Below are 93,765 nucleotides of genomic sequence, written 5' to 3'. Positions count from 1 at the left end.
AAACCGGCATATTGGCGAACTGTCCAAGGGCGCGATACATACATAGTAGGATATGGTCCACGAGTATGTGGCGCAATTCCAGGGAAATCTGACAAATGCTCAAGTGTTGCAACATCATCCTTCGCATATCTTGAATTTAGACGTATACCTTCATTTGTTAGGAAGGAATGATCAGTAGTTGACGAAGTCTTTTGTTGTGAAACAATCTTTTCTAATTCAACCGCTTTAAAGTTAGGCTTCATATCCCGACACCCCTTCCTTTTTAACCTGAATCAATTGTTGCATTTTTTTAATTACATCTTGTCCTGCAAAAATCGTACCGTTTAAACCTAGTTCTAACCATTGCTTTTCTTCAGCAAATTTTCCTGCAACATCGATAATCATGTGGTTTTTAGTGTGTTGTAAGAAGTTAGGCAAAATCTCTTTAGTTAGTTCATCTTTTGCAGCTACTACAACATAGTCGACATTGTTTGATTTTACCCAGTGCCAAGCGTCAGTTACTTCGGTAAAAACAGGACTCATTTCAGGATTTAATCCACCTGCTTGCAAAAACACTTGAACAAAGTCAGCTCTTGGTTTTACATCTTTCAACACTCCAAAAGAAACTACTGCCGCTTTTAGAGGATTTTCTTCAAAATGTGTACGTAGTAGTTCAAATGGCATAGCTAGTCGTTCAGTATTACTATTTGAAACTGTATCTAATACTGTATCATTCGGATTGGCATACATATTTGTTCCAATTAAAGACGCTTTGCGCTTAGCTAGAATTTCTATACGAGAAGACTGAACATCATGTGCCAGTTCCATTAAATAGCTTTCTTGAAGTTCTGGCGTCATGTCTATTACTTGTAAAAATAAAGCCCACGATTGACGAACAAGATCTGCCGTTAAGGTTTCGACATAATAAGATCCCGCAGCAACATCTATCATTTTATTAACCATCGTTTCTTCTCGAATAACTAATTGGACATTGCGTGCAATTCGTTCAGATGATGGAGAGCTACCAGTTAATACATCGTGCGGGTGAACAGTAATCATATCCGCACCACCGAGGACTGCAGAAAAAGCCGAGTTACCTGCGCGCAGTAAATTAACTGTTGAATCTAATTTTGAATAAGAGCGTAGTGAAGTTTCAGCTAACACTTGAATAGCTGTAGGTTCCACTTTATAGGCAGTTGAAAACGCTTTCCATAAAACGCGAAAAGCACGTAATTTACTAATTTCCATAAAGAAGTTCGTATCAACTGCAAATTGAACAGCTACTTTACTTGTGAAATCACTTTGCTTGTCAGCTAGTTTTGACATTTTCACTAAAGCAAATGCTAATTCATGTACTGCTGTACCACCTGCATGATGGATATCATTCGTAGTAACCATCGTTTTTAAGGATGACGAAGAAACGCCATTTATGTAGCCTTTTAACTCCGTAAGCTCTTGCTTAGTAAGGAGCTCAAAGACACCGATGATTTCATCGTCAGATGTAGACAATGATAAATAAAACGGATGTATTTTTAATAAGCTTGCTAATTCATTATGTTCTTCTTCTGACCATGTCCATGGAGAAGAACTTGCAACATAAACAATCATGTCATTGCCACGTTCCAACTGTTCTTTAGTTTTATGTAAAAACTCAGAAGCAGAATTGCTAGCCGTTGCTTGTGCAATTAGCCAGTTTCCATCTTGTTTGGCGTGCGATACTATTTCAGAGTAATTTAAAGTGTTATGTAAATGTTCAGACGTATATAAAGGCTGAAGGTCAATTCCTTCGAAAGTAGGCGTAATCAGTTGCTCAAACGGTTTATCTTTTAATGTTCGAACTGCTGCATCTTTCCACTCATCAAAACTCGCTTTGGGGAATGTCGTATTCTTCATTTGTTCGATTGTCATGTGGTCGCTTGCGCTTCCCTCCTTCAAATCTGTTGCATACTTCTAGTCTAACTGACAAATGGATTTGTTAAAAGTACAAAAAGCCCGATGTCCGAGAGTTTCGGCATCGGGCTTTTTGATTTATGTTTAGTTTCAAGCGCCATCACACATTTTAGCTTTATGTCCTCATGCGAAAGCATGCTTTCGCATCGAACCTTCCAGCACCGATGTCGAGCTGATTGCGCTTTACACTTTACTTAGTAAACTGATGTATTTTCTTTTGTCATGTTTTCTAAGATTTCTTTCACTCGAGCTAAGAAGCGGCCACATACAAGACCGTCTAATACGCGGTGATCTAGAGATAAACATAAATTAACCATACTACGAGCAGCAATCATTCCACCATCCATAATTACTGGACGTTTAACAATCGATTCTACTTGTAAAATCGCCGCTTGTGGATAATTGATAATCCCCATTGATTGGATAGAACCAAATGATCCCGTGTTATTTACTGTGAAAGTACCACCTTGCATTTCGTCAGATTTCAATTTACCTGCACGTACTTTGCCTGCAAGTTCATTAATTTCACGACCAATGCCTTTAATTGTTTTTTCATCAGCATTTCGGATAACAGGGACATACAATGCATCTTCTGTCGCAACTGCGATAGAGATATTAATGTCTTTTTTCTGTACGATTTTATCGCCAGCCCACATTGAGTTCATCATTGGGAATTCTTTTAAAGCTTGAGAAACAGCTTTAACGAAGAATGCGAAATAAGTCACATTGAAGCCTTCTTTTTTCTTGAATTCATTTTTGATGCTATCACGGTATTGAACAAGATTTGTTACGTCTACTTCAATCATTGTCCAAGCATGTGGTGCTTCATGTTTACTACGTAACATGTTGGCAGCGATGGCTTTACGAATTCCTGTTACAGGAATTTCAATATCACCCACAGCAACTGGTACATTTACTGGTGCAGTAGCTGATTTAGCAGCTGGAGCTGTGTTTTGAGCAGGAGCAGCAGTTTCTGCTTTAGGAGCAGCTTGTTCAGCTTTAGCAGTTGGGATATTCCCGCTTTCAATAATGGCTAATAAATCTTTACGTGTAATACGTCCCTCATTACCAGAACCATCTACAAGAGATAAATCAATATCGTTTTCTTGTGCGATTTTCAATACTGCTGGTGAATAACGAGCTTTCGCCCCTTTTTCACGAACTGGAGCCGGAGCTGCAGCCTTTTTAGATTCAGCAGCAGGCATTTCTGCAGCTGTTTCTTTTTCTGCAGGAGTATCTTGAGATGTCGATTCTTCAGTAGAACCGCCACCTTCTGTCTCGATTGTACAAACAACTGCACCAACTTCTAAAGTTTCTCCTTCAGTAGCGATCAGTTCTTTGATTACACCTGTAAATGAAGAAGGAATTTCAGCAGTTACTTTATCTGTATTCACTTCAGCAAGTGAATCATATTTATTCACTTTGTCACCCGGTTGAACCAACCATTTTTCGATTGTTCCTTCTGTTACGGATTCACCGAGCTGGGGCATTTTAATTTGTTCGATTGCCAATTGTAACTCCTCCTTTCAGGTTAAAATTCAGCTAATTCACGCATAGCTTTTTCGACTTTATCTGGATTAATCATGAAGAATTTTTCCATTGTTGGTGCATATGGCATTGCTGGAATGTCTGGACCAGCTAAACGTTTAATAGGAGCATCTAGATCAAACAAGCAGTTTTCAGCAATAATCGCTGCAACTTCACCCATGATGCTACCTTCCATATTATCTTCCGTAACAAGAAGTACTTTTCCTGTTTTCGAAGCAGCTTCAATAATTGCTTCTTTATCTAATGGATAAATTGTACGCAAATCAAGAATATGTGCAGAAATACCATCTTGCTCTAAACGTTCAGCAGCTTGAAGTGCAAAGTGGACAGCAAGACCGTAAGTGATTACTGTAATGTCTTCGCCTTCACGTTTAACGTCCGCTTTACCGATTTCAATTGTGTAATCCTCTTCAGGCACTTCACCTTTGATTAAACGGTACGCACGTTTGTGCTCGAAGAACATAACTGGATCGTCATCACGAATAGCAGCTTTCAATAATCCTTTTGCATCGTAAGGTGTTGATGGAATGACAATTTTCAAACCTGGTTGGTTAGCGAAAATGGCTTCAACTGATTGTGAATGATAAAGCGCGCCATGAATTCCTCCACCAAAAGGTGCACGGAAAACGATAGGACAAGACCAGTCATTATTTGAACGGTAACGAATACGAGCAGCTTCAGAAATGATTTGGTTCACGGCTGGCATGATGAAATCAGCGAATTGCATTTCTGCAATCGGACGCATTCCATACATTGCTGCACCGATACCAACACCAGCAATAGCAGATTCTGCTAAAGGCGTATCCATTACGCGGTCTTCACCAAATTGATCGTATAATCCTTGAGTAGCTTTGAATACGCCACCTTTACGGCCTACGTCTTCACCAAGAACAAAGACGTTTTCATCACGTTCCATCTCTTCTTTCATTGCGAGTGTAATCGCGTCAATATAAGACATAACTGCCATTATGCGTTCCCCCCGTCTTTTTCAGCATAGACGTATTTCAAAGCACTTTCTGGTGCAGCGTATGGAGCATTTTCTGCATAATCAGTTGCTTCGTTTACTTCTTTCATAATACGGTCATTCATATCTTTTTCAATTTCTTCAGTTAAAATGTTTAATTCTGTTAGATAAGCAGCGAACTTACCGATTGGATCAGCAGCTTGACCTTCAGCAAGATCTTCTTTAGTACGGTATTGACGTTGGTCATCATCAGATGAGTGAGCCGTCAAACGGTGTGATACAGCTTCGATTAAGCTTGGACCTTCACCATTACGAGCACGGTCAGCAGCTTCTTTAACCACTTTATAAACTTCTAAAGGATCTGTTCCATCAACTGTGAAACCAGGCATACCATAACCAATTGCACGGTCAGATACGTTTTTAGCAGCTACTTGTCTGTCGTAAGGTACAGAAATTGCATACTTATTGTTTTCTACCATAGTTATACAAGGTAATTTGTGAACACCAGCAAAGTTTAATCCTTCATGGAAGTCACCTTGGTTAGATGAACCTTCACCCAGCGTCACAAAAGTAATGAAATCTTTTTTCTTAATTTTCCCAGCAAGTGCAACACCAACTGCATGTGGAAGTTGTGTTGTAACAGGAGAAGAACCAGTCAAAATACGATTTTTCTTTTGTCCAAAGTGACCAGGCATTTGTCGTCCACCCGAGTTTGGATCTTCAGCTTTTGCAAAAGCTGAAAGCATTAAATCGCGAGCTGTCATACCGAAGTGTAAAACTACACCCATATCACGGTAATAAGGTGCGATATAATCCTTCGTGTTATCAAGTGCGAATGCAGCACCCACTTGTGTTGCTTCTTGACCTTGACATGAAATGACGAAAGGAATTTTCCCTGCGCGGTTTAATAACCACATACGCTCATCCACTCGACGTGCCATAAGCATCGTTTCAAAAATTTTCAGTGCGTCATCGTTAGACAACCCTAGTTCTTCATGACGATTTTTTGCCATCTGAACATCCCCCTTTTAATCTGTGATTATTACATGTGAATTGCTTTACCTTCAACCGCTAATGCCGCTTCGCCCATCACTTCAGAAAGTGTTGGATGAGGGTGGATTGTGTTTGCAATTTCCCATGGAGTTGCATCTAGTACCATAGCTAAACCAGCTTCAGAAATCATATCTGTAACGTGAGGTCCAATCATGTGAACACCTAAAATATCATTTGTTTTCTTATCAGCAATAATTTTCACAAAACCATCTGACTCACCATAAACAAGTGCTTTACCGATTGCTTTAAATGAGAATTTACCGACTTTCACATCGAATCCTTGATCTTTAGCTTGTTGTTGTGTAATTCCAACACTTGCTGCTTCTGGATTAGAATAAATACAACGAGACACTAAGTTGTAATCTATCGCATGTGTTTTTTGACCTGCAATATGTTCGACGGCTGTAATACCTTCGTGAGAAGCAACGTGAGCAAGTTGCAAGCCACCAATAACATCCCCAATTGCATAAATATGTGATTCTTTTGTTTGGAATGTATCTTTAACGTGGACAAAGCCTTTATCTACTAAAATATCCGTATTTTCAATACCAATATTCTCTACGTTAGCTTGACGTCCAACGGATACTAACATCTTCTCAGCTGTGAACGTTTTCGTTTCACCTTTTAACTTTGCAGAAATTGTTACAGAACCATCAGAAGTTTCTAATGTCTCAGATAACACTTTTGCACTTGTCGCAAAAGTAATTCCTTTTTTCGCTAAAAGTTTTTGCATTTCTTTTGAAACGTCTGCATCTTCTGTTGGAATAATACGATCTGCATATTCAATTACAGTTACATCCACCCCAAAGTCATTCAACATAGAAGCCCATTCAATACCGATTACACCGCCTCCAACGATTAAGATGGATTTTGGTAACTCGGTCATTAGAAGTGCTTCATCAGATGTCATAACTTGTGTTCCATCTATTGTTAATCCTGGTAATGATCGAGGGCGTGAACCTGTCGCAATAATGACGTTTTTCGGAATTAGCATTTCATTTTCTTCGCCATTGTTCATTTCGACAGAAACAGTTCCACCTGGTGATGGAGAAAAAATAGACGGTCCTAACATTCTGCCAGTACCTTCAAATACATCAATTTTACCTTTCTTCATCAAACCTTGAACACCTTGATGAAGCTGTGAAACGATGCTTTCTTTACGAGCTTGCACACGTGAGAAATCTAAGGTTACTTCTCCAGTGTTCACACCAAAGTCTGCAGCGTGATTTTTTGTTGTTGCATAAACTTCTGCACTACGTAGTAAAGCTTTACTTGGAATACACCCTTTATGTAGACAAGTTCCACCTAAGTTTCCTTTTTCAACGATTGCTGTTTTTAATCCAAGTTGAGCCGCACGGATTGCTGCTACATATCCGCCAGTTCCGCCTCCAAGAATAACGATATCGTAATTTTGAGCCATAACTTTCGGCCTCCTTTTATTTTAGGTTCGGGTACACTTTTGCTTGTTCTTCACCATTTAACACACGAATGGCACCTTCTGATAATGCTTGTAATTCATTTTCACCTGGTTGCACGACAACATCAGCAATCCAGTTAATGCGTTTTGAAATCGACTCAACAAAGTCTTTACCGTAAGCTAGTCCACCAGTTAAAATAATGGCATCGATTTTACCTTCTAAGACCGTGCTTGCAGATCCAATTTCTCGTGCCACTTGATAAGCCATAGCATCATATACCAATTCGGCTTCTTTATCGCCTTTTGCGATGCGTTTTTCTACTGCCACTGCATCGTTCGTTCCAAGGTAACTGACAAGACCACCTTGTCCTACTAATTTTTTCATGATTTCATGTCGATAATATTCACCAGAGAAACAAAGATCAATTAAGTCACCAGCAGGAACAGTACCTGCACGTTCTGGACTAAATGGTCCGTCTCCGTGTAGTCCATTGTTTACTTCTATCACTCGTCCGTTTTCATGGACACCCACTGTAATACCGCCACCCATATGAGTAACAATCAGTCTCATGTCCTCATAGGCTTTGCCGCACTTTTTAGCATATCGTCGTGCAACAGCTTTTTGATTTAATGCATGAAAAATTGATTTTCGTTCAATTAACGAAAATCCTGAAATGCGTGCAATCGGAGCCAACTCATCTACAACCACAGGATCGACGATGTATGAAGGTATATTCAAACCTGTTGCAATTTCAAATGCTAAAATCCCACCTAAGTTAGATGCGTGTTGACCTGAGTACCCTTTTTTTAAATCGACTAGCATTGCGTCATTTACCGCATAAGTTCCGCCTTCAATTGGACGAAGGAGTCCGCCTCTACCACAAACAGCAGACAACTTCGAAATGTTTATTCCTTCTTCATCCAATGCTTCTAAAATCGTTTGCTTACGAAATTCGTACTGATCAATGATAGAAGAAAATTTTCCAATCTCTTCAGAAGAGTGTCGGATTGTTTTCTCCATCAATAAAAAATCGTTTTCAAAAACACCAATTTTTGTAGATGTGGAACCTGGGTTGATGACAAGAATGCGATATGAATGTTCTTGCACAATGATTCCTCCCAAAAATTTCTTAATTTTGTTGAATACCAAACACCAGCTCGCCCGTTTGTTTTCGAAACTCATTCAACAAGAACAACCGGAGTCGAGCTAATGTGGCATTACTTTTCTAGATTAACGTCCGCTTAAAATGTGTTTTTCATTTTGTAGGAATTGGCTACGTGATTTACCTACACGAGCAATACGTTCTTCAGCCAAACGGTCAGCTGCAACATATGTTGGAATTCCTTGCGTACGTGAAATTTCCATTACTTTAGCAATGTTGTCATAAACAGTTTCTACACGTTTCATTGCGCGTTCACGGTTGTAGCCATTTAACTCATCCGCAACGTTAATTACTCCACCAGCGTTGATAACGTAGTCAGGAGCATAAATGATACCTAGTTCATGTATTTGATCACCATGTTTTGTTTCTTTTAATTGGTTATTTGCTGCACCTGCGATAACTTTTGCTTTTAATTGTGGAATCGTGTCGTCATTAATGATTGCTCCAAGAGCACATGGAGCGAAAATATCAACTTCTTGTGAGTAGATTTCATCTGTATTAACTGCCGTAGCACCAAATTCTTCAACCACGCGGTCAACAGCTGCTTTGTTAATATCAGTTACAATCAAAATTGCGCCTTCTTCATGTAAGTGACGGCATAAGTTGTAAGCTACGTTACCTACACCTTGAACAGCAATGCGCTTGCCTTCAAGCGAATCACTACCGAATGCTTCCATTGCAGCTGCTTTCATACCGCGGTATACGCCGTAAGCAGTCACTGGTGAAGGGTTACCTGAAGAACCGAATGCAGGAGAAATTCCTGTTACATAATTTGTCTCTTCATGAATTAAATCCATATCTGCTACTGTAGTACCAACATCTTCAGCAGTAATGTAACGACCGTTTAATCCTTGAATGAAACGACCGAAAGCGCGGAACATTTCTTCGTTTTTGTCTTTTAAAGGATCTCCGATAATAACCGTTTTACCACCGCCAAGGTTTAAACCAGCAGCAGCATTTTTGTAAGTCATTCCTTTTGCTAAACGCAGTGCATCCTCAATTGCATCTTCTTCAGAAGCATAAGTCCACATACGTGTACCGCCTAGTGCAGGTCCTAATGTTGTATCGTGAATTGCGATGATTGCTTTCAATCCTGAAGTTTTATCTTGGCAAAATACCAATTGTTCGTAATCGTAAGTCTCCATATATTTAAAAATTTCCATTATAAATTCCTCCTTGGTTTTGGTTGTACTTTAGTTACTAGATGAACAAATTGCTAATGCTAAAGAGTTTAATTTACTCTCTGCACTATCCGATCGTGAAGTTAAGACAATTGGCGCTTTCGCTCCTACAATAACCGCTCCAACTTTTGCTCTCGCAAAGTAAACAAGTGATTTATATAAAATATTGCCTGCTTCAATATTCGGTACAAGCAAAATATCAGCTTGTCCTGCATGTTGACCTGTTAACCCTTTATGATGGGCAGCCTCCACCGAAATAGCATTATCAAGTGCGACTGGTCCATCAACTACGCATCCCTTTATTTGTCCTCTTACATTCATTGCTACTAGAGCAGCAGCATCAAGAGTAGGTTGCATCGATGGATTCACGGTTTCAACCGCTGCAAGTGGTGCTACAATTGGATTTTCAACTCCAACTGAATGTGCTACCTTCACAGCGTTTTGGACTATTTGTGCTTTTTGTGCCAAATCTGGTGCAATATTCATTGCAGCATCAGTGACAAAAATCAAACGTTCAAAACCAATAATTTCAAATGCAGCAACATGTGAAAGCACACTTCCTGTTCGAAGCCCGAAATCAGGATTCAATACAGCTTTTAAAATTAAGGCTGTCGGAATATGCCCTTTCATTAATACGTTTGCTTCATTTAAATGAACTGACTTTACGGCTGCTATAGCCGCTTGTTGATCGTCTTTAACATGTTGTGTGAAGATTTTCGGATGATTCAATAAGTGCGGGAAATGTTGAACCATCATTTCTTTTAATTTTTGTTCCCTATCGTACAAACGAAAGCTTGCCATATCATGCTCGACTGCCATGCTCACAGCTTCTAGTACTTCTAAATCTGCTGCTGATGCTACTGCTACAACATTATTGTCTGAAGCTGAAGCTTGTTTGATTAAATCGGTTAATTTCATTTGTATTCACCCCAACATTCATAATTTAAGCATAAAGCGTGCCAACATTACAATCGTGAAAACGCTTTATTTGTCAACATTTCACCTTTTTTGCTATGCAAATGATTGCAAACCATGCAATAAATTGCATGCAAGGTTATACAAGCTCGTATTTTTCTAATTTATAATAAAGTGTTCGAAGAGAAATCCCAAGTTGCTTGGCAGTTTTAGATTTGTTCCCTTTTGTTATTTTAAGCGTGGAAGAAAGAATTTCTTTTTCCATTCGATCCATTTGGTCTACAAGTGGTAGTATCTCTTGTAAAGGAGGACTTAATTCCTGTTCTTGTTGATTCATCATTGATACTGGAAGATGATGATCATCCAACATCGATTCTGTCGGTTTCATAAAAATCATGCCCCGACTAATAATATTTTCAAGCTCCCTTACATTGCCTGGCCATGAATACACTCCAAGACGTTGCAAAGCTACTTCTGATATCCCTTCAACATTTCGACCATATTCTTGATTAAGCTTCACCAAAAGACGTTCAGCTATCGCTGGTATATCTTGTTTGTGATTACGTAAGGGCGGAATCTGAATAGGCATACGATTTAATCGATAATATAAGTCTTCTCTGAATTTACCTTCTAGCATTGCCTTTTCCATATGAATATTGGTTGCAGCGATTACTCGCACATCAATCGTGATAGATTTAGTTCCACCTACTCGAACAATTTCGCTCTCTTGTAATACCCTTAGTAATTTCGCTTGTGTATTACTTGAAAGTTCGCCAATTTCATCTAAAAAAATACTGCCGTGATTCGCTTCTTCAAATAAACCTCTTTTACCACCGCGTTTAGCCCCAGTAAACGCTCCTTCTTCATAGCCAAATAATTCACTCTCGAGCAAGTGTTCAGCGATAGCAGCACAGTTAACACGAATAAATTTATTGTATTTCCGGTCACTAGAACTATGAATTGCATGAGCAAACAGTTCTTTTCCTGTACCAGATTCACCTCTCAAAAGTACTGTAACAGGAGTGTTTGCAGCTAATTTTGCCTGTTCAATCGAAATCCTCATTTCATGCGAATCACCAATTATGTCGTCAAATGTGTATTTTGACTCCAATGTTCGAATGATGCTTCTAGCCCGGTCTAACTCTTTCATTAAAGAACGAATCTCAGTCATATCGTGAATAACACCGACACTTCCTTTTAATCGATTGTTAACAATGATTGGTGCTACGTTAACAATAACTTCTCGTTTCAAAGGACCAACACGCATATTTACCCCACGGATAGGTTTACGCATTTGCAAGACTTTCAAGTGAATACTTTCACCTTCACTAATATCAGTAGTTGCCGGTTTCCCAATAATATCGTCCGTCTCGAGACCCGTTATGCGAGTATAAGCTGGATTAATTAATAAGCCTTTTCCTTCTTCATCCACAACGGAAATAGCGTCGTCGCTTGATTGAATAATTGCTTGAAGCATTGTTTGGATTTCTTTTAAATTTGTGATTTCTCCCGCTAAATTGACAACTTCCGAAATATCTTTAAAAACAGAAAACGCACCAATACGATTTTCTTTTTCATCAATCACCGGAAACCTGGAAGTGACAATTTTCAAACCGTTATTTAGAGTCAGTTCGCGATTTAATTCAGTGCGCCCCGTTTCAAAAATGCGAGGTAATTCACTTGAAGGGATAACTTCATAAATATGCTTACCTATAGCTTGAAGGACTGAAATATCCGTCATTCGTTCTGCACTTTTATTGAAAAAATTCACTATTCCGTTGGCATCAATGCCAATCATACCTTCTTCTATTGAGTTAAAAATTAATTGTTGCTTATGTGATTCTTCACGAATCATTTGTATGAATTGATCTTTTTCCCGCAGTAAACGTATAAGCATGTTTGCAACTGCTCCAGGAATAAGCACAGTACTCCTAGGTCTAGCTTTAAGGAGTTCCTCAAAAACCGCTGGTTGACCAGTCAAATCAAAAATTATATGTAAGTCTTTTGTTAAATAAGGTTGCCACTCGGTGCTCGTTTCAATATTATATTGTTTTGCGATTTGAATAGCTTGAGCTGATTCATTTATATCAACAACGCGTTGTACGTGAAAAAAATCAGCAGACAATAATAATTTAAGAATCGCAGTTCCTCCGACCCCACCACCAATAATCAAGACATTTTGCAAAGACATTCAAACACCTCGCTAACTTTGTGCAATTCATTGCAAAACCTTTCTTTATCATACCTTATTTCGATCTTCTTGACAATGAATGAGCAGGTAGTAAAATGGGAGGAGATTTAGATTATCTTTAGAGAATTTCATAAGATTCCTAAGGATAGGTTTTTAGGAGATGAAAAAAATTGGCAAGAACTTTAGCGTTTCTTGTATTACTTATTCCTGGATTGATGGCTGCTGGTGGGATAAAACTTATACGTGACACAATCTTCGGCAAACTAATTGGTCCTATCCCCTTTTTAGGACTTCAGTTTGTATTAGGTATTATATTGTTAGTCATTGGGTTGGGTTTTTTTGCTGGATTCTTATTACATCGAGATCGAAAAAACGGCAAAGTTCAACCTAGATTTGCAAACAAAAAGGAATCCTGAATTTATCTCAGGATTCCTTTTTTATATGGTGTAATGTACATTTTCGCTTTCGCACGTTTCGCATGAGCTAAGAAAGATGAAAACTCCACCCTGCGCCACTCGCATATTCTCTTTATTCCCTAGAGTATTGTTCAACAGTTCATGCATCCGAAACGAAATCGAAACCTGTCATCAACTTAATTGTTTAATTAATACTTTGTCTGGATAATCTGTAATCCACCCTAAGACCACTGGATGTGGCTTAGTTATATACTTTTCAGTTCCATCAATTCCGTAAAATCGCAAAGGCATACTCGCTTTAAAAGCTAAATCTAATTTCTTTTGAACATAATGTCGTTTATGCACATGAAGTGCATCCGCAGCTTTTAATCGACCAAGTTCATCCCAATTGGTTTTTCTTGTACCAATATAAGCGGTTTGCAACATAGGGTTACATTTTTTAATTCGCTCAAGAACCTCATAATGAAATGATGAAAAATGGATATTTAGATGAGCGTATGTTCGTTTAAATAATAAGTCAACTTGTTCGGGTGCGTCAATAAACGTTTCTTTTAATTCCACATTGAGGGCTAATCCATTATTTGCTGCAAAGGTTAATACATCGTCAAATGTTAATATAGAATTCCCATTAATTAATCGTAAAAAAGAAGTTCCTAACTTTAACTTCCTAACTTCCTCGTAATTCATCGTCGATACATTTCTGCGAGTCCTTGCTAATCTCCAAAAATCCAAGTCATGAGTAACAATTGGCACTAAATCTTTTGTTAATTGCAAATCTATTTCTAATCCATCTGCGCCAAGCTCAATCGCTTTCATAAAAGCAGCTGATGAATTTTCAAGTGCATAAGCAGAAGCGCCACGATGTGCATATATCGGAACTCTTATCATGTATTTTCAACACCTTGTCTATATGTATAGTTTTTATTTACCCTCTCCTCCCCATTATATGCATAGTTTTGTCTTTTACTGGGTGAAAAAACACAGATGCTGTATTAGCATCTGTGTCCTCATTTTTCTATTATTAACTTGCCATGTTTTCCAAACGGATTTTATCAGCAATCATTGCAATGAACTCTGAATTTGTAGGCTTACTCTTCAAATGGTGAACTGTATAGCCAAATGTTTTAGAAATCGATTCGTAATTTCCTCGGTTCCAAGCGACTTCAATTGCATGACGAATGGCACGTTCGACTCGTGATGAAGTCGTGTTGAATTTAACGCCGATTTCAGGATACAAGACTTTTGTAATTGATCCTAATAATTCGATATCATCATATACCATGTGAATTGCTTCACGTAAGTATGCGTATCCTTTAATATGTGCAGGGACACCAATTTCTTTTATAACTGCCGTAATCGTTGTGTCAATCATCTTTTGGTTCGCTTTTTCTTGTGGTTGACCTTGTAAAATACTCGTACGTTGAGGAGTTTCTTGTTTATGTCCTGCAACTTGAAGAATTTGATTAATTAAACGATCAAATTCAAATGGTTTTAACATAAAGTATGAAGCTCCTAAGTCTACTGCTTGTTTCATCACATCTTCTTGTCCAAAAGCAGTTAACATAATAACTTGAACTTTAGATAATTTTTCGTTAGCTTGCATCATTTCAAGAACTGCTAGACCATCCAAGTGAGGCATGATGATATCTAATAATAAAACATCTGGCAATTCATTCTCCATCATGCTCAATATTACTTTTCCGTTTGGAGCTGTTGTTATTACTTCAATTTGAGGATGACTCGACAAGTATGATTCGAGTGTTTTTACCAATTCTTTATTATCGTCTGCAATTGCCACTTTTATTTTTTCCATTCTAATTCCTCCTCAGTACTAACTGCGAACATGGACGTTTGTTTTTTTATGGACAATCTCCCAATTTCACACTGCAATGTTAATTCGACATTTTGATTATAATCCCTTTATTCATTTTAAAAAAGGGTAAATAGTTAGAAGATTTAGACACTTTTCGACGAATGTCAAGTATTTCTAATTATTTGTCGAATAATCGTTATTATTAATAATAACAAAAAAACAAGAAAAAACCACACTTTTTAAAGTGTGGTTTAAAACTGCTTATGGCTGTCTTTTTATCATTTCCTGAATAGGGATGGCTGCACCTTTAACCGGATTATCAACCACCATATGTGTAATTGCTCCAGCAAATTTCCCATTTTGTATAATAGGACTTCCGCTCATTCCTTGTAAGATGCCACCTGTCTTTTCGATTAATACTTTATCCGTGACGATAAATTGAAAAGTCTTTTTATCGACTTTAATGATTTCAATTTGATATGGTTGCACATCATTACCTTCTATTGCTGTATATATCTCAGCCTGGCCTTTTTTGATGTGATCAGTTTTTAATGTAGGAATGGCTTGTCCTTTTTGTAAATTAGTATCACTTAACACACCGAATATGCCATACACAGTGTTTTCTTGAACACTTCCCGCTAGTACGTGAATCGATGATTGTTTTGCAATTTTGTAACCGGGTTTTCCAGGTGTGCTTTTGTGAATTCGCGCAATATCAGACAAAAAGATGGAGCCACCTAAAAATGGTGGTGTTTGTTCAATTTGCTGATCCACTATTTGATGTCCTAATGCTCCGTACTCACTTGTTGATGGATTTACATATGTGATTGTACCAATTCCCTCTGTATGGTCCCGTAAAAACGGTAGCATACTTTCTAATTGATTTGCCGATACTAATACATCTTGTCTTTTACTTTCACGTAAAAATTCGACGGAAACTTTCGCTTCATGGTTTTCTTTACTCGTTTTTTTCCAATCCGCAATGGACTCAATTGATTTTTTATTCAGTGATATAACTTGATCACCATTTTTAAACCACCATTTCTCATCAACCATGACATCATGAACAAATGTTGGATTTTCTAGTTTTAACTGCACTCCAATCGATTGGCCAAGTGGGATTAAATTATCACCACTTTTTGCTGCTAATGAGCTTGTTGGAAAGACAATCATTAATCCCAAAAGAATGGTAATAAACCGTTTATTAGCAACACATCGCATACTTCACCTCCATTTATCAGGATGTAATTAATATGTGTTTTAAGTGAGTTGTTATGAAAGGTAAAATTTCGAAAAAAAAAAGCACATGCTGATACAGCAGTGCTTCCTAATTCTATACATGAGATAATTTTTTTCTTTGTTCCGCAATTGACAGCAATTCCGTTGCATGCTCCAAAGTTAATGTTGTAATTTCAGATCCAGACATCATACGACTTAACTCTTGTACACGATTCTGGCCAGTAACTTCTGTTAATTTAGTCATTGTTCGTTTACCCGTAACTTCTTTTTCAATTAATAATTGCTGATCCGCCATTGCGGCAACTTGAGGTAGATGAGTAATACATAACACTTGGGAAGAAAGTGAGATATTAGCAATTTTTTCAGCAATTGCTTGAGCAACTCGTCCACTGACTCCAGTATCCACTTCATCAAAAATAATAGATGTTATCCCTTGATGTTTAGAGAATATTCCTTTAAGTGCAAGCATCATACGTGATAGTTCACCGCCAGATGCAATTTTCGATATCGGTTTTGCTGGCTCTCCAACATTTGTTGACATATAAAACGACACATCATCTTTACCATTTTTGTCAAATCCTGCAGATGCCTTAAAAATCACTTCAAACGTGGCTTTTTCCATAAACAATTCCCGTAATTGAAGAACAATAGCTTCACTAAGACTTTTCGCTGCTTTTTTACGGTAAATGGTCAATTCTTTTGCTTCAATTTCTAAATCTTTTTCAATCTGTTCCAGTGCTTTTTGACGTTGTTGAATACGTTCATCACGATTCATCAGCGCATCTAATTCTTCACCAATTTTATGACGATAAGCCAAAATTTCTTCAATTGAATTCCCGTATTTTCTTTTTAACGACTGAATAGCAGCTAATCTTTCTTCAATAACATTTAACCGTTCTTCATCAAATTCAGATTCGTCCATTTCACTTTTCAGTTGATATGACAATTCTTGAAGTGAATAAAAAGAATTTGATACAAGTTCAGCTTGTTCTTTGTATGATTCGTCAAAAGAAGCAATATCTTCAAGCTCACTCATGGCATTGCCAATCCAATCAAGACCTTTTGATTCTCCATTTAGAGCTTCATGAGCTGCAGAAATTCGTTCAAACGTTTTATGATAATTTTGAAACTTCTTACGTTCCGCTTGAAGATCTTCATCTTCGTTATCAATTAACTCGATCGCATCAATTTCATTGATTTGGTATTGATATAAATCAATTCTTTGTGCAATTTGTTGTTCATTGTCACTGACATCAGCCAGTTCCTTTTTTAATTTCATGTACTTTTGAAAGAGCCCAGTGTAACTTTCCTTAGACCTGTGAAGCTTACTTCCAGCAAATTGATCGAGTAAAGAAATATGTAGTCGTTCATCCATTAACTCTTGGCTTTCATGTTGTCCATGGATATCAATTAATGAGCCGCCAATTTCTCGTAAAATGGCAATAGTAACTAATTTCCCATTTACCCGACAGACACTTTTCCCATGATCATTAATATCTCTTCTTAAAATTACAGAATCTTCATCAGCTTCTATTCCTACATCCTGCAATTTTTGAAAAACAGGATGCTGTGGATTATGAATATAAAATAAACCTTCAAGTTCTGCTTTTTTAGCACCATGACGAATAAATTCTTGTGAACCTCTTCCTCCAGCTAATAAATGAACAGCATCAATAATTATTGATTTACCTGCCCCAGTTTCACCTGTCAGAACCGTCAATCCATCTGAAAAGCTTACTGATACTTCTTCTATTATGGCAAAGTTTTTAATAGATAATTCTTTTAACACAAAGTATCACCTCTTTTAAAGCATCTCGAGTAATCTGGTTTTTATTAAGTCACGTTCAGTAGTATCTTTGCAAATGATCAGACATGTGTCATCTCCACAAATAGTCCCTAATATTTCTTTCCAGTCTAAATGGTCAATTAACGAGCCAATGGCATGAGCATTTCCGGGTAAGGTTTTCATGACTAGAAAATGACTAGCTCCATCAATGCTAACAAACGCATCAGTTAGTGCACGGTGTAATTTTTGCATAGGATTAAAACGTTGATCCGCTGGCAAGCTATATTTATAGCGACCATCTTGCAACGGCACTTTTACTAAGTGAAGTTCTTTTATATCACGAGAAACTGTCGCTTGAGTAACATTGTATCCCGCATTTTTCAATATTTCTACTAAATCATCTTGCGTTTCAATCTCGTGATTAGCGATAATGTCGCGAATCCGAATATGTCTTTGGCCTTTGTTCATCAAAGTTCACTCCTAAAAATGAATAATTATACTTAATTATTCATATCGTACCATTTACTGAGCATCCGTACAAGAAAAAAACGGCCTATCGCTAGGCCGCTTCATGTTAACTGTTGATGTGCATCACGCACAATTTGTTTCAATTGCTCTTCAGTAAATTGCGTTTCATTTGTTTCAGTCGCAACTAAATGGAATAAAAATTCAATGTTCCCTTCTCCACCTGTAATTGGTGAAAACGAAGCATTTTTCAGTGTGAATCCTACTTCTTGAGAAAACGCTGCAATTGTTTCTAATACATTGATGTGCACTTTAGCATCTCGAACGACACCTTTTTTACCTACATTCGCTTTACCTGCTTCAAACTGAGGTTTCACGAGTGCGATTACATCACTTCCTGGAACAAGTAATGTTTTTAATACAGGTAGAATTAGTTTTAAGGAAATAAATGAAACATCGATTGTAGCAAATTCAGGCAAGCCTTCAGCTAAATCAACACCTGTAACATAGCGGAAGTTGGTACGTTCCATAACAGTCACTCGTTCATCTTGACGAATTTTCCATGCTAATTGATTGTATCCAACATCAAGTGCATAACAATGTCTCGCACCGTTTTGAAGCGCGCAATCAGTAAATCCACCTGTAGAAGCACCAATATCAAGCATTAATTTGTCTTTTACATCAATTTGAAAATAACTTAGTGCCTTTTCAAGTTTCAAGCCACCTCTACTTACATATGGCATTTCTTTGCCTTTTACTTGAAGTGGTGAATCGCTTGAGATTTTTTCTCCAGGTTTTTCAAGACGAACTTCATTTGTATAAACAGTACCGGCCATAATCGCCCGTTTTGCCTTTTCTCTTGTTTCACAAAGTCCACGTTCTACGAGTAAAACATCGACTCTTTCTTTTTGGGTTTTAATCATAATGCGTGTGTACCAGCCTTACCGATTTTTTTCATTTTTTCTTGTATACGTATGACTAATTCGTCTGCAGTAAGATGAATTTCATTTAATAATTCATCGACATTTCCATGTTCGATAAATTGATCTGGTATACCCATACGGTTAACAGAAATTCCTGTATAATCATGATCTTGCATAAATTCTAAGATACTGCTTCCGAAGCCACCTTGTAAAACAGCTTCTTCAACAGTGAACAACGGGAGATCCCGCTTTACTAATTGGTGCATCATATGCACATCAAGCGGTTTAATAAAGCGTGCATTAATTACTTCCACTTGAACGCCTTCTTTAGCTAAGCGATCTGCTGCTTCTAATGCTAATGGAATGGTTGTCCCAAATGTCAATATTGCTGCATCTATACCTTCTCTTAACACTTCCCAAGAACCTATAGGAATCACTTGTAAATCCTTGTCCATAGGTACACCTAGACCATTGCCTCTTGGGTATCGTAAAGCGATTGGACCATCATTGTATTCAATAGCTGTTTTCACCATATGTTGACCTTCATTTTCATCTTTAGGCATCATGATAATCATGTTAGGTAAGTGACGTAAAAAGGCAATATCAAATACTCCTTGGTGTGTTTCGCCATCTGCACCCACTAGCCCTGAACGATCGATACCAATAAAGACATTCAAATTTTGACGGCAAATATCATGAACAACTTGGTCATAAGCGCGCTGAAGGAAAGTTGAATAAATCGCTAAAAATGGTTTCATTCCCTGTGTTGCGAGACCAGCAGCCATGGTTGTGGCGTGTTGTTCAGCAATTCCCACATCAAACATACGCTCTGGAAATTCAGAAGCAAAGCCTTCTAACTTAGAACCTACAGGCATAGCAGGAGTAATTGCAACAATGCGTTCATCTTCACGAGCCAGTTTACGAACAGTCTCAGCGACTAATCCACTCCATGAAGGTGCCGTAGTTGATGATTTAACAAATGCACCTGTCTCCATTTTATAAGGTCCTGTACCATGCCATGTGCCGATTTTATCTTCTTCAGCAGGTCGGAATCCTTTGCCCTTTTTCGTAAGAACATGGACTAAAACCGGACCTTTCATTTTTTTGGCATTTAACAAAGTTTCTTGTAGGTCTTCATAATTATGTCCGTCAATTGGTCCTAAATAAGTAAAGCCTAGTTCTTCAAAGAAGATACCAGAAACCAGTAAGTATTTTAAACTATCTTTGACTCGTTCTGCAGTAGCCGCTAACTTACCACCAACTGCTGGAATTTTCTTTAACAAGTATTCTAATTCATCTTTTGCTTTGTTATATTTCCCTGCTGTTCTTAGTTTCCCCAAAATCGTATGAAGGGCGCCAACATTTGGTGCAATTGACATTTCATTGTCATTTAAGATCACGATCATGTCCGTCTTTTCATGACCAATATGATTTAGTGCTTCTAACGCCATTCCACCAGTCAATGCACCATCTCCAATGATTGGAATGATATGGTTTTTGTCTTTTTTAATATCTCGAGCAGCAGCCATACCCATAGCAGCAGACAGTGAAGTAGAACTATGTCCAGTTTCCCAAACATCATGTTCACTTTCGATACGTTTCGGGAATCCGCATAATCCTTTATATTGACGAAGTGTATCAAATTGATTGGCTCTACCTGTTAATATTTTATGGACATACGCTTGATGTCCTACATCCCAAATAAACTTATCATCAGGACTATTGAAAATACGGTGAAGAGATACTGTTAGTTCGACCACACCTAAGTTTGGACCAATATGTCCACCTGTGACCGATAATTTTTCAATTAAAAACGAACGAATATCTTCACTTAAGTTCAATAGTTCATCTTGTGATAAATTTTTAATAAAGGATGGATCGGTTATTGTATTTAAATCCATCTACATCACACACCTTTACGCATTACTTGCTGATTAATTTATTACCTTTCATTATATCAATGTCAGTCAATTGTACAAACATTAACCTTTACTCTACTTATTACGTTTGACGATATAAGCTGCTAGTTCATCTATTAAACCTGGCTCGTCTGATATTTGACGAAGTGATAATATGGCTTGGTCATAGTGCCAATCTCTTTTATCTTTTGCGCCATTTAGTGTTAACAGTGCAGGATACGTATTTTTTTCACTGGCTACATCTTTTCCTGCTGTTTTCCCTAACTCTTCAGTAGTACCTTCGATATCTAAGATGTCATCTTGAATTTGAAAAGCAAGTCCGATATGAAAACCAAAATCAGTAAGAGCTTTTCTAGTATTATCGTCTGCCTGTGCCAAAATAGCACCCGCTTCAATACTAAATGACAATAGCGCTCCGGTTTTATTGATGTGAATGGTTTCTAATTCTTCGACAGTAACCTTTTTCCGCTCACTCTCAATATCTAAAACTTGTCCACCTACCATACCTTCAGCACCTGCTGCTCTGCTTAATAAATGGATTAATTCTAATTTATTTTCAGCGTTTATCTCTTGCAAACGGGCTAATACTCCAAAACTATAGGTTAATAAGCCGTCTCCAGCTAAAATAGCTATCGCTTCACCGTAAACTTTATGGTTCGTTAATTTTCCACGACGAAAATCATCATTGTCCATACTCGGCAAATCATCATGAATTAGAGAATACGTATGAACCATTTCAATAGTCGCTCCAACTGTCCATGCGTCCTTATGATTCACTTTTAATAGGTCTAATACGGCTATTAAAAATAATGGTCGAACACGTTTACCACCTGCAGATAGTGAATAATTCATTGCCTCTTTTAACACGACAGGTGCTTTAATAGACAAGATTTGCTCCGAAAGTTGTTGCTCTATTTTTGGAACGTGATATTCTTTAAAACTTTTCAATGAAGTCATTTTGACGAATCCTCTTTTTCAGTTGCGTTAAATGGCACTTTCTCTCCACTTTCATCCATGATGGAAATCAATTGTTTCTCAGCATTATGCAATTTATCATGGCAAACAGATGATAATTCCATGCCTTTTTTATAAAGAGAAATCGCATCTTCTAGAGGGACATCGCCTTGTTCGAGTTGGCGCACGATTTCTTCAAGTTGTTGAATGGCTTGATCAAAAGATACAGTAGTTTTCGTCATGATGATTCTCCTTTAGACTGTTTGATTATAGAGTCTATAGATGCTATTACGACTCCATCTTGTAATTTGATATGTAAGGATTTAGTGGAATCAATATCTTCAATTGATTTTACAACTTGATCATTTTGATATGTTAAGCTGTAGCCCCTGTCCATAATTTTCAATGGATTTAACGCTTCTAATAATTGAATGATATTGCTAAAAGAACGACCTTTTGCCTGTAAACCTTTTTGAGCTGCAACTCGCATTCGTTGGTCTAAGTCTTGTACACCTTTTTGATGCTGATGGACTAGTCGCTGCGGATTTTGCAAAGTCAACCTCATCGTTTGTTGAGTGAGTAATTGTTGTTTTTGATTCACTAAGGTTCGACCACTTTTTTCTAACTGTTCAGTTACACGCGTTAAATTCTCTACGAAAGGTCGATACAGTCGCTCTGGATAAGCTAATGGGTATGCTGACATAACGCGAGATAATCTTTTTCGCTCTTGAGACAATGTTGCCGTGATAATCGAAACAATTTGTGACTTTCTATTTGTAACGCGCTCTAATAATTCTAATTGATTGGGAACAGCGAGTTCTGCTGCAGCCGTTGGTGTAGGAGCGCGTAAATCTGAAACAAAGTCCGCAATAGTAGTATCAGTTTCATGGCCCACTGCACTGATAATCGCTACAGAACTGTTCGCTATTTCGCGAGCAACGATTTCTTCATTGAATGCCCATAAATCTTCGATCGAGCCACCACCACGTCCTACGATGCAGACATCCAGATTAGGATAAGCGTTTGCTTTCTTTAGCGCTTTGACAATACTCGGCGCTGCACTTGCACCTTGAACAACTGCAGGGAAAATAATAACTTCAGCTAAGGGATAACGTCTACTTAAAGTCGTGACAATATCTCGAATAGCTGCCCCTGTAGTTGCTGTAATAACACCAATTGTTTGTGGGTATTTTGGGATTTGTTTTTTTCTAGAAGGATGGAACAACCCTTCTTTTGCTAACTTTTCTTTTAATTGTTCAAAGGCAATAAACAGTTCACCTATGCCGTCTGGTTGCATAGTTTGGGCATACAACTGATATTGACCAGAACCTTCATACACATTGACATCACCTTGTAAGAGGATGTTCATACCACTTTCAGGTTTGAATTTTAAGTGTTTAGCTTGAGCAGCAAACATAACAGCCGGCATTCTAGTTTGCTCATCTTTGATTGTAAAATATATATGTCCACTCGTATGTATTTTTACATTTGATAATTCCCCTTTTACATAAACATTACGCAAATGGGGATCAGCATCAAATTTTCGTTTTATGTATTTCGTTAAAGCTTTTACGGTTAAATATGAAGTTGATGTCAAGTGTCGTCAAACTCCTCACGAGAAAAATAGAAAAGCTGTCTTTCTCAAAGAAAAACAGCTTCTTGCCTTTATTTTACCTGTTTTAAGTTCATTTGTCTTGACGTAACTTATTTTCAGCGGATTGGACAGTGTTTGCCATTAACATCGTAATGGTCATAGGACCCACCCCACCAGGAACTGGAGTAATATATGAGGCTTTATTCTTAACTGACTCAAAATCGACATCACCACATAAGCGGTTGTTTTCATCTCGGTTCATGCCGACATCAATAACAACAGCTCCAGATTTCACAAAATCACTTGTTATCATTTTTGTTCTACCTACTGCAACAACGAGGATATCTGCTTGTAAAGTAATCTCTTTTAGGTTCGGTGTTTTTGAGTGAGCATATGTGACCGTTGCATCTTTTTGAAGTAAAAGCTGCCCCATGGGTTTTCCAACAATATGACTCCGCCCAATAACCACCGCATGCTTACCCGCAATTTCGATATTCGAATATTCTAGAAGCTTCATGACACCATATGGAGTACAAGGAAGAAACGTCTCTTGTCCGAGCATCATTTTCCCTACATTAATGGGATGAAAACCATCCACATCTTTGTCAGGAGAAATCGCAGCTAATACATTCGCTTCAGTAATTTGAATTGGTAGAGGTAGTTGGACTAAAATCCCATGAATGTCAGGATCATTATTAAGTGAATGAATAGCTTCCACTAGTTCATGCTCGTTTAAGTCTGATTCAAATGAAATTAAACGAGAATGCATGCCAAGTGCTTCACATGTTTTTTGTTTATTGGAAACATATGTTTTCGATGCAGAGTTGTTACCTACTAAGATAACTGCTAAGCCCGGTGTTATGCTCTGGTTTTTCAAGTTACTGATACGTTCAGTTAATTCATTTCGTATCTCTTGTCCAATTACTTTTCCACTAATTAATTCACTTGACATGTTAGTATTCCCCCTGTTATCAGTTAGAAGACTCAACAGCATATTTGGATAGTACGCCATTAACAAACTTGCTTGATTTGTCATCTCCAAATGTTTTACAAAGTTCAATCGCTTCATTCATTACAACTCTAGAAGGTGCATCTTGCATGAATAACAATTCGTACACAGCTAAGCGTAAAACGGTTCGTTCAATTTTAGGTAAACGATCTAGTGACCAATTTTCTAATTTTGTTTTCAGTGATTCATCTATTTGCGCTAATTGTTCAGTCGTGCCACGAACAAGTTTTTCATAGAAAGGATCGTTTTGGCCTTCTAATACATGGCTCATCGCATCTTCTATTGTCAACTCTGTGTTTTCTAACTGAAACAAAGTTTGCAACGCTTTTTCACGAGCTTCTCTACGTTTCATGGGATAGTCTCCTTTTAAATGCATTCGAACACATCATAGCATAATTTCTGCATACAAGACATACTCGACAGGAAGTTCGAATGTTCAGAAAAAAACATCGTTCGGACGTGCCGAACGATGTACTGAATTATTCCGTTGTAGTTTCTTTAGACTGCTCAAATTGAACACCAGTAATATGAACGTTTACTTCTTGAGTTTCAAGTAATGTCATATTCAAAATCGCTTGACGCACTTGGCTTTGAACTTCTTTTGCTACTACAGGAATAGATGCACCGTATTTTACTGTGCAATAAATTTCTACAAATAGACCTTTATCAGTCAACTCAGTTTTAATGCCTTTACCATGAACTTTTTTACCCAAACGTTCTGCCACGCCAGTAGCAAAACTACCACGTGTCCCGGCAACGCCTTCTACATCAGTAGTTGCAATTCCAGCAATTACTTCTAAAACTTCTGGTGCTACTTCAATCTTCCCTAACTCTTCTTTACCTGCAGGAGTCATTTGTAAATATGCCGTTGCTGTTTTCTCAGCCATTAAAATCATCCTTTCTTACGAATTCATAACATCATATTTTTCTAAAAACTTCGTATCGAAATCACCTGATTTAAATACTTCATGATCCATTAGTTTTGCATGGAAAGGAATGGTCGTATGAACTCCATCAATTACAAATTCACTCAATGCACGTTTCATTTTGGACACTGCCTCTTCACGTGTATCCGCAAAAGTAATTAGTTTAGCGACCATTGAGTCATAGTATGGAGGTATGCTGTAACCCGAATACATTGCAGAATCCACGCGTACACCATATCCACCTGGTGCTAAATACATTTCCACTTTACCTGCAGAAGGCATGAAATTTTTATTCGGGTTTTCCGCGTTTATGCGGCATTCAATTGCCCACCCTTTAATTTTCACATCATCTTGTGTGTAGGCTAATTTTTCACCAGAAGCTACTTTTAATTGTTGTTGAATTAAATCAATACCTGTCACCATTTCAGTTACAGGATGTTCAACTTGAATACGTGTATTCATTTCCATAAAGTAAAACTTTTGATTAATGTGGTCAAAAATAAATTCAACTGTTCCAGCGCTGCGATAATTAACAGCAATAGCTGCTTTTACAGCTGCATCTCCCATTTGTTTACGAATCTCAGGGGAAAGTGCTGGAGAAGGTGCTTCTTCTACTAGTTTTTGCATACGACGTTGAATTGAACAATCGCGTTCACCCAAATGAATGGCATTGCCGAAACTATCTGCTAAAACTTGAATTTCTACATGGCGGAAGATTTCAATAAACTTCTCAATATAAACACCCGGATTACCAAAAGCAGCCGCTGCTTCTTTTTGAGTGATTTGAATACCTTTTACCAACTCTTCTTCTGTACGTGCTACGCGAATCCCTTTACCCCCACCACCAGCTGTTGCTTTAATGATGACTGGGAAACCGATTTTACGGGCTATTTCTAAACCGTCGTTTTCATCTGCAACAATACCAGTAGAACCAGGTACAACTGGTACACCTGCTTTACGCATTGTTTCACGTGCTACGTCTTTCGTACCCATTCGGGATATAGCATCGGAAGTTGGGCCAATAAATGTGATATTACATTGTTCACAAAGCTCAGCGAAGTTCGCATTCTCAGCTAAAAATCCATAACCCGGGTGAATTCCGTCGCACCCCGTTAATTTTGCTACACTAATAATATTGCTGAAATTTAAATAGCTATCTTTCGAAAGATGTGGCCCTATACAATACGCCTCGTCTGCCATTTGCACATGTAATGCATCTCTATCGGCTTCTGAATAAACTGCTACTGTTTCGATATCTAACTCTTTGCACGCACGAATAATACGTACCGCAATTTCACCACGATTAGCAATTAATACTTTTTTCATCATGTATTCCCCCTCAGTTCGCTTTTACTAAGAACAGAGGTTGGCCGTACTCTACGAGTTGTCCATCTTTTACTAAAATTTCTACAATCTCGCCAGACACTTCTGCTTCGATTTCATTGAATAATTTCATCGCTTCTACGATACATACGATTCCATCTTCATTTACTTTATCCCCAACTTGTACGAATGCTGGAGCATCAGGAGAAGAAGATGCATAGAATGTTCCTACCATTGGAGATTTGATTTTATGAAGAGAATCATCATTTACAGCTGATTCATTCTGCTCAGAGTGTGCAACTGATTCATTTGAAGTTGGTGCGGCAACTGGTGCTTGTGTAGTTTCTACTGGCACCTGTGCCACAGCTACTGCTGCCTCAGGTTTAGCTTGAGATACGACTTGTTCAGTTGATCCATTAACACTATTCTTTTTGAGTTTAACTTTTGTACCTTCTGCTTCGTAACTAAACTCATCAATAGATGAATGATCAATTAATTTAATAATTTCACGAATTTCTTGTATTTTCAACATTCAAAACTCCCCTTACCATGTATCGAATTAGGTTCCTATTCTATTTTAGTCGTTATTGAGAAAATTTGAAATAGATAACCAAAAATTCTTTGTGAGTTGGTCTTAATACGAAATATAAAAAGCGTCCTTAAAGCTTAATTTAGAAGAAGGAATAGAGAAATCGGAAAGCATGAGGGTTTGTAAGAGGAAATGATGAATACAAAAGAAAAAGGACCAATATTGGCCCTTTTCAATAATTATGAAGCTGGTTGGAATGTTACACTTACTGTTTTTGCATCTTCCCACTCTTTTTTGACGATGTGGATAATCGCGTTTGCTTGCGATTTACCTAGTTCGTCCGCGATGACCATAACTTTAACTTTTCCGGTCTCTGTTTGAACTAGAGCATCTGAATACCCTAATGAGCGAATCAGCATTTCAAGCATGGCTTCTGTGGTTTCGCGAACTGTTAAATCTTCCATCTCACTATAAGCTTCATTAATTTCATCAGCATTCATTTCATTTGACGTAATTTTTGTAGTAAGTTGTTCTTTTAACTGACTACGTTCGTTTGAAGCTTCCATTCTCATTTCTTCAAATAACGCACTTTGAGCATATACTGGTGTCACTGACTCATCTTTAGCTCCATCATCGACTTTCATTTGATCAGTTGCTTCATCTGAGAAAATAGCTAAACCATCAAAGGGCATATTGTTGGGCTCTTGCACGTAATACACCGAAATTACTGCTACTAGACTTAATAAAGTTAGCATCCACACTGTACGTTTTTTGACTTTCATTTAGAAACCCCTTTCTCATCCATCGGGACGACGACAATTCGATGTTCCGGCAGTATTAATACAGCCGATAAATATTTTGTAAGCTTTAATCTGGTTTGAGCTTGATCCGCTCCTCTTGCGACAACTAATACAGATTGGATCTTTGTTTGTTCCTCTGTCTTCGGATCAAACAAGGCAAAACTAGGTTTTTCCGAAACTGTTTGAAGAGGCTCGTTCGTGCCTGTATAAAAAAATAATTCGACTTCACCTACCCCAGCCATTTTTTCCAACGCTTTTTCCAATGATTGTTCTTGTGTTGCCGGATCTTCTGACTGACTGGTTGTGTAAGATTGCTTGGTGAAAATGGTTTCATTAAATAAGAAAAACACCAAGAATACCAAGAGGCTTGCGAGCAGGAGTCCGCTTTTCATTCGATTCGTTTTAATGGATGGAATCACGCTCCTCTCTTAAGTGAGACAGGCATTTGATAAACTATATGAAACTCATTCCTCAACTATTCATAGAAAAATGAAGAGATAAATAACATCATGTATATGGCCAGTCCTAATTTTGTATATTGTTCCAAGTTATCACTGGAATCTGTGTCTGAGAAAACTGCCTGTAGGATTTCGCTTACCAAAATAATAAACACTAATCCCTTTAACCACTCGGACATCATGCACCCCTCATTAGAAGTGAAAATTTCACCAAAATAACAACAAAAATTGCGGTGTAGAAAAACGCAAACGCAATGAGAAATGACAAGATACTTAACACAAATATAGATTTACCTATATCATCTAAAAAGCTAGCTAAATCTTCAGGACCAAATGGTTCAATGATGGCAGCCACTAATCGATAACAAAAGGCCACGCTTATCGTTTTTAGTGTGGGGATTAATACCACGAGTAAAATCGAAAAAGCAATACCACCACCGGTAATCGACGTGATAGATGATGAAAACCGAGTAAATGTACTTAGACTTTCTGTTAAGAAGGATCCAACGAAAGGAATGTTTTGCTGAATGATTTTCTTAATTGGTTCGGTGACAACACTAGAAATATTCCATGAAATAAAGCCTTGGACTGAGATAAAAAAACTATAAATAACAACAACTGCAGAAACAATACTGAGCAAAGAGGTTCGAATAATATCTGTCAGTTTCGTAAAGGGTGTTGCTGGATGAAACCGACTAATAAAATCAAGCAATATTGTTGTCATTAACAATGGAATAAGAATTTTTTCAGTTAATACCACTGTAAACTGAATAAATACATATAAGGCTGGATTCCAAATTGAAAAAGCCATCGTTCCACTATTCATTAGCAAACCAGCCGTTAACACCGGATAAACACTCATAAATACAGTAATCATTTGTTTGGCAAACTGCTGCATTTCATGCATCGCCTCTATTGCCGGAGTAAGAGTATATAACACCGCTATGCAAAAAAGGGCTAGCCTTGTCCAACGCTTTCCTTGAGGAAATAAAATATCGAGTATCATACCAAAAATGATGGCAATAAGAAGAACGATAAAGTATTTGGTTACGCCAAAAATATAGGCATATAAGGGTTCAAGCATGAACCATCTCACCCCCTCAATTACCTGAATTAGTCGATCAAAAGCCGCGATAGAGTCGTAAACATTTGTTGGATAAGTGGCAACCAATACGTCAGTATTAATAAGTGGCAACTAATAGATATAAGTGGACTAAGCGCATTCAAATTTAAATTCTTGCTCCATTCAGACAGAGCTTCACCTATAAACGTAAGAAAAACAGATATAATTAAAACTCTTATTATGGGGAGAGCTTCTTTTGGAGCTTGCTCGAGAACTGTTCGCACAATAGGAATGAGCATTTGAAACAAAATATTAGAGAGTAAGATAAAAAAGAAAAAACTAAGAAGAAGAGGTGTGAACTGTGGAAGAATTTGTTGTAGCAACAGCATCAGGAAAATAATCACTATCGTGACTAGAATAATCTGCATAACTTACACCGAAATGGTGAGCCATTCGAAAAAAGCAGTGATTTCTTCAAAGAAATAACGAAGAAAACGCAACATTTCAACCGTCATGTAAAGATAACCAAAAACAAATAAAAAAAATGTAAATTCTTTTTTCCCTGTTTGTTCAAAGAAAAGGTGCAACAACGCAAGAATTAATCCAATTCCTGCCACTCGAATTACGTCCATAAATTCCGACTTGTCCCCTCCTCTGTCTCTTCATCTTATGCTCAACTAGCTAAATACATGAAAAAAAGTTGCCATTTGCATGATATGCAAATGGCAACTCTTGTTTTATTGTGCTCTTGAAACGTAAGCCGCTTCTGAAGTGTTAATGATTAGTCTATCGCCTTCGTTGATAAAGAATGGTACTTGTACTGAAAGTCCAGTTTCTAAAACTGCTGTTTTCGTACCACCACTTGATGTATCACCTTTAATACCAGGCTCTGTTTCAGCAACAATTAAAATAACTGAGTTTGGTAATTCAACTCCTAATGTTTCACCCTGGTACTGCATAATTTGAACTTCCATGTTTTCACGTAAGAATTTCAATTCATACTCGATTTGTTTAGAATCAAGTTCGATTTGTTCATACGTGTCAGTGTCCATGAAATTGTGAACATCGCCGTTTGCGTATAAATATTGCATTTTACGATTATCAATTTGAGCTTTTTCAACTTTCTCTCCAGCGCGGAAAGTTTTTTCATTCACTGCACCAGTACGAATGTTGCGTAATTTAGAACGTACGAATGCTGCACCTTTACCTGGTTTTACATGTTGGAAGTCTAGAACGCGCCAAATGCCACCATCTACTTCTATTGTTAAACCTGTTTTAAAATCATTTACTGAAATCATGTTTGTTCCTCCAAATTATAAGATAAGTAACTCTTTTGTAGAATGTGTTAATTTGCTATTTCCTGTTGAGGTCACGACTGAATCATCTTCAATTCGAACGCCACCGACACCCGGCAAGTAAATCCCAGGTTCAATTGTAATGACCATTCCTTCTTCAAGAACAACATCCGAACGGAATGATAAGCCAGGTCCTTCGTGCACTTCTAAACCAATCCCGTGTCCTAAAGAATGACCAAATGCTTCTCCGTACCCTTTTGATTTAATATAATCTCGAGCAACTGCGTCCGCTTCAATCCCTGTCATGCCTGGTTTAATTTTTTCCAAGGCTAACATTTGTGAATCTAGAACAATTTGATAAATTTCTTTCAAGTGATCACTTGGTTCACCAATGGCAACTGTTCTCGTTACGTCCGATACATATCCATTATACAATGCACCGAAGTCCAATGTAACAAAATCACCTTTTTCAATAATTTTATCCGTAGCTACACCGTGTGGTAAGGCTGAACGAAGACCAGATGCCACGATAATATCAAAAGAAGATGAAGAAGCCCCTTGTTTACGCATAAAGAACTCTAGTTCATTTGAAACCTCTAATTCTGTTTTTCCAGCAGTGATAAACGTAATGATATGGTCAAAAGCCGCGTCTGCAATGTCCGCGGCAGCCTTAATAATCTTAATCTCTTGAGGCGTCTTAATCAAGCGGATCTTCTCAATTAGCCCAGAAACAGGTACAAGCTCTGTTTTGACAGCTTTTTGATAGCTTTCAAACATGGCATAAGTCATGTCATCTTTCTCAAAGCCTACTTTTTTAGCACCTAGTTTTTCTAACTGCACACTTACTTCTTCAATAAGAGTCTTAGAATGTTGGACAATATCAAAGCCATTAATTTCTGATTCTGCTTGTTCTGTATAACGGAAATCTGTAATAAAAACAGCTTGTTCTTGTGAAACAATTGCAACTCCCGCTGTTCCAGTAAAACCTGTTATGTATCTGCGATTGTAGCCACTTGTAATTAACAAAGCATCAATCTGGTGTTCGACAAGAGCTTGACGTAATTTAGATAATTTCTCCATTTAAGATTCCCCTTTTCTTCTATGTAAAAATGTTTCTAGTGCTAACGTATAACCAAATGTTCCAAGTCCGCAAATTTGACCCTCACACACGGCTGCCAATACTGATTGATGACGAAAACTTTCTCTGCTATGAATATTCGAAATATGAACTTCAATAACAGGAATAGAAATAGATGCAATGGCATCCCTAATCGCATAACTTGTATGTGTGTATGCTCCAGGATTAAAAATAATCCCATCAATCTCAGTATCTTCTGCTAGGTGAAGCCAATCGATAAGCTCACCTTCATGATTCGATTGTTTACATTCCATCTGAACATTTGATTGATCAGCGTAAGTTGTTAACGAATGCTGCACATCTTCTAATGTTTCTGATCCATAAATTGCTGGTTCACGTTTTCCTAACCGATTTAAATTCGGTCCATTCAAACATAGAATCTTCACATTATTCCCCCTAGTTAAAATCGTTCCCCCTTCATTTTATCACAACAAAGAAGGGCGGCAACTACTTTCGTTCGTCATCATATACAGTTCTGTCGTAATATACAATTGTTTCAGCTAATGCTCGGCAAATTAATAAAATAACCGTTAACATCGGAATAGAGTGCCATTTGATATGGGAAAAATTTTTGTATATTGCCCATTCCAACAAAAGCCAAACGGCAAAGCCAACGACAATAGAAGTAGCGATGGCCGGCATTTTTTTGACTAGCAGAAATAATCCCGTCACAATATTTATGATGAAAAAAACGATTAAAAATGTAAGCATCCACTTGATTGAAACGTGAGAATGGGGAAATATTTGAAAATTATCTGTCCAGTTTAAAGGATGCCATTTAATGAATTTAAAAACATGAAGAAAACCTAATATACTTGTAAAAACGAGAGCATGTGCAGTTGATATCCATAGGAAATGAGTACCTTTCATTCAAATCACATTCCTTTCTATCATCCCATTTTTGACGGTTGTCACTCACTCTATTCATAGTTATCGTGATATTTCAAAAATAAATAGAAATAAAAAACGGACATTGTATCAAGTAGATACAATGTCCGTTTTTTATTTATCTATCGTTTATGTTAGCTTACAGACCACACTTAAGTTGAGCACCGCAACCTGTACAGGTATTACAGCCACCCATTTCTTCGACTGTACCTTGTCTACATACTGGACATCTGTTACCAGCTTCAGATCCAATTGTTACTGTCGTTGAACGTAGAGCTTGAATCGTATCTACTAATACAATCGGACGATTGTCCATAACTTTTTCTTCATAATGATGTTCATCCATTACATTTTCTTCAGCTTTTAGTGTCAACACTTGTGCATCTCGACTTCCATCAACATACACCGTCCCACCTTTAGCTCCACCACGATACAGTCGTTCGTAAACACCTTGTACTTGCTCTACTGTATAGCCACGTGGTGCATTTACTGTCTTGGAAATAGAACTATCAATCCAACGTTGAATAATACACTGCACATCAGCATGAGCTTCTGGTGCTAATTCCATCGATGCTTTAAACCACTCTGGCAAATTATTCGGATCTATATGTGGATTTGCTTCTAAGTATTCACGCACAATATCTGCTTTTACTTCAATGAATTTACCTAAACGTCCACTACGGTAATAAGTGAAAGAGAAATAAGGTTCTAATCCTGTTGAAACTCCAACCATTGTTCCTGTTGATCCAGTCGGCGCAACAGTTAATAAGTGAGAGTTGCGAATTCCATTTTCAATAATCGCTTCACGTACATGTGGGGCCATTTTTTTCATAAAGCCTGTATTAATAAATGCTTGGCGTAATCGATTTGTTTCTTCTTCCGTTTCACCTTGTAAGAATGGGAAACTGCCACGTTCTTTCGCAAGTTCAGCAGAAGTTTCATATGCTGCCACAGCAATTGTTTCAAAAATTTGGTCAACTAATACATTACCTTCATCTGAACCATATTCTTTTTCACAATAAATTAGTAGGTCAGCTAGTCCCATAACACCAAGACCTACACGACGTTCACCACGGGCTTGTACTTCGTTCTCTTCTAAGAAGTAAGGTGTTGCATCAATCACGTTATCTTGCATACGTACACCGACACGAACCGTTTCTTTTAAGCCTTCAAAATCGACTGTTTTAGACTCTTTTTGAGCAAATTGCGCTAAATTAACAGCTGCCAAGTTACATACTGAATATGGTGCTAATGGTTGTTCTCCACAAGGGTTCGTTGCTACAACCTGTTGTCCATAAGCTTTTGCATTGGTCATTTCATTCGCATTATCAATAAAGAAAATACCAGGTTCAGCAGAATAAGTTGCGCAAATGTTAATCAAGTTCCATAAGTCTTTCGCCTTCATCGTGCGATAAGTGCGAACACTATGACCTTGTTTTTCCCACTCACGAACGTCACCAATTTCATGCCACTTGCCATTGTAAATAGCCATTTCTTCAGAAGAGTATGATTCGACGGATGGGAATCGAAGTGCATGATCACCTTCTAATTCTACCGCTTTCATAAAGTCATCAGTTAACGTGACTGAGATATTAGCACCAGTTAAAAACTCTGAGTTGTTAACGCTATAAGTACCACCATCTAGTAATTTTGTTTCTGCATCACGTATAATTCCATCACTAAATCCGCCAAGTCCAGGAATATGTTTATAATTAACTATCCCTTGATACATAGCTTCTTCTTGTTGAGATAACGCTTTAAAGTTGAGTTTTTCCTTCGCAAGTTCTTTGATGGTTTCATCTTCTGTATTCTCGATTAAAAAGCGAAGAATTCTCGGGTTTTGCATTTTAGAAATAATAAATTCAGCAATATCTGGATGCCAATCAGCTAGCATAATCATTTGTGCGCCTCGTCGGCTGCCACCTTGTTCTACAAGATGTGTTAACTTCGCGATATCGTCTAACCATGATACGGAGCCTGACGATTTTCCGTTAACACCTTTCGCAAGCGTGTTTCTTGGACGAAGCGTTGAACCATTCGTTCCAACGCCTCCGCCTCGACTCATGATTTCCATCACTTGTTTGCGATGATCCGAAATACCTTCACGTGAATCGGGTACAAATGGCATTACGTAACAGTTAAAATATGTAACATCGGTACCTGCTCCCGCTCCATAAAGTACTCGTCCGGCAGGAATAAATTTTAAAGCAACCAATTGTTCATAAAACTTTTGGAACCATTCTCTTTTCTTTTCTTCTGTTGTTTCAACTGATGCTAAACCCGTTGCATTACGTTTGGCAATTTGTTCATAATAGACTTCCAGTGGTTTTTCAATTACATGAATTGAACGGCTAACGATTCCAAGTTGTTGTTCTGTCGGATCATCAATGGCACTACGGTAATCTTCTTCAATTAAAACTTTTGCTTTATTTGTGTCTCTGTCAATTGAAACGATGTAGCCTAATCCTCGAGCTGGGAATTTAGGATCTTCTTTTACTGTTAATACGACGAAGTCTCCTGCTTTCAAAGTTTCTTTTGACATGTCTTTAAACGAGTAGCGATCGAGCATGACTAAACGAGAAACACCTTTGTGTGTTAACTTCATGTCTGCCGTAATTGGATGTACTTGAGGGAATAATGCAATGTCTTTATTTAAATTCTCAATGTTTAACTTGACGTCTTCTTTAGAAACTAGTACCATACTTCATTCCTCCTAAGTATTCAAAAAAACACAATATGTAGTGTTGATACTTAAATATATTACTATATGTTGATGCTTAAATCAATTGAAGCGCATGTATGGTCGAACATACATACGCAACGTCTATAGGTCTTTATTATCAAGTTTATTATAAAAATAGTTCTTTGTAACTACTATTTTCTAAACGTCCAATCGTCATGCGCATAGCGTCTCGATTCTAGCGCTTTTACATATTCGATTTGCTCTTTTGTTAGAGCATAGGGCTCAAGATTAACATCTAATCCTTCTGCAAATCCCGTCTTAAAAGCTTCGACACATTCCTCCATCGACGCGGGTGTTTCACGTAAACGATTGATAGCTACTGCTTTTTCGGGTAATCCTCTACGAACACGTTTTTTTACTTCTTCAGATGGATAATTAAATAGAGAAACGAGTTTATCTTCATCTAAATCAAGCAATATCGCCCCATGTTGTAGAATGACACCTTTTTGTCTTGTTTGTGCACTTCCGGCTACTTTTTTGCCTTCAACCACTAGCTCATACCAAGATGGAGCGTCAAAACAAACAGCACTTTTCGGATTTTTTAAATCACTTTTCTTTTCATCTGTATCAGGTACAGAGAAATAAGCATCAAGGCCAAGTTTTTGAAAGCCAATTAATAATCCTTCACTTAATACCCGATATGCTTCCGTAACTGTAGCTGGCATATTCGGATAATCTTCACTAACAATAATGCTATATGTTAATTCATGTTCATGTAATACACCTCGCCCACCTGTAGGACGACGGACAAAACCTAAGTTATGCTTTTTAACTTCTTCCATATTAATTTCTTTGTTCACATTTTGAAAGTAGCCGATTGATAATGTGGCAGGATTCCATCCATAAAAACGTACAATAGGAGGCATACGTCCCTCGCTATGCCAATCTAATAATGCTTCATCTAAAGCCATATTAAAAGATGGACGACAAGCACCGGAATTAATAAAATACCAGGTCGGTTTGGACATATAATTTCCCCCTCACAATGCTTTTCATATTAACAAACCAAATGTCTTGTGGCTACTAAATTATTTTTATAAACTTTGCAGGATATTTGTAAATATAGATCTTTCATTCATAACCTTTTCATACTTTATTTTCTGTATGTTTGAAATTCTATTAAGCGCATTATCTTGTTGTTTGAAATTATTTTGACTGTAAAATCCATCAATTAACCTTTAAAAAGATGGGTTTTCTCACAAGAAAATAGTATAATACAAACATAGAGAGAAAGGGGAAGTTGTTTTGACATTAATATATATTATCAGTGCTGCTTTAATTGGTTTAGTGGTTTATTTTATAATATCGTCACTTCGTTTGAAAAAAGCTGTTTCAGGATTAACTCAAGAACAGTTTATTGAGGGGTACCGAAAAGCTCAACTCGTAGACGTTCGTGAACCAAAAGAATTTGATGGCGGTCACATTCTAGGTGCACGTAACATTCCATCTTCACAAATGCGTCAACGTTTTAAAGAAATTCGTTCAGACAAGCCTGTTTACTTGTACTGCCAAAATAGCGCAAGAAGTTCACGTACGGCATTGTTTCTTAAGAAAAAAGGTTATACGCAAATTTATCAATTACAAGGCGGCTTCCGTCAATGGACTGGTAAAATTAAAGCTAAATAAATACCAACAAAAGTTCTTCCAATTGGAGGAACTTTTTTTCAACTTCAGCGTTATAATTGAGTCATATTAAATGGGAGGCCATTATGAAACCACATACGCTTATTTCACACCTTGAAGATACGAGACAAACTCTTCCCCATTACGAAGACCTAGCATTCGTATCCAAACGCATTATTGCCATGCTAGAAAAAAGGTTATCCGGACAATGGCAACATATCTATATTGGTGAAACCATTTCTCAACTTGATACCAACGTCCTTGAAATGATGGAAAAAGGCCTTCTTCAGTACGAGTCACTTTGTCACATATACGAGACTCGAACCCTAGGAAAAATAGGGACAACTTCCGAAGATGCAAATGAAAGCCACTTAAAAGTAATTAATACGTTTGAAAATCAACTTATTTATTTCCCGGATCATGAAGTAGCCCTAACAATTGTCACGTTTTATACTATCGACCACACCTGGCCAGAAATGCATTGTTATGCCCAGTCTCCTGAAAAGGCTTTAGCCTTCCTACAAGATATTAACGAGAAATTAAGACAGATGTTAATGCAGTCGGTTACATTTTTAGTGGATACGGAAGATGGTGTAAAACGACGCAATTACGGTGAACATTCTGTTGTAAGTCGTGAAGAGGTTATGCTTAAGGAGTCGGTGAAACAAGATATCTTCCGTTCAATTGATCAATTTTTCACAGCAGATGGCCAATTCTTTAAAGAATATGGCTTGCCTTATAAGCGTGGTATTTTACTTTATGGTTCTCCCGGCAACGGAAAAACAACGTTAGTGAAGTCTATCACTGGCTCAACAAACGCCCCTGTAGTGTATTGGCAGATTACAGAGTTTACTGGAAGTCATTCTATACAAGAAGTCTTTGGCATTGTCACAAGACTAGCACCAGCCATTCTTGTCATTGAGGACATTGACTCTATGCCTGAATATACGCGTTCTGTCTTTTTAAACACGCTGGATGGTACGCAATCTAGAGAAGGGTTATTTATTATAGGAACGACAAACTACCCTGAAAAAATCGATCCTGCGCTGATTAATCGTGCTGGACGTTTTGACCGAGCATACGAAATACCGGCTCCTTCCATTCAAGTACGTGAACAGTACTTGCGAAAACTTGATTTGAAGGATATCTTCTCAAAACAACAAGTCAAAGATATGGCTCGCTTGACAAAAGGCTTATCGATTTCTCAATTAAACGAATTATATATGTCAGTAGCCTTAAACTGGCATTATGATGGTGAACTGGCTTTCGAAGAGCGCATAAAAGAACTTCAAAAACAAAATAAACGATCCAAAAAGAACGACTGGGAAGACGATGAAGGTTCAATCGGCTTTTAATAATGCTATGGAAAAGATGGTTATCGGTGCTTTAACAGAGCCGTTAAAATTCACCATGTCGGTGACAGGTTTCCAGGCCGCTTCGGAGGCTTTACCTGCTGCACAATAATCTAGAAAATAAAGGGGATGGGCTTGTGACTACGTCACTCGCCCATCCCCTCTCTGTTAGATTATCCTACGGCGGGATTGCATCCTTCGCTCCCTTGCCACCTGAACGCACACATTGTCGTTGGTATGGTTAACTAAAGAATAGAAGGTTTCTTTAAATAAATATTCGGTCGAAGATGCAATTTCGCCCTCTTTCTGCTTCAATATTGATATTAAAGAATATAGATATTAAAAACATACAAAAGAGTAGATTCGCGACTACCCACAAGTATTTATTAAATGGTCGAAATATGGAATAGGTATTGTTTTAGCTGTAGTTATTTGCATTCATTTTGATTTTTTTCCACCAGCGAGTGTTTTATTCCCATTCACAGTCTGTTTAATCCTACTCGCCCATTTTTTATTGTTTTTCACACTTGAGTTCTCATGCTAAACGTGCGGCAAATGCGATTGGATGATAATAAAATAATCACATTAATTTAATAAATCCTTAAAAAAGTGAAACTAATCATAAAAAGGGGGCTGTCTCATAAGTCCCTAATATAAAAATAAGTGGAGAAACATGAGTCTTTTATCTACACCTATATTTGAACATTGTAACCATTAATAATTTCTGAATAGCACATGATGAACTTAAGGTTGATTGGAGTGGAAGACGGCGACTCCAGCGGGAATAGCATGAGCTGAAGACCCCCAGGCGAGCTTGCTCGTCGAGGAGGCTGAGGCATGCCCGCGGAAAGCGACCGGCTGTTTCTGCATCGCTTCGCTAGCTTCGAAACATGAAAGTACGTTGCAACGGAAATCTACCGCACTAAATATAAAAAAGGAACTGTCCTTAGTCATATTTATGACTTTTAGAACAGTTCCTTTATTGATTATGCTTTTTTATAACGTAATACTGGAGTACGAGCAGCTTTAGTCTCATCTAAACGTTTAATAACAGTTGTATGAGGTGCTTGCTGAACGATTTCTGGATTTTCTTCAACTTCTCTCGCAATCTGAATCATCGCATCAATAAATGCATCTAGCGTTTCCTTCGACTCCGTTTCAGTTGGTTCAATCATCATCGCTTCTTCCACATTTAATGGGAAGTAAATTGTAGGTGGATGGTAGCCAAAGTCAAGCAGACGTTTCGCCATGTCGAGCGTACGAACACCTAATTTCTTTTGACGACGACCACTTAATACGAACTCATGCTTGCAATGACGATCATATGGCAAGTCAAAATGTGGTTGTAATCGACGCATCATATAATTTGCATTAAGTACTGCATATTCAGTAATAGCTTTCAAACCATCTGGACCCATTGAACGGATATACGTATAGGCACGTACGTTAATACCAAAGTTTCCATAGAAAGGCTTAACTCGTCCGATTGATTGTGGACGATTGTAGTCGAAGTGATAACCTTCTTCTGTCTTCACTAAAACTGGTTTTGGTAAGAACGGGATCAAGTCTTTTTTCACGCCGACTGGACCTGAACCGGGACCACCCCCACCGTGTGGACCTGTGAAGGTTTTATGCAAGTTTAAGTGAACACAGTCAAAGCCCATATCTCCTGGTCGCGCTTTAGACATAACTGCGTTTAAGTTAGCGCCGTCATAATACAATTTACCGCCAACACCATGGATGATTGCAGCCATTTCTAAAATGTTTTCTTCAAATAATCCAAGAGTATTTGGATTCGTCAACATCAATGCTGCTGTATCGTCGCCAACTACACGTTTTAAATCTTCTAAGTCAACTAATCCATTTTCGTCTGACTTAACTGTTATCGTATCGAAGCCAGCAACTGTTGCAGACGCAGGGTTAGTTCCATGAGCAGAGTCAGGGACAATAACTTTAGTTCGTTGAGTGTCACCATTCGCTAAGTGGAATGCGCGAATCATCATAAGAGCAGTCCATTCACCGTGTGCTCCAGCTGCAGGTTGCAGTGTCAAATCGTCCATACCTGTTATTTCAATTAAATGCTCTTGCAAATCGTACATTAATTCCATTGCACCTTGAACTGTTTCTTCATCTTGAAGTGGATGAATGTTTGCAAATCCAGGGAAACGAGCAACAGATTCATTGATCTTCGGATTGTATTTCATCGTACATGATCCAAGTGGGTAGAACCCTGAATCAACACCATGATTACGCTTCGAAAGTGCTGTATAATGTCTCATAATATCAAGTTCAGATACTTCTGGAAGCTCCGCAGCTTCTTCTCGTAGTAAACCTTCTGGTAATAAAGTTGATAAATCTACTTCTGGAATATCAAGATCTGGCAAGCTATAGCCAATTCTGCCTGGTTTTGTGATTTCAAAAATTAGTGGTTGATTATCTTTATGCATGGAAAGACCCCATTTCTTGCACAAGCGCATCGATTTCTTCTTTTGTTCGTTGTTCTGTAACAGCGATTAACGCATGTCCTTCTAAGTTTTCATCTACTTTACCCAAGTCAAATCCACCAATAATACCTGCTTTAAATAACTCTTTGTTCAGTGCAGATACAGACCCCTTGACGTTAACAACGATTTCATTGAAATGTGCACCTTGATACAATACTTCAAATCCTGCTGCTTCAAACGCTTTTTTAGCATAATTGGTTTTTAAAATATTTTGTGTAGCAATTTCTTGCACACCTTTTTTACCAAGAGCTGTCATAGCCACTGAAGCAGCAAGTGCGTTTAGCGCTTGGTTTGAACAGATATTTGAAGTAGCTTTATCACGACGAATATGTTGTTCACGCGCTTGTAGTGTCAATACATAACCACGACGACCCACTTCATCAGTAGTTTCACCTACTAAACGACCAGGCACTTTGCGCATTAATTTTGATGTTACTGCGAAGTATCCACAGTGAGGTCCACCGAATGATTCTGAAATACCAAATGGTTGAGCGTCACCAACTACGATATCAGCCCCTAATTTTCCTGGTGAAGTTAAAACGCCAAGTGCAAGTGGATTTGAAGAAACAACTAATAAAGCTTTTGCTTCATGTGTCATCCCTTCCATTTTGCGTAAGTCTTCAACTTGACCATAGAAGTTTGGATATTGGACTAATACAGCCGCTGTGTTTTCATCGATCATTTCATTAAGTGCGTCAATGTCAGTTATTCCGTTTTTAGTAGGAATTTGAACGACTTCTATAGATTGACCCAACGCATACATACGAACAACATCTTGAGATTCAGGATTTACAGCCCCAGAAATCAAAAGTTTTTTACGTTTTGTATGGCCAGCTGCTAGAGTTCCAGCTTCAGCTAACGCAGTACCTCCGTCATACATTGAAGAGTTAGCTAAATCCATACCTGTTAATTCACAAATCATAGTTTGGAATTCAAAAATAGCTTGCAATTCGCCTTGTGAAATTTCTGGCTGATAAGGCGTATATGCTGTATAAAATTCTGATCGAGAAATAACATGATCGACAATAATTGGTTTGTAGTGATCATATACACCAGCCCCTAAGAAAGAAGCATAAGCCTTATTATCTGCATTTTTTGCAGCCATTTGAGATAACTCTTTTAATAAAGAGGATTCTGATTTAGCTTCTTTAATATTATATTGTCCTTGAAAACGAACTTTTTCAGGTATGTCAGAAAATAGTTCATCTATAGAAGAAACACCAATGGTTTCTAACATTTCTTTTTGATCTTGTTCTGTCATTGGTAAATAACGATGTTTCATTGGGTCATGACCTCTTTCCAACAATTATTATTTTTGGCGTTTATAAAAAGGTGTAGATACAGTAACAGCTTTCAATCGTTTACCACGAATTTCAACTTCTACTTCCGTTCCAAGTTCAATGAAATTACTATCAATTAAGCCGAGGCCAATGTTCTTCTTAAGCGTCGGAGATTGTGTACCTGTCGTCACTTCACCTATTTGTTGGTCATCTTTGTAAACCTTGTAGCCATGTCTAGGTATACCTTTATCAATCATTTCTAGACCGACTAACTTACGCGGTATACCTGCTTCTTTTTGTTGAACTAGAGCTTTTTGACCAATAAAATCATCTTCTTTTTTCAATTTCACCGCAAAACCGATACCCGCTTCAAGTGGAGAAATATCTTGTGAAAGTTCTTGACCGTAAAGGGCTAAACACGCTTCAAAACGAAGTGTATCTCTCGCGCCAAGTCCACAAGGAACAACACCGTCTTCTTTTCCTTCTTCGAGAATCAAGTCCCATAATGCGATGATAGATTCAGGAGTAGCGTAAATTTCAAAACCATCTTCACCTGTATAGCCTGTACGTGAAACTAACGCATCGAAGTCTCCAATTTTCACATCAGTTTTGAACTTAAAGAAGCCTATTTCGCTTAGGTCTTCTTTTGTCAGACGCTGAAGGACTTTTTCTGCATGTGGTCCTTGAATCGCGAGTTGACCATAAGAATCTGAAACATTATGTACTGTCGTATCACCAATCATAAACTTAATCATCCATTCAAAATCTTTCTCGATATTGGATGCATTTACAACTAGTAAGTAATCACCTTGATTAATTTTATATACAAGTAAATCATCAACTGTGCCACCATCTTCGTAACACATTGCAGTATATTGGGCTTGTCCATTTTGTAGCTTGGACACATCGTTAGTCAGTAATTTTTGAAGGTACTCGAGGCTATCTTCACCACGAACGATGATTTCCCCCATATGAGATACATCAAACAATCCAGCTTTTGTTCGAACAGCTTCATGTTCTTCTTTAATACTAGAAAACTGAACCGGTAATTCCCATCCGCCAAAATCGATAGTTTTCCCTCCGTATGCTTTATACGAATCAAATAAAGGTGTGCGTTTTAAATTTTCCGACAATTTAATTTCCTCCTCTTTTCATAACGGGCAAAAGTAGTACTTTTAGGTATAGATGATACGAGTGATAAAATAAGAGCGTTCTTCGCATGAAATAATTGCAAGAACATGTCACTCTAAAAAAAAGGACAGAGAATTCCCATTAAATGAGAATTCTCTGTCCTGGTACCTGAAAGTTTACCTGAAATCGGCTTTCCTCTTTGGTAGCTATAAATATCATAGCGTTCTCCAGAGATGCGTCCTATACGAGTTCTTTTTACCTGAGAGATTCGTAGCTACTACTTGCTCCTTCGGCGACGCGACTAGCGCGTTCTCTCCCCGTATAATCATCCGCCCAAAACATATGTTTTGGCTTATAAAGAAATCAATGTACGAAAGCAAGTATCGCTTCGTGTATATCTTAACATTGAATAGAAGTAAGCGCAAACTATTTTCTATTTATAGCTCAAACACGAACGTTTATATCGTTGAATTAAAAATCATTCGACTTTAGGCGATTAACTTGGAATGCAGCATATTCAGTTATTTGTCTTAATGTACGTCCTTCGGTTCTAATCGTTATGTGTGCGGTTGCTTTATAAAACCTTTTTCTCGTTGTATATAATGCTTCTAACTGTTCTCGAGTTGAAGCCTGTACAATGGGTCTGTTCACATCGCGCGAAATTCTCTTCCAAATATCAGGAAATGTAGCATCTAGAAATAACACTAATCCTGTTTGACGCATTAGTTTACTATTGCTGGGATTCACCGCTACTCCGCCACCAGTTGATACGATACACCACTCATCTCGGAACGTTTTGAGAAACTCATGTTCTTGTTGACGAAAGAAAGGTTCACCGTGTCTTTCGAAAATTTCTGGGATGGTCATGCCCATTTTTTTTACTATTTCCTGATCCATGTCGTAATAAGGAATTTTAAGCAAAAAGCTCAAACGACGACCTATTGCACTTTTTCCTGATCCCATGAAACCAATTAAGTAAATTCTTTTCATACTACTACCCCACTTACTTCACTACAAATCATAACAAAACCGCTACTATCTCTGACTTTCCATTTTTTTAATAGTAGCAGATATATAATGACTTTCCAACATCTCATAAATATTCATCTGAGATACGTAAGAAGTAACGAAGTATAAAAGCACGCCGGATACAATAAATAACAAGACAATAGCTACTGGAAGCAAGAAGCCAGATTCATTGCGAGGAAACAGAAACTTCATATGTACGTTCCTCTTTTCGTCCATTTTCAAATTCTACTTTTATTAATACTTGATTCTCTATCAATTGTATTTTGCATGAATTTAAACCAGTTAACATCGGCTCATGACCTAAACGGTTTTTCTGTTTGCGAATGAGGGATTGGTAGCATTCAATATCAAACTCTTCTCCATTTTTAACAAAACGTACACCGGTTTGATTCACTTGCTCGCCAATTGTTGTAACTGTCGATACGGAACTTTCTATATCGAGCGAAAACATTTCCCACTCAATTGGTTCAGCATGAAAGAACTGTTTTTCTATTTGTTTAAACCACATCGAATAAAATAAAATCAACTGTGAGAAGAGCATCAGAACAGAAAGATGAAGAATCGCATCAATAAATGTGTATCCCTTAGAACTTAGTAGGTATCGCATGATTCATGATTCTCTCCAAAAAACACATAATTCACACAAAGCGAAGGGTGACTCCAACTCCAAGAATAATCCACTGCATCGAGATTAACGACACCAGAAATTGTTCCATTTTGCAAAGCAGTTGCAGCTTGATTTTTGGCAATGGCAACATGTAATTCTAGTCTTTTTTCTGCTAATTGAAGCTTCATTTGATTTGTTAAAGGCAGCAACGTCCCAAAAACTATAAATAATATACTGACAGTCAGGATTGTTTCTACGAACGAAAACCCTTGATTCCTATTCAAGCACCATACGTCCCTTCCCTATAAAAACACGAACGGTTTTTATCCCATCAGGTGTAATAAAAGCCAATGTCCCAAACTTTACAACGGTACCATTTGGATGAAAAGACACCTCATTTAATGTACTACTTGATGACCACCGATATCCAGGAGGTAATTTCCTTTCGAAAATAGAATCAAACAATGATTTCCTTCCTACATATCGACTTCCTCCTGTTTCAAAAACCAATTTCATATACCTTTCTTCGGTTAATGCAATCATTTGAATATGCGCAACATCGAGTTTTAGTTGATTATAAAATAATTCAAATGTTCGATTTTCAATATAGCGATTATTAAAATGGACGGCACTTGAACTAATAATTAGAACGATCGTCAGCACAAGAAGTAATTCAACTAACGAATATCCTCGATTATCCAGGGACAACTTCTGTTACTAGACCTGCGGCATCTATCTGAATCCCAGCACCATTCGGACATGTCGTCTCACCTTCGTTTAAATAGCCATTATCAGTTAAGTCAGTAAGCGTCGGTACAGCTTTTACATCAATTCGATAAGCTTCAACTTGTCCTTGAACCATTTTGACATAGGCTTCGCAACCCTTATCATCGATTGTTGCTGAATGCTTCGTTACATTCGGAATAGCTATTAATATTAAGACAGAGATGATCAGTAAAACTACCATCATTTCAATTAAAGTAAATCCTTTTTGACATGTGAATTTTTTCATACCATCTTCCTCCTTTTATTTTCAATAAGTTTATTAAATAAAATCGATCATTCCATACACTGGCAACAAGATAGATAGGTAAGCAGCCAAAATACAAATAGCCAGGATTCCAAATAATATTGGTTGAATAAATGATAGCGACTTAGTCAAAGAAGCTTCTGTTTGTTCATTTAACAAATCGCTGTAAATTAATAATTCCTTTGCTAAGTGACCACTGCTTTCTCCATGCGAAATATACGTTGGAAAATCGTCTATGAAACATTCAGATATCTCTACGGCTTGTTTTAAAGATTCTCCAATTAACACCGATGAGTAGATATTTTCTGAAATCACTTGTAAATATGCCTGGAAATTTTGTTGTCTCAGTACATTTAGGGCAAGCTGCAAAGATAACCCACTAGCGAGAAGCGTTCCTAATTCTTGTGAAAAAGTTTTCGTCCAATACAATTTCATCCACTTAGATAATAATGGAACTTTTTGCAACTTCATGACTTGTTCCTCAAATGAATACTTTCGAATATTCCAACGAAAAGTAATAGTAACTAAAACGAATAAAAAACACATGATTAATAAAGCATCTGGTAGATGCAGTAATGCACTTGCTACATTCATCGTGTCATTGGAAGTTGTGCCTTGCCTAGATGAAGCGAGTATCTTCATATTAGGTAAAAAATAGGTACGAAAAGCAACAAACAAACCCGCAAGCATAGTAAATAGGAATAAAGGATACATGACTACTTTTTTCAAACTCGCCTTCGCTCGCTCCACCATAGCCACATGCGCATGAAGAACTAGTAAAGCTTGATGTAATTTGCCATGGGCTTCAGCCATTTGAATGGATAATAGATAACTTCTCGGAATTCCTAAAGACTGCAAAACAGAAGTTACTCCATCCCCATTTTTCATTTGAATTGACATTATGTCCTGTGCTTCTTTGCTCTTTTTGACGTGATGAGGCAGCAACATAATGAGTGAAGCATAAAAAGTGTACCCTTCCTGTAGTAAGGATGAGAGTCGTTTCAAAAACTGCGCTTGTTTTTTCTTAGGTATTTGAAGACCCTTATGATCAATACGTGATTGGAGATACTTGTATAACACCCATCTCAACTCCTCTTTCATATTGAGAGTAAAGGGTAGATTCAATAGGCATATTAAAAGTTTTACCTGCCTTAATTGCATCAAATGCTTGCTCAAGGGTGTTGCCGTATAAAATCTCATACAATGATGATCGATTTGGACTAAGTCGGTCATCTTCTCGATCAAAAGAAGTGATGACTAATTGCTGACTGGTAATTCCAAGAATGGCTTGTTTTAAATCATCGATTGGTATCCCTAAGTCCATTAATCGATACAAACACCCTAATGGATTTTTAGCATGAACCGTTGTAATGACTAAATGACCTGTTAATGATGCTTGAACTGCTGCTTGAGCAGTCTCCATATCACGAATCTCACCGATCATTATGACATCCGGAGAATGCCGTAAAATAGCTTTTAATCCTGTTGAGTACGTAATGCCTGATCGTTCGTTCACTTGAATTTGAAGTAAATGAGATTGACTGTTTTCCACTGGATCTTCTAATGAAATGACATGCCTATTCAGTTGATGCGCACTGTAACTCGTTAAGGAGTACATAGTTGTTGTTTTACCGCAACCAGTGGGCCCTGTTATACATAACAACCCTTGCCGAGCCAACATTAAATCATGAAGTACATGAGCCGTATCCTTGTTAAGTGATAGTTCATGTAACGGTTTTGAATCATCATGTAACTGAACTCTAATAACAAGACTTTCTTTATTTTGGACTGACGGTAAGGTAGAGACTCTAAAAGAACATGTTTGAGAATTGAAGGATTGTTGAAATGAACCGCTTTGAGGTTTTCGTTTTTCACTGATATCGAGAGAGGATAAAAACTTGAAGTATGAAATCATGCGATCCCCGATATCCAGGTGAAGCTTACCTGCAGGGATAAGTTTAGTGTGTAGACGAAAATATATGGTGTATAGGTCTGATGAAGGAATTAAATGAATATCTGAAGCACGGGCCAGGACCGCTCGATTTATTAACTCGTCACTTTTTTGTTCAATGATATTCAATAAATCGCTCATGAATAATACCATTCACCCTTACAGGTCAGGACCGCTCTTAACCTGTAACGCCTACTATAAACTCGAATTATGTATTTGTGAATATTTTTCCTCAAAATTAAAATTTCCCACCCTTTGCGGTAGGAAATTTTAATTTTGCCCTCTAAACTGCAGGGAATAATTTTCTTTTGCGGCAAAAGGTGCCCAAATGTTCCGGCTGGTACCCCACAACTAACTGCTTTCCGTCGGTTAATATTGGTCGTCTCAATAATTTGGGGTTCTCAACAATTAATTCAACAACTTTTGATAATGGCAAATCGTCTATTTCTAAATTTAAATCTTTAAATGATTGACTGCGTGTTGCTAAAATTTCATCTAAACCTTCAGATGTTAATGATAAAAGAAATTTTAGTTCTTCTACAGTTGGCGTTTGGCGAAATAGATGTCTTTCTTCAAAAATAATTTGATTTTCTATTAACCATTTTTTGGTTTTACGACAAGATGTACAAGAAGGATAGGTATAAAATTTTAATTCAGCCATTTGAATTCCTCCAATTTTCTTTTTCGTTATACACATTGTACAACATTTGTATAATGTTTGTCACCAGTTATGTAAAATCTTTTTTATATAGCATTATTCAGACTGATTTAGGGTTAAAATTGAAGTAACAATACATTTTTTTCTTATTTTCGGACTAGAATTATGAACTTCCACTGTTCTGTCACATTCTAAAGACATTCTAGAGTTTACATCTAGGAACCGAATCATCTATAATGAGGTAGAGATTATTGTATAGTTGTAAAAGGAGGGGACTACTCATGAACAATATGTATAAAGTGATGGGTTTCTGGACAGGAATTTTCGCAGTTATGTTTTATTTAGGTGATATGTATTCGGCATCATTATTATTTCTAGCAAACACAGGCTTATTTATTCTTTTAGGTTTCTTAAACCTTTCAGAACGTATGTACATTTACATCTTCGGAGCATATTTAACGGTGTTTTTTGCTGGCTTCACTTACTATACGACATTTATCCACGTACCTGGTGCAGGACATTAAAAACGATTATGAAAATAAAAAGACAGTCAATTTTTATATTGACTGTCTTTTTTGTATATTTTATAATCCGTTTAAAAATGGGTTTCGATCCATCTCTTCTTCGGGTGTTGTTGGTTCTCCATGACCAGGATAACAAATCGTATGCTCTGGCAATGTAAGAAGTTTATTGTGAATGGATTGAATTAACTCTTTATGGTTACCATAAGGTAAATCCGTTCTGCCGATACTTCCCTTAAACAAAGTATCACCTACTACGGCAAACCCATCTTCTTTGAACCAATAACTGATACTCCCCGGAGAATGACCCGGTGTATGGAACATGGTAAAAGTAAACGGTCCAATTTCTAACTGTCCTTCTTGATCAATCAAGATATCTGCGTCTTTTCCTTCAATTAAAGGTAACTCTCGATATCGAGCCGAACCATTTTTTGTTGAGTCTGATAACCAATTTTTTTCTGCTTGATGGATATATACTGGAACCTTAAATAAATCCCTAATGATATCAACTGCACCTATATGATCAAAATGTGCATGAGTTAATAGTATAGCTAATGGTTTTAATTTTAATTTACGTATCTCTTTAGCTAATGCTTCTCCTTGTTCACCTGGATCAATAATCAAACAGTGCTTATCTTTATTCGATATCACATAACAATTTGTTTGTAATGGTCCTAAGGGATATGTACGAATATTCAACATGTGCTTCACCTCTAAGTTATTGTAGCAGAAAGATAGCACGTGTACATCTCCCGTTCATATATCCGACACTTTTTAATCCTCGACAAACCCCTAATATAAATTTATAATAAGGTAGAAAACTTGTATTCGATATCAAATTTAAGATATCAAAAGGAGTGTCTTTCATGAACTTATTAATGGTTATTTTTGGCCTAGTTGCAATTTTAGCAGCAATTGGTACTTATCAAGCTTTTAAAGAGAAAAACCTTTTAAGCATACTCTTTAATTTTGGTACTTTCGCTATTTTCGGATTCTTCACAGTCATGACAATTGTGAAGCACGGCTTTCCACCAAGCTTACACTAATAAAAAAGCTAACGTTCAAATTGAACGTTAGCTTTTTTATTTATTCTAATATTTCAATCCACGGCTCTACTCTTCCACTCTCTACAACAAACATTTCCTCTAACTGCACACCTTTCAAACAATGGGTTCCTAAAGGTGAACATGTAAACGGCTCGTATGGTCCTTTCCAAACTGATTTCTTATCCGTTGCTTCAGATGTTAATTGAATAATTTCATAATCCGTTGGGATTGTATCCATTAATCCAGATTCCGCAGCTTGATATGTCATCATACTTCCGTCAGCGAGCCACTCAACTTCTGGAACAAACCACTGTGAATAGTTACTAACAGCTGGCATTTCATATGTTGCACTCTTTCCATCCCTTATATTGGTTAGCGAATATAAAAACAACTTCTGATCTTCAGAAATTCTGACAGTTAAAGTTATCTCTCTAAACGATTCCACATATATGATGTTTGAGTCTATAGAGTCTTCGAAGGAGTTTGTTTCAATAATCAATTCACGTATTGCCCCACCGCTTAATGCATCATTTTGAGGCCAAAGAATCGTTTGTATGGTGGAGTCATGCCCCCACTTGCCGAAAGGATCTGTCGTTTCAATTCGGTTTAGCTCTCTTTTGTCACTAGAATAAACAAAAGAATCAAATGTCCAATCTTCATAAAAAGCACTGAAGAACAATTGTTCATTATTAAGTGAATTCCAATCCCAGTACATTTCTGATGATTCGATAATTAATTCGTCAAAGTCTTCTCCTAATACAGAAAATATATGTATAGTTGCACTTAATGAGTTACGTGAAGTAACAACAGCTAACCTAGTTAGATCCGGATGAATTTTAACTTCTATTATTGGATCTGAGATTTTAGTGATTTCTTTACTCTCACCAGTGACTATATCATATGAAAGAAGAGAAAAATCTAACCCTTGTCGCGTTGCATAAAGAATTTCTTCATTCGATATCCATCCTATCACTCGTTCAAGGTTTTCACTTTGAATGGATAAAGTTTTAAATTCTACTAGTTTTTCTTCTTTAGTTAGAGATTCTTTTGGTGGTTTAGATATTTCCGTGGTCGTCGGTTGACAGCCTGAAATAATAATAAGTAGTATCAATATGGACGTTATACCACGCTTCATCTTCATGCCCCCTCTCTCTATACATAGTAGTACGTTTAATTCACCAATGTGTTTCAAAAAACAAAAAAATCGTCTAAAAGTGATTAAACACTTTTAGACGACGATTGGTTAATTTAAACTTATTTTTTCTCAGTAGTTTGATCAATTAAAAGGTTCCCTGTTTTTTCATCATAAAAACGAAGTAAATCACTATTTATGATTTCATCTGAGTACTCCAGTTCTTCAGCTGCACGCTCTATATATGGAGCACATGCTTCAGATTCTGTTTCTTCTCCAGTTTCCTTGTCATAACAAATATTTCCTGCATAGACCACTTTATCGGTTACAAATCGCCCATCACGGAAAACGACAAACTCTTCATGATCTTTAGAGAACACATCTGCACCTAATTGCATATCTTTACTAGTTTCAACACCAAGTAAATGTAATAAAGTTGGACGAATATCAATTTGTCCTGATACTTCTTCTACTACTTCACCTTGATCTGAACCTGGTATATGAATAAACATTGGCACACGTTGTAATTGAGCACTTTCAAAAGGTGTAATTTCTTTTCCTAAATATTGTCCCATTGCTTCATTATGGTTTTCTGAAATCCCATAATGATCACCATACATCACAATTATAGAATCTTCATACAATCCTTTTGCTTTTAATTCTTCAAATAAAACTTCAACTGACTCATCCATGTAACGAGCTGTTTGGAAATAACGGTTCAATGTACCAGAATTCGAATCATATTCAGGAATTGATTGATCCTCTTCTTCCAAATGGAAAGGATAATGATTTGTTAAGGTAATTAACCTAGAATAGAAAGGCTTCTGCATTTCAGTCATGTGATTAACTGATTGTTTAAAGAATGGAATATCTTTTAAACCCCAGTTAACTGCATCGCCTTCTCCAACTTCATAACTATCTACATCATAGAATTTATCTATGTTTAATGCGTTGTACATGATGTCGCGATTCCAGAAACTCTTGTTATTTGAGTGCATAACATTTGTGAAATAACCTTTTTCATTTAACTTTTCAGCCATCGAGTTATAAGTGTTTCCACTGTTAGTAAAGAACACAGCTCCTCCACCTAGAGGATACAAGCCATTTTCGACTATAAACTCTGAGTCAGAAGTTTTCCCTAGACCCGTTTGATGGTAGAAATTCGGGAAATAGTACGTATCTTTATCTTTAGTTAAGCTATTTAAGAAAGGTGTAACCACTTCACCATTCATTTCTTCGTTCACAACAAACGTTTGAAGCGACTCTAATGATACGACGATTACATTTTTACCTTCTGCAGTACCGAACACTTCATAATTGGGTTCTGCTTGGTTTGAACGTACATAGTTATTTACTTCGACTAATTCACTGCCATCCGCTAAAGCGCGTTGTGCATGTGATTTAGATTGAATATAAATATCGTAAATATGGTAGTTATATGTCCCAATATTTTTCACTAATAATTCACGATCAAAGCTTCGTGTAAGAAGTTGAGGACGCTCAGTTTCAGCAAGTCCTAAATTTAAAAACATAATAGCTGCAGCAATTACAAAATATGCTCGACGAATTGCTGGCTTAACGATTGCTGTTTCTTTAACATTTGGCAACCATTTCATTGCTACGAACAATAAAACAACATCAGTAAAGTAAAAAACGTCTGTAAAGAAAACACTTTCAGCTGCAGAAGCTCCTAAATCACTAAAGTTGCTCGTTTGGAACAATACCGGTAATGTAATGAAATCGCTAAAGAAGCGATAAAATGCAACGTTTGCATATAATATTACGGCTAATACTGAACTCGTAATTAATAAATATCGATTTCTAACTTTAACGGACTTAAAGAATAGTGAAATACCATACACAGCAAGCAAAAAACTTAAAGGGTTCATAAACAAGATGAATTGTTGCATGACATTTTCAATTTTCATATCAAAACTAGTATGATATACCACATATGTTTTAATCCAAGTTAGCAAAATGGCTATTGCCAAAATCGAATGTTTAGGGTAATTTTTGTTCTTCATTCCTAACATCCTCCTTATTACTTTCAATCTCTAAATTTTACTCTGCAAAAAGCAATCGTTTAATCACTGTTTATACAGAGTCAAACGACAGCCTTTGTTTGAATGGTACTTTTCTCGATAAAGCAATATTAAACACCTTATTGGCTAGAGCAACATTTTATTCAGCGAAAGAAAGAAACATTATTATATCTTAATCCTTTTTTAACAATCACGCAACTTTAGCTTAATAAATTCCATTTATAATTGATTGATGTCACCACTTCATTACTACCCCAAATTAGACGAATGAAAACTATAAAAGTTTCACTTTTCTTCAAATAAATTAATAGAGACTTCGATCACTTGTTGAAATCCCAAATAAAAAACAACCTAAACCACCTATTGGCTTAGGTTATCTTGAAAAGAATTACTTTATTTTTTTATCTACTAAACGAGACATTTCTTGTCTTAACAAAAGAATAGCCATCTGATAATCCTGCGTATCCATTATTTGAGATTTATAAAGCTCACGTATCTCATCTTCCATTAATAGAATATCCGCTTGGCGTTCCGTTGTATAAATGTATGTTCCGTTTCTTTTTAAAAACTGCATGACATCATATATTGAATTCATCTTTTTCACTCCACTTTCAAACATTGGATTCGTTGTGTCTCGGTTAGAATGTATTGTACAGGTAAATCGAATTGCTCTACCGGTATTTCATTTTCGATTTGGATATCGAAAGCAAGAGAAATAGTTACACCATTATATTCACTTAAAAACCGATCATAATAGCCGCCACCAAAACCAATACGGTATCCTTTATTATTAAAGACTACACCAGGCACAATCAACACGTCAATTTGTCCTCTTTCTATCCTCCTTGTCTGTGAAGGAATAGGTTCTTTTAATTTCATATAGACTACTTCAAGTTGATCAAACGAATTAATTTCATAAAATGTCATTCCTCGTGTTTTTGGTTCGCACTTTGGAACAGCTACTCTTTTACCTAACTTCCAAAGCTCTTGAATTAAATTCCATGTATCAACTTCTGGAAAAGAAGATACCGTGATTCCAATGATTTGCGCATCCATTACTTTTTCATCGACAATTACTTTTCTATGTATATGATGAGATAAATCATTGTGCACTTTATTGTCTAATTTATTTAATTTATTTAAAATATTTTTCCTTATCGTAGTCTTTTCCATTTCCATTCCTCCATGAAAAAAACCAAAACCTCAGGAGGTTTTGGTTAAATGGTATTATTTTGTTTCACGGTGTGTAGTCATTTTCTTTTCACGTGAGCAATATTTTTTCATTTCAAGACGTTCCGGGTTGTTACGCTTGTTTTTCTTAGAAATGTAGTTGCGCTCGCCGCAATCTGTGCAAGCTAGTGTAATGTTAACGCGCATCTTTATCCCTCCCACTTTATCAGGATTCAAGTTTAATTATTGAGCATAATTTATACGACTAACTTATTATAGCACAAGCCGTCGAAAAATCTACTATTAAGTTGCAATTATTTATCTACATAGAAAGAAAGAGACCTTGAATCTCTTTCATTAAAATTAGTTATTTAATTCGTAATGGCGTCCTTTTACTAAATAAAATAATTCTTCCGCAATATTTGTAGCATGATCAGCTGATCGTTCTAGATATCTACAAACGAAAGAAAGTTGTGTTACTTGGCTTAATAATAATGGGTTTTCAGATCCTACCTTCAATAATTGCTGAATCGTTTGACCATACAAATTATCCACTTTATCATCAAGTTCTGCAATCTTACGAGCTTGTTCAACGTTTTCATCAATAAATGCCTTCATTACTTCTGTTAACATGCCAATTGTAATGGTACGCATTTCTTCAATGTTTTTAATTGGAGCTACAAATTCTGCTTTCCCGATACGTATAGCTTCTTTTGCGATGTTTACTGCATAGTCACCCACACGTTCCATATCATGAGCTGCCTTTATCAAAACGATTAATCTTCTTAAGTCTGTAGCGACTGGCTGCTGTTTTGCTAATAATAAAATGACACGATCGTTAATCTCTTCTTCTAAACGATTAATATGAATATCGTTGTCAATTATTGATAAAGCCATTTCAACGTCTTGGCTTAACAACGCATCAATCGATTTATTTAAGGTAGTAATTGCTAAATTACTAAGTAATAAAAATTGTTCTTGAACACCATTAAGCTCAAATTCAAATTTTTCTCTAACTACCATCTTCGTTTCCCCCTTCTTAATTAACCAAAGCGTCCTGAAATGTAATCTTCTGTACGTTTATCAGAAGGTGTAGAGAAAATGGTATCCGTTTTATCGTATTCAACCACTTCTCCATTTAAGAAAAATGCCGTTTTATCAGAAATACGTGCTGCTTGTTGCATGTTATGCGTCACGATAATGATCGAATAGTTTTGTTTTAGTTCTTGAACCAATTCTTCAATCTTAAGCGTAGAAATCGGATCAAGTGCTGATGTAGGTTCGTCCATTAAAATTACATCCGGCTCAATCGCCAATGCACGCCCTATACAAATACGTTGTTGCTGTCCACCAGATAAACTGTAGGCATTTTCATTTAAGCGATCTTTGACTTCATCCCAAATGGCCGCTCCACGCAAACTTTGTTCAACTATTTCGTCTAATACTTTTTTATTTTTTATTCCATGAATACGAGGACCATAAGCAATATTGTCGTAAATCGATTTTGGGAAAGGATTGGGTTTTTGGAAAACCATTCCTACTTTTGTACGCAATTCTTCTACACCATAGTTCGCATCTAAAATATTCCGATCGCGATATATAATTTGCCCTGATGTTTTAACAGATGGTACTAACTCCACCATACGATTTAACGTTTTAATATATGTCGATTTCCCGCAGCCTGAAGGTCCAATAATTGCTGTCACTTCATTTTCTTTAATAGCTAAATCAATATTTTTTAACGCATGGTGATTGCCGTACCATAGATTTAGTTGACGTGTATCATACACAATATTGTTTTCAGTTTCTTGATTGTTTTTAATTTGTGTTGTCGCAGTTGGTTTATTTACTTTAAGTTGAACCATTTTGAAACCCTCCCATGCCACATTGGCTTAATAACGTTTTTGGTACTTATTTCGAATGAATACAGCAATTGAATTCATTAACAACAAGAACACCATCAAGACGATAATTCCAGCTGAAGCTACACTTTGAAATGCTTCCTGTGGTCGTTTTGCCCAGTCAAAAATCTGCATTGGCATTGCAGTAAATTGACTAAGTAAATTTTCTGGTACAAATTGAATAATAACTGGAATTCCGATTACCACGAGGGGCGCTGTTTCTCCAATCGCTCGAGAAAGAGCTAAAATTCCACCCGTTAAAATACCAGGAATTGCTGAAGGCAATACTACTTTGGCTATAGTCTGCCATTTAGTGGCACCCATTCCATATGATGCTTCACGTAAATCTTTCGGAACTGCACGAATTGCTTCTTGTGAAGACACAATGATTACAGGCAATATTAATAAACTCATCGTAAATCCTGCAGCTAAAATACTATTTCCTAATGCTAAAGCTCTTACAAAAATCGTTAAACCGAGTAAACCAAACACCACTGAAGGAACACCGGCTAAATTAGAGATATTCATTCGAATGAAATCATTGATTTTGCCCTTCTTCGCATATTCCTCTAAATATATAGCTGATCCAACACCCAGTATTAAAGACACAGGTGTCACAACGGCCATCATCCAAAGTGATCCAATAAGGGCGGCCTTAATTCCAGCTTTTTCAGGAAAACGCGATCCGAAATTAGTAAAGAAATCTAGTGATAAATAACCGATACCTTGTGTAATGATACGATAAAATAACACACCCAAGGCTAATAGAGCAAATAAAGTCGCTAAAAAGAATAGCGTTTTAAAGAATTTATTTACAATCATTCTCGTGCCCATTTTTTTTACTACAGAGCCATGATCGATATATTTCATTTTAATATTCCTCCCTAAAACGTTTTGAAATCACATGAGCTAATAAGTTCATGAGAAGCGTAAAGAGGAATAGTGTAAATCCGACAGAGTAGATCGAATAATAAATAGTTGTGCCATATCCAGCATCCCCAGTTGAGACCTGAACAATATAAGCAGTCATGGTTTGAATAGAATCTGTCATATCTAAATCAAATCGTGGCGTAGAACCACCTGCTAATGACACGATCATTGTCTCACCAATTGCACGTGAAACTGCAAGAACGATGGAAGCCATTATTCCAGATAATGCAGCTGGCAATACAACTTTGACTGCTACTTCTAATCTGGTAGCACCTAAAGCTAATGCTCCATCTCGTATCGAGTTTGGTACGGATGACATGGCATCTTCTGATAATGAAGCAATCATAGGTAGAATCATAATTCCCACCACAATACCAGGGCTCAATGCATTGAATATTTTTAGTTCTGGGATGAATTGTTGTAAAAATGGTGTCACAAATGTTAGAGCAAAAAAGCCATATACAATTGTTGGTACACCTGCTAATACTTCTAGTACAGGTTTGATGATCCGGCGTGTATTATCACTTGCATATTCACTTAAGTAAACAGCTGATGCTAAGCCAAATGGTACCGCAACCACGACAGCAATCAATGTTACCTTTAATGTACCCGCAATCAATGGCAAAATACCAAATAGAGGCTCATTATTTGAGAAAGGCAACCATTCAGTACCAAATAAAAAATCAGAGAATGGTACGCGTTTGAAAAACTCAAAGGTTTCAAAAATTAATGTAAAGACAATCCCAAAAGTTGTTAATACTGATATAGATGCTATGAAAAAAAGAATATATGGAATTGATTTTTCAAACCGCTTATTGCCCTTTTTTCCTTTGTGCTTCGCAATCATGTCTTGTACGGACATTTTTGCTGATTGATCATTTAAAGCCATTTGAAATCCCCCTTTTACCTAAAAAGAAGAGAGTAGCACCGCTGCTACTCGCCTCTCGAACCGCATTTAATTGGGTTGAATTATTTTAAACCTTCTAATGCGTCAAGATCTTCTTTATATTTTTCTTCCGGCAAGCTTACATAGCCAACCGCTTCAGCCATTTCGCCAGCATTTTCAAGTGAATATTGCATAAAGTCATAAACCGCTTCATTTTCTTTAACTGAAGAATTTTTCACATATATAAATAATGGTCTTGACAGAGGTGTGTAGTCTCCAGATTCAATTGTTTCATTTGTTGGTTCAACACCATCAATTTTCACTACGTTTAACGAATCTTTATTAGCTAAGTAGTAAGCATATCCGAAGAATCCAATTGCATTTTTATCACCTTGCACACCTTGTACTAAGACGTTGTCATCTTCAGAAAGTGTAGCTGCTTTTACAATATCAGCATCTTCAAGAATGATTTCATTAAAGTAGTCAAACGTTCCAGAATCTGTTCCTGGTGAATAGAAAACGACTTCTTCGTCAGGCCATTCAGGATTAATGTCAGACCATTTTTTTGTTTTTCCATCTTCTACCCATAATTTTTTTAAGTCTTCAACTGTTAAGTCTTTAGCCCAATCGTTTTCTTTATTTACTACGATCGATAAACCATCATAAGCTATTTCTAATTCCGTATAGTCAATGCCAGCTTCTTTTAGCTTAGCAGCTTCTTCTTCTTTGATTGGACGGGATGCATTAGAGAAATCTGTTGAGCCCGCTATGAATTTTTCAAAACCGCCACCTGTTCCAGATGCTCCAGAAGTTACCTTCACGTCTGGTTGTACACCTGCATACTCTTCTACTAGTGCTTCCATAATTGGGGCTACTGTAGATGAACCATCGCCAGATACTGACCCGGATAAACTTTTTGTAGCTTCTCCATTTTCTTCATTACCACATGCACCAAGTACAAGTGCTGATCCAATCATTGTTGACATCATAAAGAATTTCCAGTTTTTCATCAGTTTATTTCCCCCTAAGGTTGGTTGGTTTTGCCTTACAAACATAACTATAAAGTTTTATTGTTGAGCACATATAAATGCCATGTAAAGAGTTTGTAAATATAAAAAAGCCATGATATACATTCATATCATGGCTTTTAAAATTAAAATTATTCATTTGGTACTTTTTCGCTATCTTCTTCAATTAATGTTTCCGAAAACGCTGGTTTGATAGTTTGTAAAGTTGAAGACTCTAATTCTTCTACCGCTTCATTTTTCTTTTTGATTTCAAAATAAGCATCTACAACTTCACGAGCTAGTATTGTCCCAGTGCTTTCATACTGGCCATTATAATAAGGTGCCCACGGAATCACAACTGCATATGCGATTTCTGGATTATCAAATGGAGCGAACCCAATATGGGTAGAGTTAATTGCTGCGTCTCCCCAGTTATCTCGCTTTGGTCCATAATAAACCGCTTGGGCTGTGCCCGTTTTTCCAGCAGCTGCAAAAGGAAGATCTCCAAAATACGACCTTGCTGAACCTTGATTTCCAAAATAAACCCGTGACATCCCTTTTTTAATATGCTCAATTTGATTTTGTGAATTATTAATACGATTTAATATCGTCGGTCCCTTCTCAGAAACTAAGGAACCCATCGTTGTTCCATCGTATGATGGTTCCCTAATTTGCTTCACTACTTGGGGCTGAATCCGGTTTCCTCCATTTGCGATGGTGGAAACGTATTGCGCCATTTGTAATGGTGTATACGTATCATATTGACCAATGGTCATATCTAAGAATTTCCCTACTTCAAAGGGTCCCTTGATACCAGCTGTTTCACCAGGGAGGTCAATTCCTGTTGGAACGCCTAAGCCAAACTGTGCATATGAATTACGTAACAGACTAAAATCACCATTATTAATATCAATAGGTTCATCTTTCACGTAGGTTTCACCTGCTAATTTGAGACCAATTTTAAACATATATACATTTGATGACCTTTCAATGGCCTGTAAATCACTAATCGCCATTCTTGAATTTCGATTGAAAATCGAACTTTTCACTCTTGTATCTTTAAGCTTTATTGGTTCATCTATCAAAATATCATTCATACCAATGACCCCTTGATCATACCCTGTCAAGATTGTTGCTGGTTTGATAGTCGAACCAATCTCGTAAGCAGAGGTGAAGGTCCCATATGCATAATCATTTACAATACGTTTCCCAGTATCAGGATCTTGAATTAACTGTTTTCCTACCATAGAAAGTACTTCGCCTGTATACGGATCCATAATGACAACAAAAGCACGGTCTAATAAATTGGAACCATTTTTTTGTTTCATTTCTGTTAATTTTGCTTCTACCAAACTCTCTACTTTTGAATTAATCTCACTATCAATCGTTAGCACCAAATCCTTACCTGGTTGACCTTCAAATACAGTTTGCGTTTCAGTAACAGTTCCTTTACCGTCAGTAATATTTTTAACTACACTTTTTTGACCTTGTAAAATTTCTTCATATTCTTGTTCGATATAACTTCTCCCGACGCGATCATTTCGGGTATAGTCACGAGCTAAAAAATACTCTAGTTTTGATTTTGGAATACCTTCTTTTGGTGAAGTGGTACGTCCTAAAATGGCAAGTGAGGACATAGGTAAACGAACCCAGTCTGTTGTCGTGTTAACGCCTTTCATTTCAGTTAAGCGTTCAGAAACACGAGCAAATTCTTCAGGTGTTACATCATCACTTTTAATGATTTGAGGTGATAAGGCATAGCCAGATGACATTTCACGATAAATCGCAAGTACTTCAAGTTCTTCGTTTGATAAACTGGCAAGATCTTCTTCTGTAATTCTATCTCTTACTAGTTTATCAATCTGTTTTTGCATATCGGTCGTCGTCAAAGTTTCATCGGACAACATCTTAGCCTCTTCTTTTTTTGTTACTCTCTCATAAGCTTTGTCTCTATGTAACATAATCCAGTAATCCTGCTTGTCACGCAAAGTTACGTCATCTAGTTTCTTTTCAATGATTGACGCTAACATTTCTGCAATATTCAGCATTTCTTCTTGTGTAGTCGTTTGCAACTTCGTATAAGTTATAGCATTTTGAGGGTCGTTATCCACCAAAATTCGACCTTGGCTATCATAAATACGTCCTCTTGGAACACTCGTATTTATTGGTACTTCTTCCGTTCTTTTTAATTCACGAACATATTCTTCTCCTTGAACAATTTGTAAAAACCCGAGGCGAAAAATGAGGATTGAGAATAACAAAAAGATGGTGAAAAAGAGGATATTCATTCGAAAAGCGACATTAGCGCGTAGTTTAGCTTTAGCACTCGCGGCTCTTTTTTTTGATATTTTGCGCACGGCAGCAGTCCTCCTTCTAGCTTTCTATCTGTAAAGTAGTATATCATTTTGAGCAAAAAAACACACACTCAATTAACGAATTGAGTGTGTGTTTTGTTTCATTAATCGACTTATTTTGCTGATTCGTAACGTTTTGAAACTTCAGCCCAGTTTACTACATTCCAGAAAGCAGCGATGTAGTCAGGACGACGGTTTTGATAGTTTAAGTAATAAGCATGCTCCCAAACGTCTAAACCTAGTAAAGGTGTGTTACCTTCCATGATCGGTGAATCTTGGTTTGGTGTAGAAGTTAATTCTAATTCACCATTTTTAATTGATAACCAAGCCCATCCTGAACCAAAGCGTGTAGTTGCAGCTTTAGCAAACTCTTCTTTGAAAGTATCAAAACTTCCAAATTTAGCATCAATTGCTTCAGCTAATGCACCTGAAGGATTTCCGCCTCCATCTGCAGATAATAATTCCCAGAATAATGAATGGTTAGCATGACCGCCACCATTGTTGCGAACTGCTGTACGAGCAGATTCTGGCACTGCTTCTAAGTTTGCAATTAGCTCTTCAATCGACTTACTTAAAAGATCATCGTGACCTGCTAGCGCGTTATTCAAGTTCGTTACATAAGCATTGTGATGTTTTGTGTGATGGATGTTCATTGTTTCTTTATCAATATGCGGTTCTAATGCGTCATACGCGTAAGGTAATTGTGGTAATTCATAAGCCATGTGTCATTTCCTCCTAAAGAATCTCATTTTTAGATTTACAATTAATAGCGTAACAAAATTAGGTCATTCATTCAAATATTAGCAACGCAAATTTAGAAATTCAGCCTTTTGACCGAAATCAGACTACTAAAACAAAAATAACGATCATAACAATTTGAACTGTCCCCTTCGTAACGATTGATGTTAGGAAACCAATTACTGAACCAAAGCCTGTTTTTATTGCTTGTTTGAGTGAAGTTCGTGCAAATATTAACTCAGCAATAATGGCACCTAAAAATGGTCCGATAAGGATACCTGCAATCGGAATAATAAATGGTCCAACTAACAATCCAATGGTACTTCCCCAAATCCCTGCTTTACTGCCACCATATTTTTTTACACCAAAGGCATTTGCCATCATATCCGCACCAAATAGTAAGATAACGAATAATACTTCTATTAACCAGAACCACCAAGGCAGGTCAGCAAATGAGAAGAATACTCCGTATAACAAGAAACCACCTAAAATAAAGATGACTGACGGAATAATTGGATATACAAGTCCGATAAACCCAATGATAAAGCACACAATAATGATACTCCAACCAATAATTTCCATGTTTTACCTCCAAAAAAAAATCTCCTCTTAATCGTGCCTTACATCTATTAAGATGTAAAGCACTAGAGGAGAAGAATTTTATGCTCTTTTACCTAATACCGCTTCAGCAATATTAACTGCATGATCACCGATACGCTCTAAATTACTAACGATATCTACGAAAACAATTCCTGCTTGTGGAGAACACGTACCTTCATTCAGACGCAAGATATGTTTTTTACGGAATTTTCGTTCCATTTTATCAATTAAATCTTCTTGCTCAGCTACTTCACGTGCTAACTCGTGACTACTCATATCTAATGATTCTAATGCTTTTTCAACAGTTTGGATTGTTAATGTAAACATTTCAGTTAAATCATCCATCGCATCCTCTGTTAAAGAAAGTCGATTTACTTGTTGATAATCTATTAATTCAAGAATATTTTCAAAGTGGTCACCAACTCGTTCAATATCACGAACCGTTTCCATCAACATAATGTGACGAGCTGAATCTGCATTTGAAATAGATTCGGCAGATATTTTCACTAAATAATCCGTAATTTTATGATCTAAGTTATTAATCGCATCTTCTAATTGATAACCAGTTTCCGCGTGTTTTTTATTGTGTGTTTTCAAATATTCAAATGCCTCTTGCAACCCTTGTACACTAAAACGACCCATGCGAAGAATTTCTTCTTTAGCTTGTCCAATCGCAATTGATGGAGCTGTGTCAATAAAATGTAAATCTAAATGTTTAGGTTTGTATTCAATCGTTACTTCTTCACCTGGGATAAATTTAGTTACTAGATAAGCCCAAGCTCCGATTAAAGGGAATTGAATAATTGTGTTTGCTACATTAAATGTTCCGTGAGCAAATGCAATTTGCATTTTCGGCTCTAAACCTAACGCTCCAGATAACCATTCAACGTACATTGTGAAAGGACCTAAAATAATTAAAAATAGTAACGTTCCAACTACATTAAATAGTACGTGTGTAGCTGCTGCACGACGAGCTGCAATCGAAGCACCAATAGAAGCGAGAACCGCAGTAATCGTTGTACCAATATTATCACCAAAAAGTACAGGTAAGGCAGCATCTAAGTCCAAAATATTTTCTGCATATAATCCTTGAAGAATGCCAACCGTCGCACTTGAACTTTGTACGATTAACGTAAACACAGTACCGACTACAACGCCCAAAATACTATGGTCACTCATACTTACTGTTAGATCAATAAAAGATGGCAATTCACGAAGTGGTTTCATTCCCCCACTCATAAGTTCCATACCAAGGAATAGTCCACCAAAACCGAAGATTACTTCTCCTAAGTTTTGAATCTGATTTTTCTTAACAAAGAAAATTAAGAATGCACCGAGTGCCATAATTGGTAATGCAGCTTCTCCGACGTCAAATCCAATAATGAATGCAGTAACAGTTGTCCCAATATTGGCACCCATTATTACGCCAATTGCTTGTCTCAATGTCATAAATCCTGCGCTAACGAGTCCTACTGTAATAACGGTAGTTCCTGAACTGGATTGAATTAGGACCGTTACAGCAATACCAACTAACACACCCATAAATGGATTTGTGGTAAAACGATCTAAAATATCACGTAAACGGTCGCCAGCTGCTTTTTGCAGACCGTCACCCATATATTTGATAGAGAATAAGAAGATCCCTAGACCTCCAATAAACTGAAACAGCATTTCCTGCCAATTAAGTTCCACGATTCGTTTTCAACTCCTATTTCGACGATTTTCAACAATCCCCATTATGAGTAGTTCGACACGCATATGTAAAGCCCCTTCACATAAAATTTACAATAACTTAATATTTGAGGCAACTTTGTACTAATTTCGACCAATATTTTTTATAAGTATCTCTTGAAATAGTAGTATGATAGAGGAATAAGGAGTGATTTTATTGTCTTTAACTCAACTATTTCTTGCTTCTATTTCTAATCCCAAAAAAATAGCAGTGTTTCGACTCTTGCCGATTGGCAAAGTCCTTCAATATGTCTTTATTTTTGTAATTATGCTGTCATTACTATCTTTTGTCCATTTTATTACGGGATTTAAGACTGACTCTTCATCAATTGAAGGATTGCTAGATTATGTAGACGATATGGAATGGATTTTATATCCATTTGCCTTTATCATTCAATTTATTATGACCACTTTGTTGCTATTTGTCCGAATAAGCTTAATGGCTTTTGGTGGAATGTTGATTTTAAAGCTACTAAACCGGCGTGGCGATTATAGACATGTGTGGCGATCGACTGTATTTGCTTACACTACACCTACAGTCCTATCTATTTTCTTCCTATATACAGGGTTTACGGATGGATGGATTTTTGTTATTACTACTATTATTTGTGTAATCTATTTGGCTTTTGCCCTAAAATATTATCCTCAGAAAAAATCATAATCTCTCTTTATTCAGCATATGTTGAAAAAAGGGAGGTTTTTTTATGCGCATAATTGGACTAGCAGTCTTTATTTTAATTATTTCTTATATTATTAAAACCGATTTACTCGATGGTACGATCTCTCTTGCTGCATTCTCTCAAGTTGAATCTGAGTGTGTAAAACAAGAACAATATGAAATTTTCCCTGTTCAAACAATTGAAGGAGATACTTTGTTATCGCTGTTTGGTGTATATCCATCAGAAGTATGGGTTAGCTTCCCCGAACGGTTAGAAACTTTCTATAAAGAGAACCCACATTTACGCAATCAACAAATTCAAGCTGGTGAAAATGTGAAGATTCCTATATATAAAGATTCCACTTTATCGTGTTCTTAATAAAAAGTAATGTTTCTTCCTTGGCAATTCCTTTTCATCACTGCTAAAATAAAGAATAGTGAAGGCTATGAGCCCGAAAAAGGAGAGAATTTTCATGAGTGAAATTATTCACCGTTCCAAAACTCGCCCGGTTCGTGTCGGCGATTTAACCATAGGTGGTAGTAATGAATTATTCATACAAAGTATGACCACAACAAAAACACATGATGTAGAAGCAACTGTTGCTGAAATTTTGCGTTTAGAAGAAGCTGGTTGTCAAATCGTTCGCGTGGCTTGCCCAGATGATCGAGCAGCAGACGCAATTGCTGAAATTAAACAACGTATTAATATCCCATTAGTTGTGGATATTCACTTTGATTATAAGTTAGCATTAAAAGCCATCGCAAATGGCGCCGATAAAATACGGATAAACCCTGGTAACATTGGTCGTCGCGAAAAAGTTGAAGCTGTTGTTAATGCAGCAAAAGCAAAGGGCATTCCAATTCGTATTGGAGTTAACGCAGGTTCACTTGAACGTAAAATTATTGAAAAATACGGATATCCAACAGCAGATGGAATGGTTGAAAGTGCATTACATCATATTAAAATACTTGAAGACTTAGATTTTCACGATATCATCGTATCTTTAAAAGCCTCAGATGTTAGTTTGGCAATTGAAGCTTACGTAAAAGCTTCTCAAGCATTCGATTATCCTCTTCATCTTGGAATTACTGAGTCAGGCACATTGGTTAACGGCTCAATTAAAAGCGCAGCTGGACTTGGAGCTTTGTTAAGTCACGGCATTGGTAACACACTTCGAGTGTCGTTGAGTGCAGATCCAGTTGAAGAAGTTAAAGTTGCTAGAGAAATGTTAAAAGTATTCGGTCTATCGTCAAATGCAGCTACTTTAATTTCTTGTCCAACATGCGGACGTATTGAAATTGATTTAATCACGATTGCAAACGAAGTAGAAGAATACATTTCAACAATTAAAGCCCCAATTAAAGTTGCTGTTCTTGGTTGTGCAGTGAATGGTCCTGGTGAAGCTCGTGAAGCTGATATAGGTATTGCTGGTGCTCGCGGTGAAGGATTGCTCTTTATGAAAGGGAAAACTGTTCGTAAAGTACCTGAAGCAACAATGGTTGAGGAACTTAAGATTGAAATCGATAAAATTGCTCAAGAGTACTATGATAAACAAGAAATAGAAAAACAAAACGCTTAAGGGGCTGTTCACTTGTCAAACTACCGATTCGGAATAGATATTGATGGTACAGTCACTTGCCCTACTTCTCTACTTCCACATATCAATAAGGCTTTTTCGTGTAATTTAGTTCTAGATGATATTAAAGAATATGATTTAACGAAAGCATTTCCAGTGTCAAACGAAGATTTTTATAAATGGTTTAAACTAGCTGAACCTGAAATTTATGCGACTTCCCCTATACAAGTCAATGCACATGGGGTTTTGACTGAATGGAAAAAGGATCATGAGTTATACTTTATTTCAGCTCGTGGCCAAAATGTTCGTGACGTGACGTTGCAATGGTTTGTTGAACAAAATCTTGCTTACGATCACATTGAATTAATTGGTACTCACAATAAAATCCAAACTGTTAAAAACCATTCAATTGATGTGTTTTTTGAAGATAAGCACGATAATGCAGTGGGTATTGTAGAAGATTGTAATATTCCTGTATTGCTATTTAATACCCCCTATAACCAAGAAGCTGTCCCAGAAGGCGTTATAAGAGTGAATAACTGGCTGGAAGCAGATGCTTGGATACAAAATACGTTTCTAACTCAAAAAGCGTGAGGCCTATGCCTCACGCTTTTTTATGTTCTTGTTTCAAGCGTGGCCATCATTCATTCGGCAAAACACAATTTGGATTCCCGAATTATATGGATGGGAAATATTGAAATAGGTCTATTAAGGTGTCAGCTATAAAAGCCAATTCGCTAAAATTAACATATGGTTACATATTGTGATTTCGTTATAATATCTAATCCTCTTCATAGAGCGTTAGAAAGGAATCCGGTTCGGCAAGACCCTCTGCAATGCCGTTTACCTTATCAACGAACTCCAGTCGAATCAGGTGACGCAACGGCTGGTCTACTTGATTCAGATGTTCGAAAGCCTCTCGAGCCAACTTATCCCATTCTTTGTAGCGATTAAGATAATCATTCGGCATGACTATGGTGCTTGACGTCCCTTCTTCCGGTTCACACTCAAACGGTTCGTCTAATCCAAGCGTAGCATAGTCACATGTGATTTGTTCACCAGGAAGAATATCCCTCGACGCCAATTCAATCTCATAGACCGTCGATACAACATTTGGACTGAAGCTGTGATTCATGTATCTTGCATGATCCCAGCACAGCACGTAAAAGTCGTCATCGTTAAGATAAGCATATTTATAGACGATTTCTCTTCGCAGGGAATCAAGCGCTTCAATTTCCTCTTCATTGAGTATGATGTCCAAATCATCCAATGCCCATATAATCGTTCCTTTTGGAATCATTTTTGTGGCAAAAACACCTACACCAATCTTTTCATTAACAAATCGAATCTCGGTATCTGGATGTAACATCGAATCGAGTCACCCTTTCTCATAACATACTGCTACACTATTCAGCTGTTTCGTATAAGTGACCGTTAGATCGATTATTTCAACCAAGTTTAATCAGTATAATCTCCCCCAGCAAACGTTAAAACTATTTTTTTGTTCCACAATCGTTAAAACTTCACTATCCGGTGTATATACACCCCTTCGAATTGTAAGGTAGTGTATATCTGGGGATTTTTTTAATAGACTAGTGCATAATTCCTTAGATAATACCTTGAACCTATAAAAATTAACGATTAAGTCGACTTTTTAATTAGATTTACTTGGTAACTTCCAAATCGAATCTATATTAGCAAAATCTGAGCATGTTAAAAGTCCAAAAATAAACAAAGCCCGTCAAACTTTGGTTTGACGGGCTTTGCTTATTGACACGCTGGACATTTGCCGTAGATTTCGAACTTATGACTATCAATTTGATAGGCAGGTAATTTCTCCTCAAGCATATCCATTGGACATAAATGAATTTCTTTAATTTTCCCACAATCCATACAGATAAAGTGATGATGGTGGTGATCCGCCTCACACTGCATTCTAAAATGGCGTTCTCCAGATAACTCTGTTTCTTCTAATATCCCTATTTCAACAAACGTACTTAAGTTTCGATAAATCGTATCATAACTCATTCCAGGATAGTCTTTTTTCATCACATCAAGTAAATCCCGAGCTGTTAAATAACGTTCATTATCCTCAAATAAATCTAAAATTTGTTGCCTCTTATCCGTTTTTTTATATCCTTTTTCTTTTAAAAGGTCCCATGCCTTCGAAATATTCATGCAAGACGTCCCCTTTCAGTCTTTGTTACGACTGCTAACCAGATCTTTTTCCCCAATAATACAAGAAGTAAGATGATGATGGAAGTGACAACAATTGTCCCGCCTGGTGCAATATTCAAATAAAATGCACACACAAGACCAATTATCACTGCAGCTTCTCCAAAAATTACTGCATAAAAAATCGCTTGTTTAAAGCCCTTCGCTAAACGCATACTTGCTGCTACTGGCAAGGTCATTAATGAAGATACCAAAAGAATACCTACAATTCGCATACTTGCAGCAATCACAAGAGCTGTCACTATCATAAACAAAAGGTGAACCCATTTTGAAGGCAGTCCAGATGCTTTTGCGTATTCTTCGTCAAATGACATGAGGAATAGTTCTTTGTAAAACAGTACTAAAAAGATAACAACAATACATGCAATCGCAAGGACAATCCATAAATCCTGTCTACTTACTGCTGACACAGAACCAAATAAGTAGCCAAATAAGTCTGAGCTAAAGCCATTTGCCAATGAAATAAATATGGCACTAAATCCAATTCCCGCAGACATAATGATTGGAATTGCTAACTCTTCATAATGTTTGTACAAACGTCGTAAACGTTCGATTAAAACAGAGCCAGTAACAGCTGCTACAATACCTAGGTATAAAGGATTTAACAGTGCAAACACTGCTGTAGTTTGACTCAAGTACAAACTCCCTGCAATCCCTGCTAGCGTAACATGACTTAATGCATCAGCAATGAGAGAAAGTCTTCTAACGACAATAAATACCCCTAGTAGCGGAGCAATCAGACCAATGATAATACCAGAGGCAAAAGCATTCTGTAGAAATTCATAGTTTAATAACGCTTCAATCATTGCGTTCCCTCACTTTTCATATGGTGAATTTTACGAACGGAATGACCATACCATGCTTGACGATCTTCATCACTTAATTGATTAAATTCATTTTTAAAGCCATGGAAATGGATTGTTTGATTTAAACATGCGACATGACTTATTTTACTGGATACAGTATCAACATCATGCGTTACGAGAATCAACGTAAGATGCTGGTCACGATTTAACTCAGCAAGCATATTATAAAACGATTGTACGTGCTGATGATCAATACCGACAGTAGGTTCATCTAATATTAAACACTTCGGTTCAGCTACAAGTGCACGTGCAATAAATACTCGTTGTTGTTGACCACCTGATAGCTCTCCAATTGACTGATTAATAAAATCAATCATTCCTACTGAATTCAATGCCTTTTCAACACGCTCTAGTGAATCTTTTGGATAATTTTTGAATAATCCTGTTTTTTTCACTAGACCGCTTTGAACTACTTCATACACAGTTGCTGGAAAACCCGTATTAAACGCATTTGATTTTTGCGAGACATAGCCTAGCCATTCTCTTTTTTTGAAATCTCGACTTTTTTCACCAAATAACTTAATGGTTCCTGAAGTCGGTTTTAATAATCCCAATATTATTTTTAGTAACGTTGACTTTCCTGAACCGTTAGGACCTAATACGGCTAAAAAGTCCCCTTGTTTTACTTGTAGCGAAATATTTTTTAGGACAATATTTTGGTCGTATTGGAATGACACATCGTTAAGTTCAATATCATATGGCGCTTTCATCAAGCTCGCCTCTTTCTAATTCATAATCATTACGATTTACAATTAGTTAGTATAACGGAGATATTGTCAGAAGTAAACTCTATAATCTTGAAAGGATGAAGTTTTGGATATTTGGGAACTAGTTCAAGCGACGAAAGAAAAATCTGATGAAGAAATTGCGAAAATGACAAGTTCACTTCCCGTTCAATTATCACCTCAGGAAGTTAAATTAGTTCGACCAATCTTTGATAAGGCTTCCATTCAGTGGCTATTGTTTGGACCTCCAGCACATATTCAAAAACAAATTGCCGAGGTACTAGGAAAAAACCGCACCAAAAAGCTTTTTGCTTATTTTAATCTATAAAAAAAGACTCAAACAGGTAACTGCTTGAGTCTCTTAAAGTTTATGAACGTAATTTGTCAATGCTTTCTGGCATAAATGTTTGTGCTTTAAACATTTCAATTTCATAAAAATAAGGTGGTTTTTTATTTTTTGCATCTAACCCTACATATGGTGTTTCTAAGATTTTAGGAACATTTACTAGTTGTGGATGATGCACGATTTGATTAAGTGTTTGAAAACCAATCTCACCAAAACCAATATTTTCATGGCGATCTTTACCGGCACCACGAATATTTTTGCTGTCATTAATATGAAGCACTTTTAAACGGTCGACGCCAATCAATTGATCAAATTGATTAAGAACATTGTCAAATTCATCGACGATATTATAACCTGCATCATGAATATGGCATGTATCTAAACAAACAGAAAGTCGTTCATTATGAGTAACACCATTGATGATTTGTGCAAGTTCTTCAAATGAGCGACCGCATTCAGTCCCTTTACCCGCCATTGTTTCCAAAGCGATTTGAACCGGAAAGTCTTGCGATAACACTTCATTTAAACCTTCAATTATTTTTTCAATGCCTTTATCCGCGCCAGCACCAACATGAGCACCAGGGTGTAAAACAATTTGCTTTGCCCCTAATGCTGCAGTTCGTTCAATTTCTTTTTGTAAGAATTCGACTCCGAGTGCAAATGTTTCAGGTTTGAGAGAATTACCGATGTTAATGATATATGGAGCATGAACCACAATATTCGACATTCCATGCGTACTCATATGCGCATGTCCTGCTTCAATGTTCAACTCTTCAATCGGTTTACGGCGTGTATTTTGTGGTGCTCCTGTATAAATCATAAAAGTAGTCGCTCCATAAGAAGCAGCTTCCTCACTCGCAGCAAGCAACATGTTCTTCCCACTCATCGAAACATGTGAACCTAATAACATATCGAAAAATCCCCTTACTTTTTACGGTTTTTAATACGACGTTCTCTCTTTTTAACTTTGTCCATTTCCCAGCGCATATTACGTTTATAGCCAGGTTTTACTTTTTTAGGTTTACGAACTAATGATTTTGCTTTTTGATCAATTTCACTAATTTCAGTCTTTTTACGATTTTTACGTTCGTGGCGTTCTTTTAGTTCTGACCACTCACCATCTTTAATATCTACATGAACGAATGGAATTCCCATTTTTTCAATACGAATAATCGCGTCTTCATCTGTTGGTTCATATAATGTTATAGATGTACCTTTTAATCCAGCACGAGCAGTACGTCCAACACGGTGAATAAAGAATTCCAAGTCTTCAGGAAGCTCAAAGTTAATTACGTGACTTACTCCTTGGATATCGATACCACGTGCAGCAAGATCTGTTGCTACAATATATTGATACTCAAGTTCACGAACTTGTCTCATCATACGAGTACGTTCACGTGGTGCTAAATCTCCATGAATACGTCCTACGCGATAACCTGCTTCAGCTAAATAATTAGCTACGTCATCTGCATTCTTACGAGTGTTTGTAAAAATAATGGCTAAGTAAGGATTTATTCCTTCCATAACTTCTACTAACCGTTTCTTTTTAGACTTACTACGAACCGGTACTAGATTAAACTCAATACCTTCAGCTGCAGGACGCTTGTCTCCGATATGAATATGAGCCGGAGCCTCCATATACTTTTTCAAGAATGGTTGTAAGCGTTCTGGAATCGTCGCAGAAAAGACGTACATTTCCAAAGTTGCTGGCATTTTTCCTGCAAATGTATCAATATCCTCAATAAAGCCTAAGTCAAAAGCAAGGTCAGCTTCATCTACTACTAATATCGGTGCAGTATGAACAAGTAAAGCATTTTCTTTAACTAAGTCACGAATACGTCCAGGAGTACCCACTACGATATGTGGTTGTGTTTTTAGTTTATCAATCGAACGTTGTTTATCAGTTCCACCAATAAACAATTTTGATTGAATTTCTGTACCTTCAGTTAACTTACTTAGTTCTTCGAAAATCTGAGAAGCAAGTTCACGAGTTGGAGACGTAATAATAGCTTGTAATTCTGTTTTGTTTGATTGAATTCGCTCTACAATCGGAATTAAAAAACTATGTGTTTTCCCTGTACCCGTATGTGCTTGGCCAATCGCACTTTTACCTTTTAAAATCAAAGGAATAATTTCTTTTTGAATGGGTGTTGGTTCTGTAAAACCTAATTTACTAATGGCATCTTGTAAAAAAGGCTGGAAATCATAATCAGTATATTTGGACATTTTTGCCCCTCCTTACGTACATTCATTGTAGCATGTTCTTTCGTCTGTTTTAAAGACCATCAGTTTATCATAGTTGTATTATGGCCATTGAGTCAATTAACTATTTATTTCGAAAGGAGGATTTTATGCGTTATCAATCTTTTTATCCATTTTCTCAACAACAATCCCCACCTATTCCACAGCAATTTCAACCACCACGTAATAGCTTTTTAAGAGGACTTTCTCAATCATTCAGTGCAGGAAATATGAGTGGTCCACAAATGCCCAATGGCTTCCCCGGAGGTGGACCTTCTCAATCTCCCTTTGGAATGGGGAATGCAGGAACTCCTCAAGTGAACCGTATGGAACAATATTTACAAACTGCTGATCAATTTCTATCAACAGCACAAAGATTGACACCTATGGTTCAGCAAGTAGCACCTATGGTCCAAAACATTCCAGCACTTTGGAAAATTTATCGTGGCTTTCAAAGCATGCCAGACGCAACTTCTACTGCAAGTGCAGTAAGTCGTAGCGCAGGTGCTGCGGCAACTTCAGTTACTCGAACAACTGGCTCTTCAATTCCAAGGATTTTTCAACCACCTCTTTGATTTTTTGAATTAAGCACTTCTCTCCGTTATAATAGAGATTAACAACTTTTGAGAGGAGTGCTACATATGCAAGTACTCAAAATTACCCCACGTGGCTATTGTTACGGCGTAGTGGATGCAATGGTAATCGCTCGTAATGCAGCGATGGACACATCCCTACCACGTCCGATATATATATTAGGTATGATTGTGCATAACAAACACGTAACTGATGCATTTGAAAACGACGGTATTATTACGTTAGATGGCGAAAACAGAAAAGAAATTTTAGATAAAGTGGATGGCGGTACTGTCATCTTTACCGCTCATGGCGTGTCACCTGAAGTTCGTGAGTTAGCCAAACAAAAGGGCTTGGTATCTATTGACGCTACTTGCCCTGACGTAACGGTTACTCATGATTTAATTCGTGAAAAGACTGATGAAGGTTACCAAGTAATCTATATTGGGAAAAAGGGACATCCTGAACCTGAAGGTGCGATTGGCGTAGCTCCAAACGCTGTTCATCTCGTTCAAACGGTCGAAGACGTGGAACAATTGAATATTCAAGCAGAAAAATTAATTGTCACGAACCAAACTACCATGAGTCAATGGGATGTTGTCGAACTGATGAAAAAACTAGAACAAAAGTTTCCTCATATTGAAGTGCATAAAGAAATTTGTCTAGCAACACAAGTTCGTCAAGAAGCGGTAGCAGATCAAGCTGGCGTAGCTCAGTTGTTAATTGTCGTTGGAGATCCAATGAGTAATAACTCAAATCGTCTGACTCAAGTTTCTGAAGAAATTGCAGAGACTCCTTCTTATCGTATTTCGGATTTATCAGAACTCAAATTAGAATGGCTTGAAGGCATTGAAATCATTGCGGTTACTGCTGGCGCTTCGACACCAACACCTATCGTAAAAGAAGTCGTTCAATTCTTAGAAAAGTATGATCCACAAGATCCACAAACGCATCGTCTTGAAAGAAAAGTAACAATCGATAAGATTTTACCTAAAATCAAAAATCCACAACCCGTGATACGAATTGAACCATACTCTTTATCTTAACCAAAAGAGAGGCTATCCATTAAACTGGATAGCCTCTTTTCTATTTAACTCGAAATGGTTCTGTTGAAATACTTGAAGAAATGAATCTACATGAGTACTTTTTCTCTTCACATAAATTATTCATTTTAACTGAAACGCCTGACTTCATAACCGATTCTACATGGTGACCTGGATCGATGACAGACAAACCAAGCAATTGTGCTTCTTGTGCCACATGGAAATATAAATCACCAGTAACCAAGACATCTGCACCTGCTCGTTTAGCCGTTTGAATATATTTATTACCGTCTCCACCTAGTACTGCCACTTTGCGAATGCTTTTCGTAGCATCCCCTACAATACGAACAAACGGCACTTTCAACTGCTCTTTCACCTTTTCGGCAAATTCATCAAGTGACAACGGTTGTTCAAGCAAGCCAATTCTTCCTATGCCTTGATTGTTTGTTTTGGAATCAAGCTCCCATATATCAAAAGCTACTTCCTCATAAGGATGATATTCGTACATCGCTTTTAAAATCTTCGACTTCTTAGATGACTCAAAAACAACTTCTACTTTTTCCTCTTCCACTTGTTCTAAGGTATTTAATTGACCAATGGCAGGATTTGAACCATCTAATGGTTGAAACCGCCCAGTACCAAGTGAAGAAAAACTACAGCTATCATAGTTACCAATTTGACCAGCACCTGCCAGTGCTAATTGATGACGCAAAACTTCTGAATGCGTAGTTGGAACGAATATGGCTAATTTCATTACTGATTCGGCATACGTCTCATCTAAAATGCTAATTTTTTGTAACTCCAGTGCTTCTGCTAATAAATCGTTAACCCCTCCAGGTGCAACATCCAAGTTTGTATGTGCTGCGTAAACTGCAATGTCATGTTTAATACATAACTCGACTATATTTCCTGTTGGTGTATCGGTTCGAAGATTTTTTAATGGGCGATATATAGGGGGATGATGAGCAAGTATTAATTGACAGTTATGGTCAATTGCTTCTTGTACCACTTGCAACGTGACATCAAGTGTTACTAGAACGTTTTGAATTTGTCGATTCAATTGCCCAACCTGTAAGCCAATGGGATCTCCTTCTAGTGCAAAGAATTTTGGCGACCAGGACTCAAATAATTGGATGATTTCATGTCCATTCGCTGTTTTCATGCACTAAACACATCCTTTACGATTTTTAATTTCCCTTCAATTTCTGCTCTTTTCAATTGTACTTCAGGTGACATTTCTGCCACATTTATAGCATCTAATATTCGCATCCACTCTGAAGATTCTTTTTCCCACTTTAAGCGAAATACTTCATTTTGAGTATCCATTATTAATAATGGCCCCATCAAAGCTTCAGTTTCAGATAACTTCATTTTACCTCTTTCAAGAACAAGAATTTCATAAATCTTATCGTCCTCTTGTAATATTTCTTCGGCTACCAGCTTCCAGTCGTTCATGATTGCCCATTCCCGAATGGCTTTGGCATGAATATTGGGTTGCAATATTAATCGATTAACTGTTGCTAATCTATCTAAGTCTTGCTGTAAAATAGTCGCAATTAATGGTCCACCCATTCCTGCAATCGTTACCGTATCAACTAAATCTTCATGGTTAATTGCTTGCAATCCATTTGCAAAACGTACCGTTATCTTATCTTCTAATTGTTCTTCTACAATTTGATTTCGGGCTGATTCATAAGGACCTTTAGCTACTTCACCCGCAATTGCTTTTTCTGCGATTTGGTGGTGAATTAAGTAACAAGGTAAATATGCGTGATCACTTCCAATGTCAGCGACAATGGAACCTGGTTTTACATAAGCTGCTACACGTGTTAATCGTTCTGAGAGACGTTGTGCGTTCAACGAAATCCTCTCCTTTCTTTTATATCAAGATTGTACCATAGAACGGGAAAGACGCAGCAAGTTGAGTTATATCTACTGCTTTCTATAGGTGATTTTCAAGTTCAAAGTTTATTGTTTGATTGTCTCTTCAACTAAAGACAGTTCCCTTTTTATTTTAGTGGGGTTGATTTCCGTTTCAGCCGGACGCTTTCCGCGGGCATGGCCTCAGCCTCCTCGGCGAGCAAGCTCGCCTGCGGGGTCTTCAGCTCATGCTATTCCCGCCGGAGTCGCCGTCTTCCACTCCAATCACCCATAAGCTCATCATGTGCAAAACAGACAACTTTCACTGTTTACATTGTTCAATTGTAGGTACAGATAAAAGACTCATTTATCTCCATTTTTTATATTTAGGACTTTTTTGAAGACCCATTACAAAAATTATAAATATTATATTAAGATTCTTAATTAAAAAATGTAGTAGTATGTCGGTCATTTGCGTTTGCCGCATGTTCCAAGAAGCATTAAATAACGGATAAAAACGGGTGAATAGGAATTAATGAAGTTTGAATGGGAATAAATCAAGGGAATAATTACACTTAATACAATCACAATTACATATTTCGACCTTGTAAGACATACTTGCGGGGGTCTCCACCTCTAAAGTGCTGCTCCTGAAATTACTCGTAGCAAAATCTGTTTTTAGAATGTTCGTGCTTACATCCGGTTTGATGAATGATGAAATCGACTCTAATAATCTTCCTTAAAAAAACCACTAAAAAACCCTTATCCATGGTTAGGATAAGGGTTAGCAAAACTATTCTAATGTAAGAATGTATTCAGCCATTGCATCTACGTTTGCTTCTTCTACTAAACCAGGAGGCATTGCGCCTTTACCGTTTGTGATAACTTCAGCAATTTCTTCTTTAGAAAGTTTTGTATCCACTAATGATGGGAAGTTTCCTTGACCAGCAAGATCTCCACCATGACATGAAATACATTTTCCTTGAGCGACAGCTTCAGGATCAAATCCTTCTGCACTTTCGCCACCTTCAGTTTCTTCAGTAGCGCCTTCTTCATGTCCTTCAGCAATTTCTTTCTTTTTATCAACGCCTTGAATTGATAGGAAGAAAATAAGTGCGATACCAAATGCTGCAATTAAAATAAATGGTACGATTGGATTTTTTTGCATCATGTAACCTCCTTCTTTTCGTTCATTCTTTTTCTATAATAGAATCAGTCAACACTGTTATTGTACTGCATTCTACTTCAAACGAAAAGTCCTAACATGGAAGTTTTCATTAGATTGTCAGAAATTCGACAAATTAATGAATATTAAACACCAATTTGACGAGCAATAACCATTCGTTGAATTTCGGATGTACCTTCACCAATTTCGAGTAATTTCGCATCACGCATATAGCGTTCTACTTCATACTCTTTCATATAGCCATATCCACCATGAATTTGAACAGCTTGATCGGCAACTTGCATTGCAATCTCTGACGCGTACAACTTACACATAGAGGCTTCTTTTGTAAAAGGTCGACCCTGATCTTTTAACCAAGCCGCTTTATGAACCATTGTACGTGCTAATTCGATTTTCATCGCCATATCAGCTAATTTGAATTGAGTAATTTGGAAATGTGATAATGGTTTACCAAATTGCTGACGCTCTTTAGAGTAGCGTAATGCTTTATCAAAGGCCGCTTGTGCAATCCCGACTGCCATAGCCCCAATACCAATTCGTCCACCATCAAGAGTGATTAAGAACTGTTGGAAGCCTTCTCCACGTTTCCCTAATAAGTTCGATTTTGGAACTCTTACATTCTCTAATACTAGTTCAGTAGTATTTGATGCATTTAAGCCCATTTTTTCATAATTATCAATAACAGTAAATCCTTCAGCATCAGTAGGTACGATGATAGCACTTATTTCTTTCTTGCCATCTTTCATCCCTGTTATTGCCGTAATTGCTAAATGCTTCGCATAACTTGCATTCGTAATATATACTTTGCTTCCGTTAATAATAAAATCATCGCCATCTTCAACTGCTCGAGTTTGTGTACCACCCGCATCAGAACCTGCATTTGGTTCAGTTAAACCAAACGCTCCGAAAGACTCTCCCGAACAAATCGGTGCTAAATATTTTTGCTTTTGTTCTTCTGTACCAAACAAATTAAGTGGAGCCCCACCTAATGATATATGTGCTGAATAGGTAATTCCTGTAGATGCACAAGCACGACTTAATTCTTCCGTTACAATTGCAAAACTAATCGTATCAGAGCCTGCTCCGCCATACTCTTCTGAAAACGGTACGCCCATCATCCCCATGTCGGCTAACTGTTTAAAGATTTCTTTTGGGAAAGCTTTCGTGCGGTCACGTTCTATCGCGCCTGGTGCTACAACTTTATCCGCAAACTCCTTCATTGTCTTGCGAATCATCTGATGTTCTTGCGATAAATCAAAATTCACTACATTCAACCCCTTTAATTTATAAAACGCTTTCAATTTTCATTATAAAGGTAATATTCTAACATTCACAACTATTTTGTTAGTATTAAGACTAGCAAGATTGAAAAATCTTTTTAATTTGATAAAAATACTCTTTAATAATACTTTAATGTCCAATGACTCTTAATCCATAATTTAAGGGCTCCGAACTGCAAACTTATATTTTTATTTCAAAAAAAGACATTCACAGAAGTGAATGTCTTTTGGAATTTCTATTCTAAAAAGTCTTTTAATCGTTTGCTTCGTGATGGATGACGCAATTTGCGTAAAGCTTTCGCTTCAATTTGACGAATTCGTTCACGAGTTACGCCAAATACTTTTCCAACCTCTTCTAAAGTACGTGTACGGCCATCATCAAGACCGAAACGCAAGCGTAGCACATTTTCTTCACGATCAGTTAACGTGTCTAAAACGTCTTCTAATTGCTCTTTTAAAAGTTCGTACGCTGCATGATCAGATGGAGATTGAGCATCAGAGTCTTCAATAAAGTCACCTAAATGTGAATCATCTTCTTCACCAATCGGTGTTTCAAGTGAAACAGGCTCTTGTGCAATCTTTAAGATTTCACGTACTTTTTCAGCTAGCAACTCCATTTCTTCTCCAATTTCTTCAGGAGAAGGCTCACGACCTAAATCTTGCAATAACTGACGTTGAACACGAATCAGTTTATTAATGGTTTCAACCATATGAACAGGAATACGAATTGTACGTGCTTGGTCAGCAATCGCACGAGTTATTGCTTGACGAATCCACCAAGTAGCATATGTGCTAAATTTAAATCCTTTTCGGAAATCAAATTTCTCAACAGCTTTAATTAGACCCATATTACCTTCTTGAATTAGATCCAAGAATAACATTCCACGTCCAACATAACGTTTTGCAATACTTACAACAAGTCGTAAGTTTGCTTCAGCTAAACGTTTTTTCGCTTCTTCATCGCCTACTTCAATACGTTGAGCAAGTGCGATTTCTTCATCTGCAGAAAGTAAGTCAACACGACCAATTTCTTTTAAGTACATACGCACAGGATCATTAATTTTAACCCCTGGTGGTACGCTTAAATCGTTTAAGTCGAACGTTTCTTCTTCTTGCCCTTTTTTCATTAGCTTCTCTAAGTCTTCTTCATCGCCATCTTTTCTACCAAGTTCAACACCTTGTGCTTCTAGTTGCTCAATAAACTCTTCGATTTGATCTGATTCCAATACAAAGACAGCTAATTTTTCAGCTATGTCAGCAAATGTTAACTCACCCGCTTTTTTGCCCATTTCGAGTAGAGATTTTTTTGCTTCTTCTAATCTGACCTCAGTTTCAGCCTCTTTTGAACGTTCAGACTTGTCCGCCATAAGTCTTCCTCCTTTAAAAACCAATCATTTACATCGTTGATAACGATTTCTTTAAATCGATTATTTGTTTTGCTAGCGCTAGTGCACTCGTCATATCTTGCATCTTTTCTGCCTCTTTTGACTCATGCATTTTCAATTGAATTTGAAGCTCGATTCGGTGTTTATTTATTTGTCGTAAGCAGTCAGAGACTTCTTCACGTGCATGTTCTGGGTCTCGTTCTGTTAACGTTGCTTCCATTACCAACTTACGTAATTCTGTGTCCTCTAAAATTTCTAGAAAACGATGTACATCTGCTTGCGGATAAGTGTCGTAGAAACCAATGAGACGAACAAATATCGCTTCATATGAATCATGAATAAAAACATGAAGTCCATGCTCTTGATGCAAACTATCGACAATATCTACTTGGTGTAACATATGAGCGAGCAACAATTTTTCAGCCCGATCAATTGCTTGGACAAGCTTACGACTTACAGGCAAGTTTTGGGCAATTGGTGGAGCTTGTTGTCTCTTGTTTTGCTTTATAGTTTTACCTTCTATTTTTCTGAATTGTTGATAAATCGCCTCTTCAGAAATATTGGTTTCTTTTGCTAGCTGTCTAATATATAAATCTCGTTCAACTGGTGAAGAGTTCCCTACAAAATGTTCGAGAACTTCTTGCACGTATTGTAACGTGTCGTTTTCAAATTGAAAATTCTTATTGCGTCTCGCTGCCATCATCATAAATGCTAAGTACGCATGTGGACGTTCAATGATTTGTTTCTCAAAGGCATCTGCCCCGTTTGTTTGAATAAAATCATCAGGATCCATCTGATCAGGTAACAACGCAATTTCAGTTTTAATTTTATCTTGCACTAAAAGCTGTGCCGCTCGTTTTGCAGCTTCAAAACCAGCAGAATCACCATCATAACAAATAGTGACTGAATCAGTTAACCGTTTCAACTTATTAATCTGTTCTTTTGTCAAAGCAGTACCCATTGTTGCTACAGTATTCATGATACCCGCTTTTGCCGCTGCTATAACATCCATAAAACCTTCCATGACAATCACTTTATGTTTTTTCCTAATAATAGGACGAGAAACATCTAGATTATACAAAACTTTACTTTTTTGGAAGATTGGAGATTCAGGACTATTCATGTATTTAGCATCTTGTGATTCTGTAGTTAAAACTCGTCCAGAAAATGCAATGACATGGCCCGCTTCATCTCGAACTGGAAACATGATTCGTTCTCTAAATCGGTCAAAGTATTCATTTCTATTTTCTTTTTGAATAACAAGCCCACTTTGAGCCATTTCAGCTAAACTAAATCCTTTACGTTCCAGTAATGTTGTTAAGGCATCCCAGTTTGGAAGAGACCACCCAATTCTATATTGTTCAATAAGCTCACGAGAAAATCCTCTTTCTTCTAAATATTGAAGAGCTTTTTCTCCTTCTTCGGTATTTAGTAGCAAGTGGTGATAATAATTCATCGCAAAAGTGTGTGCTTCTTTCATATGCGTTTCTTCTTTAGAAATCGTAGTGGGTTCACCTGTTTGAGGTTCGATATCAATTTCTATGCCCACACGGGAACCCAATTTGCCTAAAGCTTCTTGGAAAGACAAGTTATCTATATCCATCACAAAAGTAATGGAATTCCCTCCAGCACCACAACCAAAACAATGAAAAATCTGTTTGTCTTGAGAAACTGAAAACGAAGGTGATTGTTCATTATGAAATGGGCAAAGACCAAACCAGTTTCGTCCACGTTTCGTCAACTGAACATATTCACTAATGACATCAACTACGTCATTACTTGTGCGAATCTGTTCGATTGTTTCTTCCGGAATTCGTTGCACGTTGTCATCACCATCTTTATAGGCTATATATTGAATTCGAGATAGTTGAAGAAAATCCTGCAAGTTTCGACAAAAATAAAAAAAACTTGGGAAATGACAACTCATATTAAATATTTTTACCACAAATTTTCATTATAAAACGTTTCCATGAAAAAATCTACAAAATATTTGCTTTTTCAAAAGAAAAAACCTTCCCAACATCGGGATGGTTTTTCCTTACTGGATTTTGTTTAAAATCACATTTGCTGTTTCTTCTACAGCGCGATTCGTAACATCAATGACTTGACAACCAATGCGAGAGACAACTTTCTCAAAATGCACGATTTCTTGTTTAATGCGATCTAATTTTGCATAGCTCGCATCATCATTTAATCCTAACGCAATTAATCGTTCTTTCCTGATAAAATTCAACTTGTCAGGAGAAATTACAAGACCGAAGCACTTCTCAGGGTCTACTCTAAAAAGCTCTTCCGGTGGCTCAACTTCAGGTACAAGCGGTACATTTGCAACTTTATAACGCTTATGAGCCAAATATTGAGACAATGGCGTTTTAGATGTACGTGATACACCTATAAGCACGATGTCCGCCAACAGCAAACCTCTTGGGTCTCTTCCATCATCATATTTGACAGCAAACTCAATCGCTTCGATTTTTTTAAAATAGTCGTCATCAAGTTTACGAACAAGACCCGGTTCTTCAAATGGTACTTCATTTAATTCTTCTTCCAAAGTATCCATAAGCGGTCCCATTAAATCGATGAAACGAACTCCATGTAGTGCACATTCTTTTTTCAAAGTAGCACGCATCGTTTTTCGAACGAGAGTAAATAAAATAATAGCTTGTTGAATTTTTGCTAATTGGACGATTTCAATCACATGATCAATCGTTTCTATATGGGGTAAACGTTTTAATGATGTGTCTTGCAAACCAGGTCTAAACTGGCTAACTGCTGCTTTCGCAACTAATTCTCCTGTTTCTCCTACGGAATCAGAAACAATAAATATATGCAGTTTTTTCATGGTTTATCACCTCACAAATCGTGATTTTCTGCTAAGGACAGAAAAGCACCTGTTATGTTAGTTTTTGTTATTCGGCCAATTACTTCATATCCATCTGGATGTTCTTTAACAATTGGTAGCGCGTCAATTTGTTTATCTATCAATTTCTTCGCCGCATGAAGTAACGAATCATGTTTGAAGCAAAACGTAATATTAGGCATCCTCGTCATTATAATATGAACGGGAATTTTATTTAAATCCTGTTGACCTAAGCTCGTCCGAAGTAAATCTTTTCTTGATAATACTCCTGTTAAATACGCATTTTTATCAACAACAAACAAAGTGCCAACATCTTCTAGAAACATGTGACAAATTGCATCGTAAACAGTCATATCTTCGGCTACAACTATAGGGATTGATTGAAAGTCTCTTACTTTCATATTCATCATGCTATCTGTGACAGCTTGACCAGTTTTTTTACCTGAATAAAAATACCCTACTCGTGGTCTTGCATCTAAGAATCCAGCCATCGTTAAAATTGCTAAATCCGGTCGCAATGTAGATCTTGTTAAATTCAAACGTTCTGCAATTTGTTCTCCCGTAATCGGACCATTTCCTTTAACAATTACCAAAATTTCCTCTTGACGTTTGTTGAGTTCGATCGGACTCACCGCCTCAAAAATGTGTTATACTCAATGTTCATTATTATATACTATTTAAGTAATGTTATCTAGTGTACAGCTTGATTGGCGCTTTTTAATGTAGTATGCTATGATGTACTCAATTATATAGACGAAGATAGGAAAATAAGTATTGTTCACCGAAGCGAGCAGAGATAGTGGAAGTCTGCATCGAACATGAAAAGGCGTCCTGGAGTCATGAATTTTGAAAGTGGATTGCATTTTGGCAGTCAACTGGGGTGGAACCGCGGGTATTAAGCACTCGTCCCCGGACATTAATTGTCCGGAGACGAGTGCTATTTTTATTTTGGAGGGATTTTTTATGACGATTACAATGGAAAAAGTAGTTAGTTTAGCAAAACACAGAGGTTTTGTTTTTCCTGGCTCAGATATTTACGGTGGCTTAGCCAACACATGGGATTACGGCCCATTAGGAATTGAACTTAAAAACAATATTAAAAAAGCATGGTGGCGCAAATTCGTTCAAGAATCTCCATACAACGTTGGAGTGGACGCAGCGATCTTAATGAATCCTAAAGTGTGGTCAGCTTCTGGTCATATCGGAAACTTTAACGACCCAATGATTGACTGTAAAAAATGTAAAGCACGTCATCGTGCTGATAAGTTAATTGAAGATGCACTTGATACTAAAGGAATTGAAATGATTGTTGATGGGCTTTCATTTGAAAAAATGCAAGAACTAATAAGCGAACATGCGATTACTTGCCCAGATTGCGGCGCGCAAGATTTCACAGATATTCGTCAATTTAATTTGATGTTTAAAACATCTCAAGGTGTTACAGAAGCGTCATCAAATGATATTTACTTACGTCCTGAAACAGCGCAAGGAATTTTTGTTAACTTCAAAAATGTTCAACGCTCAATGCGTAAAAAAATGCCTTTTGGTATTGCACAGATTGGTAAAAGTTTTAGAAATGAAATTACACCAGGTAACTTTACATTCCGTACGCGTGAATTTGAGCAAATGGAACTTGAGTTCTTCTGTAAACCAGGTGAAGACTTAGAGTGGTTCGCTTACTGGCGCGATTATTGTAAGAACTGGTTATTAAACTTAGGTTTAACTGAAGATAACATTCGTTTACGTGACCATGATGTTGAAGAATTGTCTCACTATGCTTCTGCTACAACAGACGTGGAATATAAATTCCCATTCGGTTGGGGTGAATTATGGGGCATTGCGGACCGCACTGATTTCGATTTAAAACGCCATATGGAACATTCAGGTGAAGACTTTAATTACATCGATCCTATTACAAACGAGCGCTATGTACCTTTCTGTATTGAACCTTCATTAGGAGCTGACCGCGTTACACTTGCTTTCTTATGTGACGCATATGCAGAAGAAGCTCTTGAAGGTGACGATAAACGTACCGTTTTACGCTTCCATCCAGCTTTAGCTCCAGTAAAAGCAGCAATTTTGCCTTTATCAAAAAAATTAGCTGAGGGTGCTAACGAAGTATTTGCTGATCTAAGCAAATCGTTCATGGTGGATTACGATGATTCTCAATCAATCGGTAAACGTTACCGTCGACAAGATGAAATCGGTACACCTTTCTGCATTACGTACGACTTTGATTCAGTAGAAGATGGACAAGTAACCGTTCGTCATCGCGATTCAATGGAGCAAACACGTATGCCAATTGCTGATGTTAAGGCATACATTGAGAAACACTTAGAATTTTAATTCATTATAGTTTTAAAGCTAATAAGTACTTTTTGCGCTCAGCTATTATTCAAAATGATGAAAGTAAGGTCTGACTAATTCAGTCCCGAATATAACTTATTTCTCCACCGATCTATTTTTCTATATTTATTGTATGGATGCTTTACAAAGATGATGATTGATTGGAGTGAAAGACGGCGAGTCCAGCGGGAATAGCAGATGTTTTTCTGCACCGAAAGCGAAGCGGCAGGTGCATGAGCTGAAGACCCCACAGGCAACAAGTTGTGAAAAAAATGCACAACTTGTTTGCGACGAGGAACCGCAGGAGCAGATGTTTTTGCTCGTCGAGGAGGCTGAGGCCATGCCCGCGGAAAGCGTCCGTCTGAAACGAAAATCAAACTCTACTGAATATAAAAAGAGGGCTGCCCCTCGTCATATTTCACGCACGTAGACAGTCCCTCTCTTTTCTTACGATTAGTCAAGTTGTGCAACAATTGGTAAATGAACAAAGCCAATAAAAAAATCCGCCTACTCTTCTTCAGGAGGAGTAGACGGATTTTCTTTTTTAGGGAAATATTCTGGTGAACGATCAAGCTGCTCAATAAACGATCGCGTTTTTAATCGAATACCAGTTTGTTCTTCATAAATAGTACGTACAATCTTTTTAATAAATGTTTTCGTTTCTTTTTTTAATGTTAACTTCCCAACTTGCTCAATTGGTACTGTGTAAAAGGTTCGAATGAGCTTAACTTGCGCAGGAGTTAAACGAATAATATACCGATCAACACTAAAACAGCGATGACACAAGAAACCGATTTGTTGAAATGAAAATGCGAATTCACCCTCCGTTGCACCACAATTTGTACATTGATGTAAAGTTGGATAAATACCTGTGACCGGCAACATCTTCCATTCCACAAATAAAGCGATAGCTTCAGGATCATACTCATCTGAGATTGCATGTAAAGCATGTTGAAGTAAATTAAAAATGGAGGGTTGTGGAGAACGATCGTCCACTGCTCGATCAATCAGTTCCACTATAAAGCTTGCATAAGCTGTCGCTTCAATATCTTGACGAATATGTCGATAGGACTCCACTTGTTCACCTTGTTGCATAGTCCCCATACCACGACCCTGTTGAATTAAAAAAGAGCCATGTGTAAAAGGTTGGGTAATTGCAGCCAAACGACTTGCAGGTTTTTTTGCACCTCTGGCCATCGCAGTAATCTTACCACCTTCTCGAGAAAAAAGAGTGACAATTTTATTGGCTTCCCCATAATCTTGCGTTTTTAAGACAATGCCTTCTATACGATTCAGCAACTGCCCACACGCCCCTTATTAATACTCGTCGTCGCGGAATCCAAAATCACGTAAATGGACTTGTTTGTTGCGCCAATCTCTTTGAACCTTTACCCACAACTCAAGGTATACTTTACTACCTAATAACATTTCTATATCCTTACGAGCACGCACTCCTACTTCTTTTAATAGTGCTCCCTTTTTGCCGATGACCATACCTTTTTGTGATTCACGTTCAACCATAATCGTCGCGGTTACCCGAATTTTTTCACTGTCTTCTTCTCTTTTAATTTTCTCAATAACAACAGCAATTGAGTGAGGGATTTCTTCGTGAGTTAAATGAAGTACTTTTTCACGAATTAATTCCGAAATGATAAAACGCTCTGGATGGTCTGTTACTTGATCAGCAGGATAATATTGAGGTCCTTCTGGCAAATGTTTTGTTAACACTTCAAGTAACCCATCGATATTGATTCCTTCTAAAGCGGAGATTGGAATAACGTCGGCGAAATCATATTCTTTGCGGAAAGCTTCCGTGACACTCAATAACTTATCCGGATGAATTAAATCAATTTTATTCATCACTAAAAATACAGGAGTTTCATTGCCTTTTAACATTTCTAATATATACCGATCTTGTTTTCCAATTCGATCTACTGAATCTACCATCAATAAAATGGCATCTACTTCACGTAGTGTGTTTTTAGCCACTTTTAACATAAAATCACCTAGTTTATGTCTAGGTTCATTAATTCCAGGTGTGTCGATAAAAATAATTTGCTGTTTATCTGTCGTTAAAACACCTTGAACTTTATTCCTTGTCGTCTGTGGTTTATCGCTCATAATCGCAATTTTTTGTCCGATTACTTTATTTAAAAAAGTTGATTTACCAGCGTTAGGTCGTCCAATAATTGAAATAAAACCTGATTTATATCCTTTATTTGCTTCCAGCATAGGCTAAATCCTCCGGAGAAAATGCACCTGGTAACAATTGGGCAACTGTTGTTTCCTGTACATCTCCTTTTAAATTAATTAAATAAACAGGCATGTTTGGTTCGCAAAACTCTGCAATCACTTGACGGCAAGCTCCACAAGGCGATACTGGGCCGTCTGTGTCTGCTACAACTGATATAGAAGCAAAGTTACGTTCGCCTTCAGAAACCGCTTTAAACATCGCTGTACGCTCTGCACAGTTCGTCATGCTATAAGCGGCATTTTCAATATTACATCCGTGATAAACTTTTCCTTCTTTCGTCAATAAAGCTGCGCCAACTTTAAATTTCGAATATGGTACGTACGCATTTTCGCGTGCGATTTTAGATTCTTCCATTAATTGTATCTTTTCCATTGTTCAAACACCTCAATTAAATATTTCCATCCACTTAGGTAAAAAGATGAGTATTCCGATTATAGCACTTGCACAGGCAAATACAAGAACTGCAGCAGCCCCCATATCCTTTGCTTGCTTAGCAAAATCATGAATCTCTGGTGACGCTAAATCAACTACTCGTTCTATAGCTGAGTTGATTAATTCTAGACTAAACATGATTGAAATACATAATATCAAGATTACCCATTCAATCATTGAAACACGACTGATTGTACCTGCTATAACAACAACGAAGGCTGCAAATAAGTGGAAACGAAAATTCCGTTCTCCCTTACTAGCGTGAATCAGTCCTGCTAGAGCATACTTAAATGCTGCAAAAAAATTATTGTTTTTCATCCTGTTCACGTCTCAATCCAAAAGACTGTAGAATCGCCTCTTGTTTTTCAGTCATTTCTTTTTCATCGTCTTCTTCTATATGGTCATAGCCGAGTAAATGCAAGAAACCATGAATAGCTAGAAAACCTAATTCTCTTTCTTCACTATGTCCATAATCTGCTGCTTGTTCTTTTGCACGTTCGACAGAGATAATAATATCCCCTAAAACACGTGGCGCACCTTCTACATTAATAGCAATTTCTCCTTCACCTAGTTCTTCCATTGCAAATGAAATGACATCCGTGGGTACATTCTTTCCTCTGTACTCACTATTAATTTGCTGAATTTCTTCATTATTAACAAAAGTTACGGACAATTCACTGCCGGCTTCAATTCCTTGAGCCTCTGCAGCATGGTGTAACATTTTTTCGATTAAATTTAAGTTTTCGATCGATAAAGATTGTGTTTCATCATTTAAGTCCAATGTGAGGTACATAAAATTCTCCTTTATTGTGGGTATTCAATTCGCGAATGAAAAATACCGTTTAATGTTTCACACAAAACACGTTCGACTGTTTTGAGTTCTTTTAACGTTAAATCACATTCGTCAAACTGGCCATCGTGTAATTTATCTTTGATAATTGACATTACAGTCTCTTTTATTTTGTCGGCTGTTGGCTGTTTCATTGATCGTACCGCAGCTTCAACACTATCCGCAATTGCAATGATGGCTGTTTCTTTCTTTTGAGGTTTTGGACCAGCATAACGATATTCTTCTTCTTTTACTAATTTTCCATCCTCTTTTGCCTTGTGATAAAAATACTTTAATAAAGTGGTTCCGTGATGTTGTTGAGCAATATCAATTATTTCTTTCGGCATTTTATACTTCTGTAATAACTTTGCTCCGTCACTGCCATGGGCTAATATAATATCTCGACTAGTTTCAGGTGGTAAAGAATCATGAGGATTAGTATGGCTCATTTGATTCTCAATAAAGAATCCAGGTCGTTTGGTCTTTCCGATGTCATGATAATAGCAACCAACTCGTGCTAATAATCCGTCTGCTCCAATAGATTCACAGGCAGCATCTGCTAAATTTGCAACCATAACACTATGATGATAAGTTCCAGGCGTTTCAGTTAAGATTTTTTTCAATAAAGGATGATTTGGATTTGATAGTTCAATCAGCTTCATAGCAGATATCAACCCAAAAGCAGATTCGAAGAAAGGTAACAAACCAATCGTCAAAGCACCTGATAATAGACCAGAAGTAACAGCGGCTATGCCGTAAAATAGAAGTTCACTTACTCCGTAATCAGTTTGAGTCATGAGTAAATAAAATGCAATGAATACAATATTGACACCAACAACACTCATACTCGTTTGCAATAAGTGTGACCTTTTTTCTGCCCCTTGAATTACATACAAGCCTGCTAATCCACCAAATAGGATATATAACGTGATTTCCATTTGCAATACAACAGAATATCCGCCTTGGAAAACAAGGCCTGCTACTGCAGCTGTTAAAAATGCTGTTAAAATGGCAAAACGTTCATTAATTAAAGAACGAACGAGCATCGGTGCTAGTGCAGTTGGAAATAAGAACGCAATTGTGACATCAAAGTTATCGGACACTAAACTGATTAACTTCATGCCAACGACTGATAAAATGAATACGAGCATAACAACTAATAAAGCAGATTGTCTCTCCTCTTTATTAGATTTCCATTTCGCCATTTGCATATATACCAGCCACATACAAAGAGTAATGAAAAGAATTAATCCAAAAATAGGTTTAAGTGAAGATTGATTGGTTAACATACCTATTACTTCAAGTTGACGATACACTTCTCGATCAATTACTTGCCCTTCTTGGACGATAACTTGTCCTTGAAGTATTTTGGTTGGTTCAATACTCTCTCTAGCTTGAGCTATTCTAGCTTCCGTTAATTCTTCATTTAATGTTTCATTTTCATTAATACCGTAACGACCAATTAACACTGCGGTAGGTAAGATATTTTCAGGTATAGATGAATTGCTTCGAATTCGTTTTTCTATTTCGTTTTTTGCCGAGGCGACTTCCTCGGAACGAATGGGTTTGCTCATAATATCTCGAATCGATGTGGTAATTGAATCTCGCAAATTGGTTAATATAGATTCTTCTGCTAAAAGTAATGTAGTTAAGGCGTCGTCTGAAAAACGAATGCCTTCACCTTCTTTTTCCAACACAAGGAGGTTTTTCTTCAACATGTTTACTTGCTCATCAATTGGAACCTTTTCTTCATCAGGATCTAATTCTGATGTTTTTTGTGATTCTGATTTTACTTCCAATACATAATCAAAAACAGATGTGACGATTGCTGCACGATTTTTCCCGATTTCTTCTGAGAATTGATAGACACTCGTCACTTCAGAAGCTGCTCGTACACGCTCTTCTTCAGTCTTTACGGGGTCTTCAACAGTTTTTACTGAGCGAATGGTATCTTGCGATAAGGCAAACTGTTTGATGTCATATTTTTCGGGACGCACATCATTGATAAGTAGTAAGAATAATAGTAATCCTGTTACCACAATCGTTAAATAAGTAAAAGTTCGGTAGCCCACTAGTGACTGCATTTGTTTAAACCAGCTATTCACTGTTTCACCCCATCTTCTACCTATTATCATATCAAGAATTTTCAATCATTACACCGTATATTGTAAAACATTCAAGAAATGCGTAAAATACTAACACAATAAAACCTTCATTTATGAGTAGAGTGATAGAATAATGTTTTTGAATTAGTCTTTCATAGCTGTTGATACAGCCTGTAACGGAAATCAACAGAATAGTTTTACAGAGCTAAAATAAAAAAAAACAGCAGCCTTATTCAGACTGCTGTTCCTCATATGCTTGAATAATTTTTGCAACGAGCGGATGACGGACAACATCCCCTTGCTCGAGCATTTGAAAGTGTATCCCACTCACATTAGACAAAATTTTCTCAGCTACTTTTAAGCCGGATTCTATACGTGGAGGTAAATCAATTTGAGTTTTATCGCCAGTGATGACCATTTTCGAGCCAAAGCCTAAGCGAGTTAAAAACATTTTCATTTGAGCTTTCGTTGAGTTTTGAGCTTCGTCTAATATAACAAATGCATCATCTAAAGTACGACCTCGCATATAGGCAAGAGGTGCAATTTCGATGGTTCCTCTTTCTAAAAAGCGAGCTGTCTGTTCTGTACCTAATACATCATGCAGTGCATCATATAAAGGACGTAAATAAGGATCTACTTTTTCTTTCAAATCACCTGGTAAGAACCCTAAGCTCTCTCCTGCTTCAACAGCTGGTCGAGTTAAAATAATACGCTTCACTTGACCATTTTTTAGTGCTTGTGTCGCAAGTACCACAGCTAAATACGTTTTACCTGTACCTGCTGGACCAATACAAAAGACTAAATCTTTATGGCGCATAGCTTGAATATATTCACGTTGCCCTATTGTTTTGGCACGAATGGCTTTACCTTTTACATTTCTTGCTATTTCTTCATCATATAGTTCAGCAAAATATTCGATTGTACCAGCGCTATTCATTTCTAAAGCAGTGCTGACATCTCTCTGGTTAATATTAATCCCTTTTCGAATGACTTTTAAAAGCTGTTCGATTAGTTTTTTTGCAGTTTCAGTGTTTTCAACTTCACCAACAAGACGAATTGATTCGCCTCTAGTGATGACTTGAACACCAAGCTCTTGTTCAATTAATTTCATATTACCATCTGAAATCCCGAGCAGTAAGATGGCTTCATTTGGATCTTGAACGTGTAATTCCGTCAATTGTTCTTCCTGCATACTCAGTCTCCTTGATGTATAGGTCTTTTACCTGCGATGTTATCATTCACGTAGTACAATACTTTCCCTTTAACTGTATCATTTGTCCATGTCATGTGTAAAATCTTTTCATCCTTAATTTTCCCTTTTGCTGATAGACCAGAAGCTGTTCTCATTCTTAACATTGGCAGAAATGCTTCTTCAATCCATTGTTCATTAACAGTCACTGTAGATTTTTCAACAATGGTTTCATGCTCGATTTTAAAAACACTTTTGAATAACTCGAAAAAATGCTCTTTACTTGGTTGTTTCTTTAATTTCTTCCATGGTTTTGAAACTTGAAGTATTTTTACTTCTTCGGATATGAATTTGTCGTAAACGATTTTAGTTGGTAATTCAAAAGAAGTTTCATACCAAAAATCAGCAAAAACTTGCCCTTCTGCACCGACAAGCAAATATTTCTTTCCTTGTTTCAACACCCCAGTTACAAGCATATCTCCATTTTTAACTGTCGAGTGAAGCGGTGCCACACGCTCACCAGAGCGAAGATCATAGTGTGTGATAACACCTCTTCGCAGTGCAACTAAATTCGACGGGACCTTATGATCAGTTGGTTGTCGAAAGATAATAGGAGCTGGGACAGAAGTGATATTCATTTTAGAGCCAGTCCTTTTAATATGAATCCAGGAAAGATCATGGTTATTCGCTAGAAGAACTTGTCTAATTTGTGCATCGCTAACTAAACTAGTCAACAGTTTCCTTTCATTAACTTTTAATTTATGTAATTCTTGTTCAAGTCTTACCTGTCTCTCATCCGAAATATCTTCGATTGAGATTTGCCACAAAAATAAAGAACATAAATACGGAATGATAATAAATCCTAACAACCCTAATAGCATACTCCATTGAATTTGGATGATTTGATCTG

At 37.1% G+C, this 93,765-nt stretch carries 98 protein-coding genes and 1 riboswitch (1 of these 99 cut by a window edge); of the genes, 14 read left to right on the top strand and 84 right to left on the bottom strand.

What is annotated here, in order from left to right; genetic code table 11:
* The 10 genes from WBG45_RS08975 to WBG45_RS08930 form a co-directional block, all read right to left on the bottom strand.
* The coding region (locus tag WBG45_RS08975) for a methylmalonyl-CoA mutase family protein (RefSeq protein ID WP_424413856.1) at positions 1-242 on the bottom strand (242 nt) is incomplete at its 3' end.
* Entirely contained in the window at positions 232-1,887 is a 1,656-nt protein-coding gene (locus WBG45_RS08970) for a methylmalonyl-CoA mutase family protein (protein ID WP_424413854.1), read from the bottom strand. The genes WBG45_RS08975 and WBG45_RS08970, both read right to left, overlap by 11 nt.
* 236 nt (positions 1,888-2,123) lie before the next feature.
* Positions 2,124-3,440 carry a dihydrolipoamide acetyltransferase family protein gene (locus WBG45_RS08965; protein ID WP_424413852.1) on the bottom strand — a complete coding sequence of 439 codons (1,317 nt, stop codon included), beginning with the start codon at positions 3,438-3,440 and terminating at the stop codon, positions 2,124-2,126.
* Positions 3,441-3,460: 20 nt separating this feature from the next.
* Complete coding sequence (locus WBG45_RS08960) at positions 3,461-4,444, bottom strand: alpha-ketoacid dehydrogenase subunit beta (protein ID WP_424413850.1); 984 nt, start codon at positions 4,442-4,444, stop codon at positions 3,461-3,463.
* The gene (locus WBG45_RS08955; protein WP_024534571.1) at positions 4,444-5,454 is read right to left on the bottom strand and encodes a thiamine pyrophosphate-dependent dehydrogenase E1 component subunit alpha; all 1,011 of its coding nucleotides are present in this window, start codon (positions 5,452-5,454) and stop codon (positions 4,444-4,446) included. The genes WBG45_RS08960 and WBG45_RS08955 overlap by 1 nt, the downstream gene beginning before the upstream one ends.
* 29 nt (positions 5,455-5,483) lie before the next feature.
* Positions 5,484-6,914, bottom strand: a complete 1,431-nt coding sequence (lpdA, locus tag WBG45_RS08950) for a dihydrolipoyl dehydrogenase (protein WP_424413847.1) — start codon at positions 6,912-6,914, stop codon at positions 5,484-5,486.
* Positions 6,915-6,930: 16 nt separating this feature from the next.
* The gene (buk, locus tag WBG45_RS08945; RefSeq protein WP_424413846.1) at positions 6,931-8,019 is read right to left on the bottom strand and encodes a butyrate kinase; all 1,089 of its coding nucleotides are present in this window, start codon (positions 8,017-8,019) and stop codon (positions 6,931-6,933) included.
* Positions 8,020-8,142: 123 nt separating this feature from the next.
* Entirely contained in the window at positions 8,143-9,237 is a 1,095-nt protein-coding gene (gene bcd / locus WBG45_RS08940) for a branched-chain amino acid dehydrogenase (RefSeq protein ID WP_424413845.1), read from the bottom strand.
* A 30-nt stretch (positions 9,238-9,267) separates the two neighbouring features.
* On the bottom strand, positions 9,268-10,173 hold the full coding sequence (gene yqiS / locus WBG45_RS08935) for a phosphate butyryltransferase (RefSeq protein ID WP_424413843.1): 906 nt from the start codon (positions 10,171-10,173) through the stop codon (positions 9,268-9,270).
* Between the two features lie 136 nt (positions 10,174-10,309).
* Positions 10,310-12,355: a sigma 54-interacting transcriptional regulator gene (locus WBG45_RS08930; protein WP_424413864.1), complete on the bottom strand. Its 2,046-nt coding sequence runs from the start codon at positions 12,353-12,355 to the stop codon at positions 10,310-10,312.
* Positions 12,356-12,531: 176 nt separating this feature from the next.
* Between WBG45_RS08930 and WBG45_RS08925 the strand changes: the two genes are divergently transcribed.
* On the top strand, positions 12,532-12,777 hold the full coding sequence (locus tag WBG45_RS08925; protein ID WP_424413841.1) for a DUF2627 domain-containing protein: 246 nt from the start codon (positions 12,532-12,534) through the stop codon (positions 12,775-12,777).
* 171 nt (positions 12,778-12,948) lie between these two features.
* On the opposite strand, the gene WBG45_RS08920 is transcribed toward WBG45_RS08925, so the two are convergent.
* The 26 genes from WBG45_RS08920 to WBG45_RS08795 all read right to left on the bottom strand — a co-directional run bounded on the left by WBG45_RS08920 (position 12,949) and on the right by WBG45_RS08795 (position 36,610).
* Positions 12,949-13,665 (bottom strand): glycerophosphodiester phosphodiesterase, encoded by a 717-nt coding sequence (locus WBG45_RS08920; RefSeq protein ID WP_424413839.1) that lies wholly within the window; start codon positions 13,663-13,665, stop codon positions 12,949-12,951.
* A gap of 133 nt (positions 13,666-13,798) precedes the next feature.
* Positions 13,799-14,590: a sporulation transcription factor Spo0A gene (gene spo0A / locus WBG45_RS08915; RefSeq protein ID WP_024534553.1), complete on the bottom strand. Its 792-nt coding sequence runs from the start codon at positions 14,588-14,590 to the stop codon at positions 13,799-13,801.
* Positions 14,591-14,851: 261 nt separating this feature from the next.
* Positions 14,852-15,811, bottom strand: a complete 960-nt coding sequence (locus WBG45_RS08910) for a SpoIVB peptidase S55 domain-containing protein (RefSeq protein ID WP_424413837.1) — start codon at positions 15,809-15,811, stop codon at positions 14,852-14,854.
* Between the two features lie 112 nt (positions 15,812-15,923).
* Positions 15,924-17,618 carry a DNA repair protein RecN gene (gene recN / locus WBG45_RS08905; protein ID WP_424413835.1) on the bottom strand — a complete coding sequence of 565 codons (1,695 nt, stop codon included), beginning with the start codon at positions 17,616-17,618 and terminating at the stop codon, positions 15,924-15,926.
* Positions 17,619-17,633: 15 nt separating this feature from the next.
* The gene (gene ahrC / locus WBG45_RS08900; RefSeq protein WP_108586810.1) at positions 17,634-18,083 is read right to left on the bottom strand and encodes a transcriptional regulator AhrC/ArgR; all 450 of its coding nucleotides are present in this window, start codon (positions 18,081-18,083) and stop codon (positions 17,634-17,636) included.
* Between the two features lie 101 nt (positions 18,084-18,184).
* Entirely contained in the window at positions 18,185-19,003 is an 819-nt protein-coding gene (locus WBG45_RS08895; RefSeq protein ID WP_424413833.1) for a TlyA family RNA methyltransferase, read from the bottom strand.
* A complete protein-coding gene (gene dxs / locus WBG45_RS08890; RefSeq protein WP_424413831.1) occupies positions 19,000-20,904 on the bottom strand; it encodes a 1-deoxy-D-xylulose-5-phosphate synthase in 1,905 nt (634 codons plus the stop codon). Before dxs ends, WBG45_RS08895 begins: the two co-directional genes overlap by 4 nt.
* A gap of 93 nt (positions 20,905-20,997) precedes the next feature.
* Entirely contained in the window at positions 20,998-21,879 is an 882-nt protein-coding gene (locus tag WBG45_RS08885) for a polyprenyl synthetase family protein (RefSeq protein ID WP_424413829.1), read from the bottom strand.
* Positions 21,876-22,118: an exodeoxyribonuclease VII small subunit gene (locus WBG45_RS08880; RefSeq protein WP_424413827.1), complete on the bottom strand. Its 243-nt coding sequence runs from the start codon at positions 22,116-22,118 to the stop codon at positions 21,876-21,878. Before WBG45_RS08880 ends, WBG45_RS08885 begins: the two co-directional genes overlap by 4 nt.
* Positions 22,115-23,473: an exodeoxyribonuclease VII large subunit gene (xseA, locus tag WBG45_RS08875; protein ID WP_424413825.1), complete on the bottom strand. Its 1,359-nt coding sequence runs from the start codon at positions 23,471-23,473 to the stop codon at positions 22,115-22,117. Before xseA ends, WBG45_RS08880 begins: the two co-directional genes overlap by 4 nt.
* 88 nt (positions 23,474-23,561) lie before the next feature.
* Positions 23,562-24,422 carry a bifunctional methylenetetrahydrofolate dehydrogenase/methenyltetrahydrofolate cyclohydrolase FolD gene (gene folD / locus WBG45_RS08870; RefSeq protein ID WP_424413823.1) on the bottom strand — a complete coding sequence of 287 codons (861 nt, stop codon included), beginning with the start codon at positions 24,420-24,422 and terminating at the stop codon, positions 23,562-23,564.
* Between the two features lie 19 nt (positions 24,423-24,441).
* Positions 24,442-24,831 carry a transcription antitermination factor NusB gene (gene nusB / locus WBG45_RS08865; protein WP_424413821.1) on the bottom strand — a complete coding sequence of 130 codons (390 nt, stop codon included), beginning with the start codon at positions 24,829-24,831 and terminating at the stop codon, positions 24,442-24,444.
* Positions 24,832-24,958: 127 nt separating this feature from the next.
* Positions 24,959-25,366 (bottom strand): Asp23/Gls24 family envelope stress response protein, encoded by a 408-nt coding sequence (locus WBG45_RS08860; RefSeq protein ID WP_424413819.1) that lies wholly within the window; start codon positions 25,364-25,366, stop codon positions 24,959-24,961.
* A 15-nt stretch (positions 25,367-25,381) separates the two neighbouring features.
* Positions 25,382-26,734: an acetyl-CoA carboxylase biotin carboxylase subunit gene (gene accC, locus WBG45_RS08855; RefSeq protein ID WP_424413817.1), complete on the bottom strand. Its 1,353-nt coding sequence runs from the start codon at positions 26,732-26,734 to the stop codon at positions 25,382-25,384.
* Positions 26,735-26,744: 10 nt separating this feature from the next.
* Positions 26,745-27,260 (bottom strand): acetyl-CoA carboxylase biotin carboxyl carrier protein, encoded by a 516-nt coding sequence (accB, locus tag WBG45_RS08850; protein ID WP_424413815.1) that lies wholly within the window; start codon positions 27,258-27,260, stop codon positions 26,745-26,747.
* Between the two features lie 236 nt (positions 27,261-27,496).
* Positions 27,497-28,039, bottom strand: a complete 543-nt coding sequence (locus tag WBG45_RS08845) for a SpoIIIAH-like family protein (RefSeq protein WP_424413814.1) — start codon at positions 28,037-28,039, stop codon at positions 27,497-27,499.
* Entirely contained in the window at positions 28,036-28,476 is a 441-nt protein-coding gene (locus tag WBG45_RS08840; protein ID WP_424413812.1) for a hypothetical protein, read from the bottom strand. The genes WBG45_RS08845 and WBG45_RS08840 overlap by 4 nt, the downstream gene beginning before the upstream one ends.
* 56 nt (positions 28,477-28,532) lie before the next feature.
* Positions 28,533-28,694: a hypothetical protein gene (locus WBG45_RS08835; RefSeq protein ID WP_424413810.1), complete on the bottom strand. Its 162-nt coding sequence runs from the start codon at positions 28,692-28,694 to the stop codon at positions 28,533-28,535.
* A complete protein-coding gene (locus WBG45_RS08830; protein ID WP_424413808.1) occupies positions 28,694-29,599 on the bottom strand; it encodes a stage III sporulation protein AE in 906 nt (301 codons plus the stop codon). The genes WBG45_RS08835 and WBG45_RS08830 overlap by 1 nt, the downstream gene beginning before the upstream one ends.
* 410 nt (positions 29,600-30,009) lie before the next feature.
* Complete coding sequence (locus WBG45_RS08825) at positions 30,010-30,210, bottom strand: SpoIIIAC/SpoIIIAD family protein (protein WP_024534535.1); 201 nt, start codon at positions 30,208-30,210, stop codon at positions 30,010-30,012.
* A gap of 105 nt (positions 30,211-30,315) precedes the next feature.
* The gene (efp, locus tag WBG45_RS08820; RefSeq protein ID WP_024534534.1) at positions 30,316-30,876 is read right to left on the bottom strand and encodes an elongation factor P; all 561 of its coding nucleotides are present in this window, start codon (positions 30,874-30,876) and stop codon (positions 30,316-30,318) included.
* A gap of 15 nt (positions 30,877-30,891) precedes the next feature.
* The gene (locus WBG45_RS08815; protein WP_424413806.1) at positions 30,892-31,953 is read right to left on the bottom strand and encodes an aminopeptidase P family protein; all 1,062 of its coding nucleotides are present in this window, start codon (positions 31,951-31,953) and stop codon (positions 30,892-30,894) included.
* Positions 31,954-32,397: a type II 3-dehydroquinate dehydratase gene (gene aroQ, locus WBG45_RS08810; protein ID WP_424413804.1), complete on the bottom strand. Its 444-nt coding sequence runs from the start codon at positions 32,395-32,397 to the stop codon at positions 31,954-31,956.
* 61 nt (positions 32,398-32,458) lie between these two features.
* Positions 32,459-32,881 carry a hypothetical protein gene (locus tag WBG45_RS08805; RefSeq protein WP_424413802.1) on the bottom strand — a complete coding sequence of 141 codons (423 nt, stop codon included), beginning with the start codon at positions 32,879-32,881 and terminating at the stop codon, positions 32,459-32,461.
* 157 nt (positions 32,882-33,038) lie between these two features.
* Positions 33,039-35,600 carry a vitamin B12-dependent ribonucleotide reductase gene (locus tag WBG45_RS08800; protein WP_424413800.1) on the bottom strand — a complete coding sequence of 854 codons (2,562 nt, stop codon included), beginning with the start codon at positions 35,598-35,600 and terminating at the stop codon, positions 33,039-33,041.
* A gap of 173 nt (positions 35,601-35,773) precedes the next feature.
* Positions 35,774-36,610, bottom strand: coding sequence for a lipoate--protein ligase family protein (locus tag WBG45_RS08795; RefSeq protein WP_424413799.1), 837 nt, complete (start codon positions 36,608-36,610; stop codon positions 35,774-35,776).
* A 277-nt stretch (positions 36,611-36,887) separates the two neighbouring features.
* On the opposite strand from WBG45_RS08795, the gene WBG45_RS08790 reads away from it, so the two are divergent.
* The 3 genes from WBG45_RS08790 to WBG45_RS08780 all read left to right on the top strand — a co-directional run bounded on the left by WBG45_RS08790 (position 36,888) and on the right by WBG45_RS08780 (position 38,729).
* Positions 36,888-37,268 carry a rhodanese-like domain-containing protein gene (locus tag WBG45_RS08790; protein ID WP_424413798.1) on the top strand — a complete coding sequence of 127 codons (381 nt, stop codon included), beginning with the start codon at positions 36,888-36,890 and terminating at the stop codon, positions 37,266-37,268.
* Between the two features lie 83 nt (positions 37,269-37,351).
* Positions 37,352-38,620 (top strand): AAA family ATPase, encoded by a 1,269-nt coding sequence (locus WBG45_RS08785; RefSeq protein ID WP_424413796.1) that lies wholly within the window; start codon positions 37,352-37,354, stop codon positions 38,618-38,620.
* Positions 38,598-38,729 (top strand): hypothetical protein, encoded by a 132-nt coding sequence (locus tag WBG45_RS08780; protein ID WP_424413794.1) that lies wholly within the window; start codon positions 38,598-38,600, stop codon positions 38,727-38,729. The genes WBG45_RS08785 and WBG45_RS08780 overlap by 23 nt, the downstream gene beginning before the upstream one ends.
* Positions 38,730-39,603: 874 nt before the next feature.
* On the opposite strand, the gene gcvPB is transcribed toward WBG45_RS08780, so the two are convergent.
* The 11 genes from gcvPB to WBG45_RS08725 all read right to left on the bottom strand — a co-directional run bounded on the left by gcvPB (position 39,604) and on the right by WBG45_RS08725 (position 48,810).
* Positions 39,604-41,064: an aminomethyl-transferring glycine dehydrogenase subunit GcvPB gene (gene gcvPB / locus WBG45_RS08775; protein WP_424413792.1), complete on the bottom strand. Its 1,461-nt coding sequence runs from the start codon at positions 41,062-41,064 to the stop codon at positions 39,604-39,606.
* A complete protein-coding gene (gene gcvPA, locus WBG45_RS08770; RefSeq protein WP_424413790.1) occupies positions 41,057-42,403 on the bottom strand; it encodes an aminomethyl-transferring glycine dehydrogenase subunit GcvPA in 1,347 nt (448 codons plus the stop codon). Before gcvPA ends, gcvPB begins: the two co-directional genes overlap by 8 nt.
* Positions 42,404-42,430: 27 nt before the next feature.
* Entirely contained in the window at positions 42,431-43,534 is a 1,104-nt protein-coding gene (gene gcvT / locus WBG45_RS08765) for a glycine cleavage system aminomethyltransferase GcvT (RefSeq protein ID WP_424413788.1), read from the bottom strand.
* Positions 43,535-43,768: 234 nt separating this feature from the next.
* A riboswitch (glycine riboswitch) is annotated at positions 43,769-43,861 on the bottom strand.
* A gap of 142 nt (positions 43,862-44,003) precedes the next feature.
* Positions 44,004-44,522 carry a shikimate kinase gene (locus tag WBG45_RS08760; protein ID WP_424413786.1) on the bottom strand — a complete coding sequence of 173 codons (519 nt, stop codon included), beginning with the start codon at positions 44,520-44,522 and terminating at the stop codon, positions 44,004-44,006.
* A gap of 205 nt (positions 44,523-44,727) precedes the next feature.
* Positions 44,728-45,102 (bottom strand): competence type IV pilus minor pilin ComGF, encoded by a 375-nt coding sequence (comGF, locus tag WBG45_RS08755; RefSeq protein ID WP_424413862.1) that lies wholly within the window; start codon positions 45,100-45,102, stop codon positions 44,728-44,730.
* A gap of 50 nt (positions 45,103-45,152) precedes the next feature.
* On the bottom strand, positions 45,153-45,452 hold the full coding sequence (locus tag WBG45_RS08750) for a hypothetical protein (protein ID WP_424413785.1): 300 nt from the start codon (positions 45,450-45,452) through the stop codon (positions 45,153-45,155).
* A complete protein-coding gene (locus WBG45_RS08745) occupies positions 45,445-45,876 on the bottom strand; it encodes a prepilin-type N-terminal cleavage/methylation domain-containing protein (RefSeq protein WP_424413783.1) in 432 nt (143 codons plus the stop codon). The genes WBG45_RS08750 and WBG45_RS08745 overlap by 8 nt, the downstream gene beginning before the upstream one ends.
* Positions 45,863-46,180 carry a competence type IV pilus major pilin ComGC gene (comGC, locus tag WBG45_RS08740; RefSeq protein ID WP_424413781.1) on the bottom strand — a complete coding sequence of 106 codons (318 nt, stop codon included), beginning with the start codon at positions 46,178-46,180 and terminating at the stop codon, positions 45,863-45,865. Before comGC ends, WBG45_RS08745 begins: the two co-directional genes overlap by 14 nt.
* 33 nt (positions 46,181-46,213) lie before the next feature.
* Positions 46,214-47,278 (bottom strand): competence type IV pilus assembly protein ComGB, encoded by a 1,065-nt coding sequence (gene comGB, locus WBG45_RS08735; RefSeq protein ID WP_424413779.1) that lies wholly within the window; start codon positions 47,276-47,278, stop codon positions 46,214-46,216.
* Positions 47,247-48,290, bottom strand: coding sequence for a competence type IV pilus ATPase ComGA (gene comGA, locus WBG45_RS08730; RefSeq protein ID WP_424413777.1), 1,044 nt, complete (start codon positions 48,288-48,290; stop codon positions 47,247-47,249). The genes comGB and comGA overlap by 32 nt, the downstream gene beginning before the upstream one ends.
* Positions 48,291-48,432: 142 nt before the next feature.
* Positions 48,433-48,810: a Spx/MgsR family RNA polymerase-binding regulatory protein gene (locus WBG45_RS08725; RefSeq protein ID WP_024534516.1), complete on the bottom strand. Its 378-nt coding sequence runs from the start codon at positions 48,808-48,810 to the stop codon at positions 48,433-48,435.
* 278 nt (positions 48,811-49,088) lie between these two features.
* Here WBG45_RS08725 and WBG45_RS08720 point away from each other — a divergent pair, with 278 nt between their 5' ends.
* Positions 49,089-49,331: a DUF2626 domain-containing protein gene (locus tag WBG45_RS08720; protein WP_024534515.1), complete on the top strand. Its 243-nt coding sequence runs from the start codon at positions 49,089-49,091 to the stop codon at positions 49,329-49,331.
* 60 nt (positions 49,332-49,391) lie between these two features.
* Here the strand turns inward: WBG45_RS08720 and WBG45_RS08715 are convergent, their stop codons facing one another.
* Positions 49,392-50,030 (bottom strand): MBL fold metallo-hydrolase, encoded by a 639-nt coding sequence (locus tag WBG45_RS08715; RefSeq protein WP_424413775.1) that lies wholly within the window; start codon positions 50,028-50,030, stop codon positions 49,392-49,394.
* A 164-nt stretch (positions 50,031-50,194) separates the two neighbouring features.
* Between WBG45_RS08715 and WBG45_RS08710 the strand changes: the two genes are divergently transcribed.
* Positions 50,195-50,374: a DUF2759 domain-containing protein gene (locus WBG45_RS08710; protein ID WP_424413773.1), complete on the top strand. Its 180-nt coding sequence runs from the start codon at positions 50,195-50,197 to the stop codon at positions 50,372-50,374.
* Between the two features lie 40 nt (positions 50,375-50,414).
* Here WBG45_RS08710 and WBG45_RS08705 read toward each other — a convergent pair whose 3' ends face one another.
* The 14 genes from WBG45_RS08705 to WBG45_RS08640 all read right to left on the bottom strand — a co-directional run bounded on the left by WBG45_RS08705 (position 50,415) and on the right by WBG45_RS08640 (position 64,826).
* Positions 50,415-51,509 (bottom strand): hypothetical protein, encoded by a 1,095-nt coding sequence (locus WBG45_RS08705; protein WP_424413771.1) that lies wholly within the window; start codon positions 51,507-51,509, stop codon positions 50,415-50,417.
* Between the two features lie 119 nt (positions 51,510-51,628).
* On the bottom strand, positions 51,629-53,530 hold the full coding sequence (locus WBG45_RS08700) for an LTA synthase family protein (RefSeq protein WP_424413769.1): 1,902 nt from the start codon (positions 53,528-53,530) through the stop codon (positions 51,629-51,631).
* A gap of 406 nt (positions 53,531-53,936) precedes the next feature.
* Positions 53,937-54,143 (bottom strand): YqgQ family protein, encoded by a 207-nt coding sequence (locus WBG45_RS08695; RefSeq protein WP_024534510.1) that lies wholly within the window; start codon positions 54,141-54,143, stop codon positions 53,937-53,939.
* 5 nt (positions 54,144-54,148) lie between these two features.
* Entirely contained in the window at positions 54,149-54,721 is a 573-nt protein-coding gene (locus tag WBG45_RS08690) for a 5-formyltetrahydrofolate cyclo-ligase (RefSeq protein WP_424413767.1), read from the bottom strand.
* 54 nt (positions 54,722-54,775) lie between these two features.
* Positions 54,776-54,925 carry a 50S ribosomal protein L33 gene (gene rpmG, locus WBG45_RS08685; protein ID WP_017380101.1) on the bottom strand — a complete coding sequence of 50 codons (150 nt, stop codon included), beginning with the start codon at positions 54,923-54,925 and terminating at the stop codon, positions 54,776-54,778.
* Between the two features lie 156 nt (positions 54,926-55,081).
* On the bottom strand, positions 55,082-55,741 hold the full coding sequence (phoU, locus tag WBG45_RS08680) for a phosphate signaling complex protein PhoU (protein WP_024534508.1): 660 nt from the start codon (positions 55,739-55,741) through the stop codon (positions 55,082-55,084).
* 20 nt (positions 55,742-55,761) lie between these two features.
* Positions 55,762-56,583, bottom strand: a complete 822-nt coding sequence (gene pstB / locus WBG45_RS08675; protein WP_424413765.1) for a phosphate ABC transporter ATP-binding protein PstB — start codon at positions 56,581-56,583, stop codon at positions 55,762-55,764.
* A 27-nt stretch (positions 56,584-56,610) separates the two neighbouring features.
* The gene (pstA, locus tag WBG45_RS08670; protein ID WP_424413763.1) at positions 56,611-57,489 is read right to left on the bottom strand and encodes a phosphate ABC transporter permease PstA; all 879 of its coding nucleotides are present in this window, start codon (positions 57,487-57,489) and stop codon (positions 56,611-56,613) included.
* A 1-nt stretch (position 57,490) separates the two neighbouring features.
* Positions 57,491-58,438: a phosphate ABC transporter permease subunit PstC gene (pstC, locus tag WBG45_RS08665; RefSeq protein WP_424413761.1), complete on the bottom strand. Its 948-nt coding sequence runs from the start codon at positions 58,436-58,438 to the stop codon at positions 57,491-57,493.
* Positions 58,439-58,518: 80 nt separating this feature from the next.
* Positions 58,519-59,445, bottom strand: a complete 927-nt coding sequence (locus WBG45_RS08660) for a PstS family phosphate ABC transporter substrate-binding protein (RefSeq protein ID WP_424413759.1) — start codon at positions 59,443-59,445, stop codon at positions 58,519-58,521.
* A 149-nt stretch (positions 59,446-59,594) separates the two neighbouring features.
* Positions 59,595-61,799, bottom strand: a complete 2,205-nt coding sequence (locus WBG45_RS08655; RefSeq protein WP_424413757.1) for a peptidoglycan D,D-transpeptidase FtsI family protein — start codon at positions 61,797-61,799, stop codon at positions 59,595-59,597.
* 110 nt (positions 61,800-61,909) lie between these two features.
* Positions 61,910-62,518 (bottom strand): superoxide dismutase, encoded by a 609-nt coding sequence (locus WBG45_RS08650; protein ID WP_424413755.1) that lies wholly within the window; start codon positions 62,516-62,518, stop codon positions 61,910-61,912.
* A gap of 118 nt (positions 62,519-62,636) precedes the next feature.
* A complete protein-coding gene (locus tag WBG45_RS08645; RefSeq protein ID WP_424413753.1) occupies positions 62,637-63,116 on the bottom strand; it encodes a DUF456 domain-containing protein in 480 nt (159 codons plus the stop codon).
* Positions 63,117-63,194: 78 nt separating this feature from the next.
* Positions 63,195-64,826, bottom strand: coding sequence for a Na/Pi cotransporter family protein (locus tag WBG45_RS08640; RefSeq protein WP_424413751.1), 1,632 nt, complete (start codon positions 64,824-64,826; stop codon positions 63,195-63,197).
* Between the two features lie 196 nt (positions 64,827-65,022).
* Here WBG45_RS08640 and WBG45_RS08635 point away from each other — a divergent pair, with 196 nt between their 5' ends.
* From WBG45_RS08635 to WBG45_RS08620, 4 genes are all read left to right on the top strand, one after another.
* Positions 65,023-65,526, top strand: a complete 504-nt coding sequence (locus WBG45_RS08635; protein ID WP_424413749.1) for a DUF1189 family protein — start codon at positions 65,023-65,025, stop codon at positions 65,524-65,526.
* Positions 65,527-65,569: 43 nt separating this feature from the next.
* Positions 65,570-65,902, top strand: coding sequence for a hypothetical protein (locus tag WBG45_RS08630; protein ID WP_424413747.1), 333 nt, complete (start codon positions 65,570-65,572; stop codon positions 65,900-65,902).
* Positions 65,903-65,996: 94 nt separating this feature from the next.
* Positions 65,997-67,103 carry a flavodoxin-dependent (E)-4-hydroxy-3-methylbut-2-enyl-diphosphate synthase gene (gene ispG, locus WBG45_RS08625; protein WP_424413745.1) on the top strand — a complete coding sequence of 369 codons (1,107 nt, stop codon included), beginning with the start codon at positions 65,997-65,999 and terminating at the stop codon, positions 67,101-67,103.
* Between the two features lie 12 nt (positions 67,104-67,115).
* Positions 67,116-67,694 carry a hypothetical protein gene (locus WBG45_RS08620; RefSeq protein WP_424413743.1) on the top strand — a complete coding sequence of 193 codons (579 nt, stop codon included), beginning with the start codon at positions 67,116-67,118 and terminating at the stop codon, positions 67,692-67,694.
* A gap of 187 nt (positions 67,695-67,881) precedes the next feature.
* On the opposite strand, the gene WBG45_RS08615 is transcribed toward WBG45_RS08620, so the two are convergent.
* The 4 genes from WBG45_RS08615 to WBG45_RS08600 all read right to left on the bottom strand — a co-directional run bounded on the left by WBG45_RS08615 (position 67,882) and on the right by WBG45_RS08600 (position 70,911).
* Positions 67,882-68,469, bottom strand: coding sequence for an SET domain-containing protein (locus WBG45_RS08615; protein WP_424413742.1), 588 nt, complete (start codon positions 68,467-68,469; stop codon positions 67,882-67,884).
* Positions 68,470-68,867: 398 nt separating this feature from the next.
* On the bottom strand, positions 68,868-69,278 hold the full coding sequence (locus WBG45_RS08610) for a Fur family transcriptional regulator (RefSeq protein WP_424413740.1): 411 nt from the start codon (positions 69,276-69,278) through the stop codon (positions 68,868-68,870).
* Positions 69,275-70,141, bottom strand: a complete 867-nt coding sequence (locus tag WBG45_RS08605; RefSeq protein WP_024534494.1) for a metal ABC transporter permease — start codon at positions 70,139-70,141, stop codon at positions 69,275-69,277. The genes WBG45_RS08610 and WBG45_RS08605 overlap by 4 nt, the downstream gene beginning before the upstream one ends.
* On the bottom strand, positions 70,138-70,911 hold the full coding sequence (locus WBG45_RS08600) for a metal ABC transporter ATP-binding protein (protein WP_424413737.1): 774 nt from the start codon (positions 70,909-70,911) through the stop codon (positions 70,138-70,140). Before WBG45_RS08600 ends, WBG45_RS08605 begins: the two co-directional genes overlap by 4 nt.
* Before the next feature lie 103 nt (positions 70,912-71,014).
* On the opposite strand from WBG45_RS08600, the gene WBG45_RS08595 reads away from it, so the two are divergent.
* The gene (locus tag WBG45_RS08595) at positions 71,015-71,254 is read left to right on the top strand and encodes a hypothetical protein (protein ID WP_424413735.1); all 240 of its coding nucleotides are present in this window, start codon (positions 71,015-71,017) and stop codon (positions 71,252-71,254) included.
* A gap of 40 nt (positions 71,255-71,294) precedes the next feature.
* Here the strand turns inward: WBG45_RS08595 and WBG45_RS08590 are convergent, their stop codons facing one another.
* Both WBG45_RS08590 and WBG45_RS08585 read right to left on the bottom strand, forming a co-directional pair.
* Positions 71,295-72,182, bottom strand: coding sequence for a deoxyribonuclease IV (locus WBG45_RS08590; protein WP_424413733.1), 888 nt, complete (start codon positions 72,180-72,182; stop codon positions 71,295-71,297).
* Positions 72,183-72,196: 14 nt separating this feature from the next.
* On the bottom strand, positions 72,197-73,498 hold the full coding sequence (locus WBG45_RS08585; RefSeq protein WP_424413731.1) for a DEAD/DEAH box helicase: 1,302 nt from the start codon (positions 73,496-73,498) through the stop codon (positions 72,197-72,199).
* Between the two features lie 125 nt (positions 73,499-73,623).
* Here WBG45_RS08585 and vrrA point away from each other — a divergent pair, with 125 nt between their 5' ends.
* Both vrrA and WBG45_RS08575 read left to right on the top strand, forming a co-directional pair.
* Complete coding sequence (gene vrrA / locus WBG45_RS08580; RefSeq protein WP_424413729.1) at positions 73,624-74,088, top strand: VrrA/YqfQ family protein; 465 nt, start codon at positions 73,624-73,626, stop codon at positions 74,086-74,088.
* 66 nt (positions 74,089-74,154) lie between these two features.
* Complete coding sequence (locus WBG45_RS08575) at positions 74,155-75,132, top strand: 4-hydroxy-3-methylbut-2-enyl diphosphate reductase (protein ID WP_424413728.1); 978 nt, start codon at positions 74,155-74,157, stop codon at positions 75,130-75,132.
* 40 nt (positions 75,133-75,172) lie between these two features.
* Here the strand turns inward: WBG45_RS08575 and WBG45_RS08570 are convergent, their stop codons facing one another.
* The 8 genes from WBG45_RS08570 to WBG45_RS08535 all read right to left on the bottom strand — a co-directional run bounded on the left by WBG45_RS08570 (position 75,173) and on the right by WBG45_RS08535 (position 84,332).
* On the bottom strand, positions 75,173-76,291 hold the full coding sequence (locus WBG45_RS08570; RefSeq protein WP_424413726.1) for a Nif3-like dinuclear metal center hexameric protein: 1,119 nt from the start codon (positions 76,289-76,291) through the stop codon (positions 75,173-75,175).
* Positions 76,288-76,989: a tRNA (adenine(22)-N(1))-methyltransferase gene (locus WBG45_RS08565; protein WP_424413724.1), complete on the bottom strand. Its 702-nt coding sequence runs from the start codon at positions 76,987-76,989 to the stop codon at positions 76,288-76,290. The genes WBG45_RS08570 and WBG45_RS08565 overlap by 4 nt, the downstream gene beginning before the upstream one ends.
* A 793-nt stretch (positions 76,990-77,782) precedes the next feature.
* Positions 77,783-78,157, bottom strand: a complete 375-nt coding sequence (gene cccA, locus WBG45_RS08560) for a cytochrome c550 (protein WP_424413722.1) — start codon at positions 78,155-78,157, stop codon at positions 77,783-77,785.
* A 143-nt stretch (positions 78,158-78,300) separates the two neighbouring features.
* A complete protein-coding gene (locus WBG45_RS08555) occupies positions 78,301-79,440 on the bottom strand; it encodes an acyl-CoA dehydrogenase family protein (protein ID WP_424413720.1) in 1,140 nt (379 codons plus the stop codon).
* 251 nt (positions 79,441-79,691) lie between these two features.
* Entirely contained in the window at positions 79,692-80,822 is a 1,131-nt protein-coding gene (rpoD, locus tag WBG45_RS08550) for an RNA polymerase sigma factor RpoD (RefSeq protein WP_424413718.1), read from the bottom strand.
* 28 nt (positions 80,823-80,850) lie between these two features.
* Entirely contained in the window at positions 80,851-82,662 is a 1,812-nt protein-coding gene (gene dnaG, locus WBG45_RS08545; protein WP_424413860.1) for a DNA primase, read from the bottom strand.
* Positions 82,663-82,878: 216 nt separating this feature from the next.
* A complete protein-coding gene (locus tag WBG45_RS08540) occupies positions 82,879-83,682 on the bottom strand; it encodes a pyruvate, water dikinase regulatory protein (protein ID WP_424413717.1) in 804 nt (267 codons plus the stop codon).
* An 11-nt stretch (positions 83,683-83,693) separates the two neighbouring features.
* On the bottom strand, positions 83,694-84,332 hold the full coding sequence (locus WBG45_RS08535; RefSeq protein ID WP_024534480.1) for a helix-turn-helix transcriptional regulator: 639 nt from the start codon (positions 84,330-84,332) through the stop codon (positions 83,694-83,696).
* A 331-nt stretch (positions 84,333-84,663) separates the two neighbouring features.
* Between WBG45_RS08535 and WBG45_RS08530 the strand changes: the two genes are divergently transcribed.
* Positions 84,664-86,046 carry a glycine--tRNA ligase gene (locus WBG45_RS08530; RefSeq protein WP_424413715.1) on the top strand — a complete coding sequence of 461 codons (1,383 nt, stop codon included), beginning with the start codon at positions 84,664-84,666 and terminating at the stop codon, positions 86,044-86,046.
* Between the two features lie 507 nt (positions 86,047-86,553).
* Here the strand turns inward: WBG45_RS08530 and recO are convergent.
* From recO to WBG45_RS08490, 8 genes are all read right to left on the bottom strand, one after another.
* Positions 86,554-87,345: a DNA repair protein RecO gene (recO, locus tag WBG45_RS08525; RefSeq protein ID WP_424413713.1), complete on the bottom strand. Its 792-nt coding sequence runs from the start codon at positions 87,343-87,345 to the stop codon at positions 86,554-86,556.
* A gap of 18 nt (positions 87,346-87,363) precedes the next feature.
* Positions 87,364-88,278 carry a GTPase Era gene (gene era / locus WBG45_RS08520; protein ID WP_424413711.1) on the bottom strand — a complete coding sequence of 305 codons (915 nt, stop codon included), beginning with the start codon at positions 88,276-88,278 and terminating at the stop codon, positions 87,364-87,366.
* Complete coding sequence (locus tag WBG45_RS08515; protein WP_024534475.1) at positions 88,262-88,672, bottom strand: cytidine deaminase; 411 nt, start codon at positions 88,670-88,672, stop codon at positions 88,262-88,264. Before WBG45_RS08515 ends, era begins: the two co-directional genes overlap by 17 nt.
* 12 nt (positions 88,673-88,684) lie before the next feature.
* On the bottom strand, positions 88,685-89,050 hold the full coding sequence (locus WBG45_RS08510) for a diacylglycerol kinase (RefSeq protein ID WP_424413709.1): 366 nt from the start codon (positions 89,048-89,050) through the stop codon (positions 88,685-88,687).
* Positions 89,037-89,525, bottom strand: a complete 489-nt coding sequence (gene ybeY, locus WBG45_RS08505) for an rRNA maturation RNase YbeY (RefSeq protein WP_424413707.1) — start codon at positions 89,523-89,525, stop codon at positions 89,037-89,039. The genes WBG45_RS08510 and ybeY overlap by 14 nt, the downstream gene beginning before the upstream one ends.
* Positions 89,526-89,536: 11 nt before the next feature.
* A complete protein-coding gene (locus WBG45_RS08500) occupies positions 89,537-91,666 on the bottom strand; it encodes an HD family phosphohydrolase (protein ID WP_424413705.1) in 2,130 nt (709 codons plus the stop codon).
* Positions 91,667-91,895: 229 nt separating this feature from the next.
* Positions 91,896-92,858, bottom strand: a complete 963-nt coding sequence (locus WBG45_RS08495; RefSeq protein WP_424413703.1) for a PhoH family protein — start codon at positions 92,856-92,858, stop codon at positions 91,896-91,898.
* A gap of 2 nt (positions 92,859-92,860) precedes the next feature.
* A protein-coding gene (locus WBG45_RS08490) for a sporulation protein YqfD (RefSeq protein ID WP_424413702.1) crosses the window boundary here: on the bottom strand, positions 92,861-93,765 show its 3' portion. It continues 214 nt past the right edge of the window; only the last 905 of its 1,119 coding nucleotides appear in the window; its start codon lies off the right edge, out of view; the stop codon is at positions 92,861-92,863.

The organism is Paenisporosarcina sp. (assembly GCF_049671445.1).
Taxonomy (GTDB): domain Bacteria; phylum Bacillota; class Bacilli; order Bacillales_A; family Planococcaceae; genus Paenisporosarcina.
This window is presented reverse-complemented; position numbering and strand designations above follow the sequence as displayed.

Coding starts and splice junctions, on each gene's coding strand:
- WBG45_RS08970 (WP_424413854.1), bottom strand. CDS start 1,887: ATGACAATCGAACAAATGAAGAATACGACATTCCCCAAAGCGAGTTTT.
- WBG45_RS08960 (WP_424413850.1), bottom strand. CDS start 4,444: ATGGCAGTTATGTCTTATATTGACGCGATTACACTCGCAATGAAAGAA.
- WBG45_RS08955 (WP_024534571.1), bottom strand. CDS start 5,454: ATGGCAAAAAATCGTCATGAAGAACTAGGGTTGTCTAACGATGACGCA.
- lpdA (WP_424413847.1), bottom strand. CDS start 6,914: ATGGCTCAAAATTACGATATCGTTATTCTTGGAGGCGGAACTGGCGGA.
- bcd (WP_424413845.1), bottom strand. CDS start 9,237: ATGGAAATTTTTAAATATATGGAGACTTACGATTACGAACAATTGGTA.
- yqiS (WP_424413843.1), bottom strand. CDS start 10,173: ATGAAATTAACCGATTTAATCAAACAAGCTTCAGCTTCAGACAATAAT.
- WBG45_RS08920 (WP_424413839.1), bottom strand. CDS start 13,665: ATGATAAGAGTTCCGATATATGCACATCGTGGCGCTTCTGCTTATGCA.
- spo0A (WP_024534553.1), bottom strand. CDS start 14,590: ATGGAAAAAATAAAAGTGGCAATTGCAGACGATAATAAAGAATTGGTA.
- WBG45_RS08910 (WP_424413837.1), bottom strand. CDS start 15,811: ATGCGATGTGTTGCTAATAAACGGTTTATTACCATTCTTTTGGGATTA.
- ahrC (WP_108586810.1), bottom strand. CDS start 18,083: ATGAACAAAGGCCAAAGACATATTCGGATTCGCGACATTATCGCTAAT.
- WBG45_RS08895 (WP_424413833.1), bottom strand. CDS start 19,003: ATGATTAAAACCCAAAAAGAAAGAGTCGATGTTTTACTCGTAGAACGT.
- dxs (WP_424413831.1), bottom strand. CDS start 20,904: ATGGATTTAAATACAATAACCGATCCATCCTTTATTAAAAATTTATCA.
- WBG45_RS08885 (WP_424413829.1), bottom strand. CDS start 21,879: ATGACTTCATTGAAAAGTTTTAAAGAATATCACGTTCCAAAAATAGAG.
- WBG45_RS08880 (WP_424413827.1), bottom strand. CDS start 22,118: ATGACGAAAACTACTGTATCTTTTGATCAAGCCATTCAACAACTTGAA.
- folD (WP_424413823.1), bottom strand. CDS start 24,422: ATGTCAAGTGAATTAATTAGTGGAAAAGTAATTGGACAAGAGATACGA.
- nusB (WP_424413821.1), bottom strand. CDS start 24,831: ATGAAACGTAGAGAAGCTCGTGAAAAAGCGTTGCAAACTTTGTTTCAG.
- WBG45_RS08860 (WP_424413819.1), bottom strand. CDS start 25,366: ATGGCTGAGAAAACAGCAACGGCATATTTACAAATGACTCCTGCAGGT.
- accC (WP_424413817.1), bottom strand. CDS start 26,734: ATGATGAAAAAAGTATTAATTGCTAATCGTGGTGAAATTGCGGTACGT.
- accB (WP_424413815.1), bottom strand. CDS start 27,260: ATGTTGAAAATACAAGAAATTCGTGAAATTATTAAATTAATTGATCAT.
- WBG45_RS08845 (WP_424413814.1), bottom strand. CDS start 28,039: ATGAAAGTCAAAAAACGTACAGTGTGGATGCTAACTTTATTAAGTCTA.
- WBG45_RS08835 (WP_424413810.1), bottom strand. CDS start 28,694: ATGTCCGAGTGGTTAAAGGGATTAGTGTTTATTATTTTGGTAAGCGAA.
- WBG45_RS08830 (WP_424413808.1), bottom strand. CDS start 29,599: ATGCTTGAACCCTTATATGCCTATATTTTTGGCGTAACCAAATACTTT.
- WBG45_RS08825 (WP_024534535.1), bottom strand. CDS start 30,210: ATGGACGTAATTCGAGTGGCAGGAATTGGATTAATTCTTGCGTTGTTG.
- efp (WP_024534534.1), bottom strand. CDS start 30,876: ATGATTTCAGTAAATGATTTTAAAACAGGTTTAACAATAGAAGTAGAT.
- WBG45_RS08815 (WP_424413806.1), bottom strand. CDS start 31,953: ATGGAGAAATTATCTAAATTACGTCAAGCTCTTGTCGAACACCAGATT.
- WBG45_RS08805 (WP_424413802.1), bottom strand. CDS start 32,881: ATGAAAGGTACTCATTTCCTATGGATATCAACTGCACATGCTCTCGTT.
- WBG45_RS08800 (WP_424413800.1), bottom strand. CDS start 35,600: ATGGTACTAGTTTCTAAAGAAGACGTCAAGTTAAACATTGAGAATTTA.
- WBG45_RS08795 (WP_424413799.1), bottom strand. CDS start 36,610: ATGTCCAAACCGACCTGGTATTTTATTAATTCCGGTGCTTGTCGTCCA.
- WBG45_RS08785 (WP_424413796.1), top strand. CDS start 37,352: ATGAAACCACATACGCTTATTTCACACCTTGAAGATACGAGACAAACT.
- WBG45_RS08780 (WP_424413794.1), top strand. CDS start 38,598: ATGAAGGTTCAATCGGCTTTTAATAATGCTATGGAAAAGATGGTTATC.
- gcvPB (WP_424413792.1), bottom strand. CDS start 41,064: ATGCATAAAGATAATCAACCACTAATTTTTGAAATCACAAAACCAGGC.
- gcvPA (WP_424413790.1), bottom strand. CDS start 42,403: ATGAAACATCGTTATTTACCAATGACAGAACAAGATCAAAAAGAAATG.
- WBG45_RS08760 (WP_424413786.1), bottom strand. CDS start 44,522: ATGAAAAGAATTTACTTAATTGGTTTCATGGGATCAGGAAAAAGTGCA.
- comGF (WP_424413862.1), bottom strand. CDS start 45,102: ATGCTCTTCTCACAGTTGATTTTATTTTATTCGATGTGGTTTAAACAA.
- comGC (WP_424413781.1), bottom strand. CDS start 46,180: ATGAAAAAATTCACATGTCAAAAAGGATTTACTTTAATTGAAATGATG.
- comGA (WP_424413777.1), bottom strand. CDS start 48,290: ATGAGCGATTTATTGAATATCATTGAACAAAAAAGTGACGAGTTAATA.
- WBG45_RS08725 (WP_024534516.1), bottom strand. CDS start 48,810: ATGGCTGAATTAAAATTTTATACCTATCCTTCTTGTACATCTTGTCGT.
- WBG45_RS08720 (WP_024534515.1), top strand. CDS start 49,089: ATGAACAATATGTATAAAGTGATGGGTTTCTGGACAGGAATTTTCGCA.
- WBG45_RS08715 (WP_424413775.1), bottom strand. CDS start 50,030: ATGTTGAATATTCGTACATATCCCTTAGGACCATTACAAACAAATTGT.
- WBG45_RS08710 (WP_424413773.1), top strand. CDS start 50,195: ATGAACTTATTAATGGTTATTTTTGGCCTAGTTGCAATTTTAGCAGCA.
- WBG45_RS08705 (WP_424413771.1), bottom strand. CDS start 51,509: ATGAAGCGTGGTATAACGTCCATATTGATACTACTTATTATTATTTCA.
- WBG45_RS08700 (WP_424413769.1), bottom strand. CDS start 53,530: ATGAAGAACAAAAATTACCCTAAACATTCGATTTTGGCAATAGCCATT.
- WBG45_RS08695 (WP_024534510.1), bottom strand. CDS start 54,143: ATGAATTCAATATATGATGTCATGCAGTTTTTAAAAAGAAACGGAACA.
- WBG45_RS08690 (WP_424413767.1), bottom strand. CDS start 54,721: ATGGAAAAGACTACGATAAGGAAAAATATTTTAAATAAATTAAATAAA.
- rpmG (WP_017380101.1), bottom strand. CDS start 54,925: ATGCGCGTTAACATTACACTAGCTTGCACAGATTGCGGCGAGCGCAAC.
- phoU (WP_024534508.1), bottom strand. CDS start 55,741: ATGGTAGTTAGAGAAAAATTTGAATTTGAGCTTAATGGTGTTCAAGAA.
- pstB (WP_424413765.1), bottom strand. CDS start 56,583: ATGGTTCAACTTAAAGTAAATAAACCAACTGCGACAACACAAATTAAA.
- pstA (WP_424413763.1), bottom strand. CDS start 57,489: ATGAAATATATCGATCATGGCTCTGTAGTAAAAAAAATGGGCACGAGA.
- pstC (WP_424413761.1), bottom strand. CDS start 58,438: ATGGCTTTAAATGATCAATCAGCAAAAATGTCCGTACAAGACATGATT.
- WBG45_RS08660 (WP_424413759.1), bottom strand. CDS start 59,445: ATGAAAAACTGGAAATTCTTTATGATGTCAACAATGATTGGATCAGCA.
- WBG45_RS08650 (WP_424413755.1), bottom strand. CDS start 62,518: ATGGCTTATGAATTACCACAATTACCTTACGCGTATGACGCATTAGAA.
- WBG45_RS08645 (WP_424413753.1), bottom strand. CDS start 63,116: ATGGAAATTATTGGTTGGAGTATCATTATTGTGTGCTTTATCATTGGG.
- WBG45_RS08630 (WP_424413747.1), top strand. CDS start 65,570: ATGCGCATAATTGGACTAGCAGTCTTTATTTTAATTATTTCTTATATT.
- ispG (WP_424413745.1), top strand. CDS start 65,997: ATGAGTGAAATTATTCACCGTTCCAAAACTCGCCCGGTTCGTGTCGGC.
- WBG45_RS08615 (WP_424413742.1), bottom strand. CDS start 68,469: ATGTTACATCCAGATACCGAGATTCGATTTGTTAATGAAAAGATTGGT.
- WBG45_RS08610 (WP_424413740.1), bottom strand. CDS start 69,278: ATGAATATTTCGAAGGCATGGGACCTTTTAAAAGAAAAAGGATATAAA.
- WBG45_RS08605 (WP_024534494.1), bottom strand. CDS start 70,141: ATGATTGAAGCGTTATTAAACTATGAATTTCTACAGAATGCTTTTGCC.
- WBG45_RS08600 (WP_424413737.1), bottom strand. CDS start 70,911: ATGAAAGCGCCATATGATATTGAACTTAACGATGTGTCATTCCAATAC.
- WBG45_RS08590 (WP_424413733.1), bottom strand. CDS start 72,182: ATGTTATTAGGTTCACATGTTTCGATGAGTGGGAAGAACATGTTGCTT.
- WBG45_RS08585 (WP_424413731.1), bottom strand. CDS start 73,498: ATGTCCAAATATACTGATTATGATTTCCAGCCTTTTTTACAAGATGCC.
- vrrA (WP_424413729.1), top strand. CDS start 73,624: ATGCGTTATCAATCTTTTTATCCATTTTCTCAACAACAATCCCCACCT.
- WBG45_RS08575 (WP_424413728.1), top strand. CDS start 74,155: ATGCAAGTACTCAAAATTACCCCACGTGGCTATTGTTACGGCGTAGTG.
- WBG45_RS08570 (WP_424413726.1), bottom strand. CDS start 76,291: ATGAAAACAGCGAATGGACATGAAATCATCCAATTATTTGAGTCCTGG.
- cccA (WP_424413722.1), bottom strand. CDS start 78,157: ATGCAAAAAAATCCAATCGTACCATTTATTTTAATTGCAGCATTTGGT.
- rpoD (WP_424413718.1), bottom strand. CDS start 80,822: ATGGCGGACAAGTCTGAACGTTCAAAAGAGGCTGAAACTGAGGTCAGA.
- WBG45_RS08540 (WP_424413717.1), bottom strand. CDS start 83,682: ATGAAAAAACTGCATATATTTATTGTTTCTGATTCCGTAGGAGAAACA.
- WBG45_RS08530 (WP_424413715.1), top strand. CDS start 84,664: ATGACGATTACAATGGAAAAAGTAGTTAGTTTAGCAAAACACAGAGGT.
- era (WP_424413711.1), bottom strand. CDS start 88,278: ATGCTGGAAGCAAATAAAGGATATAAATCAGGTTTTATTTCAATTATT.
- WBG45_RS08515 (WP_024534475.1), bottom strand. CDS start 88,672: ATGGAAAAGATACAATTAATGGAAGAATCTAAAATCGCACGCGAAAAT.
- WBG45_RS08510 (WP_424413709.1), bottom strand. CDS start 89,050: ATGAAAAACAATAATTTTTTTGCAGCATTTAAGTATGCTCTAGCAGGA.
- ybeY (WP_424413707.1), bottom strand. CDS start 89,525: ATGTACCTCACATTGGACTTAAATGATGAAACACAATCTTTATCGATC.
- WBG45_RS08495 (WP_424413703.1), bottom strand. CDS start 92,858: ATGCAGGAAGAACAATTGACGGAATTACACGTTCAAGATCCAAATGAA.